The 111,092-nt window shown below is 54.1% G+C and carries 118 protein-coding genes and 2 pseudogenes; 82 read left to right on the top strand and 38 right to left on the bottom strand.

Translation table 11 applies throughout. The annotated features are described in order from the left end of the window. The first annotated feature begins 380 nt into the window (after positions 1-380). The 39 genes from ABLU80_RS04445 to ABLU80_RS04255 all read left to right on the top strand — a co-directional run bounded on the left by ABLU80_RS04445 (position 381) and on the right by ABLU80_RS04255 (position 37,932). A complete protein-coding gene (locus ABLU80_RS04445) occupies positions 381-875 on the top strand; it encodes a hypothetical protein (protein WP_015366552.1) in 495 nt (164 codons plus the stop codon). Between the two features lie 24 nt (positions 876-899). Next, on the top strand, positions 900-1,406 hold the full coding sequence (gene tssJ / locus ABLU80_RS04440) for a type VI secretion system lipoprotein TssJ (protein WP_015366553.1): 507 nt from the start codon (positions 900-902) through the stop codon (positions 1,404-1,406). 24 nt (positions 1,407-1,430) lie between these two features. Beyond that, positions 1,431-2,774: a type VI secretion system baseplate subunit TssK gene (gene tssK, locus ABLU80_RS04435; protein ID WP_015366554.1), complete on the top strand. Its 1,344-nt coding sequence runs from the start codon at positions 1,431-1,433 to the stop codon at positions 2,772-2,774. Between the two features lie 17 nt (positions 2,775-2,791). After that, positions 2,792-4,018: a DotU family type VI secretion system protein gene (locus ABLU80_RS04430; protein WP_161799899.1), complete on the top strand. Its 1,227-nt coding sequence runs from the start codon at positions 2,792-2,794 to the stop codon at positions 4,016-4,018. A gap of 2 nt (positions 4,019-4,020) precedes the next feature. Next, positions 4,021-7,632, top strand: a complete 3,612-nt coding sequence (gene tssM, locus ABLU80_RS04425; protein ID WP_048230895.1) for a type VI secretion system membrane subunit TssM — start codon at positions 4,021-4,023, stop codon at positions 7,630-7,632. Positions 7,633-7,648: 16 nt separating this feature from the next. After that, positions 7,649-8,356 carry a type VI secretion system-associated protein TagF gene (gene tagF / locus ABLU80_RS04420; protein ID WP_348849759.1) on the top strand — a complete coding sequence of 236 codons (708 nt, stop codon included), beginning with the start codon at positions 7,649-7,651 and terminating at the stop codon, positions 8,354-8,356. A gap of 11 nt (positions 8,357-8,367) precedes the next feature. Beyond that, the gene (gene tssA, locus ABLU80_RS04415) at positions 8,368-9,378 is read left to right on the top strand and encodes a type VI secretion system protein TssA (RefSeq protein ID WP_032711670.1); all 1,011 of its coding nucleotides are present in this window, start codon (positions 8,368-8,370) and stop codon (positions 9,376-9,378) included. Positions 9,379-9,453: 75 nt separating this feature from the next. Beyond that, the gene (tssB, locus tag ABLU80_RS04410; protein WP_015366559.1) at positions 9,454-9,978 is read left to right on the top strand and encodes a type VI secretion system contractile sheath small subunit; all 525 of its coding nucleotides are present in this window, start codon (positions 9,454-9,456) and stop codon (positions 9,976-9,978) included. Between the two features lie 3 nt (positions 9,979-9,981). After that, a complete protein-coding gene (gene tssC / locus ABLU80_RS04405) occupies positions 9,982-11,481 on the top strand; it encodes a type VI secretion system contractile sheath large subunit (protein WP_049053513.1) in 1,500 nt (499 codons plus the stop codon). Between the two features lie 59 nt (positions 11,482-11,540). Continuing rightward, entirely contained in the window at positions 11,541-11,939 is a 399-nt protein-coding gene (locus ABLU80_RS04400) for a Rap1a/Tai family immunity protein (RefSeq protein WP_227505474.1), read from the top strand. Positions 11,940-12,116: 177 nt separating this feature from the next. Beyond that, on the top strand, positions 12,117-12,470 hold the full coding sequence (locus ABLU80_RS04395; RefSeq protein WP_230249670.1) for a T6SS amidase immunity protein Tai4 family protein: 354 nt from the start codon (positions 12,117-12,119) through the stop codon (positions 12,468-12,470). Positions 12,471-12,774: 304 nt separating this feature from the next. Further along, the gene (locus ABLU80_RS04390; RefSeq protein ID WP_015366565.1) at positions 12,775-13,257 is read left to right on the top strand and encodes a type VI secretion system tube protein Hcp; all 483 of its coding nucleotides are present in this window, start codon (positions 12,775-12,777) and stop codon (positions 13,255-13,257) included. Positions 13,258-13,429: 172 nt separating this feature from the next. Further along, positions 13,430-15,157 (top strand): type VI secretion system-associated FHA domain protein TagH, encoded by a 1,728-nt coding sequence (tagH, locus tag ABLU80_RS04385; protein ID WP_348849758.1) that lies wholly within the window; start codon positions 13,430-13,432, stop codon positions 15,155-15,157. Then, complete coding sequence (locus tag ABLU80_RS04380; protein ID WP_015705455.1) at positions 15,157-15,951, top strand: protein phosphatase 2C domain-containing protein; 795 nt, start codon at positions 15,157-15,159, stop codon at positions 15,949-15,951. The genes tagH and ABLU80_RS04380 overlap by 1 nt, the downstream gene beginning before the upstream one ends. 21 nt (positions 15,952-15,972) lie before the next feature. Continuing rightward, on the top strand, positions 15,973-16,956 hold the full coding sequence (locus ABLU80_RS04375) for a hypothetical protein (RefSeq protein ID WP_348849757.1): 984 nt from the start codon (positions 15,973-15,975) through the stop codon (positions 16,954-16,956). Between the two features lie 9 nt (positions 16,957-16,965). Next, positions 16,966-17,760, top strand: a complete 795-nt coding sequence (locus ABLU80_RS04370) for a type VI secretion system accessory protein TagJ (RefSeq protein WP_049034137.1) — start codon at positions 16,966-16,968, stop codon at positions 17,758-17,760. Then, positions 17,757-18,320: a type VI secretion system baseplate subunit TssE gene (gene tssE, locus ABLU80_RS04365; protein WP_015366570.1), complete on the top strand. Its 564-nt coding sequence runs from the start codon at positions 17,757-17,759 to the stop codon at positions 18,318-18,320. Before ABLU80_RS04370 ends, tssE begins: the two co-directional genes overlap by 4 nt. A gap of 2 nt (positions 18,321-18,322) precedes the next feature. After that, positions 18,323-20,194 (top strand): type VI secretion system baseplate subunit TssF, encoded by a 1,872-nt coding sequence (gene tssF / locus ABLU80_RS04360; RefSeq protein WP_020078759.1) that lies wholly within the window; start codon positions 18,323-18,325, stop codon positions 20,192-20,194. Further along, on the top strand, positions 20,191-21,234 hold the full coding sequence (gene tssG / locus ABLU80_RS04355) for a type VI secretion system baseplate subunit TssG (RefSeq protein WP_015705450.1): 1,044 nt from the start codon (positions 20,191-20,193) through the stop codon (positions 21,232-21,234). The genes tssF and tssG overlap by 4 nt, the downstream gene beginning before the upstream one ends. A 49-nt stretch (positions 21,235-21,283) precedes the next feature. Beyond that, entirely contained in the window at positions 21,284-23,896 is a 2,613-nt protein-coding gene (gene tssH / locus ABLU80_RS04350; protein ID WP_348849756.1) for a type VI secretion system ATPase TssH, read from the top strand. A 24-nt stretch (positions 23,897-23,920) separates the two neighbouring features. Further along, on the top strand, positions 23,921-25,345 hold the full coding sequence (locus ABLU80_RS04345) for a serine/threonine-protein kinase (RefSeq protein WP_348849755.1): 1,425 nt from the start codon (positions 23,921-23,923) through the stop codon (positions 25,343-25,345). 78 nt (positions 25,346-25,423) lie between these two features. Beyond that, entirely contained in the window at positions 25,424-25,813 is a 390-nt protein-coding gene (locus tag ABLU80_RS04340; RefSeq protein WP_049053501.1) for a hypothetical protein, read from the top strand. Beyond that, on the top strand, positions 25,810-26,184 hold the full coding sequence (locus ABLU80_RS04335; protein WP_045387925.1) for a DUF3592 domain-containing protein: 375 nt from the start codon (positions 25,810-25,812) through the stop codon (positions 26,182-26,184). Before ABLU80_RS04340 ends, ABLU80_RS04335 begins: the two co-directional genes overlap by 4 nt. Before the next feature lie 38 nt (positions 26,185-26,222). Then, a complete protein-coding gene (gene tssI, locus ABLU80_RS04330) occupies positions 26,223-28,484 on the top strand; it encodes a type VI secretion system tip protein TssI/VgrG (RefSeq protein WP_348849754.1) in 2,262 nt (753 codons plus the stop codon). Between the two features lie 13 nt (positions 28,485-28,497). Beyond that, on the top strand, positions 28,498-28,890 hold the full coding sequence (locus ABLU80_RS04325; protein WP_021469584.1) for a hypothetical protein: 393 nt from the start codon (positions 28,498-28,500) through the stop codon (positions 28,888-28,890). 124 nt (positions 28,891-29,014) lie between these two features. After that, complete coding sequence (locus ABLU80_RS04320) at positions 29,015-29,389, top strand: hypothetical protein (RefSeq protein WP_021469585.1); 375 nt, start codon at positions 29,015-29,017, stop codon at positions 29,387-29,389. Between the two features lie 200 nt (positions 29,390-29,589). Further along, positions 29,590-29,937, top strand: coding sequence for a DUF3592 domain-containing protein (locus ABLU80_RS04315; protein ID WP_223575853.1), 348 nt, complete (start codon positions 29,590-29,592; stop codon positions 29,935-29,937). Positions 29,938-29,979: 42 nt separating this feature from the next. Next, the gene (locus ABLU80_RS04310) at positions 29,980-30,357 is read left to right on the top strand and encodes a hypothetical protein (RefSeq protein ID WP_348849753.1); all 378 of its coding nucleotides are present in this window, start codon (positions 29,980-29,982) and stop codon (positions 30,355-30,357) included. Between the two features lie 68 nt (positions 30,358-30,425). Then, complete coding sequence (locus ABLU80_RS04305) at positions 30,426-30,812, top strand: DUF3592 domain-containing protein (protein WP_015705441.1); 387 nt, start codon at positions 30,426-30,428, stop codon at positions 30,810-30,812. A gap of 40 nt (positions 30,813-30,852) precedes the next feature. Then, positions 30,853-31,242 carry a hypothetical protein gene (locus tag ABLU80_RS04300; RefSeq protein ID WP_015705440.1) on the top strand — a complete coding sequence of 130 codons (390 nt, stop codon included), beginning with the start codon at positions 30,853-30,855 and terminating at the stop codon, positions 31,240-31,242. 105 nt (positions 31,243-31,347) lie between these two features. Then, positions 31,348-31,695, top strand: coding sequence for a DUF3592 domain-containing protein (locus tag ABLU80_RS04295; RefSeq protein WP_348849752.1), 348 nt, complete (start codon positions 31,348-31,350; stop codon positions 31,693-31,695). A 1-nt stretch (position 31,696) separates the two neighbouring features. Next, positions 31,697-31,879: a hypothetical protein gene (locus tag ABLU80_RS04290; RefSeq protein ID WP_348849751.1), complete on the top strand. Its 183-nt coding sequence runs from the start codon at positions 31,697-31,699 to the stop codon at positions 31,877-31,879. Positions 31,880-31,885: 6 nt separating this feature from the next. Further along, entirely contained in the window at positions 31,886-32,266 is a 381-nt protein-coding gene (locus ABLU80_RS04285; RefSeq protein ID WP_047038512.1) for a DUF3592 domain-containing protein, read from the top strand. Positions 32,267-32,285: 19 nt separating this feature from the next. Next, entirely contained in the window at positions 32,286-32,657 is a 372-nt protein-coding gene (locus tag ABLU80_RS04280; RefSeq protein WP_015705436.1) for a hypothetical protein, read from the top strand. 45 nt (positions 32,658-32,702) lie between these two features. Continuing rightward, entirely contained in the window at positions 32,703-35,243 is a 2,541-nt protein-coding gene (locus ABLU80_RS04275; protein WP_348849750.1) for a DUF2169 domain-containing protein, read from the top strand. Beyond that, complete coding sequence (locus ABLU80_RS04270; protein WP_348849749.1) at positions 35,240-36,310, top strand: pentapeptide repeat-containing protein; 1,071 nt, start codon at positions 35,240-35,242, stop codon at positions 36,308-36,310. The genes ABLU80_RS04275 and ABLU80_RS04270 overlap by 4 nt, the downstream gene beginning before the upstream one ends. Positions 36,311-36,321: 11 nt before the next feature. Beyond that, positions 36,322-36,927, top strand: a complete 606-nt coding sequence (locus tag ABLU80_RS04265; RefSeq protein ID WP_015366583.1) for a DUF3540 domain-containing protein — start codon at positions 36,322-36,324, stop codon at positions 36,925-36,927. Between the two features lie 10 nt (positions 36,928-36,937). Further along, entirely contained in the window at positions 36,938-37,330 is a 393-nt protein-coding gene (locus ABLU80_RS04260; RefSeq protein ID WP_015366584.1) for a DUF4150 domain-containing protein, read from the top strand. A gap of 14 nt (positions 37,331-37,344) precedes the next feature. Next, the gene (locus ABLU80_RS04255) at positions 37,345-37,932 is read left to right on the top strand and encodes a hypothetical protein (protein ID WP_348849748.1); all 588 of its coding nucleotides are present in this window, start codon (positions 37,345-37,347) and stop codon (positions 37,930-37,932) included. Between the two features lie 57 nt (positions 37,933-37,989). Here ABLU80_RS04255 and ivy read toward each other — a convergent pair whose 3' ends face one another. Further along, positions 37,990-38,439 carry an Ivy family C-type lysozyme inhibitor gene (gene ivy / locus ABLU80_RS04250; protein ID WP_015705431.1) on the bottom strand — a complete coding sequence of 150 codons (450 nt, stop codon included), beginning with the start codon at positions 38,437-38,439 and terminating at the stop codon, positions 37,990-37,992. Positions 38,440-38,663: 224 nt separating this feature from the next. Here ivy and ABLU80_RS04245 point away from each other — a divergent pair. From ABLU80_RS04245 to ABLU80_RS04225, 5 genes and pseudogenes are all read left to right on the top strand, one after another. Continuing rightward, a pseudogene (locus tag ABLU80_RS04245) lies at positions 38,664-39,084 on the top strand (hypothetical protein). Then, positions 39,006-39,920 carry a mechanosensitive ion channel domain-containing protein gene (locus ABLU80_RS04240; RefSeq protein ID WP_223575718.1) on the top strand — a complete coding sequence of 305 codons (915 nt, stop codon included), beginning with the start codon at positions 39,006-39,008 and terminating at the stop codon, positions 39,918-39,920. Before ABLU80_RS04245 ends, ABLU80_RS04240 begins: the two are co-directional and overlap by 79 nt. A 7-nt stretch (positions 39,921-39,927) precedes the next feature. Continuing rightward, the gene (locus tag ABLU80_RS04235; protein ID WP_348849747.1) at positions 39,928-40,767 is read left to right on the top strand and encodes a GNAT family N-acetyltransferase; all 840 of its coding nucleotides are present in this window, start codon (positions 39,928-39,930) and stop codon (positions 40,765-40,767) included. 103 nt (positions 40,768-40,870) lie between these two features. Further along, on the top strand, positions 40,871-41,845 hold the full coding sequence (locus ABLU80_RS04230) for a hypothetical protein (protein WP_047080794.1): 975 nt from the start codon (positions 40,871-40,873) through the stop codon (positions 41,843-41,845). A gap of 8 nt (positions 41,846-41,853) precedes the next feature. After that, the gene (locus ABLU80_RS04225) at positions 41,854-42,456 is read left to right on the top strand and encodes a hypothetical protein (RefSeq protein ID WP_348849746.1); all 603 of its coding nucleotides are present in this window, start codon (positions 41,854-41,856) and stop codon (positions 42,454-42,456) included. A 39-nt stretch (positions 42,457-42,495) separates the two neighbouring features. Here ABLU80_RS04225 and ABLU80_RS04220 read toward each other — a convergent pair whose 3' ends face one another. Together ABLU80_RS04220 and hpxD are read right to left on the bottom strand one after the other, a co-directional pair. Further along, positions 42,496-43,464, bottom strand: a complete 969-nt coding sequence (locus ABLU80_RS04220) for a PDR/VanB family oxidoreductase (protein ID WP_348849745.1) — start codon at positions 43,462-43,464, stop codon at positions 42,496-42,498. Positions 43,465-43,479: 15 nt separating this feature from the next. After that, positions 43,480-44,517 carry a molybdenum cofactor-independent xanthine hydroxylase subunit HpxD gene (hpxD, locus tag ABLU80_RS04215; RefSeq protein WP_032711646.1) on the bottom strand — a complete coding sequence of 346 codons (1,038 nt, stop codon included), beginning with the start codon at positions 44,515-44,517 and terminating at the stop codon, positions 43,480-43,482. 125 nt (positions 44,518-44,642) lie between these two features. On the opposite strand from hpxD, the gene hpxR reads away from it, so the two are divergent. Then, complete coding sequence (hpxR, locus tag ABLU80_RS04210) at positions 44,643-45,578, top strand: LysR family hpxDE operon transcriptional regulator HpxR (RefSeq protein WP_045382151.1); 936 nt, start codon at positions 44,643-44,645, stop codon at positions 45,576-45,578. On the opposite strand, the gene hpxO is transcribed toward hpxR, so the two are convergent. After that, the gene (gene hpxO / locus ABLU80_RS04205; RefSeq protein ID WP_348849744.1) at positions 45,557-46,711 is read right to left on the bottom strand and encodes an FAD-dependent urate hydroxylase HpxO; all 1,155 of its coding nucleotides are present in this window, start codon (positions 46,709-46,711) and stop codon (positions 45,557-45,559) included. The genes hpxR and hpxO overlap by 22 nt on opposite strands. 359 nt (positions 46,712-47,070) lie before the next feature. Here hpxO and ABLU80_RS04200 point away from each other — a divergent pair, with 359 nt between their 5' ends. The 3 genes from ABLU80_RS04200 to uraH are packed head-to-tail and all read left to right on the top strand — an operon-like array spanning position 47,071 to position 49,254. Further along, complete coding sequence (locus ABLU80_RS04200; RefSeq protein WP_348849743.1) at positions 47,071-48,453, top strand: nucleobase:cation symporter-2 family protein; 1,383 nt, start codon at positions 47,071-47,073, stop codon at positions 48,451-48,453. Further along, positions 48,431-48,931, top strand: a complete 501-nt coding sequence (uraD, locus tag ABLU80_RS04195; RefSeq protein ID WP_015366596.1) for a 2-oxo-4-hydroxy-4-carboxy-5-ureidoimidazoline decarboxylase — start codon at positions 48,431-48,433, stop codon at positions 48,929-48,931. The genes ABLU80_RS04200 and uraD overlap by 23 nt, the downstream gene beginning before the upstream one ends. Beyond that, the gene (uraH, locus tag ABLU80_RS04190; RefSeq protein WP_015705422.1) at positions 48,928-49,254 is read left to right on the top strand and encodes a hydroxyisourate hydrolase; all 327 of its coding nucleotides are present in this window, start codon (positions 48,928-48,930) and stop codon (positions 49,252-49,254) included. Before uraD ends, uraH begins: the two co-directional genes overlap by 4 nt. A gap of 43 nt (positions 49,255-49,297) precedes the next feature. On the opposite strand, the gene guaD is transcribed toward uraH, so the two are convergent. Continuing rightward, the gene (guaD, locus tag ABLU80_RS04185; RefSeq protein WP_348849742.1) at positions 49,298-50,611 is read right to left on the bottom strand and encodes a guanine deaminase; all 1,314 of its coding nucleotides are present in this window, start codon (positions 50,609-50,611) and stop codon (positions 49,298-49,300) included. 94 nt (positions 50,612-50,705) lie between these two features. After that, positions 50,706-52,202, bottom strand: a complete 1,497-nt coding sequence (locus tag ABLU80_RS04180; protein ID WP_348849741.1) for an NCS1 family nucleobase:cation symporter-1 — start codon at positions 52,200-52,202, stop codon at positions 50,706-50,708. 143 nt (positions 52,203-52,345) lie between these two features. Here ABLU80_RS04180 and ABLU80_RS04175 point away from each other — a divergent pair, with 143 nt between their 5' ends. From ABLU80_RS04175 to puuE, 3 genes and pseudogenes are all read left to right on the top strand, one after another. Next, positions 52,346-53,062, top strand: coding sequence for a GntR family transcriptional regulator (locus tag ABLU80_RS04175; RefSeq protein ID WP_015705421.1), 717 nt, complete (start codon positions 52,346-52,348; stop codon positions 53,060-53,062). Further along, positions 53,062-53,927, top strand: a pseudogene (gene hpxA / locus ABLU80_RS04170) (allantoin racemase). The gene ABLU80_RS04175 and the pseudogene hpxA overlap by 1 nt, the downstream one beginning before the upstream one ends. Further along, positions 53,818-54,750, top strand: coding sequence for an allantoinase PuuE (gene puuE, locus ABLU80_RS04165; protein ID WP_015705419.1), 933 nt, complete (start codon positions 53,818-53,820; stop codon positions 54,748-54,750). The pseudogene hpxA and the gene puuE overlap by 110 nt, the downstream one beginning before the upstream one ends. A gap of 127 nt (positions 54,751-54,877) precedes the next feature. Here the strand turns inward: puuE and hpxZ are convergent, their stop codons facing one another. From hpxZ to hpxW, 4 genes are read right to left on the bottom strand one after another with little or no spacing between them, the layout of a single operon-like run. Beyond that, positions 54,878-55,267: an oxalurate catabolism protein HpxZ gene (gene hpxZ / locus ABLU80_RS04160; RefSeq protein ID WP_047080784.1), complete on the bottom strand. Its 390-nt coding sequence runs from the start codon at positions 55,265-55,267 to the stop codon at positions 54,878-54,880. After that, positions 55,264-56,661, bottom strand: a complete 1,398-nt coding sequence (locus tag ABLU80_RS04155) for an AtzE family amidohydrolase (protein ID WP_348849740.1) — start codon at positions 56,659-56,661, stop codon at positions 55,264-55,266. Before ABLU80_RS04155 ends, hpxZ begins: the two co-directional genes overlap by 4 nt. Beyond that, positions 56,658-56,846, bottom strand: a complete 189-nt coding sequence (hpxX, locus tag ABLU80_RS04150) for an oxalurate catabolism protein HpxX (RefSeq protein ID WP_032708053.1) — start codon at positions 56,844-56,846, stop codon at positions 56,658-56,660. The genes ABLU80_RS04155 and hpxX overlap by 4 nt, the downstream gene beginning before the upstream one ends. A gap of 10 nt (positions 56,847-56,856) precedes the next feature. Beyond that, the gene (gene hpxW / locus ABLU80_RS04145) at positions 56,857-58,440 is read right to left on the bottom strand and encodes an oxamate amidohydrolase (protein ID WP_348849739.1); all 1,584 of its coding nucleotides are present in this window, start codon (positions 58,438-58,440) and stop codon (positions 56,857-56,859) included. Positions 58,441-58,618: 178 nt separating this feature from the next. On the opposite strand from hpxW, the gene hpxU reads away from it, so the two are divergent. From hpxU to hpxK, 7 genes are all read left to right on the top strand, one after another. Beyond that, positions 58,619-59,458 carry a MurR/RpiR family transcriptional regulator HpxU gene (gene hpxU, locus ABLU80_RS04140; protein WP_101704580.1) on the top strand — a complete coding sequence of 280 codons (840 nt, stop codon included), beginning with the start codon at positions 58,619-58,621 and terminating at the stop codon, positions 59,456-59,458. Between the two features lie 212 nt (positions 59,459-59,670). Further along, the gene (locus tag ABLU80_RS04135; RefSeq protein ID WP_026612306.1) at positions 59,671-60,456 is read left to right on the top strand and encodes a transporter substrate-binding domain-containing protein; all 786 of its coding nucleotides are present in this window, start codon (positions 59,671-59,673) and stop codon (positions 60,454-60,456) included. 9 nt (positions 60,457-60,465) lie between these two features. Then, positions 60,466-61,131, top strand: coding sequence for an amino acid ABC transporter permease (locus ABLU80_RS04130; protein ID WP_348849738.1), 666 nt, complete (start codon positions 60,466-60,468; stop codon positions 61,129-61,131). Beyond that, on the top strand, positions 61,131-61,787 hold the full coding sequence (locus ABLU80_RS04125; protein ID WP_032715563.1) for an amino acid ABC transporter permease: 657 nt from the start codon (positions 61,131-61,133) through the stop codon (positions 61,785-61,787). The genes ABLU80_RS04130 and ABLU80_RS04125 overlap by 1 nt, the downstream gene beginning before the upstream one ends. Then, on the top strand, positions 61,768-62,505 hold the full coding sequence (locus ABLU80_RS04120) for an amino acid ABC transporter ATP-binding protein (protein WP_047042679.1): 738 nt from the start codon (positions 61,768-61,770) through the stop codon (positions 62,503-62,505). Before ABLU80_RS04125 ends, ABLU80_RS04120 begins: the two co-directional genes overlap by 20 nt. Positions 62,506-62,519: 14 nt before the next feature. Continuing rightward, a complete protein-coding gene (locus ABLU80_RS04115) occupies positions 62,520-63,761 on the top strand; it encodes an alanine--glyoxylate aminotransferase family protein (protein ID WP_348849737.1) in 1,242 nt (413 codons plus the stop codon). After that, on the top strand, positions 63,758-64,984 hold the full coding sequence (gene hpxK / locus ABLU80_RS04110) for an allantoate amidohydrolase (protein WP_348849736.1): 1,227 nt from the start codon (positions 63,758-63,760) through the stop codon (positions 64,982-64,984). Before ABLU80_RS04115 ends, hpxK begins: the two co-directional genes overlap by 4 nt. Positions 64,985-65,027: 43 nt before the next feature. Here hpxK and ABLU80_RS04105 read toward each other — a convergent pair whose 3' ends face one another. Next, positions 65,028-66,416, bottom strand: coding sequence for an MFS transporter (locus tag ABLU80_RS04105; protein WP_063446861.1), 1,389 nt, complete (start codon positions 66,414-66,416; stop codon positions 65,028-65,030). A gap of 130 nt (positions 66,417-66,546) precedes the next feature. On the opposite strand from ABLU80_RS04105, the gene ABLU80_RS04100 reads away from it, so the two are divergent. Continuing rightward, a complete protein-coding gene (locus tag ABLU80_RS04100; RefSeq protein ID WP_032708043.1) occupies positions 66,547-67,470 on the top strand; it encodes a LysR family transcriptional regulator in 924 nt (307 codons plus the stop codon). Here ABLU80_RS04100 and ABLU80_RS04095 read toward each other — a convergent pair. From ABLU80_RS04095 to ABLU80_RS04075, 5 genes are all read right to left on the bottom strand, one after another. Then, positions 67,453-68,004, bottom strand: a complete 552-nt coding sequence (locus ABLU80_RS04095) for a LuxR C-terminal-related transcriptional regulator (protein WP_042897460.1) — start codon at positions 68,002-68,004, stop codon at positions 67,453-67,455. The genes ABLU80_RS04100 and ABLU80_RS04095 overlap by 18 nt on opposite strands. Before the next feature lie 10 nt (positions 68,005-68,014). Continuing rightward, the gene (locus ABLU80_RS04090; RefSeq protein ID WP_348849735.1) at positions 68,015-69,172 is read right to left on the bottom strand and encodes a CfaE/CblD family pilus tip adhesin; all 1,158 of its coding nucleotides are present in this window, start codon (positions 69,170-69,172) and stop codon (positions 68,015-68,017) included. A 1-nt stretch (position 69,173) separates the two neighbouring features. After that, a complete protein-coding gene (locus tag ABLU80_RS04085; protein ID WP_348849734.1) occupies positions 69,174-71,891 on the bottom strand; it encodes a TcfC E-set like domain-containing protein in 2,718 nt (905 codons plus the stop codon). 74 nt (positions 71,892-71,965) lie between these two features. Next, entirely contained in the window at positions 71,966-72,472 is a 507-nt protein-coding gene (locus tag ABLU80_RS04080; RefSeq protein WP_015366620.1) for a CS1 type fimbrial major subunit, read from the bottom strand. Positions 72,473-72,548: 76 nt separating this feature from the next. Continuing rightward, positions 72,549-73,298, bottom strand: a complete 750-nt coding sequence (locus ABLU80_RS04075) for a fimbrial protein (protein WP_032708039.1) — start codon at positions 73,296-73,298, stop codon at positions 72,549-72,551. Between the two features lie 302 nt (positions 73,299-73,600). Between ABLU80_RS04075 and ABLU80_RS04070 the strand changes: the two genes are divergently transcribed. Together ABLU80_RS04070 and ABLU80_RS04065 are read left to right on the top strand one after the other, a co-directional pair. Then, a complete protein-coding gene (locus ABLU80_RS04070) occupies positions 73,601-74,356 on the top strand; it encodes a winged helix-turn-helix domain-containing protein (RefSeq protein ID WP_047465458.1) in 756 nt (251 codons plus the stop codon). After that, positions 74,353-74,829 carry a hypothetical protein gene (locus ABLU80_RS04065; protein WP_047038576.1) on the top strand — a complete coding sequence of 159 codons (477 nt, stop codon included), beginning with the start codon at positions 74,353-74,355 and terminating at the stop codon, positions 74,827-74,829. The genes ABLU80_RS04070 and ABLU80_RS04065 overlap by 4 nt, the downstream gene beginning before the upstream one ends. Before the next feature lie 119 nt (positions 74,830-74,948). Here the strand turns inward: ABLU80_RS04065 and ABLU80_RS04060 are convergent, their stop codons facing one another. The 3 genes from ABLU80_RS04060 to ABLU80_RS04050 form a co-directional block, all read right to left on the bottom strand. Continuing rightward, positions 74,949-75,401 carry a nuclear transport factor 2 family protein gene (locus tag ABLU80_RS04060; RefSeq protein ID WP_348849819.1) on the bottom strand — a complete coding sequence of 151 codons (453 nt, stop codon included), beginning with the start codon at positions 75,399-75,401 and terminating at the stop codon, positions 74,949-74,951. A 571-nt stretch (positions 75,402-75,972) separates the two neighbouring features. Further along, positions 75,973-77,280 (bottom strand): OprD family outer membrane porin, encoded by a 1,308-nt coding sequence (locus ABLU80_RS04055; protein WP_072205713.1) that lies wholly within the window; start codon positions 77,278-77,280, stop codon positions 75,973-75,975. Positions 77,281-77,341: 61 nt separating this feature from the next. Then, positions 77,342-78,139 (bottom strand): histidine phosphatase family protein, encoded by a 798-nt coding sequence (locus ABLU80_RS04050; RefSeq protein ID WP_015366653.1) that lies wholly within the window; start codon positions 78,137-78,139, stop codon positions 77,342-77,344. 360 nt (positions 78,140-78,499) lie between these two features. On the opposite strand from ABLU80_RS04050, the gene surE reads away from it, so the two are divergent. The 6 genes from surE (at position 78,500) to ABLU80_RS04020 (ending at position 83,594) form a co-directional block, all read left to right on the top strand. Next, positions 78,500-79,369 (top strand): 5'/3'-nucleotidase SurE, encoded by an 870-nt coding sequence (surE, locus tag ABLU80_RS04045; protein WP_348849733.1) that lies wholly within the window; start codon positions 78,500-78,502, stop codon positions 79,367-79,369. Positions 79,370-79,545: 176 nt separating this feature from the next. Next, positions 79,546-80,133 carry a hypothetical protein gene (locus tag ABLU80_RS04040; RefSeq protein WP_348849731.1) on the top strand — a complete coding sequence of 196 codons (588 nt, stop codon included), beginning with the start codon at positions 79,546-79,548 and terminating at the stop codon, positions 80,131-80,133. After that, the gene (locus tag ABLU80_RS04035; protein WP_047058773.1) at positions 80,130-81,449 is read left to right on the top strand and encodes an ATP-binding protein; all 1,320 of its coding nucleotides are present in this window, start codon (positions 80,130-80,132) and stop codon (positions 81,447-81,449) included. The genes ABLU80_RS04040 and ABLU80_RS04035 overlap by 4 nt, the downstream gene beginning before the upstream one ends. Beyond that, positions 81,449-82,066, top strand: coding sequence for a response regulator (locus ABLU80_RS04030; protein ID WP_045360840.1), 618 nt, complete (start codon positions 81,449-81,451; stop codon positions 82,064-82,066). The genes ABLU80_RS04035 and ABLU80_RS04030 overlap by 1 nt, the downstream gene beginning before the upstream one ends. Before the next feature lie 95 nt (positions 82,067-82,161). Then, positions 82,162-82,659, top strand: coding sequence for a heme-binding protein (locus tag ABLU80_RS04025; protein WP_047080778.1), 498 nt, complete (start codon positions 82,162-82,164; stop codon positions 82,657-82,659). Between the two features lie 404 nt (positions 82,660-83,063). Continuing rightward, entirely contained in the window at positions 83,064-83,594 is a 531-nt protein-coding gene (locus tag ABLU80_RS04020) for an N-acetyltransferase (RefSeq protein ID WP_045360836.1), read from the top strand. A gap of 54 nt (positions 83,595-83,648) precedes the next feature. On the opposite strand, the gene ABLU80_RS04015 is transcribed toward ABLU80_RS04020, so the two are convergent. Then, positions 83,649-84,884, bottom strand: a complete 1,236-nt coding sequence (locus ABLU80_RS04015; RefSeq protein ID WP_015705367.1) for an MFS transporter — start codon at positions 84,882-84,884, stop codon at positions 83,649-83,651. 272 nt (positions 84,885-85,156) lie between these two features. On the opposite strand from ABLU80_RS04015, the gene ABLU80_RS04010 reads away from it, so the two are divergent. The 4 genes from ABLU80_RS04010 (at position 85,157) to ABLU80_RS03995 (ending at position 88,803) form a co-directional block, all read left to right on the top strand. Further along, the gene (locus tag ABLU80_RS04010) at positions 85,157-85,423 is read left to right on the top strand and encodes a DUF1778 domain-containing protein (RefSeq protein WP_015705366.1); all 267 of its coding nucleotides are present in this window, start codon (positions 85,157-85,159) and stop codon (positions 85,421-85,423) included. Then, entirely contained in the window at positions 85,411-85,896 is a 486-nt protein-coding gene (locus ABLU80_RS04005) for a GNAT family N-acetyltransferase (RefSeq protein ID WP_063445746.1), read from the top strand. Before ABLU80_RS04010 ends, ABLU80_RS04005 begins: the two co-directional genes overlap by 13 nt. Before the next feature lie 71 nt (positions 85,897-85,967). Then, positions 85,968-87,584 (top strand): FAD-NAD(P)-binding protein, encoded by a 1,617-nt coding sequence (locus ABLU80_RS04000; protein WP_320944241.1) that lies wholly within the window; start codon positions 85,968-85,970, stop codon positions 87,582-87,584. Positions 87,585-87,702: 118 nt separating this feature from the next. Then, complete coding sequence (locus ABLU80_RS03995; RefSeq protein WP_320944242.1) at positions 87,703-88,803, top strand: NADH:flavin oxidoreductase/NADH oxidase; 1,101 nt, start codon at positions 87,703-87,705, stop codon at positions 88,801-88,803. Positions 88,804-88,859: 56 nt separating this feature from the next. On the opposite strand, the gene ABLU80_RS03990 is transcribed toward ABLU80_RS03995, so the two are convergent. Then, on the bottom strand, positions 88,860-89,018 hold the full coding sequence (locus tag ABLU80_RS03990; RefSeq protein ID WP_002903230.1) for a YqaE/Pmp3 family membrane protein: 159 nt from the start codon (positions 89,016-89,018) through the stop codon (positions 88,860-88,862). 260 nt (positions 89,019-89,278) lie between these two features. Here ABLU80_RS03990 and uxuA point away from each other — a divergent pair, with 260 nt between their 5' ends. Together uxuA and ABLU80_RS03980 are read left to right on the top strand one after the other, a co-directional pair. Further along, a complete protein-coding gene (gene uxuA / locus ABLU80_RS03985; protein WP_015705361.1) occupies positions 89,279-90,349 on the top strand; it encodes a mannonate dehydratase in 1,071 nt (356 codons plus the stop codon). 69 nt (positions 90,350-90,418) lie between these two features. After that, entirely contained in the window at positions 90,419-91,753 is a 1,335-nt protein-coding gene (locus tag ABLU80_RS03980; protein ID WP_047077518.1) for a gluconate:H+ symporter, read from the top strand. A 49-nt stretch (positions 91,754-91,802) separates the two neighbouring features. Here the strand turns inward: ABLU80_RS03980 and ABLU80_RS03975 are convergent, their stop codons facing one another. After that, on the bottom strand, positions 91,803-92,288 hold the full coding sequence (locus ABLU80_RS03975) for a lipoprotein (RefSeq protein WP_015366666.1): 486 nt from the start codon (positions 92,286-92,288) through the stop codon (positions 91,803-91,805). Between the two features lie 83 nt (positions 92,289-92,371). Further along, entirely contained in the window at positions 92,372-92,545 is a 174-nt protein-coding gene (locus ABLU80_RS03970; protein WP_015705359.1) for a hypothetical protein, read from the bottom strand. Between the two features lie 95 nt (positions 92,546-92,640). Between ABLU80_RS03970 and ABLU80_RS03965 the strand changes: the two genes are divergently transcribed. Then, complete coding sequence (locus ABLU80_RS03965) at positions 92,641-94,017, top strand: pyridoxal-phosphate dependent enzyme (protein WP_162184109.1); 1,377 nt, start codon at positions 92,641-92,643, stop codon at positions 94,015-94,017. 9 nt (positions 94,018-94,026) lie between these two features. Beyond that, positions 94,027-95,172, top strand: a complete 1,146-nt coding sequence (locus tag ABLU80_RS03960) for a PLP-dependent aspartate aminotransferase family protein (protein WP_087860741.1) — start codon at positions 94,027-94,029, stop codon at positions 95,170-95,172. 37 nt (positions 95,173-95,209) lie between these two features. Here ABLU80_RS03960 and ABLU80_RS03955 read toward each other — a convergent pair whose 3' ends face one another. Further along, on the bottom strand, positions 95,210-95,374 hold the full coding sequence (locus ABLU80_RS03955; RefSeq protein WP_015705356.1) for a hypothetical protein: 165 nt from the start codon (positions 95,372-95,374) through the stop codon (positions 95,210-95,212). 15 nt (positions 95,375-95,389) lie between these two features. Further along, the gene (locus tag ABLU80_RS03950; protein WP_015366670.1) at positions 95,390-95,794 is read right to left on the bottom strand and encodes a YdeI family stress tolerance OB fold protein; all 405 of its coding nucleotides are present in this window, start codon (positions 95,792-95,794) and stop codon (positions 95,390-95,392) included. Between the two features lie 144 nt (positions 95,795-95,938). Here ABLU80_RS03950 and ABLU80_RS03945 point away from each other — a divergent pair, with 144 nt between their 5' ends. Continuing rightward, entirely contained in the window at positions 95,939-96,442 is a 504-nt protein-coding gene (locus ABLU80_RS03945; protein WP_348849729.1) for a hypothetical protein, read from the top strand. An 11-nt stretch (positions 96,443-96,453) separates the two neighbouring features. After that, positions 96,454-96,900 (top strand): YetF domain-containing protein, encoded by a 447-nt coding sequence (locus ABLU80_RS03940; protein ID WP_015366672.1) that lies wholly within the window; start codon positions 96,454-96,456, stop codon positions 96,898-96,900. Between the two features lie 5 nt (positions 96,901-96,905). Here the strand turns inward: ABLU80_RS03940 and ABLU80_RS03935 are convergent, their stop codons facing one another. Continuing rightward, positions 96,906-97,181 (bottom strand): hypothetical protein, encoded by a 276-nt coding sequence (locus ABLU80_RS03935; RefSeq protein WP_100280374.1) that lies wholly within the window; start codon positions 97,179-97,181, stop codon positions 96,906-96,908. Here ABLU80_RS03935 and ABLU80_RS03930 point away from each other — a divergent pair. Then, complete coding sequence (locus ABLU80_RS03930) at positions 97,180-98,199, top strand: SDR family oxidoreductase (RefSeq protein WP_348849726.1); 1,020 nt, start codon at positions 97,180-97,182, stop codon at positions 98,197-98,199. The genes ABLU80_RS03935 and ABLU80_RS03930 overlap by 2 nt on opposite strands. Here ABLU80_RS03930 and ABLU80_RS03925 read toward each other — a convergent pair. The 8 genes from ABLU80_RS03925 to ABLU80_RS03890 all read right to left on the bottom strand — a co-directional run bounded on the left by ABLU80_RS03925 (position 98,196) and on the right by ABLU80_RS03890 (position 104,210). Beyond that, positions 98,196-99,821 carry an alpha-amylase family protein gene (locus tag ABLU80_RS03925; RefSeq protein WP_260841521.1) on the bottom strand — a complete coding sequence of 542 codons (1,626 nt, stop codon included), beginning with the start codon at positions 99,819-99,821 and terminating at the stop codon, positions 98,196-98,198. The two genes, ABLU80_RS03930 and ABLU80_RS03925, sit on opposite strands and share 4 nt — an antisense overlap. 15 nt (positions 99,822-99,836) lie before the next feature. Continuing rightward, entirely contained in the window at positions 99,837-99,962 is a 126-nt protein-coding gene (locus ABLU80_RS03920; protein WP_015366675.1) for a DUF2474 family protein, read from the bottom strand. Beyond that, complete coding sequence (gene cydB / locus ABLU80_RS03915; RefSeq protein WP_032711610.1) at positions 99,962-100,972, bottom strand: cytochrome d ubiquinol oxidase subunit II; 1,011 nt, start codon at positions 100,970-100,972, stop codon at positions 99,962-99,964. Before cydB ends, ABLU80_RS03920 begins: the two co-directional genes overlap by 1 nt. After that, the gene (locus tag ABLU80_RS03910; RefSeq protein ID WP_348849725.1) at positions 100,972-102,375 is read right to left on the bottom strand and encodes a cytochrome ubiquinol oxidase subunit I; all 1,404 of its coding nucleotides are present in this window, start codon (positions 102,373-102,375) and stop codon (positions 100,972-100,974) included. The genes cydB and ABLU80_RS03910 overlap by 1 nt, the downstream gene beginning before the upstream one ends. Positions 102,376-102,662: 287 nt before the next feature. Then, entirely contained in the window at positions 102,663-103,169 is a 507-nt protein-coding gene (locus ABLU80_RS03905) for a DUF892 family protein (protein ID WP_015366679.1), read from the bottom strand. A gap of 24 nt (positions 103,170-103,193) precedes the next feature. Then, a complete protein-coding gene (locus ABLU80_RS03900; protein WP_032705768.1) occupies positions 103,194-103,409 on the bottom strand; it encodes a hypothetical protein in 216 nt (71 codons plus the stop codon). A 26-nt stretch (positions 103,410-103,435) separates the two neighbouring features. Further along, on the bottom strand, positions 103,436-103,936 hold the full coding sequence (locus ABLU80_RS03895) for a ferritin-like domain-containing protein (protein ID WP_015366681.1): 501 nt from the start codon (positions 103,934-103,936) through the stop codon (positions 103,436-103,438). Positions 103,937-104,024: 88 nt separating this feature from the next. Next, positions 104,025-104,210, bottom strand: a complete 186-nt coding sequence (locus tag ABLU80_RS03890) for a general stress protein (protein ID WP_004143718.1) — start codon at positions 104,208-104,210, stop codon at positions 104,025-104,027. Positions 104,211-104,668: 458 nt separating this feature from the next. Between ABLU80_RS03890 and ABLU80_RS03885 the strand changes: the two genes are divergently transcribed. Further along, on the top strand, positions 104,669-105,553 hold the full coding sequence (locus tag ABLU80_RS03885) for an SDR family oxidoreductase (RefSeq protein WP_015366683.1): 885 nt from the start codon (positions 104,669-104,671) through the stop codon (positions 105,551-105,553). Here ABLU80_RS03885 and ABLU80_RS03880 read toward each other — a convergent pair. Both ABLU80_RS03880 and ABLU80_RS03875 read right to left on the bottom strand, forming a co-directional pair. Continuing rightward, a complete protein-coding gene (locus ABLU80_RS03880; protein WP_348849723.1) occupies positions 105,550-105,897 on the bottom strand; it encodes a hypothetical protein in 348 nt (115 codons plus the stop codon). The two genes, ABLU80_RS03885 and ABLU80_RS03880, sit on opposite strands and share 4 nt — an antisense overlap. Beyond that, entirely contained in the window at positions 105,863-106,465 is a 603-nt protein-coding gene (locus ABLU80_RS03875) for an LLM class flavin-dependent oxidoreductase (protein WP_348849722.1), read from the bottom strand. The genes ABLU80_RS03880 and ABLU80_RS03875 overlap by 35 nt, the downstream gene beginning before the upstream one ends. Before the next feature lie 174 nt (positions 106,466-106,639). Here ABLU80_RS03875 and ABLU80_RS03870 point away from each other — a divergent pair, with 174 nt between their 5' ends. Together ABLU80_RS03870 and ABLU80_RS03865 are read left to right on the top strand one after the other, a co-directional pair. After that, a complete protein-coding gene (locus tag ABLU80_RS03870) occupies positions 106,640-107,623 on the top strand; it encodes a zinc-binding dehydrogenase (RefSeq protein ID WP_032711605.1) in 984 nt (327 codons plus the stop codon). A gap of 276 nt (positions 107,624-107,899) precedes the next feature. Further along, complete coding sequence (locus ABLU80_RS03865; protein WP_015366686.1) at positions 107,900-108,148, top strand: hypothetical protein; 249 nt, start codon at positions 107,900-107,902, stop codon at positions 108,146-108,148. A gap of 194 nt (positions 108,149-108,342) precedes the next feature. Here ABLU80_RS03865 and ABLU80_RS03860 read toward each other — a convergent pair whose 3' ends face one another. Then, positions 108,343-109,542, bottom strand: coding sequence for an MFS transporter (locus tag ABLU80_RS03860; RefSeq protein WP_015705349.1), 1,200 nt, complete (start codon positions 109,540-109,542; stop codon positions 108,343-108,345). Between the two features lie 104 nt (positions 109,543-109,646). Here ABLU80_RS03860 and ABLU80_RS03855 point away from each other — a divergent pair, with 104 nt between their 5' ends. Next, the gene (locus ABLU80_RS03855) at positions 109,647-110,606 is read left to right on the top strand and encodes an AraC family transcriptional regulator (RefSeq protein ID WP_348849721.1); all 960 of its coding nucleotides are present in this window, start codon (positions 109,647-109,649) and stop codon (positions 110,604-110,606) included. Between the two features lie 6 nt (positions 110,607-110,612). Here the strand turns inward: ABLU80_RS03855 and ABLU80_RS03850 are convergent, their stop codons facing one another. Further along, entirely contained in the window at positions 110,613-110,879 is a 267-nt protein-coding gene (locus ABLU80_RS03850) for a VF530 family protein (protein WP_063445805.1), read from the bottom strand. Positions 110,880-111,092 lie beyond the last annotated feature (213 nt).

The following is a 111,092-nucleotide window of genomic DNA, read 5'->3' as shown; positions in this document are numbered from 1 at the left end:
AATAATTAAATATATCTTTTAAATCACATGGTTAAATTACACTTTATTTTGTATGGTTTTTGGGATTACACTTTTTTGGCGATTGTTCGTCTTTCAGCGCTAAATGCGTGAGTGAGATTAATCCTAAAAATTTAAATACGCTAACCACCCATAACTACGAGGCGAAATTGCGTGTTGAATTGACTCGATCGATCTGTAAAATTGTGTGGTGATAGTTAATGAAATGTAATAAAGGGATCCGCTGCGGTGAAGATTCGTGCGGTAGCTATGGCCATATCACAGCTGGAACCCTTTTACGCACAGTGATTAAGGATATTCAGACTTGTTATTCAAGCAGGGATAACCCTTAAGAAAATAATAGCATTGCAATGGAAAAGCATATGAAAACGCGAGTGTTTTTAGCCGCTATGATTGCGGTTTCACTGGCAGGGTGCGAAGCGCCGCCGAAGCCACAAATTACCGATGACACCATTGAAACCACGCAGGTTAACGGCGTCAATTTGACCCATCGCCATATTGTTGTTCCGCCAACGGAATTTACCCCGATTAACGCAGAATATCGCGCGCTGTATTCCGCCGCGGTAATGAGCCAGGCCGGGTATGGCGGCAAAGTGATTGTGCAATTAGTTCCAGGTGCTAATTATATTGCATTGGGACAGGCCCAGGACGGCTGGATAGCGTTAGCCAATGAAGGTCAGGAAAATTTAATTGGCTATGCTCCGGCCAATGCCGTTGTCAAAAGTGAGCTGTATGATAAAACTGTTCGCGAACAGTCGAAGCGCCCGAAGGCGCGTAAGAAAGCGACCTGCGTGAGCGTCGACGGAAATACCAAAGCCTGCAAAAACGGCAATAACGGTACCTGGATTCTGGATTAATCCCGCCTTTACGAGCGACACCGTATGAATAATAACTCTCTTTTACGCCAGGTCATGCTGGCGTTTTATTTGTTTCTTTTTACGTTGGTTAGTGGATGTGGTTCGTCTTCACACAGCGACCCTGCCCGATACAATCTTCAGTTCCAGGCCCACCCGCAAATTAACCGTTCTGCGCCATTAAAGGTCAGAGTGTTAGTGCTGAAATCCGATGCGGAATTCATGTCCGCCGATTTCTACTCCTTACAAAATAACGCGCAAAAAGTTCTCGCCGGCAACTTGCTGAACAGCGATGAATTTTTCCTGATGCCGGGGCAACTGGCAAAAAAACTCAGCGGGCAAAGCTCGCCGGAGGCGCGTTATATCGGAGTGATGGCGGAATACCAATCTCTGGATGGTAAAAAGTGGCGCATTTCTCTTCCTCTGCCAACGCCTGGCGAAACCCCTTTCTGGCAGTTCTGGAAACTGTCGGCAGATCAACTGCAAGCCAATTTATATCTTGACGTTAACGGGATCCGCGTCGTGCAGCAATAGCGCGAGCCCTAACAGGAAATTTGTATGAATAAAGCAGAAAAGGTGGTCTGGACCGAAGGCATGTTTTTGCGTCCGCATCACTTTCAGCGGGCAGAAAGCTACCTGCAAACGCAAATTCGCGAATGGGGCGGATTACAGCGCTCCTGGCTGTGGGGTTTTCTTGAGATTGAACTTGATGATGCGATGCTGCGTCAGGGGTGCATTGCCCTGAGCTATGCCAGCGGCCTGCTGCCGGATGGAACTTTCTTCCAGTTTCGCGATGCTCGTCAGGGCCCGGCGCCGTTGCAAATCCCGGATAACGTCACGGGGGAAAAAGTCGTATTGGCCTTGCCGGTTCGTCGCGGCGGTCGGGAAGAGGTTATCTTCAGCGAGGAAAAAGACTCGCTGGCGCGATTTACCGCGTTTGAACAGGATGTGGAAGATGACAATGCGCTGTCGGTCGGCGATGCCACCGTGCAGTTTGCCCGCCCGCGGCTCACCCTGATGCTGGAAAAGGATTTGACCGCCGAGTGGACGGCCATCGGCGTGGCGTTCATCGCCGAAAAGCGCAACGATAACGCCGTAAAACTCGATAATGGCTATATCCCGCCGATGCTTAACGGCATCAATCATCCTTTGATTTACGCGATGATCAACGACTTGCATGGTCTGCTGGCGCAGCGTAGCCAGCAAATCGGCAGCCGGCTGCGACAGCCGGGGCGTTTTAATACTTCCGAATTAATTGAGTTCACTCTACTTGCGCTTGTCAATCGCCATCTCGGCCATCTCTCACATCTCAAAACGCTGCCGTTAGTTCATCCCGAGTCATTGTGGAATAGCTGGCTGCCGTTCGCCGCCGAGCTGACGACCTGGATGGCGCAGCGCGGTCCGGATGCTGCGCTGCCGATTTACGACCATGACGATCTCGCTAGCTGCTTCGGCAAACTGATGCTGTTGCTGCGCCAGGGGTTATCACAGGTAATGGAAGACAACGCCATCCAGCTGCCGCTGATAGAACGGTCGCATGGGTTGAACATCGCGACGGTACCTGAGAGCAGCATGGTGCGTGATTTCGGATTCGTATTGGCGGTTAAAGCCAGCGTACCGGGTGATGTACTGCAAACGCACTTCCCGGCGCAGATGAAAGTCGCGCCGGTGAGCAAAATTCGCGATCTGGTGCAACTACAGCTTCCGGGTTTAATTCTGCGCGCTATGCCCGCCGCGCCGCCGCAAATTCCGTGGCATGCCGGTTACAACTACTTTGCAGTCGAGAAGGGCGGCGAGCTGTGGAACGACATGGAGAAATCTGGCGCCTTCGCCCTGCATCTGGCAGGCGAGTTCCCCGGCCTGGATATGGAATTTTGGGCTATCCGTAGCCCGTCGGAATAAGAAAGCGAGCGTTGATGATGCAGGAACAACAGGCCGCTGCCAGCCATGGCGTAAGCGGCAATAATCCCCTGGTGACGGCCGCCAACCCATTGCTAAATGCGATCCCCCAGATCCGTCATTCGGTATCGCACGATGACCAGGCCGGTTTGCGCCAGCGTTTGATTGATGAAATCCGCCGTTTTGAAGTGCGCGGTCAGCAGGCGGGGTTACCCTACGAGGTGATAGTCGGCGCCCGTTACTGCCTGTGTACCGCACTGGACGAGGCGGCGGCCTTGACGCCATGGGGGAGTAGCGGCGTCTGGTCGGGCAGCGGTCTTTTAGTGACCTTTCATAACGAAACCTGGGGCGGGGAGAAGTTCTTCCAGTTGCTTGCGCGCCTGTCGCAGAATCCGCGTGAACACATTAATCTGTTGGAACTGATCAACTACTGCTTATTGCTCGGCTTTGAAGGACGTTACCGGGTAATGGATAACGGCCGCACGCAGTTGGAAACCATCAAACAGCGCCTTTGGCAGATGATTTGCGGCGTACGCGGCGGCTACGCGCCGCCGTTATCGGTTCACGGCGAGGATCGCCCGGTGCTGCGTAAACTGTGGCGTCCGGTGGTGCCGCTGTGGGCCTGCGTCGCGCTGGCGGGGTTCGCCGCCTGTCTGTTCTATATCATTCTTAACTGGCGGCTTGGCGATGCCACCAACCCGGTGTTGGCGAAAATTTACCAGACGCCGTTGCCGGAAGCGTCGATTGCTCAGCCGGCGGAAAAATTGCCGGCGGTACTTAACCTGCGAGGTTTTCTGCGCCCGGAAATTGCCGAAGGGCTGGTTGCGGTCCGTGACGAAGCGGACCGCAGCGTGGTGATCCTCAAAGGCGACGGGCTCTTTGCTTCGGCCTCAACGGTGGTGCGCGATCGCTACGACCCAGTCATTGACCGTATTGCGCAAGCGATGAACAACGTCAGCGGCCGCATTCTGGTGGTCGGCTATAGCGATAACGTGCCTATCCGCAGCGCGCGCTTTGCCTCGAACTACGAGCTGTCCCTGGAACGCGCGCGATCGGTACAAAAACAACTGCAAAATCATCTGACGCAGCCCGAACGCGTAAAAGCCGAAGGGCGAGGGGAAATGAACCCCATCGCGCCGAATACCACTCCTGAGAACCGTGCCCGTAACCGCCGTGTGGAAATTACTCTGCTGGTGTCGCCCGATAATACCCGGGCTGAGCTGAACGGATTGCCCCAAGGAAATTAAGGATGCTGACACTTCTGCTTTCCATACTGACCAACCGGCTGCTGTGGGGTTTTCTCGGCGCCACGGCGGTGGCGGCCGTCATCTGGATGATTGGCCCGCTATTGTCGATTGTCGATACCAGGCCGCTGGAATCGGAACAAAACCGCGTTATATCTATTGCGCTGGTCTACCTCATCTGGGCGCAAAGCCACATTCTGCCGCGCCTGTACAACGCCTGGCTCAACCGCAAGCTGATGGATAACCTGAAGGAAGAAACACCGAAGGGCAACGATCCGCAGCAGCGCCTCAATAGCGAAGACCAGATCCTCGCCGATCGCTTTGATGAAGCCGCGCAAATGTTGAAAAAAGCGCACTTCAGTAAAACCGGTAATGGTCAGTGGACCCAGCGCTTTAGCACCCACTATCTGTATCAGCTGCCGTGGTATGTGATTATTGGCGCATCTGGCTCCGGTAAAACCACCGCTTTAGCCAACTCCGGGCTGCAGTTTCCGCTAGCCGACCGCTTCGGTAAAACGGCGTTACGCGGCATCGGCGGCACGCGCAACTGTGACTGGTGGTTTACCAACGAAGCCGTGCTGCTGGACACCGCCGGGCGCTATACCACCCAGGAGAGCGAGCAGGCGCAGGACGCCAGCGAGTGGCTGAAGTTTATGGGGTTATTGCGGAAATACCGCCGCCGCCAGCCGATTAACGGCGTTATCGTCACGGTAAGTATCTCCGATCTGTTAACACAATCGACGGAGGCCTCGCGGCAGCAGGCGGTTAATCTGCGCCAGCGTCTCTCTGAACTACATGAACAATTGGGTATTCGTTTCCCGGTATACGTACTGGTGACGAAGGCCGATCTGCTTAAAGGCTTCCGCGCCTGGTTTGCCGGTTACGACAAGGCGCAGCGCGATCAAATCTGGGGCTTCACTTTCCCGTGGGAGCAGGCAAGCCTTGCCGACTTCGACCTGATGGGCCGCTTTACCCAGGAGTTTGCGTTACTGCAACAACGGCTTGAAGCGGGGCTGCCGGATACGATGCTGCAAGAGCATGATGCCAAAACCCGCGCCGAAGCCTGGCTGTTCCCGCAAGAGTTTGCGGCGTTGCGACCGCTGTTAGCGGACTATCTTAGTACCGTTTTTGCCCGCTCTAACTTTGAAACCGAGTTTTCACCGCGCGGCATTTATTTCGCCAGCGGCACCCAGGAAGGGCTACCGTTCGACCGCGTGATGGGCGAACTCAATCGCGCGCTGTCTTTACCGCAGGGAAATGAAAACGACAACTGGGACTCGGTCAGTAAAGAAGCGCCGATCCCCGGCGCCAAGGGCCAGAGTTATTTCATTAAAAACCTACTGCAAAACGTGATTTTCCAGGAAGCCGGCATCGCCGGGCAGAACCGCTGGTGGGAACTGCGTAACCGCGCGGCGATCTGGTCAGGCTATGCGGCGCTCGCGGCGCTGTTAATCATTTCATGCGTACTGTGGCTGACCAGCTACGGCAAAAACAAGGCCTACCTGCAAGAAGTCTCGGCGAAGGTGCCGCAGGTTGAGCAGCAGAGCAAGGCGCTGCAAAACCCCGAGCAGCGCGATCTGTTCGCCATGCTGCCGCTACTCAACGGCCTGCTGGAATTGCCGAAGAGCGCCGATTTTGACGTCAACGACCCGCCGGTTAGCCGCCGGATGGGGCTCTATCGCGGAAATGATGTCAGCGACGCCTCGCAGACGCTGTATCAAAAAGCGCTGCAGCAAATGCTGCTACCGGATGTCGCCATGCGTATCACTACCTGGTTACGCAACGACAATGGCAGTGACGCCGAATATAGCTACGAGGCGTTGAAAGCCTATCAAATGCTCTATCAGCCCAAGCAGTATGACGGCAAGTTTTTACTCTCCTGGGTGATGCTTAACCTGCAGCGCAACCTGCCGCAAAACGTGACGCAGGCGCAGCTACGACAGCTGGAAGGGCATCTGGTCCAGCTACTGGAACCGCAAATCCAGTCCTCGCCGTATGCCAAAGACGATGCGCTGATCGCCCGCGAGCGGGCGTTGATTAACCAGCAGCCGCTCTCCTCAAGAGTGTATGGTCGTCTGAAACGTCTGCTTGAGCATGACGACAATCTGAAAGCGGTCTCGCTGGCGACGCTCGGCGGGCCGCAGAGCGAACTGGTGTTCTCGCGTAAAAGCGGTACACCGATCGCAGAAGGCGTGCCCGGGCTGTACACGCCAGATGGCTACTGGCAGGTGTTCAATAAACAGATCGATAACGTGACCAGCGCGCTGCATGAAGATGATATCTGGGTGCTGGGCGCCGCCAGCGCGTCGGAAGATAAGCAGCAAACCGATAACGCCGTCCGCCAGCTCTATATGCGTGATTTTATCGCCAACTGGGATCGCTTCCTCGCCGATATTCAGCTCAACAATAGCGCCGATCTGTCATCGCGGATCAACACCGCGCGTCTGCTTTCCGCCAGTAACTCGCCGCTGCGCCGGCTGGTTATCAGCCTGAGCCAGGTGCTGAACCTGGCGCGCGCTGAGCCGGATACGGTTAAAAGCGAAAGTTCAGCCGAGCAGGGCAACCGTGCGACCCGAACGCTGGAAGCGCTTTTTCGCCATGATGAGGGCGGCGCAACCCAGGGCGCGGCGCTTAGCCAGACGCCGGAACAGCTGGTAACCGAACACTACGCGCCGCTGATCGAGCTGGCGCAGCCGTTGGAAAAGGGCGGCAAAACGATTGTGTTTGACGACTTCCTCAAACAGATCGACGAACTTTATCGCTACTTGACCGCGGTACAGGATGCCGCCAACAGCGGTATGCAACCGCCGGGCGGCGATGCGATTAGCCGTCTGCAGGCCAGCGCCGGGCGCTTACCGGGCGGCCTGCAAACCATGTTCAGCAAAATGGCGGTCGGCGCCAGCAGTGATACCCAGCGCCGCGATCTTGATAACGTACGTAAACGGATTAACGTGGAAGTCGGCGGATTCTGCCGCCAGGCTATCGCCGGGCGCTATCCTCTAGTTCGCAGCGCCAGTAGCGAAGTCACGCCGGACGATCTGGCGCGTATGTTCGCGCCGGGCACCGGCATGATGGATACCTTCTTCCGTGACAACCTGACCAATAAAGTCGATACCACGCAGTCCAGCTGGCGTTTTATGCCCGGCATCGATGGCAAAACGTTGCCGGGTAGTGAAGGGTTATTAAGGCCTTTCCAGCAGGCGCAATCGATCCGCGACGCGTTCTTTGCCAATGGCGCGACCACGCCGTCATTTAAAGTGACGGTGCGCACCATCAGCATGGACAACCGGATCCTCAACCTGACGCTGGATGTTGATGGCCAGCAGTTGCGCTACAGCCACGGTCCGCAGGCGGTGCAAATGATGAGCTGGCCAGGGCCGGGCGGCACCAATCAGGTGCGTATGCAACTCGGTCTGGCCGATGGTACCACCTCGACGCTGGTGACCAGCGGCTCATGGGCGCTGAACCGCTTCTTTGATAAAGCGCGCACCGCGCCCGGCAGCAGCAGTTTGAGCCGTCAGGCAACGTTTAACGTCGATGGTTATCAGGTCACGCTGGAGTTTGCGCCGAACAGTATTCGCAATCCGTTCCAGCTTCCCCGTTTCTCATGTCCATAACCGCAAGGAAAGCCGAATGACTCACGCCCCTGCGATGAGCTGGTACGGGAAACTCCCCAGTACCGGCGATTTTTTACAACGTCGATTTCCGGACATGCTGGTTCGCCAGTGGTCGCAATGGTTTCAGGTGGGGCTGTTGGCCTGGCAACAGGAGCAACAGCGTAGCGGCGAACGCCAGTTCAGCAACGCGCCGGTGTGGAATTTTATCGTCCCGCCGATGTTGAGCGGCCAGATGGTACAGATGGGGTGTCTGATCCCCGGACGCGATCGGGTAGGCCGCCAGTATCCCATCTGTGCGCAAATGGCCTTCAACCCGCTGGAGTGGTCGCCTTCAATCCTCACTCAGGCCGGAGAGTGGTATCAGCAGGTGGGCAGAACGCTGCTGCATGCGGTACGTAATGGCTTTTCCGCTGAACAACTTGACCTGGCGCTACTCGCCATTCCGGCGCCAAAGCTGGTAGAGGCGGAAAAGCGTTCGGAAATACTCGACGTGATTGGCTATCAGCAAGATGGGCAAAGCTCCCTTGGCTGGCAGCAGGCGGCGGACTGTTTTGATCCGCAGCGTCAGACCAGTTTTTGGTGGACCAACCGCGCCGATGGTTATCCGCTCTATACCCACGTCCATAGCGGTAATTTGACCGGCCAGCTGTTCACGCTGCTGTTTGATCCCGCCGGGGGCGCGAGACCGGGCCGTCACGGTCTGTATCCGCCGATGTTTGAATAAGCAGGTAGGCCATGAATATTGATGAATTCCTTGCTCCGGTTAGCGCGGAGCAGCCCTGCGGTGAAAACCTCGAATATGACGCCGATTTCCAGGCAATGGAACAAGCGATGCAGGGTAAAGCCGAGCAGCAGTTCGGTGACACCATTATCCCGGCGGAACCCGCTGACTGGACGACGGTAGAAAAGCTGGCGGCTGGGTTACTTAGCCGCACCAAAGATTTGCGCGTCATGCTGGCGCTGACTCAGGCGTGGACAAAACGCCGCGGTCTGAGTGGTTACGCGGATGGCCTGCTGCTGGTGCAACAGGCGCTGTCGCTTTACTGGCAGCCTATCTATCCGCTGCTGGAAGAGTATGGCGAAACTGATCCGTTTTACCGCATCAATGCGCTCGCGGGGCTAAGCGATAAATCAGCACTGACCAGCGCGTTACGCAATGCCGTGCTGTTACGCAGTAATGGCGATGAACTGCTATTGCGCGATGCGCAGGCGCTGCTCGATGGCAGTAAAACCGAATGCGCGGATTATCCCGGCGGCCGTTCGCGATTGATTGATGAACTGGCCCGCGGCGGACAGCCGGGGATAGACGCCATCCTCGCCATTCACCAGCGCTTGCAGACCATCCGCGAAATATTAAGCGATTGTCTGGGTGAAAGCGGCGTGCCGGAAATGGAACAACTGCAGAAGACCGTCGGTATCGTCGCCGGCGCCTGCCAGATCACCGATATTTCGTCCTTTCACGCGTCCCGCGAGGAGAGTGCCGTGAGTGAACATCAAGCGATTCCCGACGCGCTTGCGCCGTCTGCCGTTGACTGGCGCAGCGCGCAAATCAGCAGCCGCGCCGAGGCGCAGCAGATGCTGGAAAAAGTAAAACAGTACTTCGCCCAGCACGAACCGAGTCACCCCGCGCCGCTGATGATTGAACGGGTACAGCGGCTGATTGAGCTGGATTTTATGGACATCATCCGCGATTTAGCGCCGGACGGCGTTCATCAACTGGAAAACATTTTTGGACGTCGCGACTGACGCGTCCGGACATTATGGCGACAGGCATAAGGTCTGGCGCTCAACCTTTACCGCGCATCTTCGATGGAGAACATCATGGCAATAAGTAAAAGTGGGCAGAAATTTATCGCACGCAACCGTGCGCCCCGCGTACAGATCGAGTACGACGTAGAGATTTATGGTGCGGAACGCAAAATCCAGCTTCCGTTTGTAATGGGGGTAATGGCGGATCTGGTGGGTAAACCGGTCGACAACCAACCGGCGGTCGATGAACGTAAGTTCCTCGATATCGACATTGATAACTTCGACGAACGTATGAAAGCGCTGAAACCGCGCGTCGCTTTCCAGGTCGACAATACGCTGACCAACGAAGGCAAACTGAACGTCGACTTAACCTTCGACAGCATGGACGACTTCCTGCCGGATGCCGTGGCCCGCAAAGTGGAGCCGCTGAACAAACTGCTGGAAGCCCGTACCCAGCTTTCGAATCTGCTCACCTATATGGACGGCAAAAACGGCGCGGAAGAGCTTATTGCCAAAATTTTGCAGGATCCGACGCTGCTCAAATCGTTGAGCCAGATGCCGAAACAAGATGACAGTGCGAAAGGTAGCGAGGAGTAATCGATGAGCAACCCGACTCAACAAAATGAGCAGCAGTCCAGCCAGGCCTTTAGCCAGGATGAATTCAGCGCGCTGCTGAACAAAGAGTTTCGCCCGAAAACCGACCAGGCGCGTTCCGCCGTTGAGAGCGCGGTAAAAACCCTCGCGCAGCAGGCGCTGGAGAACACCGTCACGTTTTCCAACGACACCTATCGCACCATCCAGAACCTGATTGCCGGTATCGATGAACAGCTGTCGCGGCAGGTGAATCAGATCCTGCATCATGACGAGTTCCAGAAACTGGAAAGCGCATGGCGCGGCCTGAGCTACCTGGTCAACAACAGCGAAACCGACGAGATGCTGAAAATCCGCTTTATGAGCATCTCCAAGCAGGAGCTGGGGCGCACTCTGAAGCGTTACAAAGGGGTGGGCTGGGACCAGAGCCCGATCTTTAAGAAAATTTATGAACAGGAGTACGGCCAGTTCGGCGGCGAGCCATTCGGTTGCATCGTTGGCGATTACTATTTCGACCATAGTCCGCAGGATGTGGAATTACTGGGCGAAATGGCGCGAATCGGATCGGCTGCGCATTGTCCGTTTATTACCGGTACCGCACCGGAAGTGATGCAGATGGAGTCCTGGCAGGAGCTGGCGAACCCGCGCGACCTCACCAAAATCTTCCAGAATACCGAATACGCCGCCTGGCGTTCGCTGCGCGAGTCGGAAGACGCGCGTTATCTGGGGCTGGTGATGCCGCGCTTCCTGTCGCGCCTGCCGTACGGGATTCGAACCAACCCGGTGGACAGTTTTGATTTTGAAGAGCAGACCGACGGCGCGGATCACAACAACTATGCGTGGGCCAACTCGGCGTATGCGATGGCGGCGAACATTAACCGTTCGTTCAAAGAGTTTGGCTGGTGCACCTCCATTCGCGGCGTGGAATCCGGCGGGGCGGTGGAAAATCTGCCTTGCCACACCTTCCCGAGCGACGATGGCGGCGTGGACATGAAGTGCCCGACCGAGATCGCCATCAGCGATCGCCGCGAAGCGGAGCTGGCGAAAAACGGCTTTATGCCGCTGATCCATCGCAAAAACTCCGACTTTGCCGCCTTTATCGGCGCGCAGTCGTTGCAGAAACCGGCGGAATATCATGATGCCGACGCCACGGCTAACGCCCGTCTGGCTGCGCGTCTGCCGTACTTGTTCGCCTGCTGCCGTTTTGCTCACTACCTGAAGTGCATTGTGCGCGACAAAATCGGCTCCTTCCGCGAGCGCGATGACATGGAACGCTGGCTGAACGACTGGGTGATGAACTATGTCGATGGCGATCCGGCTAACTCGTCGCAGGAGACCAAAGCGCGCAAACCGCTGGCGGCCGCGGAAGTACAGGTAGCGGAAATCGAAGACAACCCGGGTTACTACACCGCGAAGTTCTTCCTGCGTCCGCACTACCAGCTGGAAGGGCTTACCGTGTCGCTGCGTCTGGTTTCCAAGCTGCCGTCGTTGAAAACCAAGGAAGCGTAATATGATGCCGCCGGGAGGCGACTCCCGGCAGGTACAACGCCATGGAAGAAGGTAAAGAAATGAAATTATTACCACTCTGCACGCTGGGACTGCTCACGGTGCTGACGCCATTTACGGTCGTCCAGGCGGCTGATGATTCCGCCAATTTACTGCGCGATCCCAATCAACTATCACGTAATGATGTGCGGTTGAGCGGCGAAAAGTTTCTCAAGGCCTGGCTGGCGCAAGACAATACCCAGCAGCAGTTAAAGGCCAATATGTATCTGCTTGGCGTGATGGATGCAACAGAAGGTAAAGCCTGGTGCGGTTATCAGCAGGCACTGCCGGGATCGCTTCGAGAAAGCGTCTACAGCTATTTCAAAAAGCTGCCCGACGAGCGTAAAAAACAGCCTGCGGCGATGCTGATTACCGAAGCGTTGGCGAAGGAGTTGCCTTGCCAAAAGGGAGCAACGTCATGAGGCTTCCCTGGCGACAACATGATGCAATGCAACTCTGATTGCTACACCGACTGCAAAGAAATATGGTTTTGGGAATTGAGGTAGCAACCAAAGCCAATTTTTGGGAGTTGCCATGAACAGAATCATTATCAGTCTGCTGCTTGCAGTGCGTCGGCTTATGCCGGGGACGACCCGGTATTGTTTGTTAAACAGCTACCTTATAAGCAGGTTGTTAAAGACGTGGTTTTATCCCGCTGTCTGGCTCAGGTAGCCGATGATAAAAGTCAGTTTTCTGTGGATGTTGCGCGCAGTAGCAATGCGTTGCTGGAGTGGGTGCCTTTCGATATTGAAAACGGTAATGACAAAATTAACGCCATTATTGCTCAATACAAAAGTGCCACCAATGGCTTTCATTCCGAAAGACAACCCGCAATTCAGGGCGTCACTTTGAATTGTTTGCGCCTTTATCATAGTACGGAACTGGATAAATTAACTTCCCAGATAATCATCTGTGATCCTAATAAAACCTGGAGTCAGGATAACCCGCATTAATTTCAACTTTGCATTCCTGCTATTTCACAGCATGAGTGTTAAGACCAGCAATGGGCTTAAGCCTGTTGCTCTGAGGCAGAGGTAAAATATGGATGGTTTTATTCAGCCCCATGCTTTTCTGTTTGCCATATATACCCGTCATACTTCAAGTTGCATGTGCGTTGGCTTTCCTCGCTCACCCCAGTCACTTACTGGAGTAAGCTCCTGGGGATTCGCTGTGTCGCCGCCTTCCTGCAACTCGAATTATTTAGGGTATAAGTGCTTTTTCGAAAGCAATAATTTTCATTAACGAAGAGTAGATATTATGGCTATTGATATGTTTCTGAAGGTCGAGGGTGTAACCGGTGAATCAAAAGATTCTAATCACACCGGTTGGACTGATATTACCTCTTTTTCCTGGGGCGCATCCCAGCCGGGTAATATGAGCGTGGGCGGCGGTGGCGGTGCGGGTAAAGTGAATTTCAACGACCTGCACGTAAATGCGCTGATCGACAAATCCACCACCGCGATTCTGAAGCACTGCTCCAGCGGCAAGCACCTGACCAAAGTTGAACTTTCGGTCTGCAAAGCCGGTGGTCAGCAGGTTGAATATGCGCGAATCACCCTCGAAGATGTACTGGTGACTTCCGTTCAGTACACCGGCGCCGATAACGGCGACACCGTTGGCGTAACCTATGCCTTCCAGGCGGCGAAAGTGAAACAGCAGTACTGGGAGCAGACTTCCGCTGGCGGTAAAGGGGCAGAAAGCAGCGCCGGCTGGAATATCAAAGAAAATAAAGAAGCATAATTATATTGCTGTCACCGGGTTCAGGGAATAATTCCTGAACCCGGTTTTTACCGGTGAGCATTATATTCGCATAGAGATCATCGATTATATCAATAACTCGCCCGTAAACGCCGCCGTTCTTATTCCGAGAGCGGCAGCGTTTGTGCGCCAATCATATCAGCAGGAATAGGCTATGCGATTCACGATTATTTCGACCAAAGCCGGTCATCAGCCCCCGCAGGGCAGCTGTGACTTTTACGCGCCGGGCGGTACCATTGGGCGCGGCACGGACAATAACCTGGTGCTGCCGGATGACGACCGCGCCATTTCTCGCCTCCAGGCCATCGTTCACGTGGCGGCAGACGGCGAGTGCAAAATTACCAATCGCGGCAACGTGACGCGGGTGGTACTCAACGAGATCCCGCTGGAGCGGGGGCGTCAGGTTGAACTCCAGGATGGCGATATCCTCGCCATTGACGACTATCGCATCGAAGTCAGCGATCTGCTGCAGGATAGCCAACCGATAAGCCGAATGGCGGCGAGCGGTCAGCCGCCTGTCACTGCGAAACCGTCGACACCAGCGCCATCCGCAGCGCCCACCGTGGCGGAAGCCGCGCCAACCGCGGTACCGTCAGAAATCTGGGATAGCCTGATGCAGGAATTCTCGATTGCCGACAGCATCTCCAGCAGCCGGGCTAAGCCGCAGGCCGATAATGCGCCGAATCCCTTCGCCGAGCCGAAGCCTGCCGAACGTAATCCGGAAGATCCGCTGGCGATGTTCGCTGATAGTGAACCTCTGTTTGAGCGCCCACCGGTGGCGACGGACGACCTGTTTGCCGATGACACCCCATTTGATCGCGACAGTATCTTTGCCGACGTTACGCCAACGACGCTGGTGCCGCCAGTTGAAAAACCGGCTCAGCCTGTCGCCGATGAGCCGCAGGCAGAATTGGATCCGCTGGCGCTCTTTGGCGGCGACGCCAGCGCCAAAACCGCGCGTCATGACGATCCGCTGGGGCTAATGGGCGGCGCGCCGCTGACATCGGTAGATGCCTTCAGCAACGAAGAGCCTGCTAAAACGGTTGCCGACGAGCCTGATGCCGCTTTTGATTCGCCATTATTAATGACCCAGCCGCCGCAGGAGCCGCCCGCGGCAGCGCGCGAAGAAGCGCCGGAAATAACCTTACCGACGCCGCAGGCCGTGGCGCGGCAAGCCGCCCAAACGCCAAAAGGGCGCTTGCGTATCGATCCCGTACGTCATGAACATCAGGCGACCAGCACGCCGCAGCCGGGTAACGGCGAAGTGCTGCAGGGAGAGCTACTGGAAGCCTTACTGGAAGGCATGGGGCTCGGTGATATGCAGCCGGTGCCGCAGTTCGACAAAGAGAATATGCGACAGCTTGGCCAAATGCTGAGCATGTTTTCGCAGGGAACCGTCGCGCTGCTCTCTTCGCGTTCGATCCTCAAACGCGGCGTCAAAGCCGATATGACCATGGTACTGGACGACGCCAATAACCCGTTCAAGCTGTTGCCTTCCGGGAAAACCGTGCTGATGCAGATGTTCGGCGCGCGGATGCCGGGCTTTATGCCGCCGAAAAAATCGGTACGCGATGCGTTGATTGACCTGCAGGCCCATCAGTTAGGGATGATCTCGGGGATCCGCGCCATTATTGCCGCGATGCTGCAGTCCTTTAATCCCGAGCAGCTGGAAGAAGAGGCTAAGCGCGATGGCCATACTTCGCGCCTGGCGCTTCCGGCCAGCCGCAAAGCGGCGTTATGGGACTATTTTGTCCGTACCTACGGCGAAACCGCCGGGGAAATTGAAGACGATTTCCACACCCTGTTTGGCGAAGCGTTCCTCTATGCCTATGACATGGAAGTGAATCAGTACAAAGACTCACAGAGCGGATCGGAAGAATAATGGACATTACCACGGCTTCTCTTTCCCGCCAGGGAACGCGCGCCAGCAATCAGGATCAGACCGGCGAATGCGTCGGTGAGCGCTCCGCCTGCTTTGTGGTCTGCGACGGCATTGCCGGGTTGCCCGGCGGCGAGGTGGCGGCGGAACTGGCGCGCAACGCGATTCTGGATCGGTTTGACGGCGATAATCATCTGAACGCCCAGACCATTCGCCAGTATGTACAGCAGGCCAACGGCGCCATTCTCCAGCAACAGCAGGCGACGCCGGATTATCGGCGAATGGGCACCACGCTGGTGAGCCTGTTTATCGATCGCGATTATAAGCTGGCCTATTGGGCCCACGCCGGCGATAGCCGGTTATACCTGTTTCGCCGCGGCTGGCTGTACCACGTCACCACTGACCACAGTCTGGTCCAACAGATGAAAGATGCCGGACATCAGACCGACGATATTAACAGCAACCTGCTGTACCGAGCGTTAGGCATGGCCAGCGACGGTGCGGAAGCCAGCTATAGCGATGTGGTGCCGGTCGAAGACGGCGATGCCTTTTTGCTCTGTACCGACGGTTTCTGGCACGGCGTCGGCGAAGAGCAGATGAAATCCTCCCTGCAGATGGTTAATACCCCGCAGGAGTGGTTAACCCTGATGAATCAGTATCTTCAGAGAAACAATGACGGCGACCAGGCTTCGCAAGACAACTACAGCGCCGTCGCGGTATGGATGGGCAGTCCGGAAGAGGCGACGCTGCTGCACTCGCTGGCCGACGCCGCGCAATTTTTCCCCCTGCGGGATTGAGACAGGCTAAGAAGGATTTTTATGAAACATTGGATATTGGGTGCGGCACTATTTGCCGCCACCGGCGTCGCACAGGCGGAAAACTACCGTATCGTGCAATCGCCTTCGCAAAAACTGGATGTCTGGATCGATAACATCAAGGGTAATACCGCGCAGAGCTGGTGCGCTAATGAAGTGGCGCTACGCATCGTCGCCAACGGTAACAAGAACGTTAAGATACTGGATAACTTCCTGCCACGCGTCGGCGCGTTAATGGAGCATCAGTGTTCGCGTTTACAGCAGCTGAACTGGACGCTGGTTGACGCTAACAATGGGCATATTGCCCAGGGAAGCGCGGCGAAAAACAAAAAATGGGCGGTAAAAGTCGCGCCCGCCGAGACCGCCGCGGCGGCGGAAAAGCCCGTCGCGCCAGCCTGGCTGCCGCCGGAAGAGAAGGCGGAAAAACTGTCTCCCGCCGCCGACCGCACGCCGTGGCAGGAGTTCACATTGCAGGGCGGCTGTCGACTGCGCACCTTCTGGCAGGAAAACGCCGCCGCCTTATTCATCCCCGCCGTTGAATCCGGTAGTTGCGAAAAGGGCGGCTGGCTGAGCGGTCGCACCGTCATCACTCAATCCGTTAACGGTAAAGAAAAGCAGAGCACCGTGACCTTCGTACACGGTTTCCCGGTCCTGGGTCTCAATGCCGCCGCTGACCCCAAAAAACTACTCATCACCGCGGTCAATAATCAACGCATGGTAGTCAGCAATGAAAACGCTCAACAAAGCTGGATGATCCTGCCCTATGTCGCCGGGCAAAACGGTTGGCAGATGACCGGCACGCTGGCTATCGAAATGTCCCAGGAACTGGCCAACGATCCGTCGCGTCTACAGGCGCGGATAGAGGCGGCGCGTAGCGTCTGGACACCGTGGCTGGCGCCGGATATTAAACTCAACGTTGTGCTGATCGACGGCCTGCACCCGCTGCTGCGTAACCCGGCGGCCGGCGCATGGCGCGCGGCAAACTAAGGAGCGACGATGAACACGCTATATCAACAGCTGGCTGGCGAAAGCGTCGGCGCGGCGCTGCAGCGCCTGGAAAGCGAGATCAAAAGCCGTCCCGCCGATGCCGATTTACGTGCGGCGTTCGTCCAGTTTCTATGTCTGAGCGGTAACTGGACGCGCGCGTTGGCGCAGCTAAAAAGCTGGCTGGCGCTGAAGCCGCAGGCCCGGCCAACGGTCACCCTGCTGGAACAGAGCATTCAGGGCGAGCAGCAGCGCGATGCGGTATTTGCCGGCAGCGCCCGCCCGCAGATGCCGGACAGCCAGTGGCCGTGGCTGTCTGCGCTGGCCTCCGCGCTTTGTTCCGATTCAGAAACCGCCCAGCGACAGCGGCTGGCCGCCTTTGAACAGGCGCCCCTTAATCCTGGCAATCTCAATCAGGCGGATACCCCCGCGGTCGCTTTTCACTGGTTGATGGACGGCGACGCGCGTCTGGGCCCGGTTTGCGAACTTATCGTCAATGGCCGGTATTGCTGGCTGCCGTTCGCCGCTATCGCCGAAATTCGTTTTCAGGCCCCGGCGAGTGTCACCGATCTGGTGTGGCGCCATGCGCTGGTGCGCCTGACCGATGGAAGCGAGCAGGTGTGTCAGATCCCCGCGCGTTACCCTGTCACGCCGCAGGCGGAAGCACGCTTCCAGTTGGGCCGCGCCACCGAGTGGCAGCCGCTGGACGACGAAGGCGCGCTGTATCAGGGCCATGGGCAGAAAGTGTGGCTTAACGATAACGATGAATTCCCGATTCTCTCTCTCGACGTGGTGAGTTTTGCATGAACAAACCGGTACGCGACGGTGACGCGCTGCGCAGCGGCTGGCAGGCGCGTAGCAAACAAGAGACCATTGGCGCCCGCGATAAGATGCAGCCGTCGCTGCTCGACCGCCTGACCGATAATCAGCCGCAGAAAAAATCGGAGCCGCTTAACAGCAACCTGATCACCCACAGTACGCTGCGCCGTCACGTGCTGCGCGATCTGCAGTGGCTGTTTAATACCATCAATCATGACGATCCGCAGGCGTTGGACGCGCTGGCGCACGTGCGCCGTTCGGTGGTTAATTTCGGCGTCGCGCCGCTGGCCGGGAAACGGATGTCGGATATTGAATGGCAGGATATTCAGCGCAAACTTACCGAGGCGATTATCAGCTTCGAGCCGCGCATTCTACCGCAGGGGCTTCAGGTCCGCTGTATTTCTGATACCCAGTCACTGGATTTACATAACGTCCTGTCGATTGAAATTAAAGGGCGGCTGTGGTGCGTACCGTATCCATTAGAGTTTCTGTTCCGTACCGATGTGGATCTTGAAAATGGCCACTTTGAACTGAAAGACGCGGGGTAACGATGGAAGGCAAACTGCTTGAATATTACAACCGCGAGCTGGCCTATCTGCGTGAGATGGGCGCTGAATTCGCCGAACGCTATCCGAAGGTTGCCGGCAGGTTGGGCATGCGCGGTATTGAGGTCGCCGATCCTTACGTTGAGCGGATGATGGAGGGGTTTGCCTTTCTGACTTCCCGCGTGCAGCTAAAAATGGACGCCGAATTCCCGCGCTTTTCACAACGTCTGCTGGAGATGATCGCGCCCAATTATCTGGCGCCTACGCCGTCGATGGCGATAGCCGAACTGCAGCCGGACATCAATAAAGGCGATCTGAGTAAAGGTTTCGTGGTGCCGCGCGGTACGATGATGGACAGCCAGGTACTGAAGAAAAACGGCGTCACCTGTAGCTACACCACCGCGCACGATGTCACGCTGTTGCCGCTGCGTATTGAGAAAGCCGAACTTGGCGGGATCCCCGCCGATGTGCCGCTGGCCGCGCTTGGGCTCAGCCAGCGCGGCGCCGTCAGCGCTTTGCGCCTGCGTATAAGCTGTGAAGGGGCTCAACATCTTGGCCATCTGACCTTTGACCGGCTGGCGTTTTTCTTAAGCGGCCCGGATATTGAGGCGCTGCGCCTGCTGGAGCTGATTCTTGCCCACCAGGTCGGCGTGGTGTGCCAGACCACCGGGCGCGATCCGCTGCGTTTTTCGCTGAGCGAAGAGGCTATACAACAAGAGGGATTCGCCGCCAATCAGGCGCTGCTACCGGAAGATCTTCGCAATTTTGACGGCTACCGGTTGCTGCACGAATACTTTGCCTTCCCGGCGCGCTTCCGCTTTATCAGTATTAACGGCCTCAGCAAGTTAATCGGCCAGTGCAAGGAAGAAAAATCCTTCGATATTATTGTTCTGCTGGATAAAACCGACGACCGCCTGGAACAAGTGGTGGAAGCTAACCACTTCGCGTTGCACTGCACGCCGGTGATTAACCTGTTTCCGAAAATCGCCGCCCGCCAGTCGTTGAGCGACAGCCAACATGAATACCATCTGGTGGTCGATAACATCCGCCCGCTGGACTACGAAATCTATTCGGTGAGTAAAATTCACGGCAGCGCCGATGGCCACCGCGACGATCGCGAGTTCCGTCCATTCTGGAGTTCATGGAGCAAGGATGCCGGAGATTACGGCGCTTATTTTTCACTGCGCCGCGAACAGCGGGTGCTTTCCGAACACGCGCTGCGCTATGGCACGCGCACCGGCTATACCGGCTCTGAGACCTTTGTCTCACTGGTCGATGAGCAGCATGCGCCGTGGCAGGAAGATCTGCGTTACATCACCGCCGAGGTGCTGTGCACCAGCCGCGACCTGCCGTTGATGCTACAACAGGAGCTGGGGCAATTCGTGCTGGCGGATTCGCTACCGGTAAAAACATTGAAAATGCGTAGCGGCCCGACGCCGCCGCGACCGGCGCTGGCGGAAGGGCTCAGCACCTGGCGGCTGATAAGCCAGCTGCAGATGAACTATCTCAGTCTGATGGACGGTGAAAATGGCGAAGGCGCAGCAGCGCTGCGCCAGTTGCTTGGGCTGTATGCCGGGCTGGCGGAGACCGCCGTGGCCCGCCAAATCGAAGGGGTACGCCACTGCGTGCTGGAGCCGGTTCATCGCCGGGTGCCGGAGCCGGGGCCAATCGTCTTCGCCCGCGGTATTGGCATTACCTTAACCGTTGATGAACGCGCTTTTTCCGGCGCCAGCCCGTGGCTGTTTGGCAGCGTACTGGAACGGGTCTTTGCCCGGCTGGTGTCGCTCAACAGCTTTACCGAATTCACCTTATGTAGCCAGCAGCGCGGCGAAATCGGTTACTGGGCGCCGCGAATGGGGAAAAGGGCGCTGATATGAGTGACACGTTGGCTACCATTCATCGCCTGACGCCGCTGGCGGACGTTTTCTGGCGCGAGGTTACCGCCGCGCCCTGGCGCTACGATCTTTTTCATCTGCTGCGCCGCATTGACGCACAAGGGGGCGAACGTTATCCGCTTGGGCGCGCGCCGCTGCCGAAATTTGAATCGCTGCGCATCGGGCAAACGCCATCAATGGGGTTTGCCCCCGCGACGCTGGCCAGCGCGCAAAAACGGGCAAATAGCGCGGTGCATGAGATATCGATTCTCAGCTTCGGTCTGTTCGGCCCTAATGGCCCGCTGCCGGTTCATATGACCGAATACGCCCGCGAGCGTATTCATCATCATCAGGACGACAGCCTGAGCGCTTTTGCCGATCTCTTTCATCACCGCCTGACGCTACTGTTCTACCGCGCCTGGGCCGACGCGCAGCCAACGGTATCGTTAGACCGTGCGGACAACCGCCGCTTTGAGCGCTATCTCGCCTCACTCATCGGCATGGGCCAGCCGGGGCAACTGGAGAAGGGCGACCTGAGCCCGCATGCGCGTTTCACCCACGCAGGCCATCTCAGCCGCCATGGTCGGGATCCGGAAGGGCTGGAGAAGATCCTGCGAAATTACTTCAAAGTCCCGGTCAACATTATCAGCAACGTGCCGCAATGGATGCCGCTGACCTCGCGAGAACAAGCGCAACTGGGGGCGGGAAGGCGTTTACCTCGCCTGGGCGTCTCGGCGTTTCTCGGCGTCGCGGTACGCGATGTTCAGCATAAATTCCGCCTTGAAATCGGCCCGCTTAGCGCCGCCGAATACGCCCGTTTTCTGCCGGGCGAAAACGCGGTAAACGAATTACGCGACTGGATCCGCCAGTATCTTGGGATCGAATATGCATGGGATGTCAGGGTACTTATCCGCGGCGATGAAATACCCGGTACGGTCCTCAGCGGCGACGGCAAACTGGGTTACAGCACCTGGCTTGGCCACCAGCCAGCCCCCGCGCCGCGTGGCGATTTAGTGTTTAGCGTGGAGCAGAGCGACGCCTGATGTTGTCTGCTCTCTGACACCTTTATTAATGTTATCAATGGAACCGAACATGTCAGAAATCAGCCGTGCCGTACTCTTCGGCAAACTGGATACGCTGTTGTTTACCTCGCTGGAAAGCGCAGCCGCCTTTTGTAAACTGCGCGGCAACCCTTACGTTGAGCTGGTGCACTGGCTGCATCAGCTGATGCAACAGCAGGACGGCGATCTGCAACACATTATCCGCCATTTCGCCCTTGATGAGCAGGCGCTGACCCGCGATATCATCGCGGCCCTGGATGCGCTGCCGCGCGGCGCCAGCTCGGTCTCCGACCTTTCTGAGCATATCGATAGCGCCGTCGAACGCGCGTGGGTTTATGGCTCGCTGAAATATGGCGTCAACCGCATCCGCGGCGGCCATTTGTTAATAGGGCTGCTGAAAACCTGGAATCTGGCTAACGTTCTGAAAGGCATTTCGCCGCAGTTTAGCAAAATCAATGTCGATGCCTTGAGTGAGAGCTTTGAGACGTTGCTGGCCGCCAGTAAAGAGAGCCAGCAGGCGGCGGTGGAGGCGGCCAACACGGGCGCGACGCCGACGGCGCAGGGTACGTTGGCCCAGTACGGACAGAACCTGACCCTGCGGGCGCAGGAGGGCAAAATCGATCCGGTGGTTGGCCGCGATGAAGAGATCCGCCAGATGGTGGATATCCTGATGCGCCGCAGGCAGAACAACCCGCTGCTGACCGGGGAAGCCGGCGTCGGTAAAACCGCGGTGGTGGAAGGGCTGGCGCGGCGGATCGCCGCAGGCGATGTTCCGCAGCCGTTGCGTAATATTGAGCTGTGGCTGCTGGACATCGGTATGCTGCAGGCCGGTGCGGGCATGAAAGGCGAATTTGAAGCCCGTCTTCAGGCGTTAATTAACGAAGTGCAATCCAGCCCGACGCCGATCGTGCTGTTTATCGACGAGATCCACACCCTGATTGGCGCAGGCGGCCAGCAGGGCACCGGCGATGCGGCGAACCTGCTGAAACCGGCGCTGGCGCGCGGACAGTTACGCACCATCGGCGCGACCACCTGGGCGGAGTACAAAAAATATATTGAAAAAGATCCGGCGCTGACCCGCCGTTTCCAGACGGTGCAAATCCACGAGCCGGATGAAGAGAAAGCGTTGCTGATGCTGCGCAGTACTGTATCGCCGCTGGAGAAACACCATCGGGTGCTGCTGCTTGATGAAGCGGTTAACGCGGCGGTGAAGCTGTCGCATCGTTATATTCCCGCGCGGCAGTTGCCGGATAAAGCGGTCGCGTTGCTGGATACCGCCTGCGCCCGCGTCGCCGTCAGCCAAAGCGCGCCGCCGCCGCAGTTGGAAGATTGCCTGCAGCGCATTGCCGCCCTGGATGTGGAACTGGAGATTGCCCAACGCGAGAACCGGGTGGCGATTGGCGATGCTCAGCGCATTGAGCAACTCAAGCAGGCGCGTCAGCAGCAGGAAACCGAACGCGATACCTTGAGTCGTCGCTGGGAGCAGGAACGCGCGTTGGTTGATGAAGTCATCGCGTTGCGCGCGCAATTGCAGGAGGCTGATGACGACGCCGAGCCGGCGCTGCGCCAGACGCTTAATGAAAAACAGCTGGCGCTAAAAACCCTGCAGGGTGAGATGCCGCTGCTGTTCGCGGCGGTAGATGAGAACGTAGTGGCGGCGGTGGTCGCTGACTGGACCGGCATTCCGCTGGGGCGGATGGTCAAAAATGAAATTGACGCCGTACTGAGCCTGGCCGACACGCTCAACCAGCGAGTGATTGGCCAACGCCACGGGCTGGATCTGATCGCCAAACGTGTGCGCACTTCACGCGCGCGGCTCGACGATCCCAATAAGCCGGTCGGGGTCTTTATGCTTTGCGGGCCATCCGGCGTAGGTAAGACCGAAACCGCGCTGGCGCTGGCAGAAGCGCTGTACGGCGGCGAACAGAACGTTATCACCATCAACATGAGTGAGTTCCAGGAGGCGCATACCGTCTCGACCCTGAAGGGCGCGCCGCCGGGTTACGTGGGTTACGGAGAAGGCGGGGTGCTGACTGAAGCGGTACGCCGCCGCCCGTATAGCGTGGTGCTGCTGGATGAAATCGAGAAGGCGCATCCGGACGTGCACGAAATCTTCTTCCAGGTGTTTGATAAAGGATGGATGGAAGACGGTGAAGGCCGCCATATCGATTTCCGCAACACAATCATTATCTTAACGTCTAACGTCGGTACCGAGTTGATTAGCGCTATGTGCGCCGATCCGGATCTGATGCCCGAGCCGGAAGCGCTGAGCGGCGCGCTGCGTCAGCCGCTGTTACAGGTCTTCCCGCCAGCGCTGCTTGGTCGCCTGTTGGTGGTGCCGTACTACCCGCTGAGCGATGCGATGCTGGGGCAAATCGTGCGTCTGCAGCTGGCGCGTATTCAGCGCCGTCTGCAGGACAATCACAACATTGTCTGCGAGATTGACGACAGCGTCGTCGAGCAGGTGGTTCAGCGTTGTACCGAAGTGGAATCCGGCGGACGTATGGTCGATGCGATTCTGACCAACACGCTGCTGCCGCAGATGAGCCAAATTCTGTTAACCGCCAACCGTAACGATGAGCAGTTTACGCAACTGCGCATCAGCTATGCGCAAGGCGAGTTTCATTGTCAGTTTGCCGCGTAACACCATCAGAAAGTGAGTCTTAAGATGACGGATCACGAAAACAATCGGACTGTCCTGAACGCGCTGCCGGTCGGGTATCGTTTTAACGAATTTGAAATAAAGGAAGTGATTGGCGGCGGCGGTTTCGGCATTGTGTATCGCGCCTGGGACCATCAGCTGGAACGTACCATCGCGATAAAAGAGTTTATGCCTTCGTCGCTGGCGGTACGTAACGAAGATATGACCCTGATACTGCGTAGCGAGCGCTTCAGCAAAGCGTTCTCCGCCGGATTAAACAGCTTTATCCAGGAGGCGCGGCTGCTGGCGCGCTTTAATCATCCCAACTTGCTGCACGTGCTGCGCTTTTGGGTTCAGAACGACACCGCCTATATGGGCACGCTGTTTTATAGCGGCACCACCTTGAGCCGCCTGCGCGAGCAGCAGCCAAACCTCATCGATGAGGCATGGATCCGCCGGATGCTGCCGATGCTATTCGGCGCCATTAAAACCATTCACGACGCCGGCTATTTGCACCGTGATATCTCACCGGAAAATATCCAGATCCAGGATAACGGCCTGCCGGTGCTACTCGATTTCGGTTCGGCGCGCCGGACCATCGGTAATCTCTCCGACGAAACCGAAACTATGCTGCGCCCGGGTTATGCGCCTATCGAGCAGTATACCGACGATAATGACAGCGAACAGGGCGCCTGGACCGATATTTATGCCGTCGGCGCTGTGCTGCATACGCTGATCGTGGGTTCACCGCCGCCGGTGAGCGTGGTGCGGAGTATTCAGGACAACTATCAGCCGCTGGCGGAACTGAAGCCGGCGGGTTACTCGCTGCCGCTGCTACAGGCGGTGGATAAAGCTCTGGCGCTGCGGGTGGAAGATCGTCCCCAGTCAATCGACGCGTTCGCCGAGCTGATTGAAATGCCGGTGTCCAGTATCGATGACGTCTTGTCGGTCAAAAAAACCGGCACCATGCTGGCGCTGGTCGAAGAGGAAGAACAGGCGCCGGCCATGACAGACTGGCGGCGCTATAAGGTTCCGGGGATGGTCGCCGCAGGCGTACTGGTCGGCATTATTGCCGGCGGTATGCTGTTCAGCGGCGGCGGCAGCGAGACGCAACCAGCACAGAGCGCCAGCACCCAGCCGCCAGCGGCGGTTACGCCGCCGGTACCAACGCAGACCGCTAACGCGCAGCCCGCTCCGCCCGTTGCTGTTCAAGAGAGCAAACCTGCCGCCGCGGCGGCGCCTGTTGCTCAGGTTTACGTGCGCATGCGGGAAGGGGAAAAGCTTAAACTCAATGGTGAACCTCATAATACGCAACCGGCCACAAACGGCTTCGCCTCGCTGAAACTGGCGCCGGGACATTATGAAATTACCCTGCAGGGTAATGGACAAACCCGCGAGCAGACGCTGGAGATCGCCAAACCGGGAACCTGGCTTATTAATCCATCGAGCTAGATGGCGCAATAGAGCGCGAAATCCACCCGCCAAAAATGCACGGCGGGTGGCTAATCACTGGTCAACAAGGAGTGTTTAATGACGCCAGGCTGGATTATCAACGCAGTATTGACGCTGGTTATTATTTTCATTGGTTTTTACCTTGCCAACCGCATAGTAAAAAACTCGCAACGGCGGGAGCAGCGGATTATCGAAAACGGGAACGATATCCAGGTTACGATACTCGCAATGCGGCAAACCGGATTATTTATCAACAACAATCCTGTCATTGATATGGATCTGCGGGTACAGGATTTAAATAATGGAAAAACGTGGCTTGTGGAAAAGCACCAGGAAACGGTTTTGCTCATTACCCTCGATGCCTGGCAGGTCGGAGTGACTTATGAGGCAAAACTAGATCCAAAAGATAACGCCATTGTGTTTGTAAGAGATATTAACGATAAGCCAAAACTGACGAGTGGAAAATGAGTGTTTTTACTAACGTAATCGTTCTGGCCGTGGCCCTACTGTTTATTTATATTTTTGCGTCATTACTGATTCGCGATGCGAAAAATAAAAAACTCAAAGCGGCTATCCACAATGATGGCGTTGCGGTGTCTGGCACCATCACAAATGTGAGAAGCCGCTCGGGCGGTAATTCCGGGTTTATTAATATTAGCGTCGATTTTAATTACGTTAACGAAAAAGGTGAATTGCTGACCGGTCAGCGGGATATCGTTATTGATATTACGCGTATCCAAAACTTTCAACCGGGAAAGCCGATTCCGTTACGCTACTTGCGCCTTGACCCGCAACAGGTGCTGGTCGATCTGCCGAACCCACTGTTAACGCGCAGCTAGCGCTGCACAAACTGTATCCCCCTGAATGGAATAATATTATGTCTAACAGGATCACCGTTCAGCTCCCCGTTGAGGGGCTGCTTTTCTGGAAACTCAGCGGACATGAAGCCATGTCGGAAATGTTCGAGCTCAGCTTAACGCTGCTTGGCAGCGATGCGCGTCTGGATCGCAGCAAGCTGCTTGGCCAGCCGGTCACCGTGACCATTCCGACGCAAAACGCGCTGAGTTCGCGTTATTTCAACGGTAAAATTACCCGCGTGGCGGTGAGCGCCGTTGAACTGAGCGGTATCCGCTACGCCGCTTACCAACTGACCGTTGAACCCGACTTATGGCCGATGAAACGCGACCGCAACCTGCGTATATTCCAGGGGCAGACGGTACCGCAGATCATTAATACGTTGCTGAGTGAATATCAGGTCAACGTTGAGGATAAGCTGAACGGCAGTTACCGCGTCTGGGATTACTGCGTCCAGTATCAGGAAAGTAGTTTCGCCTTTATCAGCCGCCTGATGGAGCTGGAGGGGATTGCCTACCATTTCCGTCACGAGGCGGGTAAACATACGATGGTTCTGACCGATTCAGCCACCCAGCATCAACCGGTAAGCGGCTATGAAACCATTCCCTACCACCAGACGGCATCGGGCGGTATTACCACTGAAGAGGGGATCGGTCAGTGGGCGCTGGAAGATAGCGTGACGCCGGGGATTTACAGCCTCGATGACTATGATTTCCGTAAACCTAACGCCTGGCTGTTTCAGGCGCGGCAGAACCCGGCATCGCCCTCGCCGGGCAGTATCGACGTGTACGACTGGCCGGGGCGGTTTGTCGATCACGGACACGGTGAATTCTACGCGCGTATCCGCCAGGAGCGCTGGCAGGTTGAACATCAGCAGATCCAGGCGTCCGCCACCGCGGTAGGCATCGCTCCCGGCGCAACGTTTACCCTAACTAATGCGCCATTCTTTAGCGATAATGGCGAATATTTGACGACCGCCGCAGATTACTTGTTTGAAGAGAACAGCTACGCCAGCGGCGGCAATAGCGATATCTCGCACCAAATCCATTTTAGAGTGATCCCCTCTTCGGTAGTCTATCGCCCGGCGCAGGTAACCGACTGGCCGCGAACCTATGGCCCGCAGACGGCGAAAGTTGTTGGGCCTGAAGGGGAAAGCATCTGGACCGACAGGTATGGCCGCATCAAAGTGAAGTTTCACTGGGACCGCCACGCCAAAGGCGATGACACCAGCTCCTGCTGGGTTCGCGTGTCGAGCGCCTGGGCAGGCCAGGGCTTTGGCGGCGTGCAAATTCCCCGCGTCGGCGATGAAGTGGTCATTGATTTTATCAACGGCGATCCTGACCGCCCGATCGTCACCGGACGTGTGTATAATGAAGCCAGCATGCCGCCATGGGATCTCCCCGGCGACGCCACCCGGATGGGCTTTATGACGCGGAGTAAGGATGGGAATATTGATAACAGCAGTTTCTTGTTCTTCGAAGATAATCCGGGCAATGAATCCGTCGAGATGCATTCAGAGAAAGATATGAAGATCTCGGTAGAGAATGATAAACATGTCAATATTGATGGTTGCCGTAAAACGGTGATTAACAAAACTGAAGACCATAGTGTTGGACAGGATGCTACATTTAATTTCAATGCTAAGCGCACTGTTAATATTGTTGGCATGGTAACTAACAATTTTCACAAGGGGGAAAAAACAACTATATCTAAAGGTCGTAATTTTACCATTCTCGATGGTGGTGAAATTAACAACATTAACGACAATCGAGAAACTACAGTTAATGGTAATGAGAGGTATCATATTTCTGGGGGGTACGAGGAAACTATCGTTAAAGGGTTAAAAACAAAAATTAAAGGTTCAGGAAAAGATGAATCCATCGAAGGAGGTCTTCGCATCAATGTTAAAACTGGAGACTGGACGCAACATGTAGAAAGCGGCACGGTTACAATTTCCAGTCCAAACCTGATTACTATTAAAAGTGAAACTGGAATTGAAATGAATGCTCCCTCTGCATTATTTAAACCCAAATTCAACTCAACATCCGTGACTTTGTTTAATGAGAGTTTTACTGGTCATAACGTTGCAATATCTGGCATAGCAAACAGTGCTTCACTACTATCAAACTCAGTATCTTTAGCGACGAGTTCATTTAAACTGAAAGATTGGTCAAAAACGCTTTTTAAAACTGAAAACAATGCCACTACCGTTAATCTCACCCTGACTCAAATTAATAACACCATTACAACCATCAGTAACAATGCATTATTCATCATAACATAATGAGGGTTATTCAATGTCTTTCAAACATTGGCTTGAAAATATGTCCACATTCGAAATGATTTCTGTCTTAATTGGTCTTTCCCTAACTCTGGCATTCATCATTGCAATTTTTTTTTCTTTTAGAGGTGGTGCGTCACAATTTAAAGATGCAAGGGTTTTTTTAGAGCGTGAAAAGTGGGAAGGTGAGCTATACCAGTCTACAATAAACTCATGGCGCCAAACTAACATTCGTCATGGCATTGATTTTTTCTATGATATATTTTTTTATATCGATGGAGAGTCTAAATTACGATCAGCCAAAGCTTTAATTTCCCCAGGGCAAATGCATCTCTTGGTCAAAGGGCTTCCAATTGTTGTTAAGATAGGAAAAGGAAATAGGATGGCTGTTGTGCGAATTGGAAAATGAATTAAGTATTCAGACTAATAGCACTCGCTATGTATGATTACACTAATCACTTACTATAGAACATAAATAGTTTGATGGGAATCGCGTGAGCATAACAGATACATCTTGTTGATTAATGATGAATATGAATTTTCTTTCTGAACACTCAGGCCCTATTGCGTTAGGTGTAATGTTGATATTCATCTTCATCTGTCTCAGAGGATTAAAGGGACAGAAGGAAGATTTTAGTGAAATAAGAAATTGGGTTGCAAGAGACAACTGGAACGGCGAATTAGCAACAGGAAAATTAAAAGAATGGAAACAAACATCAACTACCAATAATTTTGACCATTTCTATATTTTTACTATCGAGTCTAATTTGAGTGGTGAAGCTCAAACATATAAAGCAGCAACTGTGTTAAAGACCTCTGAAGTCATTAAATTAAAAAAGGATATGCCTGTAATGTTCAAATACCAGGGAGTACCCCCAAAAAAAACAGCAGTCATGAGCGTAGGCTAGTACTAGTCGATGCACGACATATAATTGCTGCTTTACCCTTTGATAGGGAACATGGCATAGAAACGGCCTCCAAATGCTGCGTTTCCTTTCCATTGGTTTTAGCTGGTAATAAATAATCAATCCAGAACCTAACGATTTCTCAATTTTTTGCATTTAAAATAAGACAGCCATCAATGGTTCACTTAATGTAAGATTTTACGATGTCAAATTCAACAATGTGGTCTATCTTTATAACCATTTTAGTTTTGGGGTGGTTCTTATACAGTATAATGAAGTCAGGAAATAATGATGAGAAGTTTCGTAAGGAAGGCATTAAAGTTGAAGCTAAAATCATTAGTAAACAACATATAAGTACCTCTGGCACCGGAAATATGAAATTTAAGTTTGAATTGGAATTTATGACTCCCGATGGAATTGTCGTCACATATGCTCGTCGCTTTATAACTCCGGAAGAAATGGTTAAAATTGGTAGGAAAAATACAGTTTTTTTATATTACCTCCCAGGTGCCCCTGAAAAAGTCTACCTTGTTCCTGGAGATATGGAGTAAACTATTGATGATAGTTTTTGTTAACAGCACGGATGCAACCCTATGAATGTCATCACGGAACCATCTTTTATCTTTGGCATTGTGGTGACAATCATAGCATTAGGTATATCATTTGCTGCCTTCAAACCGAATAAAACTGAAGTTTCAGCAATTAAAAACTGGTTGTCGAGAGATAAGTGGTCCGGTCAAACAATCCAGGTTACGCTAGAATCATGGCGTCAGACAGAAACAAAGTACGGCAATGATTATATTTATGATTTCTATTTTAATGCAAATATAAACGGTTCTGTAAAAAAATACATTGCGAAAGGCATTGTAAGACCCGATGATATTCATAAATTAAAGAAAGGAATGTTATTATCAGTAAAGTACAGTAATAACACGCCTCTAAAGATAGCGGTTACTTCCGTTAATTATTAAATGTGTAATGGTGCAGTAATATTTGATATTTCATTCTACCTATAAAATCACGACCTGGAATTGATTAAATGGATTTTCTAAATACAAAATGGTTTTATATTCTGCTTGTGGCATGCCTTATAGCACTCTATATTATTGGGCGGAATTTTCGTAGTTCCGTTATCCCTATGATCAAGGCTGGGTTTATTGAAAGCGCTGTTCTTAAAACAGGAATCGCAGTAAATGCCGATATTATTGCATCTCATCAAACTAGTATGTGGGGTGGAAATAAGCCAATATACCATTTGACCTTAAAATTTAACACTCTTGAAGGTGTTGAAACCGAAGCGAGTGTTGATATGGGGCTAAGCTTTGAAGAAATTGAGAGATTTAAACCCGGCAATGGGACAACAATAAAATACGACGCTAAAAATCCTAAACGAATCGCAATTTATGACAGACCATTATTTTTATAATGTGACAATTATTTATATTTAAAACCTAAAAGAGCTAACAATGAACTTTATTTATCAACACTCTTTGTTAATTGTTATTGCATCGGTTGCATTTAGCTTTTTTCTATTGTTCGGTTCGCTGCGAAGTCTCAAAGGACAGGGCGGGGACCTTACTGAAATAAAAAACTGGCTAAGCCGTGAGCGCTGGCCCGGTGAGATAAAAAACGCATCTCTGGTAAGTTGGCGTCAAACTAACGCGACCAATAATTTCGATTATTATTTCGTATTTACCTTTGAGGCGAACATTGAGGGTACGACAAAACAGTATAATGCTGCTGCCGTGGTACGTGCTTCAGAAATCCCCAAATTAAAACCGGGGCTTCAATTAACTATAAAGCATGAGGGCGTTCCGCCCAAACGAATGGCTGTTATGGATGTGGATTATGAATAAACAGGGTATCCACTAGACTTCTATGCTCGTGGCCATTTAGGTGGCCACTTAAAAACACTCACAGAATTTCTAATATGTGGTGAACTTCATCATTAATGGATCATTATGTTTGACTCTATGTGGGGAACATTAATATTAGCCGTTTTAATTTTGTTTGGTTTGTTCTTATATTGTTATCGTTCAGGCTCCAATTATGATAAGTTTAAGGCAAATGGCATTCGTACCGAGGCTAAAATATTAAGCATGGAAAAAATTGGCGCGAGTGGCGGAGGGAGCACTAAACTTAAAATGGAATTGTCTTTCAATACTGACTCAGGGCCGGTCACGGCAACGGCTAAACAATATATTTCCCCGCAAAATATAGTAAAAATCATGAGAAACAATACTATTTACATCTACTACATGCCTGATAATCCCAAAGAGTTATTACCAACACCCTGGGAGATGGAGTGAAATGCTCGGTAATAATCTATTTTTCGATATATATTTTCGCATCGATGGCATCCCCCAACTGCTTTGCGCCAAGGCGCTAATATCACCATTACAAATACATTTATTACATGAAGGGTTACCTATTGTCGTTAAAAAAGGGCGTGGCAATAAAATTGCCGTAATGCAAATTGGGGAGTCTGGTTAATTCACTATGGATATACTCTTTTTTGTCGTCATGGGGCTGATTGTCCTGGTGTTTGGTATCTATCCCATGGCCCGTTTTCTTTATCAGGATGTTTACCCGTATTTAAAGGATAGTTTCACCCACAGTGAGGTCCTGCAATCAGGGATTGCGGTCAACGCGGATATCATTGCCGCACACCAGACCAGCGCCTGGAGCGGAAGTAAACCGATCTATCGTATCACCTTTAAATTTAAGACCCGCGAGCAGGTGGAAGTTCAAGCTAGCCTGAATCACACCCTGAATTTCAGCGACATTGAACGTTTTAAGCCGGGTAATGGCACAACGATTAAATACGATCCGGCGAACCCGCAGAGAATTGCGCTATACGACAGGCCGCTTTTTTTGTAAGAACTAATCAGGAGATAACATGGAAATCGTCTCTACCATAGTGCTAACCATGGCATGGGCCATTCCGCTGGTAGTATTGCTCTTTGTGGCCTGGGTTGCGATGCAGAATATACGTTCTGCGCGACAAGATAAAAAAACGAAAATGAATGGTGTCAATGTTAAGGCCACCATCCTGCAGATCAAATACGATCGCGACCAGCGAATTAATAATCACTACTCAGCCATTTTGACCCTTCGTTATCATTGGCATGAGCAAGAACTGCAGGGCATCCGCGGCGTTATATTCCCCGCGCAAGACCAATCTGAGGTTCAGGTGAATCAATTAATCAATATTCGCGTTCACCAGGACGACCCACAACATTTCTACTACCTCGATTATCGTAATGTCTGATGCTAAGCATCAATTCCCCTTAAGAACCTATCGCATTAGGGCTATATGAAAATCATTAAACCCTTACGCCTGAGCGTACTGAACCGGCCATTCCGCTGGCAGGGCAAAAATTATCTTGGCGTTTCGGTGCTGGCGTTGGCGGATATGGGGCCAAACCCGCAGCTGCGCCCCGAGATGGAACTGTGGCAGCTTGCCGCCGACGAACTGCAAACCAGCGGCGGCGTGGTGGATATGGCCATCCCTAAAGTCCGCGCCGAATTTCTTGCCACCGGTTTTGCCTATACCCATCATCAGCAGGAAAAAAGCGCCTGCGTGGCGCGCATCGATATCGATAAACTGAGTAAGTCGTTGGTGGTGTTCGGCGATCGCGAGTGGACGGGGCAACGTATGACCCGACCGCAGCCGTTTAGCGAAATGCGCCTCGACTGGAGCCGCGCCTTTGGCGGCGGTGATTATGCCGACAACCCGCACGGTCTTGGCGTCGCGCCGGTAAAACAGCAGGGGCATGAGCATCATCCTCTGCCGAATATTGAACCGCTGGAGGGAAGAGTAAGCTCGCCGCAGCAGAAACCGCAGCCGGCAAGTTTTGGCCCGTTGGATATCCAGTGGCCGCGGCGCTTTAGCCGAATGGGCAAAAAATATGATGCCAGTTGGCTACAACAGGAGTTTCCCGGGTTTGCCCGCGATATTGACTGGAAAGTCTTTAACGCCGCTAGCCCGGATCAATGGTGGGAGGATCGGGATACCTTGCCGCCAGGGGCGAAATGGCGGATCTGGAATATGCATCCTGAGAAACCAATGCAGGAGGGCCAGTTGCCGCCGTGGCAGGCTCGCTGTTTTATTCATCGCCAGCGCGAGGATGAAACGCTATTTGAAGAAGTTGCCTTACGCGCCACCACGGTATGGTTCTTTCCCCATCGGGAACAGATGATGCTTATCTGGCAGGGGCACATTCGTATCAATGAAGACGATGCCGCCGACGTCATGCAGCTGATCCCGGCGCTGGAAAAAGAGGGCGCCGCCCGTTCGCTTAATCACTATCGCAAGGTACTGGCCCAGCGAATGGATAAAGAGAAGGGCGCGCTCTTCTCCTTTCGCGAAAAGGATCTCATACCGGAAGAGACCATCGGCCCGTGGATCGACAATGAAATCGAACAGTCGCCGAGTCCGCAGCAGGAGAATATGAAAAACCGCGCTCGTCTGCTGCGTGAACAGCACCGCGCCGCCATTGAAGCCAGCGGCGGTGATATCGATAGCCTGTTGGCGGATATCGACGAACCCACGTTGCCTAAGCTTGAAGACCTGCCGGAGTTTATCGCCGACATGGAGCGTCAGGCGCAGGAAATGGAGAATGATGCACAACAGCGCAAGCGTGAGATGGAGGCGCACTATCCGCAGTTGAATAACGATGAAAACCAACCGCGCGGCCCCGAATCCATGCACCGGATGCAGGAGATGCTGCATCAGCACCAGCACGAACTGAGCGAGAAAAAGCGCGCGCAAACGCGCGAGGCGCTACATCAGATGTACCTGGCCGCGGTGCAGCATCAGCCGCCGGCGGTCCGGCTGAAGGGCGATCTGGCGATGATCCTGCGCCAACGCGCCGAGCGTACCATGGCGCAGGGCGGCAATTTTAGCGGGATGGATCTGACCGGCGTTGATTTTTCCGGCATGGATTTTCGCGGCGCCAATTTTGAAAAGGCGTTACTGGAATGCGCGGACCTCAGCCACTGTCAGCTGGATAACGCCTCTTTTCAGGGGGCCGTGCTGGCCAGAACGGAGCTACAGCATTCGTCGCTGCGTAACTGTGATTTTAGCGGCGCCAGCCTGGTACTGGCGGAGTGCCATCAAAGCGACTTCACCGGCGCTCGCTTTGAAGATAGTCAGCTACAGAACGCGCTGTTTGCACAATGCATTTTCGATAACGCGACGCTAAAAACGCTGATCCTTCGGGAAATCAGCCTGATTGACTGCCGTTTTCAGCGCGCCGAGCTGGATGGCTGCGTCTTTATGGAACTGACGCTGGCACAACCTGATTTCAGCCACGCACGGCTGCACAAATGCTCGTTTTTACAATCTGAACTGGAGCATGCCATTTTCCATCAGGCGACGCTGGAAAGCTGTTCTCTGGTGCAGACCATAGCGGAGCGCGCTGATTTTAGCGCTGCAACATGGCTAGCCAGCGCTGCGGTGTCGGAATGCTCACTTATCGGCGCCGACTTCAGCCACGCGACGCTGCAGCAGAGCAATTTGCGCCAGACGCCATTACAGGGCGCGCGCTTTGCGCTGGCAAAAATCGAAAACAGCGATCTGAGTGAGGCCGATTGCCGTGATGCCAGCTTTGTGCGCGCGAATCTGGTCGGCAGTCTGTTTGTTCGCACCGATTTTCGCGAGGCCGATTTTACCGACGCCAATCTGATGGGCGCGTTGCTGCAAAAAAGCCAGCTTGCCGGAGCCAATTTCGAAGGCGCCAATCTGTTCCGCGCCGATCTTTCACAATCCTTTACCAGTAAAACCACGCGGCTGGATGGCGCATGGACCAAACGCATTAAAACCCTGCCGAAGCGCGATGGAGAAGTGATATGACGATACTGAGCCCGGAGGAGATCGTTCAGCGCATCAAAAACGGCGAGCCACTCAATGAAATATCGCTGGATGGTATCAACCTGCAGGGCTGCGATCTCTCCGGCGGTCTGTTTCAGGAGGTGTCGCTACGCGGCGCTAATCTGCAAAACGCCAATTTGCATGAAACCCTGTTTACCGAGTGCCAGCTGCAGAACCTGCAGCTGCAAGGCGCCCAACTTAAGCAGACGACCTTCAATCAGTGTGAAATGGCCCATCTTCAGGCCGCCGAAACCACGCTTAATAGTTGCGTGTTTAATCAGTGCGACCTGCAAGAGAGCGATTTCTCGGCGACCACGCTGCAAAGCAGCCAGTTTATGCGTTGCCAGATGAGCAGGAGCCGTTTTCGCGGTTCAACGCTGGAACGCAGCGTGTTTTATGAGGCTGACCTGACTCACGCCAGCTTTACGCAAAGCCGCGGTCTGTTGACCACCTTTTACCATATCGATTTGCGGGATACCGCGCTGGACGAAATGCAGTGCGACCGGCTGGTGTTTTTCCAGTGCGATCAGCGCGGCAAAGACTATTCAAGGCAGGGTTTTACCGGCTGCCAGTTCACCGATTGTCCGCTGGACGGCGCGAAGTTTAACGGCGCCCAGCTAACCCAGTGCAATTTCAAAGGCGCGTCATTGCGTGAAGCAGAGCTCAATCAGGTGAACGCCAGCCAGGCGCTGTTTATGGAGGCCGATCTGCGCGGCGCCCAGTGTCGCGGCAGCCTGTTCGACCAGGCGATATTTGTCGGCGCGATCCTGGAGCAGGCCGACTTTAGCCAGAGCAGATTGTTCCAGAGCGTTTTACAGCGGGTTCAGGCCGCCGGAGCGCGATTCGCGCTCTGCGAGCTGACGTGGAGTGATTTTTCCGCCGCCGACCTGCGCCAGGCGGATCTGCGCGGCGCGACCTTTTCCCGCACCCGCCTGCATCGCGCCCGCCAGGACGAAGCGCTGTTTACCGGCCGCCAGGGGATCCTGGAATACGATGAAGAGTTATTAGCCGCTGAGGCGTGGAGCGCCCAGCGCCACAGCCGTTGTTAAGGAGACAACAGATGACAACAATTAATCACAAACTGGCCCAGGCGGTGATGCCGCCGGCGCAGGCTTCCGGCACGGTGACCCATTGCTTTGCCGACGGTAGCGTGACCGTCGAGAGCGAAGGGCGCGGCTGGCACTGTCGGCGAGCGGTCAGCTGTCTGATCGCGCCGCAGGCTGGCGATCGCGTACTTATCAGCAGCGTGGACAACCAGATCTGGCTGTTAGCGGTGCTGGAGCGTGATGAAAGCCGGCAGGCGGAGCTCAGCGTACCGGGTGACCTGCATATTCAAAGTCAGGGGGAACTCAGCCTCAGCGGTCAGCGGCTGTGCGTCAATGCTGCGCAGGGGGACTGCCATATCAGCGAGATGAACTACAGCGGCGATAAGCTCTCGGCATGGGTGACACTGTCACGTATTGTCGGCAAACGCGCCGAATCGGTCTGGCAAACGGTGACGCAAATTAGCCACAATCTGCTGCGCACCACCCGGCAGACCGAGCAGGTGCGCGCCGGGCAGCTGGATATGAAAGCGGAAGATTACGCCCGGCTGCATGCGCACAATACGGTCATCACCTCAAAAGCGATCACCAAAGTCGATTCAGAACAGATCCACATGGGCTAAGGAGCTAATCATGTTTGCCAACTGCCAGCTTTTTGGTGTCGATTTAGCCTTTCCCGACGTCTGTCTGACGCCGATGCCGGCGCCAACGCCGATTCCCTATCCGGATATCGCGCTGGGGCCGACGGCGATCCCTAACGCGCTCAATATTCTGTTTATGGGCATGCCCGCGCACAATATGGCGACGGTGACGCCGCTCACCAACGGCGATAACCCCGGCGTGGCGACCGGGGTAGCGTCAGGTACGGTGATGGGGCCATCGCGTCATCTGACCGGCGCATTTACCGTGCTGCTGAAAGGCACGCCGGCGACGCGTCTAACCAGCGTTAGCCTGCAAAATTCGACAAATGCGGTCGGTATGCGCATCGTCCCCAGCCAGTTCAAGGTATTGATGCTGGCGCCGTAGGAAACACGTTCCAGATGCCATACCTGAACATCATTCTCGGGAAGCCTTTTTACGATCTCCTGCAGCATGGTCGGGAGATAGACCGCACTATTGCGCGACAGGACGCCAGCCTGCTGACTCACTCCACGCCAGAACTTGAACGCTACTTTTCGCGTCCACCTGGCGAACGTCCCCGGCAAAACCCATTTCCGGTCGCCGCGCTATTCCCACTGTTCTTAGTGGCTTTTGCATTCAATCTGCTACCATTTTTGCAGACGCTCCCGCCATCCTCTGCGCCGATACGGGTAGCAAGTTTCTTTATACCAGCGCTAGTGGTGGTTATTTTTCTGTTGACCAGCGGCGTGTTGCTGGCTCGCGGTTATACCCTCGGGCTGAAGGGATTTCTGGCGCTATTTCTTCTCCTCTCAGCGTCAACGGCGGCGCAAGCGTTGAGAGCGATGGTCAGCGCAGGTGAAAGTCTCTGGCCGCTGGCGTTCGCCGCGCTGGCATTACTGTGTTGCCGGCTAATATTTAACCGCCAGGGATTCGTGCTGTTCACGATTTATTGTCGTAGCCAGCGGTTGGCTCTTCTCGCGGGCAAACTACGCCGGCAGCGCAAATAGGGAGTGGTAATGGCGGTGAGCAACCCCTGACTATCAACGGATAGCCAGGGATTTTGTTTATTGCGGGTAATTAAACGCGTCAGGATGGTTTTCAAGGCTGCCGCTCAGCGCGGCAAACAGCACGGTTTTACCATCAATCGACAGCGCATCGCTGACGTTAAGCCAGGTCAGTTTTTCCTGCGATGTTTTCTCATCAACCACTGAGAAGACGCCCGCCATCTGTTTGGATTTTTCAGACCAGATCACGGCGATACGTTCGCTTCCACAATCGTGTGGTTTACAGGCGCTTAATACCTGCCAGGATTCAGAACCCAGTTTCACGGTCTGTGCCGGGGATCCGGTACCACCGCTGTTAACCCAGGCCGGGAGCTTATGGCCTTTTACCATCTGGCTGAACGACGCTTTGGTCGCATTATCTTTGGCAAGTGAAGTCAGCGTAACATCGCTTTGCGCCATAACGCTGGCGGATGCGGTGAGTGCGACGATGGCGGCAAGTGCTTTGAACATGTTTCCTCCTGGAGTTGATATGTCCTCATTTCGGGCCCCTTAATAGTGGGCGCAGAGCATCATTAATGCAAATGAACATATTTATACAATGAATGTGATCACCCGCGCAAAGCGTGGACTTATCCGGCTTTGACATGTCATGATGCACATTGGTTAAATTTTTGTATTAATAGCCGAGAGTGAAGGGCTAATACAAAAGGGCATATTTATTCAGGCGATAACGCATGGCGTATTTGAATCATCTGTTGACGTTTATTGAAAGTAATCCGGCATTAGCGATCGGCTTTAACCTTATTCTGTTGGTCGTCTCCGGCATCTTTGCCCATCTTTTGTGCAAGTTTTTGCTGATTAAAGTGATACGCAAGGTGTTCTTCGCCAGCCATAAACAGGACGTACCGCTGGAAAAAGACCGCCGTATCGCCGAGAAACTGTCAAACTTCATTCCGGTTATTATCGTCTACTATGTTCTGCAGTTTATGCCCAATATGCCGGCATCGCTGGTAACGGCGATTAATACCATCTGCGGAATTTTGTTTTTTATTTTTCTGTCGATCTTCTTCAACGAAATGCTGGATATCGTCAATAGCTCTTATCTGCGTAAGACCAAGCGCAAAAACCACTCCATCAAAGGCTATATCCAGATAGGCAAAATCTTAGTTCACATTCTGGCCGCGATTATGATCCTCGCCGTGATGTCGAATAAATCACCGGTGATTATCATTTCCAGCCTCGGCGCCGTCGCGGCGGTGCTGATGTTAGTGTTTCAACATACCTTGCTGTCGCTGGTGGCCAACGTCCAGCTATCGTCCAACGATGTCCTGCAACTGGGCGACTGGATCGAAATGCCAGACAAGAACCTGAGCGGGGAAGTGACGGATATCGCGCTGCATACCATTACTATCCGTAACTGGGACAACACCATTTCGCGTATTCCGACCAAGAATTTCCTTACAGAAACGTATACCAACTGGCAGGCGATGTTCTCGTCCGGCGCACGGCGGATCATGCGCAGTATTAATATCGATCAGCACTCGGTAACCTTCCTGAATCAGGAGATGTTAACCCCGATGCTGGCAATCCGCGGGGTGAGTGAGCCGCTCAGTAAATTACTGGATGGCCGGGATCCGGGCGGCGTCGCGGATCGCTGGTTTATCGATAACGGGTTGACTAACCTGACGCTGTTTCGCCATTACCTGATGAGCTATCTCGCCGAACGGCCAGATATCATTAAAGATATGTACATCGTGGCGCGAACGTTAAAACCGTCGCCGTCCGGGCTGCCGCTGGAAATCTACTGCTTTACCTCCTCGACGCTGTGGATGGATTACGAGAACACCCAGTCTGCTATTTTTGAATACATTACCGCCGTGGCCGGGCAGTTTTCACTGCGTCTTTACCAGTATCCCGCCGGGCATGATTTCTGGCGCTTATCGCAGGAAAACGCCAGCCGCGCCAGTTCACCGCCGCCAACTGAGGGGTGACCGGGAGATGGCAATCGTGTTGAGAAAAATGCGGGCCTCCGATATTAGCGGTGGCCTGATGCTTAGCCAGCAGATGGGTTGGCCGCATCGTCGTGAAGACTGGCTGTGCGCCTTCAGGCTAGGTGAGGGTATTGTGGCAGAAGTAGAAGGCGAACTCTGTGGCACGACGCTATGCTGGCGCTGGGGTCAACATCACGCCACTATCGGCCTGGTGCTGGTGACTAAACAGCTGCAGGGTAAAGGGCTTGGCAAGAAGCTCTTTGCCGCTCAATTAGAGAGGCTGGGCAGCCGCACTATCCAACTGCACGCCACGCCTGCCGGAGAACCGTTATATCGTAAGTTTGGTTTCCGTCCGGCAGGATTTCTCCAGCAATGGCACGCCCACGCATTACCTGCCGTTGCTTCGTCGGGCATCGGCATCTCTGCCGCGACGGTCGACGATATATCACAGCTAGCTCTGTTGGATGGCAAGGCCTGGGGCGCCCAACGAGAGCGTCTTATCCGCTGGCTGCTGGCCAACGCGCACCTTGCCGTTATCCGCAATAGCCAGGAGCAGATTTGCGCCTGGGCCGCCTGTCGCCGCATGGGCCGAGGCTATGTAATCGGGCCGGTGGTGGCCAGCCGAAGCGATCATGCGCAGGCGTTATGCGCTAGTTTTCTGACGACGCTTGCCGGCGAGTTTGTGCGCCTCGATTGCCCGGAAGGCCAACATGAATCGTTTACCCACTGGCTTGGGCAAAACGGGTTCGCGCTGGCGGATCGGCCGTTGGCAATGGTGAAGGGGGATATTTGCCGCCACAGCTATGATGTACGTCTGTTTAGCCTGATGTCCCAGGCGATGGGGTAAGTGGAGTAACAACGGCCATTCGGAATAATCCTGAATTTTTATATTTCTATAGCAATTAACCTTTAGGGCATAAAATAGATGCCCATATGCATGGAGAGAATCAATGACAATGCCTGGAGAGTTTGCAAAAAACAATTTACCCGATTATGGATTTGCAAGGAGTCTGGGACTGACCTCAGGCAATGATTTTGATTTTAAGGCTCTGGCCAATCAATTGGATTGTTCCCGAGATTTTAACCATGCAGGTATTATTTATTCTGACGGTAGCCAGCAGTGGCTTGTTAGACCGTCCAGAAATATTGCTCAGGAAAATAAAAGCACCGTCACCCACGTTATCGTTACCCGAATAAATGCTCAACCTTCGGCATATAATGCCACCAAAGCACTAAATCATACGATTCAGACGCCATCCCTGGCAAACGAGATCACCTCAACGGCTATTTCATGCGGTGCGGCTGTCGTAACGGGAGTTTTGGCTGTCGGCGCAGGTGCCGCCGTTCCAATAACCGCAGGGGCATCCGGTGTTGTTGCTGCGATTATTACTGCGGGAACGGTAGCTACAGTCGCGCAATGTTTTATTGGTTTAGGTCGTATTACTCTGATTGCAACAGATCATGATGATGTAGTCACATGGCTCGACAGCGAATCATGGTATGTGGCAACAAGTACCGCATTAGATATTGTTTCGCTTGCGGGTGCCGGAGCTGGGCTGAGAAGCACGATAGAAACATATAAGATGATGAAAGCTAGCACTTCAACGAATGTGATAACCTGGCTTAAGGGGCTAAACCGTGCGGAACGTCGCCGAATTACGGAAGAAATTATTCGCGCGCAAAACCCTGGAATATCGAATACAGGAATGAAAGCCGCTATGCGTGCAGGGTTTTACCCCAAACGCTTTCCTTCTGATGCCCTACAGCGAAGCTTACAACGTGAATTAACCACGGCGGTAGTGAATACCTCCGCATTTGCGGGTAGCGCCATGACTGGAACAATCCGTAATCCGCAAAATATGAGGGCCTCAACACAATATGCCATTGGCCTTATTCAGTCATTCTCCTTGTTGGGAACTCAGTAATAATAATCATGAAATATATTACCAGAAACCTTATTTTAAGTGCCGTTGTTTCTCGAAAAATGGACACTAACGATCCGCATCAGCTTGAAAAGCTTAAAGACAGATTAAAAGACCGGATGGGTATTCCGGTCGGCTGGCATATGTCAGGAATACCGCTGGTAGGGGCTATGATTCTGAGCATGTTCGCTTTTGCCCTGGCTCAACCTTATCTCTGGTTGGCGGTGTTCGAGCTATTTGGGCTGCCGCAGTATGCCGTGATGGCGGCGATTGTGCCTGTATCGCTAATTTATAGTCTGATAATGGTACTGACGATGTACTTCGTTGCCAGAGGCAATTTTCTGGCGCTTAAATTATCACTGGCTTTGATGGCTTTTAGCGGTCTGGTTGCGATTGTTTATTTTCTTTCTGTTTGCCTGGGGGCATTATTCGGCGCCGGACTAAAACCAGGATTTCTCATTAGCGCCGTGCTGGGGCTAGTATTCATTTTAGGCGGTATCCGATGCATTAATAGCCAGACTTTTTACCGTGCAAACGCCCTTTATCTACATAACAGGGTCTGGCGAAAACAGCTTAATATTCAGCGCCAGACGCTGCGCCGCGCTTCACGTTAGAAAAGGGCGGCAACAGGCCAGTTTTAGCCTGGCCTTATTTTATAAATCAATGAGCAAATTCGTGCTGCGGCTGCGGGAGCAGCACAGCGCGACATGCTGCACGATGGCGCATTTTTCTGCTGCTGACTGCACCGTATCACGATGATCCACCTCTCCCTCAACCACCCTGGTCAGACAGGCGCCGCAAATCCCCATCTCACAGGAGAGCGGCACTGCCACACCATTTTCCTGCAATACCTGCGCGATGGTTTGATTGGCGGCGACAGGCCAGCACTGGCCAGAAGAGGCGAGCGTTACCGTAAACGTCTCTTCCTGCCGAACGTCGTTGGCGGGCATTGACGCCTGAAACGCCTCCTCATGGATCTGCTCAGCCTGCCAGCCTTGTATCGCCGCCGCCTGGCGCACGGCGGCCATAAATCCCGCCGGACCACACACGTAAATCCGCTCCTCACGGTGAGGAACGCGCAATCTGCCAGCCAGATTTTCTCGCGGGCTCTCGCCTTCAGCTGAGCTATAAATCCTCACGTTTTCAGGTGCCAGCTTGCGGGCAATCGCGGCTACCAGGGCGCCGTTTTCCCGTCGGTTGAGGTAATACTGTAAGGTAAATGGCTTTCCTTGCGCCGCTAACGCCCGGGCCATGCTATACAGCGGCGTAATGCCAATCCCGGCGGCCAGCAGGGTGACGTGTCGCGCCGTCTGCAGGGCAAACTGGTTTCGTGGTAGCGAAATCATCAGCCTCTGACCCGGTCGCAGCGTCTCATGGATGTAGCGCGAACCGCCGCGCGATTCTGCCGCTCTCGCCACGCAAATCAGATAACGTTCCAGCCTGCGATGGCTCCCGGTGAGTGAGTACTGACGGGTCACGCCGTTCGCCAGATGCAGATCGATATGGGCGCCGGGCTGCCATGCGGGTAATGGGTCGCCGTCAGGCGTCACCAGCCTGACCGCCAGATTATGTTCTCCTTCACGCCAGAGACCATCGACAACCACCTCAATTAGAGTACTCATCGTATAACTCCTTGCTCAGACCAGGAAAAACTCACCGAAACCCAGCCGCTTCAAGCCGCGACGGTAGGCAATTGAGCTACGGTCGGCTGGAATATGTGCTTCCAGGGTAAGATCCAGAGGTAGCGTCTCCGGGCGCTGGCTCTCGACCATCAGCCGGTCTTCTTCAAAAACGCGAAGGTTGAAGGCGTAGACCTCCTCCACCGGCACATGCAGGTCGAAATTGCGGGCGATTGGAGCAAACATCCGCGTGACCCGTGATGAGACGGGCGAGGCGGCATTCATAATAACCAGCCGGGCCTCGCCGGGAAAATGAATCGTCAGGGTGGCGGTAAAGGGCAAATGCATCTCAAAGCGACGCAGCCATTGAAAACCCTCCGGAGCCCGGTAACCGGCGCTTGCCGGATAATTGCCGACCGTGCTCCAGTAGTCGACGACAAACCCGTTTTCCGTTTCCTCAGGCAGGTAGTCAGGAACCTGTTGATTCTCCGCATCGGCGAAGGTGTCGGTATGGATCCACGCAAAATGCGCCACATCAAGAAACCCTTCAACCTGACGGCCTGCAAAGCCATTGACCTCAAACGCCGGGCAGGTCAGTTGCTGGAATCCGTCGTCTGCCCAGTGCGGCATGGTCGGTAACCGCGGGGGATTGTCAGCATCATAATCGAGACACACCCACACCAGACCATAGTGTTCTTCCGCCGCGTAGCAGGTCAGATTTAATTTCGCCGGTATCGGCTGATTTGGGCTGGAGGGGATTCGGTTACAGCGGCCATCTTCCCCAAAGCGCAGGCCGTGATAAGGGCAAATAATGCCTTCTGCGTCATGAAAACCTAACGTCAATGGCACCCCGCGGTGGGGACAGACATCGCGGGCGACCACGACTCGTTCGTGCAGGCGATAGATAACCAGTTTTTCATCCAGCAGGGTGGCCTTCACCGGTTGCGGGCCGATATCAGCGCTGCGCGCCACCGGATGCCAGCATTTTGCCAGCCGCAGCCAGTCCTGGGGTTCAAAGGTGCAATGCGCGGGGGGCGTGAGCGGTTGTCTGTTCATCGTCTTGCTTCCTGATGGCTAAGTTGATTGTTTAATTGTTGTGAGTTTATTGTTGCCATAGTAGGGTGTTGACATCCATCAGCATTAATTCAGCTATCCGTTGCAAAAATTAGTACAGGTAACCGATGAGTCCTTTCTCGCGCTTTGCGCATTATTTTATGGAAGTGGCCCGCAGCGGCAGCCTGCGCCGGGCGGCGGAAAAACTGCATATTTCGGCTTCGGCGATTAACCGCCAGATACTGCAGGCTGAAGCGTCCTTCGGCACGCCGCTGTTTGAACGGCTGCCGGAAGGTTTGCGGATGACCACCGCAGGCGAGCTGTTGTATGACAATCTGCTGCGCTGGCAAAAAGAGTTTCGCGTGACCCAACAGAAGTTTGATGAACTGCAGGGGCTAAAACGCGGAACGGTGAATGTCGGTATGGTGCAGGCGCTGGCCGAAGGGAGTTTTGCCGCGGCGCTGGCAGAAATTATCAACCAGTGCGAGTGGCTGGAACTGGTGTTGCAGGTCGCCGATAGCCAGAGCATCAGCGACAGAGTGCGTCAGGCCGATGTCGATTTTGGTCTGATCCTCGACCCAGAAGGTCAGGCGGGTCTCAACGTACTGGCGTTTATTGAAATGGAAGTCGGGGTGGTACTGCCTCCGGCACATCAGTTTGCCGCCGCGTCCGCGATCTCGCTGGGGGAACTTAGCGATGAACGGCATATTCTTCCCGGCGCGCCGTTAATGGTGCATGACCGGGTGGCGATGCTCTATCGCCATTATGATTTTTCGCCGCCCAACACCGTTAGCTGCAATGATATTCGTCTGATTAAATCGCTGGTGCTTAAAGGCGGCGGGGTGACGGTCCTGAGTCTGCTGGACGTGCAGGACGAGGTAAACAACGGTTCGCTGGCGTTTGTGCCGCTACGTAATAAGCTGCTGCGGCCTTTGACCCTGGCGCTATGCACCGCGCCATCGCGCCAGCTATCTCGTCCGGCGCAAATGGCGATTCAAAAACTAACGCTGGTGATGGAGGAGATGCGTAGCGCTGCTCACTCTCAGCCTAATGGCCCGCCCTGAATGGTTTCGCACAAGCCATTGATAATACGCTCGCCGGTTTCCGTTTTCAGTTCCTGATACCAGGCTTTGGTTAACGCCATATCTTTACCGTGGGTGATATCACAGCGTTTACGCGCTTTGAGCACCAGGTCGCGTACTCGTTCACAGCGCAATGCTTCGTACTGGCGCAGCGCGGTGACAATATCGCTGTTTTCGCGCAGTACATTCCCCAGCACGACCGCGTCCTCCATCGCTGCACAGCCGCCCTGGCCAATATCCGGCGTGGTGCTGTGCCCGGCATCGCCCAGTAGCGCCACCTTGCCACGCACCAGCTTATCAAAAGGTTCAATATCGTGAATTTCTATCCGGTTGGTGGTCTGCGGGTCGAGTACGGCGATAAGCTTTTGCACCGGAGGCGCCCAGCCGGCGAAGTAGCGGGTTAAATCGTCGCGCAGGGTGAGGCGATCTTCCGCTAACCCGGCCGGCAACGGCACATCGAAGAAGAAGTAGAAGCGTCCGCCCGCCACCGGCATCAGCGATACGCGTTTCCCTTCGCCGACAAACGTCGTCCACTGATCGGCGGGAGCAATGGACTCATCAATATCGACCAGACCATTCCAGTTGACGTAACCGGCATAGCGGCGTTCCGGCGTATAGCCGAGCACATATGGCCGCAGCGCCGAATGGCTGCCGTCGGCGGCGATGACCATATCGCCGTGCGCCTCGCTACCATCGGTAAACCAGACGGTGACGCCGTCGGCATGTTCTTCTACGCGAGTGACCCGCTTGCCGAACTGGATCTGCTCACGCCCCCAGAAATCAAGCATCTCACGCTGCAGTTCCGTTCGCGACACTGGAGAAGGGCGGCCCTGCGTACGTTCAACCAGCGGTGCGAGGCTGAACCGTGTGAGCGTTTCCCCTCGTTGATACTCCTTATACGCCAGATAATGCATCGGGCCGCCATAAGCGTCGATGATCTCGCCCATCCCCAGGCGGTTCATACACTTGACGCCGTTGGGCCAGATAGAGATCGCGGCGCCCACTGGCTTAATCTCTTTTACCGCTTCGAACACTTCGCAGGCGATGCCTGCATTACGTAGCGCCACTGCGGCGCTCAACCCGCCGATTCCCGCGCCAATCACAATTGCTTTCATTGTCTTCCCCTTAGGTGTGTTGTTTAAGGGGTTCAGCAATTTGCATACCAGGTAGCAGAACCTGCGAAATCAGCGGAAAACGGACGGGTGATGGCGGGGAGGTGCACCAAAGAAGGGCAAAGTTGCGATTATGTTGCCTTTTTATGAATCAAATATTTCTTTTGATGAATTAAGGAATCAAAAGTTTCAGCACCCCGCGCTAAAGATCGTTACTGAACACCCGCTCTTTAATGAAGCTATTTCGCTGAAAAATAAAAGATAAAGCGATTGTTACGTGGATAAAGATAGAGGGAATAAGCAATGTGGCCTGCTTTGTGCACTACATCGTGAACGCTTATCCACGACGAGACGGTGACCCCATGTCTGATGAAAAGAACAGCAACCTGCTTTATGGCCTGGAGCAGCGCATCCCGCCGCTGCCGGCTTTTTTTAGCGCCTTACAGCACGTGCTGGCAGGGCTGGTCGGCATTATTACGCCACCGCTGATTATTGGCGCCGCGCTAGGGCTTGGCGAATGGCTGCCATATTTAATTAGTATGTCGTTAATGGCTTCCGGGATTGGCACCTTTCTGCAGGCTAACCGCGTCTGGGGGATCGGTGCGGGCATGATCTGTATGCAGGGCACCAGCTTCGCTTTTCTCGGCGTAGCGATTGCCGGCGGCATGTGGGTGAAAGCGCAGGGAGGCGGCCCGCAGGACATGATGGCCATGCTGTTTGGCGTCAACGTTGTTGCCGCGCTGGTACCGGTCGTCGTCAGCCGCTTTATCGAACCGCTGAAAAAACTTTTTACCCCGATTATTACCGGCAGCGTCATTGCGCTGATCGGCATTAGCCTGATAAAGGTCAGTATTATTAACTGGAGCGGCGGCGAGCACGCGAAGGATTTCGCCAGCCCGGGCAATATCGCATTGGGCGGCATAACGTTAGGGATTATCGTGCTACTGAGCTGCGCGAAAAACCGCTGGCTGCGTTTATCGTCGGTGGTCATCGGCATGGCGGTGGGCTGTATCGCTGCCGCGCTAAGCGGAAAATTTCATCTGGCGCCGATCGGCGATAGCTGGTTTCGTCTGCCGGCGATATTTCCTTTTGGCTTTCAGTTTAATAGCGCCATCTTTTTACCGGTCGCGCTGGTATCGCTGGTTTGCATTCTTGAAGCCGTCGGCGATTTAACCGCCAACTGCCTGATCTCAAAACAGGCCATCGATGACGGCGCGTTTCGTTCGCGCCTGAAAGGCGGGATCCTCGCGGATGGCATTAGCTGCCTGATCGCCGCGGCGATCTGTGCGTTTCCCAATACGACCTTCGCACAGAATAACGGCGTCATCCAGATGACCGGCGTCGCCAGCCGCTATGTCGGGCGTTATATTGGCGTATTGCTGATTCTGCTTGGGCTGTTTCCGCCATTCGGCGAGGTCCTACGCCAGATCCCCACGCCGGTGTTAGGCGGCGCGACGATGGTCATGTTTGGCTGTGTCGTGGCGGCCGGGATCCGCATTATCACCCAGAACCCGCTAACCCGCCGCGATATGCTGATTGTTGGCCTGGCATTTGGTTTTGGCCTCGGCATTGAGGCGGTTCCCGCTTTCCTTGCCCATTTCCCGCCCATCATCAGTAACCTGTTTGGATCTGCGGCCACCAGCGGCGGGCTGGTGGCGATTGTACTGAATCTGATTATTCCGCAAGAGAAAGCCGCCATGACGGCAGCGGCAAGGAGCAATGATGATAACACTCAACCACTTTAATCAGTTGCCGCAGGCGGAAGCCATTCGCCAGCTTGAACCCTGCGTGGCGCTCCCCGCCTGGCGCGAAGCGCTGGCGCTGGAGCGGCCCTATGCCACACTGACGGCCTTAACGGATCGCGCACAACAACTGATGCAGCACTGGGGAGAGGCAGAGCTGGCGCGGGCGCTCAGTGCCCACCCGCGGATCGGGGAAAAGCCGACGGGCGGGGAAGCGCATGCCGCGCTGTCTCGCCAGGAGCAGGCGGAGGTTAATGCCGACGATGCCGCTACCGCCCGGGCGTTGAAAGAAGGGAACGCCCGTTACGAAGCCCGCTTTGACCGCGTGTTTCTTATCCGCGCCAAAGGGCGCAGCGCCGCCGAGATCCTGCAGGCGCTGACCCAACGGCTGACGAATAATGACGCGCAGGAAATTGAAGCGGCACTGGAACAGTTACGTGAAATCACCTTACTCAGACTGGCGGGAGTTATTAGCGAATGATCACCCTGAGCACCCATATTCTTGATATTTCTACCGGCAAGCCTGCACAAGGCGTGGTGGTTACCCTGTTATGCGAAGGGCGCAGCCTGGCGTCAGGCGTGACGGACAGCCATGGCCGCCTGGGAGAGCTGGCGACGGGACAACTGCGTCCCGGCAACTATCAGTTGGTGGCCGAACTGCAATCGTGGTTTGCGCGCGATGGTCGTCAGACCCTGTACCGGCAGGCGCAGATCGATTTTATGATCACCGCCGAGGACAAAGACCATTTTCATCTGCCGTTTTTAATTGCCCCCGGCGGCTGGTCGACCTATCGCGGAAGTTAAGTTGAGTCCGCCGCCCGGTCAGAATGAAGCGCCGGGCAGCGGTTCAGCCTTCGTTACACCATACCTGTTGGCCATTGACCCAGGTCTCACTAATGTTTCGTTCATCGCCTAAGGTCATCAATACGAACAGCTGCTCATAGACATCATGACAGCGTGCGCCGCGCAGCTTTTGTAGCGGCGTCACCGCCGGGTCGATAACCACCAAATCGGCCTCTTTTCCCGACTGGAAATTACCAATTTTGTCATCCAGGCGTAACGCGTGCGCGCCGCCCAACGTCGCATGATAAAACGCTTCGCTGGCGCGCAGGCGATAGCTCTGTAGCTGCGCCACTTTATAGGCCTCGCCGAGGGTGCGCAGTAGGCTGAAGGTGGTCCCGGCGCCAACATCGCTGCCGATGCCGATCCGGACCTGATGTTGCCAGCTGGCGGGCAGGCGAAATAGCCCGCTACCTAAAAACAGGTTTGACGTCGGGCAAAAGGCGATTGCCGAACCGGTCTCATGCAGACACCGCCACTCTTTCTCCGCCAGATGTATCCCGTGGGCGAAGACGCTGCGCGCTCCGGTCAATTGATAGTGATGATAAACATCAAGATAGTGCTCATGCTCCGGCCATAACTGCTTTACCCACGCAACTTCATTAAGGTTTTCACTAAGATGGGTATGCAGCCAGGTATCGGGAAACTCCTCCCGCAGCCGCTGAACTGCTTGTAATAGTTCCGGTGTGGAGGTGGGGGCAAAACGCGGCGTAATAGCGTAGCCCAGACGGCCTCGCTTGTGCCAGCGCTGGATCAGTTCGCGGGTCTGGCGATAGCTCTGTTCGGCGGTTTCGGTTAAATACTCCGGCGTATGGCGATCCATCATCACCTTACCGGCCAGCAGGCGCATGTTCAGGCGCAACGCCTCGGTAAACAGGGCCTCCACGGACGCAGGATGAAGCGTACAAAACACCAGCGCGGTGGTGGTGCCATGGTTGAGCAACTGGTTGACAAAAAAACGGGCGATATCTGCCGCGTACCGTTCATCGGCAAACTGGCTTTCCACCGGGAAGGTATAAGTGGTCAGCCATTCCAGCAGCTGTTCGCCAAAGGCGCCGATCATTTCGGTTTGAGGATAATGAATATGGGCGTCGACAAACCCCGGCAGCAGCAGTTTACCGCGCAGATCGCGATAGCCTTTATGTGGATCGAGTAATGCTTCGCCTTCCTGCCATGGCAGTAGCGCCTGAATCTTCCCGGCGTAAATAAACAGCACGCCATCATCAATATATCGCGCGTAGCGGGCGATATCGTCAGCGCTGGCGGCGGGTTGGCTAATATCAAAAAACGCACCGCGTAACGCGGTGTGGTATTCCAGCATGTTGCCGCCTTATATAAGTAGGTTGATAGCTATTGCGCAAATATTTGCAAATTTAATGCCAGGAGGCCGCGGAAGGCACCGCGGCCGGGTGGGATTATTCTTTCTGCGCCAGCGCGCCGGGGGTAAAGCGGGCGGAGGAAGCGGCCTGCCGCTCGTCACGGGCAATCCAGCGATACAGGCTGCCGCTTAACAGCACGCCGATGAACCAGCTAAAATTGGCCACCTCATGCAGAGCGGGAATAAAGCTGATAATCAGGCCGACCGCCACCGAGGGCAGCAGCGCGGCGATGGCCTTCGGGTTAAAGCCGTTGCGGTACCAGTATTTGCCTTTCGGGGTATCATCGAAAAGATCGTCGATCGATACCTGCCCGCGTTTAATCAAATAGAAATCAACCAGCAGAATGCCGAACAACGGCCCGATAAACGCTCCCAATACATCCAGCGTGTAGTGGATAAGTTCTGGGGAGTTAAACAGATTCCATGGGGTGAGCAGTATCGAGCCGACGGCGGCAATCATCCCGCCGGTGCGGAAGCTGATTTTTTGCGGCGCGCAGTTGGAAAAATCAAATGCCGGCGAGACGAAGTTGGCGACAATATTGATGCCGATAGTGGCGGTGATCATGGTCAGCAGGCCGATGGCCACCGCCAGATCGTTACCCACATGGCTCACCGTTTCAATCGGGTCGGTGATCATCCGGCCAAATAAAGATTGCGTCCCGGAGACGATTACTACGGTCACTACCGAGAACAGCAGGAAGTTAAACGGCAGCCCCCAGCGGTTGCCGCGGCGAATTTCGCCCATGCTTCTGGCATAACGGGAGAAATCGCCAAAATTAAGCAGCGGACCGGAGAAGTAAGAGACCACCAGCGCGGTGGCGGTGATCATCTGCCAGCTTTGCTCACTGGCGGTCAGCGTCTTACTGGCGAGGGTAAAGGAGATACCGTCGAGGCCTGTCTTGTATACAATCCAGCCCGCCAGGGCCAGCATCACCACATATACCGCCGGGCCGGCGATATCAATAAAGCGCTTAATCGCGCTCATGCCGTGCCAGAACACCATCGCCTGCAACAGCCACATGGTGGCGAAACAGAACCAGCCAAGCGATGAAAGACCCAGCAATGACGTTTGCGTCATTGCCGCCAGCGAGGGCCAGAACTTCAGCAGCACCAGCATTAAGGCGTTCGCAGCCAGATAAGTTTGGATCCCGTACCAGGCGAAAGCAATCAGCCCGCGTATCACCGCTGGAATATTGGCGCCGAAGACGCCGAACGCCTGACGGCAGATGACCGCATAGGGCACGCCGGCAATCTGGCTGGGTTTGGCCACCAGATTGGCGCAAAGCTGGACGATAACAATACCGGCCAACAGGCAGATAAGTACCTGCCAGCTCGCCAGACCCAGCGTAAAGAAACTCGCCGCCACCACATAGCCGCCCATGCTATGCACGTCCGACATCCAGAAAGAAAAAATGTTGTACCAGTTCCAGTTTTGCTCGCGCGTCGGCGCCAGATCCTCGTTGCAAAGACGCGGGCTGTAGCCTGATGCCGGGTCTCCGGCGTTGAGCTGATGCGTGTTTTGTGTATTTGGCATGGATCCTGCTCCTCTGAAGACAAACGTTGTGCCGTTGATAGCGGAAGGCGTTGCAGGATTCAGGCCAGAATGGTTAATCTTGTATACAAAATATTTATTTTATGTATACGATTTGATATCAAAATGGGAAGTGGAGTAGACCAATGGGCAATGAAAATCCGCTGCAGGCCGCAGCCGGACTGCATGACAAGGATGAGTCTATCTACGAGGCCTTGCTGACCGCGATTGTCGAGCAACAACTGCTGCCTGGCAGCAAATTGCCGGAAGAGGCGCTGGCGGAGGTGTTTGGCGTCAGCCGCACGGGGGTACGTAAAGCGCTGCAACGACTCGCCGCTGTGCAAATGGTGACATTAACGCCCAAACGTGGTGCACAGGTCGCCAGTCCGACGGTTGACGAGGCACGGGAAATATTCCGCACCCGTGCGCTACTGGAAGTAGCGAATCTGCCGGATGTACTTCAACGCTGCCAACCTCCGCATCTGGCGGCGCTGGAAGCCATTATTCAGCAGGAGCAACTGGCGCATGAGGCCTATGATGGCCCGGCCGCTATCCGCCATTCCGCTAATTTTCATATTCAGTTACAGGCCATTTCCGGCAACCAGGTGCTAACGGAGATGGTCACCCGGCTCAGTCAACGCTCATCGCTGGTGATTGCCGCCTGGGGCGCGCCGTGGCGGCAAGGGTGCCGCTGCGATGACCACGAGCGCCTTGTCGGCCTGTTACGCGAAAAAGCGCTGACCGCGCTGACCGAGGCGCTCAACCATCACTTTGAACACATCGTCGCCAGTTTATGTTTTTCCCGCACGGGGGAGTCAGTCCCCGATTTCGCCCGGCTGTTTGCCGGCTATAAGGAGCGGTAATGTCCACCATCTGTATACAAGTCATCAATCCCAATACCGATCCCGGTATGACGCAAACTATCGCCGAGGCGGCCCGCGCCGCGGCGTCGCCAGGAACCGATATTGTCGCGGTCTGTCCACCAGACGGCGTGCCGTCGATTGAAGGGCATTTTGACGAAGCCATCGCCGCCGTCGGCGTGCTGGAGCAGATTAAAGCCGGGCGGCAGCAGGGCGTTTCCGGGCACGTTATCGCCTGTTTTGGCGATCCGGGGTTACTTGCCGCCCGTGAACTGGCCCAGGGGCCGGTTATTGGTATTGCCGAAGCGGCGATGCATATGGCGACGCTGGTCGCTACCCGCTTCTCGGTGGTCACTACCTTGCCGCGCACGCTGATTATCGCTCGCCATCTGCTACATCAGTATGGTTTTCATGAGCATTGCGCCGGTCTGCATGCGATCGATCTACCGGTGCTGGCGCTGGAAGATGGCAGCGGCGTGGCGCAGGAAAAAGTACGCGCCCGCTGTATTCAGGCGCTACAGGAGGATGGCTGCGGCGCTATCGTGCTGGGCTGCGGCGGCATGGCGACCCTGGCACAGCAACTGACCCGGGAACTTCAGGTACCCGTTATTGATGGCGTCAGCGCGGCGGTGAAGATGGTCGAATCTCTGGTGTCGCTAGGCCTGACAACCAGCAAGCACGGCGATTTAGCTTATCCGGAACGTAAAACGCTTAGCGGTAAATTCGCCGTGTTTAATGATTAAATGAAGGGGTGGGAGATGATACCTGCAGCAGAATTATATCCGCGCGATTTGCGCGGCTACGCGGGAAAACCGCCGCACGCGCAGTGGCCAAACCAGGCGCGTATCGCGGTGCAGTTTGTGCTTAATTACGAAGAAGGCGCCGAGAATCACGTCCTGCACGGCGATGCGGGTTCTGAACAGTTTCTCTCCGATATCATTGGCGCTGCCAGCTATCCCGATCGTCATATGTCGATGGACTCATTGTATGAATATGGCAGCCGCGCGGGTTTCTGGCGTATCCATCATGCCTTTCAGGAGCGGGGGTTACCGCTGACGGTATTTGGCGTGGCGATGGCGTTGGCGCGTCATCCGGATATCGTCGCGGCGATCAAAGCGGCCAACTACGATGTGGTCAGCCACGGGTGGCGTTGGATCCACTATCAGCATATGGCGATTGAACAGGAACGTGACCATCTGCATAAAGCGGTGCAGGTGCTGACCGACCTGTTTGGCAAACCGCCCACCGGCTGGTATACCGGGCGCGATAGCCCTAACACCCGGCAACTGGTGGTGGAACATGGCGGGTTTGATTACGACAGCGACTATTATGGCGATGATTTGCCGTTCTGGACGGAGGTGCCTTGTGCCGACGGGCAGCGTAAACCGCATCTCATCGTGCCTTATACGCTCGATGCTAACGATATGCGCTTTGCCACCGCTCAGGGGTTTAATACCGCTGAACAGTTTTATACCTACCTGAAAGACAGCTTTGATGTGCTGTACGCGGAAGGTGAAACGTCGCCGAAAATGATGTCTATCGGCATGCACTGCCGGTTGCTGGGCCGCCCCGGACGCTTCCGCGCTCTGCAACGTTTTCTCGATTACGTGCAGCAGCATGAGCGCGTGTGGATTTGTACCCGCCAGCAGATTGCCGACCACTGGCGGCAGGTGCATCCGTACCAGCCATAGCGGCAGGTCCATTGCGCCGTTATTTTGTCGGGTGGCGGCTAACGCCTTACCCGACCTACGGTCCGTGCCATTGTGAGTTGGTAGCCCTGCTAAGCGCAGCGCAAGTAGGGGACGACAAACAACGGCATCAATGTCCCATCAAACTAACCTGTGCGGCAACGATACGCCAGCCACAGGCAAACCGAACCCAGGTTTGTTGCTGACGGCCGATTCGTTCGCTGCCTTCACGGGTGAACTCGGTACTGCATACCGCATAATCCTCTCCATAGGTGGTGATCACCGTATGGCGTAACTCCCGCGCAAGCCCTGCGGCGGGGCGCGCGGCGCGGAAGGCGCGTATCTCATCAATACCATAAAGATTCTCCCCGGCGCCGAGGCGAACCGTGCGCGTATCGTGCCAGAACAACGCATCCAGCACCGCAATATCGTTACTCACCAGCGCCTGTTCATAGCGATAAAAGGCCGCCATTACTTCGGCGACCACCTGCGGAAGATTGATTTCTTGCGACGCGATCATGCGGCTATCTCCACCGGGCGGGAATCGGTTATTCCCATCGCTTCCAGCGCATAGGCGGCGCGTAGACAGGCCTGTTCATTAAACGGCGCGGCAATTAACTGCCCCCCGACAGGCAGCCCTGTCGCGGTACGTAGCGGGACGGTCACCACCGGCAGACCGATAAAGGAGATTGGTTGAGTAAGCATGCCCATGCTGGCGCGTATCGGTAAAGACTCGCCGTTGATCTCCATCGTCTGCTCGCCAATAAGCGTGGCGCTGCACGGTGTTGCTGGGGCGATGAGCACGTCGGCATGGGTGAATAGCGACGCGACTTGCTGCTGAGCGTGGCGACGAAAGCGCTGCGCCTGCAGGTACCAGGCGGAAGGGATCATCGCTCCCGCCAGCAGACGTTCGCGCGAGTGCGGTTCAAAGCGCTCCGGCTCACGCCGTAAGGCTGGCAGGTACTGGTTTCCGCCTTCAGAAGCGCTAATGATAAAAGCAGAAGCGCGCGCCAGCTCCGCCTCGGGGAAGAGATACTCTTCAGAGGCTTCGAGATAGCGGGCGACCCGAGCCACCGCCGCGCGGGCATCGTCATCGCACCAGCGGCTGAAATAGCCGCCTAAAACTGCGCAACGCAGCCCCTGGAGGCCATATCGCAGATGCGGCGTAGCTGGGGCGACGCCGCGTTCGGCCTGAAACCCGTCGTTGACGTCTCGCCCCTGCAGAACATCGTAGACTGTGGCTAGATCCTCTACCGTACGAGCAAACGGACCAATATGATCGAGGCTGGGAACAAAAGGGTGGCTGCCGGTACGCGACAGGCGGCCAAAGGTTGGCTTGAGACCAAAAATCCCGCTCAGGGATGCCGGAACGCGGATTGAACCATTGGTGTCGCTACCGAGCGAGAAAGTAACCAGCCCGGCGGCGACCGCCGCCGCTGAGCCGCCGGAGGATCCGCCAGCAATGCGGTTAAGATCGTGCGGATTGCGCGTCGCGCCATAGTGGCTGTTTTCCGTGGTAAAACCGTAAGCATAGGCGTCCATATTCAGCATCCCGCTGAGCAGGCCGCCTGCGCTTTGGATTTGACTTACCGCCCAGCTATCGACGCGGGCAGGCGGGTTATTGCTGAACAGTTGGGCGCCGGCGAGGGTGGTTTCTCCCGCGACATCAAACAGATTTTTGACCGCGTAGGGAATGCCTGCCAGCGCAGGTAGCGGCTGATTCGTGCGCCGTAGGGCATCAATGGCGTCCGCTTCGTCGAGCATCCGTTTCCCGGTGACAGTCGTCCAGGCATTGAGCAGTGGGTTACTTTGCGCAATATCATCAAGCGTCTGGCGAGCCAGCTCTCTGGCGCTAAATTCACCGCGACTCAGCGACTGCTGGATCCCGGCAATGGTCATCTGATGTAGCTTCATGCTTTATACACTCCGGCGATTTCCAGGCGCTGATCGAGCGGATAGGCCATCAGCGGTTCAGCCATATCGGCAATGCGGCGAAATTGCGCCAGCAGCTCAGCGCGGCGCGATTCATCCAGTTCCAGGGCAAGGATCTGTTCCATCTGTCGAAGCCAGTCGCGCCACTCTTTTTCGGTTTGTTTCATGCTTCTCCCCCTAATAACCAGCGGCGGTGCCGTTACTGCGCGGGTCAGACGCGCCTTCAAACAGGCCGTCAGGATGGCGGACAATGGCCCCGGCATGTCCCATGGCCTCGCTGAAGTCGGCCAGTACCTCAACCTCATGCCCCAGTTCCCTGAGTCGGGAGAGGGTTTGCGGCGCAAAGCGACCTTCCACTTTTAGTGAGTCCGAGGTCTGCCCCCAGGTGCGCCCAAGCAGCCAGCGCGGACGAGAAATACTCTCCTGAAGCGGGACGTTCTGCAGGATATAACGGGTGAACAGCGCCGCCTGCGTTTGCGGTTGGCCGTCGCCGCCCATTGAACCATAAACCATCACCCGCCCATCGTTCAGGCGTGCGGCGGCGGGATTAAGGGTATGGAAGGGTTGCTTGCCGGGCGCCAGCGCCAGCAAATGCGCCGGGTCGAGGCTGAACGACGCGCCGCGGTTTTGCCAGACAATACCACTGTCCGGAAGTACCACGCCGCTGCCAAACTCATGGTAGAGACTCTGGATAAAGGAGACCGCCAGCCCGCTACTGTCCATCACGCCCATCCAGACGGTATCGCCGGGGCCTTTGCCTGCGCCCCATGGCGCGGCGCGCTGGTCGTCGATCTTCTCCGCCAGCGGTTGTAACGCCTGCGGGGACAGCAAACTTTGAATATCCACATCCAGGTGCAGCGGGTCGGTAATATGTTTATCTCGCAGGCTGAAGGCCAGTTTTGTCGCTTCCACGATACGGTGGATGGTCTGCGCATCGTCGGCCTGCTCCATCGCCAGCCGGTCAGTGATGCCGAGGATGGCCAGCGATACCAGCCCCTGCGTCGGCGGCGCCAGGTTCCATAACTCACCGTGTTGATGCTGTAACCGCAGTGGTTGCGGGCGACGCGCGCGATGCTGGCGCAGATCGTCAAGCGTAATAGGCAGGCCGTAACGGGCCATGCCGGCCGCCAGTTGTTCCGCCAGAGAGCCGCGATAGAAACTATCAAGCCCTTCCGCAACCAGCCGTTTTAGCGTGGAGGCCAGCGCAGGCTGACAAAAGCGGCTGCCGCTTTGCGGAGGGCGGCCATTGACCAGAAAGGTCTCAGCGAAGCCTGGCTGGCGCTGAAGTTCATCTAATTTTCCGGCGGTGGCGCTGGCTTGCGAGGCGGTCACCGGAATACCGTTATCGGCATAGCCGATCGCGTCCTGTAACAGACGCGAAAGCGGTAGTGATTTACCGGTCAGCGAGTATGAAACTTTCAGCGCCTCATCCCAGCCGCTAACGGTGCCAGCGACGGTCAGGGCGGATCGCGGGCCGCGATGCGGGATGTGCGTTAGCCCGGCATAAGCTTCCGGCGTCGCCAGTGAACCAGCGGCGCCGCTGGCGTCAATGGCGATCGGATCGCCCTGCGGTGGCACGATCAGCCAGAATCCATCGCCGCCAATACCATTCATATGCGGATAGACCACCGCGATGGTCGCGGCAGCGGCGACCATCGCTTCTATTGCGCTTCCGCCTTCGCGCAGCACGGACAGCGCGCTTTGGCTAGCCAGATGATGGGGGGCGACCGCCATCCCCTGGGTCGAGAAATGACTCTGCATAAATTATCCTCGTAACGAATCGTGCAGCCACTGCTGCAAACGCTGTCCGTGCAAAAGCTGTTCCACTTTGAAAAGAAAGTTTCAATGATGCGGCGGCCGTTTGTCTTTTCTCATTGTGGCATGCATTGTGAAGGGGGTTAGCGGTATAGTTCAGTGAAACAAAAGTTACAGAGGCGCTATGGAACAACTCGATGAACGGCTGAAGGCGCAATATGCGTCGTTGTCACCCCAGGAGCAGCGGGTGGCGGATTTCATTGTCGACCACTTTGATGACCTGATTAGCTACAACAGCGCCGAGCTGGCCCAACTGAGCGGGGTATCAAAAGCGACAGTAAGCCGTCTGTTTAAACGGCTGGGATATGAAAAGTATCGCGATATGCGCGATGAGCTGCGCACGTTACGCCAGAGCGGGATGCCGTTGACCGATCATCGCGAGGCGGTGCAGGGTAATACGCTGCTGGCGCGGCATTATAAACAAGAGATGGCAAACCTGACGCAGTGGGTAAACGCGCTGGATGCCCGGCAGTTTGCCGAAGCCATTAACGCGCTGGTCAAGGCCAGGCGCGTCGTCATTATTGGCATGCGAAACTCCTGGCCGCTGGCGCTGCATTTGCGCCAGCAGTTGCTTCAGGCGCGTGGGCAAGTGGTGGTGCTGCCGCAACCGGGGCAAAGCCTAAGTGAAGAGCTGGTCGATTTGTGCGAAGAAGATATCGTGGTGGTGATGGCATTTCGCCGTCGGCCGCGGATTATTCGTCCCCTGATGCAGCAACTGCAACAGCGGGGAGTTCCGCAACTGCTAATCTGCGAGCCTCAGGCGCATAGCCTGTTTCCGCTGGCATGCTGGCGGTTATGCGCCCCGCTGGATAGCGTGTCGGCTTTCGACAGCTACGCGTCGGCCAATAGTCTTATCAACCTGCTGGCGAACGCCTTGCTACATGAAATTCTCGATAGCGGTCGCCCGCGCATTCATGACATCGCCACGTTATACCAGCAGTTGGATGAGCTTGAACAACGATAATGGGGAGCCAGTCTGGTGCTTTGCACCTTTTTGGTGCCAAAGTGCGGTAAGGAGAAGGGCAACTCTTCTTACTGCTATGGTAAATACTCGCGTCATTTCTCGCTAAAAGCCGATTAGGCAGCGCAAATTTCTTTTGCCCGTATCTGGCACATTAGTTGCAGAAGTTTATTTAAAGAATCTTTTGTTTCATACTAACGTAACGGGTAATGATGATGAAAAAACTGCTGATTGCGCTGACCGGGGCCGCTTGTCTGTTGACACAAATCACCGCCGCACACGCGGACCAACTCCAGGATATTGAAAAACGCGGCGTGATCCGCGTCGCCGTTCCCCAGGATTTCCCGCCGTTTGGTTCTGTCGGCACCGATCTCCAGCCACAGGGGTATGACATTGATATGGCCCGCTATCTGGCAAAGCAGATGAAGCTAAAACTGCAGCTGGTTCCGGTGAGCAGCGCCAACCGGGTACCGTATCTGCAGACCGATAAAGTGGATCTGGTGATCTCAAGCCTGGGTAAGAACGCCGAGCGTGAAAAGGTCATTGATTTCAGCCAACCCTACGCGCCGTTTTTCCTTGGCGTCTTCGGCCCGCAGGGCGCTGCTCTGAAAGACGCCGCCGAACTGAGCGGTAAGAGCATCGGCGTGACCCGCGGCGCGGTGGAAGATATGGTGCTGACCAGCATTGCGCCGAAAGCGGCGCAGATTAAGCGTTACGAAGATAACAACACCACGCTGTCGGCCTGGCTTTCTGGTCAGGTGCAATACGTGGCGACGGGTAATCTGGTGGTGGCGGCTATCTCACGGCAAAACCCGGCGAAAGCCCCGGTCGCCAACTTTATGCTTAAGGATTCACCGTGCGTGATTGGCCTGAAAAAAAATGAACCGGCGCTGAAGGAAAAGGTGAACGCCTTAATCGCGCAGGGCATTAAGGACGGCACCCTCAATACGTTATCACAGCAGTGGCTGAAAGCGCCGTTGCCCAGCGACTTTGCCGCTTAAGGTACAGCGATGACGGAGCAATTACATTTTTCCGCGCTCTGGCCTTATTGGCCGGAGCTCGTGGCGGGACTCTGGGTCACTATCCAACTCACCGCGCTGGCCACGCTCGGCGGCCTGGCCATCGGGATTCTCGGCGCGGCTCTGCGTAGCGGGAGGGCAAGCTGGCTGAGTCGGATATGGGGGGCTTACGTTGAGGTTATCCGCAATACGCCGTTCGTGGTTCAACTGTTCTTTATTGTCTTCGGCCTGCCGAATCTGGGGTTGAAGATGACGGCGGGCGAAGCGGCACTGCTGGCGATGATCGTCAACCTGGGCGCCTACAGTACGGAGATCGTCCGCGCCGGGATCCAGGTGACGCCGAAAGGGCTGTGGGAGGCCGGCCGGGTACTGGGGCTCAGCCGGAGTCAGACCTTTATTCAGGTGGTTTTACCGCCGGCGTTGCAGCGTATTTACCCGGCGCTGATGAGCCAGTGCATTATCGTAATGCTCGGATCGTCGGTGGTATCGCAGGTCTCTTATGAAGAGCTGACCTTTGCCGCCAACTTAATTCAGTCGCGAACGTTTTTGAGCTTCGAGGTGTATCTGGTGACGACCGGTCTCTATTTAGCGTTATCGATAGCGATGCGCCAGCTGCTAATGGCGGCTGGACGTAGATGGCTGAGGGTACAGGCATGATGACAACTTTTACCGACTGGGACATCGTACGCAACCTGCTGCTGGCCGGACGCTGGACCGTGCTGCTATCGCTGACGGCCTTTATTGGCGGCGCGCTGGTGACATTACCGCTGTTGCTGCTGCGCCTGCGGGGTAAATTGTGGGTGCAGCGCCTCATTCGCGGCTATATCGAGCTATTTCAGGGGACGCCATTGCTGATGCAGCTGTTTCTCGCCTTTTTCGGCGTGGCGTTATTCGGGATCGATGTGTCGCCATGGACCGCCGCCGCGCTGGCGCTGACCCTCTATACCAGCGCCTTTTTGCTGGATATCTGGTACGGCAGTATTCGGGCCTTGCCGAAAGGACAGTGGGAGGCATCGCGTTGCCTGGGATTAAATTTCACCCAGACGTTATGTCGCGTGGTGGCGCCGCAGGCGGTGCGTATCGCCATCGCTCCCACCGTGGGTTTCGCCGTACAGGTAATAAAGGGCACCGCGCTGGCGTCGATTATCGGTTTCGTCGAGCTCACCAAGGCTGGCACCATGCTCACCAACGTGACGTATCAGCCGTTTAAGGTTTTCGCGCTGGTCGCGTTGGGCTACTTCATCTTGTGTTATCCGCTGTCCCGTTACAGCCGCTATCTGGAGAATAAATTCAATGCCGCTCATCACCATTAATCAGGTGCAGAAATTCTACGGCGAGAACCACGTGCTGAAGGGGGTCGATCTCGATATCAATATGGGCGAGGTGATCTCCATCATCGGCCGAAGCGGCTCGGGGAAAAGCACCTTATTGCGCTGCATTAACGGGCTGGAGGGGTACCAGGAAGGCAGTATTAAGCTCGGCGGCATGACCATTACCGACAGCGATTCGCAGGCGCGGGAGATTAGCCGCTCCGTTGGCATGGTATTCCAGAACTTCAATTTATTCCCGCATATGACGGCGCTGGAAAACGTGATGCTGGCGCCGCGGCGGGTATTGAAAAAAAAGCCCGCCGAGTGCCGCGAACTGGCGCAGCAAATGCTGGTTAAAGTCGGGCTTGGCGATCGGCTGGATTTCTATCCCTCCAGCCTTTCCGGCGGTCAACAGCAGCGGGTAGCTATCGCCCGCGCGCTGGCGATGTCGCCAAAAGTTTTACTCTGTGACGAAATCACCTCCGCGCTGGATCCGGAACTGGTGGGCGAGGTGCTCAAAGTGCTGGAACAGCTGGCCGCGGAAGGAATGACGCTGATTCTGGTTACCCATGAAATGAATTTTGCCCGTGAAGTCGGCGACCGGGTGGTGTTTATGCACCAGGGGCGAGTCTGGGAGCAGGGCGACAGCAAAACGCTGTTTAGCCAGCCGCAAACCAATGAACTCAAACAATTTATCTCCTCCGTGCGCGGACTGAATTAATAAAGGAATCTACGATGGATATCGCTCAATTTTCACCAATCAATCCTCCGCATCGTCTGCTGATGGGGCCGGGGCCGATCAACGCCGACCCGCGCGTCCTGCGCGCGATGTCCAGCCAGCTTATCGGCCAATACGATCCGGCTATGACGCACTATATGAACGAAGTCATGGCGTTATACCGCGGGGTATTCCGCACCAGCAACCGCTGGACCATGCTGGTGGATGGCACGTCACGAGCGGGGATTGAAGCCATTCTGATCTCCGCGATCCGCCCCGGCGACAAAGTGCTGGTGCCGGTATTTGGCCGCTTCGGCCATCTGTTATGTGAAATTGCCCGCCGCTGCCGGGCGGAAGTGCATACCATTGAGGTGCCGTGGGGTGAAGTGTTCTCTCCCGAGCAGATTGAAGATGCGATCAAACGGGTGCGTCCACGTATGCTGCTAACGGTGCAGGGAGACACCTCGACCACCATGCTGCAGCCGCTGGCGGAGCTGGGCGAGATCTGCCGTCGTTATGATGTGCTGTTTTATACCGACGCCACCGCCTCATTGGGCGGCAATGCGCTGGAGACCGATGCCTGGGGGCTGGATGCGGTATCGGCGGGGATGCAAAAGTGCCTCGGCGGCCCCTCCGGCACCTCGCCCATTACCCTGAGCCCGCGGATGGAAGAGGCTATCCGTCGACGTAAATGCGTCGAGCAGGGGATCCGTACCGCCGAGCACCTTGATGGCGTCGATGAGATGGTTTACTCCAACTATTTCGATCTCGGTATGGTGATGGATTATTGGGGGCCAGAACGCCTTAACCATCATACGGAAGCGACATCCGCGCTGTTCGCCGCCCGCGAATGCGCGCGTCTGATTCTTGAGGAAGGGCTCGATAACGGCATTGCCCGCCACAAACTGCACGGCGACGCGCTGGTGAAAGGTATTCAGGCGATGGGGCTGGAAATCTTTGGCGATCAGCAACACAAAATGAATAACGTACTGGGCGTGATCATCCCGCAGGGCATTAATGGCGACCAGGTACGCCAACTGATGCTGCAAGATTTCGCCATTGAGATTGGCACCTCATTCGGCCCGCTGCACGGCAAAGTGTGGCGTATTGGCACGATGGGTTACAACGCACGCAAAGATTGCGTCATGACCACCCTCAGCGCGCTGGAGTCGGTACTCAATTACCTGAAATTCACCACCACGCAGGGGGCAGCCATGCAGGCGGCGTGGGATCATTATCGCAGCGAGAAACCGCTATGAACCTGGCCGCAGCGCGAGTGATGGCGCGGGCTGAGAGATTAGCGGCGATAAGCGAAACGCCGGAAGGCCTGACGCGGGTTTACCTTTCGCCACAGCATCTCGAAGCTAATCAGCAGGTTGCCCACTGGATGCGCCAGGCAGGCATGATTGTCTGGCAGGACAGCGTCGGTAATATTTGCGGGCGTTATGAAGGCAGAGAAGAAGGGGCGCCGGCGATTTTGCTCGGATCGCATCTCGATACGGTACGCAACGCCGGGCGATATGATGGCATGTTGGGGGTGTTAGCCGCCATTGAAGTGGTGCAGAGCTTACATAATCAGGCGCGCCGCCTGGCGCAGGCCATCGAAATCGTCGGCTTCTGCGATGAAGAAGGAACGCGCTTTGGTATCACGCTATTGGGCAGCAAGGGTCTGACGGGAAGCTGGCCGCAAACCTGGCTGGCCCAACGCGATGCCGAAGGCATTAGCCTGGCGCAGGCGATGGTCAACGCCGGATTGGATCCATCACGCGTCCATTCAGCCTCGCGCCCGGCGGAAGATTTTTCCGCCTATCTCGAACTGCATATCGAGCAGGGGCCGAGGCTGGAACAGGCCGGTTCGGCACTCGGCGTGGTCGAGGCGATCAACGGCGCGCGGCGCCTCAATTGCTGTTTTACCGGCGAGGCGGGTCATGCAGGCACGGTGCCGATGGACCAGCGCCGGGACGCGCTTGCCGCCGCCGCGGAGTGGATGCTGTATATTGAGAGCACGACGCGCCAGCAGGGAGGCAACCTGGTCGCCACCGTCGGGACATTGCGCTGCTCGCCGGCAGCGGTCAACGTCATTCCCGGCGAAGTCGCGTTGACCCTTGATATCCGCGGTCCGCAGGATCAACCGCTGGATGAATTACTGGATTCATTGCTGGCGGCAGCCGCAGAGATTGCCGGGCGTCGCGGCCTGCAGTTTGCCGCTGAGGAGTTCTACCGCATTGCGGCAACCGCCTGCGATCCGCGATTACAGTCGGTGATTGCCGAAGCGCTATGCGAGGTACAGGGCACGGCGTTGACGCTGCCAAGCGGCGCCGGACATGACGCGATTGCTATCGCGGAGTGCTGGCCGGTGGGGATGCTGTTTGTGCGCTGCAAAGGGGGAATTAGTCACCATCCGGCGGAATCGGTCAGCGAAGCCGATGTCGAACTGGCGATTGATGCCTTCAGCCGGGCGGTGATAAAACTTGCCGGGTAAATCACTAACGGGCGCATCTTCTTTTCGGGGATGCGCCGCAAACTTATTCCGCTCCCGCAGGAAAAGCTATTCTCCGCAGTCGGCTGGCGCTAACGGCCACCGACAACGCCGAGGCCGCGGCGGCGATCCACAGCGCAATATGAACGGCACTTTCGTCTTTTGCCAACAGTACGCCCATCACGGCGGCTCCCAGACACTGCCCGAACGTGCGCATGATGGATAAAACGCCCGAGGCATAGCTCGCCTGTTCGCGACTCACGTTTGACAGCATTTCCCGGTTATTCGGGCTCTGGAAGCAGCCAAAGCCAATACCGCATACCAGGCTCCGCAGGCAGATATCCCACGCGGCGGGCGTGGCGGGCAGCATCGCCAGAAGGATTAAACCCGCGACAAAAATCATCAGTCCCAGCGTCGAGATGAGCGGAGCGGAGATTGAGTCCGCCCAGCGGCCGGCGTGCGGTGCGATCAGCACTATCCCTAATGGCCACGGAGTAAACAGCAGCGCCGAGAGTACCGGACTATAGCCATACTCGTTCTGGAACAGGAACGGCAGGGCAATAAAAGTGATCCCCTGGCTTACGAAGGCGATCAGCGACGTAAAGGCCGAAAGGGTAAAGCGTTCATTTTTAAACATCGCAGGCGGCAACAGCGGGTTGTCCGTCTGCCGGATGCGCCAGATAAAGGCGGTGCCGCTTATCGCTGCGAGCAACGTCCAGTACAGACTATCGATATGCTGCGAAGCGCTCTGCATGCTATTCGCCGCCATGATCGTTGAACCCAATAGCAGCGCCGACAATATCGCTCCAGGAGTATCGAAAGCGGCTTGCCTGTCAACTGTCGGCCGCGGTAGCGCTCTGACCGCCAGCAGTAGGGCGACGGTACCGGGGAGCACGTTTATTGCAAACAGCCATTGCCAGCTCAAAGTATGCAGGATCGTGCCGCCCAGCACCGGCCCGATGGCGGAGCTTGAAGCGATAAGCAGGGCGTGTATCCCGAGAATACGCCCCAGCAGTCGCGCCGGAAAAACGGAGCGCAATATGGCGGGTGCGATACTGAGCGTTGCCGCACCGCCGATCCCCTGCAGCACCCGCATGCCGATGAGCAGCTCAGGCGTCGTCGCCAGCGCACAACCTGCTGATGCCACAATAAATGTCGTCAGTCCGGCCAGAAACACCGGGCGGTAGCCGAAGCGCGCCGCCAGCGCGGCGAATATCGCCAGCGTCATCGCCGCCGCCAGCAGATACCCGTTGGCGAACCAGACGGCGGTACTGTCTGAGGCCTGTAGTTCCTGCGCCATCGACGGCAGAGCAATGTTTACCATGGTGCCATCAAAGACGCCCATTAAGGTGGTGGTCATTACCGCGGCCATGACCCGCGCTCGCGCCGGGCCTGGCAGGCCGTCATCGCCAGGTTGGCTGGAAAATAGTGTCATCGTGTTGTCTCCTGCAGAGGATATCTGGATGACGAAACTATAAAGATGGCTTTTACCGGGCGGAAGGCGCACCATTTACACTCTATAGTTGCATGAAACGCCTTATCTGAATGTTCCAGGAGTTGTGGTCATGTCAGACCCCGATTTTAATTTATTGATTGCACTCGATGTATTACTGAACGAAGCCAGCGTGGCGGGCGCGGCACGTCGTTTGAATCTCAGTACGTCAGCCATGAGCCGCACGCTAAGCCGGTTACGCGACGTCACCGGGGATCAGATATTGGTTCGCGCCGGGCGTAACATGGTGCTGACGCCGTGGGCGGAGGCGACCCGCGATCGCGCCCGTCGCGCGGTCTTCGAGGCGAAGGCGGTGCTGCAGCCAGCGGCCGAAGCGCTCAACGTACAAAATCTGGAGCGTCTTTTCACCATCAGGGCAAACGATGGTTTTGTGGTGGCGTTTGGCCCTTCGCTCATTGCGGCAGTAGCCGAAGCCGCGCCCAATGTCTGTCTACGCTTTGCGCCTAAGCCCGAAAAAACGTCACGCTATCTACGGGAAGGGCTGGTCGATCTGGAGATTGGCGTCCAGAGCAATATGGGGCCTGAAATACGACTGCAACGGCTATTTGAAGATCGGTTTGTGGGGGTGGTGCGTAAGGGACACCCGCTGGCCGCCCTGAGAGAGATAACCGTGGCGGATTATGTCGCCTGGGGTCATGTGGTGGCCTCACCAGAAGGTACGCTGCACGGGTCCGTCGATGATGTGCTGGCCGAGCTCGGCATGAAACGCAAAATCGCCAGCGTCGTCCCCGGATTTCCGACCGCGCTTTCCGTGGCGCTGCAATCGGATCTTATCGCCATGATCCCCGCTCTCTATTTAGTCAATCAGCAGGTCATGGAGCAGGTACATCTTTTTGAGCTGCCGTTTAAAAGCCGGCGGATTACCGTCTCGCAAATGTGGCATCCGAGAATGGAACGCGATCCCGCTCACCGCTGGCTCAGAGAGAAAATTGTGGCGATATGCCGCGTGGACAAGTCGTTACACCAGAAGCTGTAGAAGATTATTGGCATTGAGTTTCTTCAGGGCGTTACATTTATAGGTCGAGACCTGTTTTTCACTCATCTTCGTCATGTGCGCGACATATCTTACCGACTGCCCCTTAACCAGCCTGTCGAGGACGTTAAATTCCATCTCGGTCAGACAGCAGCGCAGGGTGCGGATCCGCCTTGGCTCTTTAGATAACAGCCAGGCGGCATCCGCCACGGAAATCCGGTCATCGATGATGTGCAACGTTAAGGTTTCAAAACGCTTGCGTAGATAGGTGGCCAGCCCCCAGCTTTTTTCATTACACACCAGATATCCCGTTCCCTGCCAGCAATGGGCCTCGAGGGTAAGCAAAATATCAACCAGCGACTGATGCGTGCCGCTGATGGAGAAACGGCAGCGAATAACCAACGTCGTGCTCTCTAACAGTAAGGGCTGCCACTGCACCGTGCCGCTATGCACTTCCATCATAACGTTACGACGGAGAAGGGCGTAACGCAGCCCCTCCGCATAAAAGCGATTATTATCAAGAACAACGTAACTCACAGTGGCCTCTTTATAACGTACTGGGGGTATAGATAACGCGTAACGTACCGGTATAGTCACCCGCGTTTTTGCTGCTGGCGGCAAAGGCGGGAGTTTTGAGAGTAATGGGCGCCGGGATGCATAACACGCTTTCGCGGCCGCCCGGCAGCACAACCTGGCGCAAATAGCGGCGATTGTTGGTGCCCTCCCAGGTCAACGTTTTGCCGTTAGCGGCAACTTCAGTTGCGCCGGTGGTCGGGTTGGTGACAAGAACCTGATAATCGAGACGATCTCTTGGGTCTGACTGGCTGCCCCCCCGTCGCCGGATGGAAAAGGCCCCTTCGGCACGCCCGGTCGCGTCAAGCCCATCGTCTTCGAAGCGTAGAAATGCCCGCGAGCTGGTGCTGTTATTGCCATCATAGAGGCACATATCCAGCGAGTTTTCGCCCTTAATCTCACTGCCGCCGGGTCTGCCCGGGAAATTGGTGAGGTTGAGGTTCACCACCGGCGTGGAGTGCGGAAATGCCGGTAAATAAATCTGCTGGTTGCCCGGGTCGACCACCTCAATACGCAGGTTTGCCTGCCAGTTAGCAAGAGTGAGGTAGCCTGGGCAGCCAATATTGACGTCATTAAAGTTGCCGCCACAGTCGGCGGTGCCCCATTCGCGCAAATTCTGTTTCAGCGTTGCCGTCCAGATACCGGCCTGATCGAGTTTGTTTAATTCGCTACGAACGATGTAAAAATCAAAATAGGGCGCACTGTTCCAGGCTGGCAAATCTACTGTACCGCCCGTTACGTAGCTGGCGAAAACAAAGGTTCTGTTATTGATAAACATACGGTGTTCGCCATAGACTTTTACGTCCACCGTTTTGTTGGTTATTGCGTGGGTAAAACGCAGGTTTATCGGATAAGGCGAGGCCGGATTCGCCGAAAACCATACCGGCGCGGTCATGCAGGCACCATAGGTTGTATCGGTACGCGACTGGCAGGTCAGGGTATTTCGTCCCCATTTTTGCGGATCGCTCGTATCATAACCGCCGGACTCGTGTAGCCAGATATCCAGGCGGGCAGGGGGAGACTGGCGATCGAAGGCGAACGCCACGCTGGTATTTCTGCCGGCAGGACTAGCGGCCTGAGCCTCGGTAAAACAGATGCAGGCAAGCAGTAAAATCAAAAGACGCGTTATCACATCATTTTCCTGTAGAGAGAGTAGAGTTATTCATCGCCGTTGGGCTGACCGCCGGCGTACGGCCAGCCAGCAACAGTTGCGCCTGCTGCTGCACGGTTTCCGGTAACGCGGAATAAGTCAGTTCTTCGCAGGTCACCGTGCCGACATAGCGCACGACGTCACGCATGGTCTTCACCTTCAGCGCGCACTGGTAAAACTGCTGTTGTTTCACCAGGTAGAGCGACTGGATCAGGCTGTCGCTTTCCGCACTAAAGCCGCCATTACCTAAATCGCTCCAGCCGCTGACGTTAAGCGGCATGCCGCCGATAAACGGCGTATGTTGTTCATCGGTCAACTGGCCAAGCCAGGTATAACGCGTGGTGGTTTGCACCTCTCTGTGCAGCATTTTTCCAGGCACCATAAATACCGTTCTGCTTCCCGCCCCCTGCGTAATTTCACTGTTCGCGCCGTGGGAAATGTCCGTCGACTCATTAATAGTCAGCGTGGTTTGCTGATAGCCGGGCAGGGCGAACAACGCGCGGGCGTTTGCCGGGATATCGGCGCTACCGCTGTTATCAAGCGAAACGGCAATGCGGGAATCAGGTGACGCTTCCGGCGTTGCGACGTTGACCGCAATGGCTGACGCCGGGCGTCCGTCACCCCAGCGGCCAAACCACAGGCCAGAACGAGATAGCGCCAGCGTAGAACTGTAGTTACCGCTGCTGCTGAACCGGTGGCGATGATCCTGGCGATCCCACGAATCGCTGACGGTCAAACTTCCGTTACCAAATCGGCCGCCCTGACGGGTATAGGCCGAAGTATTTAGCGAGTCGCTGTTAATTCCGGATGCGTTAAGACCATACTCGTTTTCACCGCGCGCATCGGTGTACCAGTTATGCGCGAGGTTATAGTTGAGCTGATTTTTTTCATGCTTCTGCTGTTGCCACGTGGCCCCCACGGAGGTGTAACTGGAGGCATCGCCCTGACGGTTATGTGCCAGCGACAGGCTTACGCTAAGGAATCCGCCTTTATCCTTGCCATCTCCAGAATGGTCGTTACGCATAAACAGGTTTATGCTGCTGTTGATATTCAACCCGCGGGTGCTGAACGCGTTGCTCAGTCCGGCCTGCCACGCCTGCGAACGGGAGCGGGTCATATACACCGATTCCCAGGGCAAACCATTGTCGTGCCGATCGTCACTATTCGGTAATTCACGCCGTGAGACATAACGGCCTTCATTGCGGTTATCGGAATAACCGAGGTTGGCATACCACGAGCCGACCGGAACGGAGAACATCACCGAGAGGCTTCGGTAGCAACCATTCACCGCGTCAAAGCCTGTACTGCTGGAATCACAGTTATCAGCCGATAAGGCATTGCGATAGAAGCTCAGTGAAAAGCCATCGTTATAGCTGATTTGCTGGATATTGCCGCGTTGGCCCTGGCTGCCATAAAGGTAGCTAAAGCGTGTGCTGAGCACGCCATCAATGGGGCCGGTATTGAATCCGCGGCTCCAGTCGACCGCGCTCTCCACAAAACGCTGGTTCTTTTTCACCGTTGCGCCGCTGGTGACCGCCAGCGTAGAAGTTACAGGCAGGCGAATGCCCGCTTGCGCCACGGCGCTGCGTTCTTCGCGCATATCGTCGTTATCGGTTTCACCGGCCTGCATAAACCACTCGACGCGGTCGAATGGCGTGATGCCGGTGCGGGTAAACGGAACCTGCTCGGTGCGGGTCAGGCGGTTGTTTTCATAAATCGCCAGCGTCACGGTATAGCTCCCGTCCGGAAACGAACGGGTATCCAGGGTTTGCGCCCCGGCATTAAGATAAAAACTGGCCAGCAGCTGATTGCCTCGGCGCGCATCGATACGCGCGTCATGGGAAAGCAGCACGGTAATGGGCGTTCCACTGGACTGCTGAACGGGGTTGATCCACGCTCGCGTCGAGCCGGTACGCAGACCGCGAATTTTTCCAAGCGGTAGCTGGCTGAGGTTGATATTGCCGCCGGCCGCGCTGAAGAGATCGCGCGTATCCATTTCACCTAACTGAACGTAATATTCATGCCACAGATCCTGACGGAACCAGGCATTATTGACCGTGATCTCCTGCTGCTGTTGATGGCGAGAGCGTTGCGCAAGCCAGGTCCAGTCGAGGTTAAAATACCCATTCTCAGTCATGGCCAGCGCGCCGTTTCCCTGCACGGTCATCGACTGATAGTCTTCATCGGCCACGAAGTTGATATTTTGCTGGTGGATCAGCGCGTTCTCAGTATTGCGCGTAGGCTGATACCACTGATTTTCCGCCGTTTGTTTCGGTAGATACCGCCTGTCGAAAAACAGGTTAATACGGGCGTTATTCTCGTCATAAATCAGGGCCACGCTTTTGGTGTCGATAAAATCGCAACCCGCCGCGGAACCATTGCTGCTGCAGGCGAGATTGCCGTTACGCGCAAGCGGAGAGGAAAGGGCGCCGCTCACAGAGGCGATCAAGGCAGGATCATCGTTGAACTGACGCTTAATTGCCGCGATGAGCGTTTCCGGCGCCACAAAGGTTACCGTTTCAAGCGTGATATCGGCTTCAAACAGGCCAAGCGACGCGCCATACAGACTGACTTCTGTCCACAGGCGCTGCGTTTTCGCCAGATCTTCAAAACCCGCAGGTACGACGATACTGGCGCTGGCTAATTGAACGGAAGCAGGTAACAAAACGACAAAAAGAAGAGCATTTCTGTGAAAAGCCATGAACGAGCCTCGACGTCATCCTGACATCAGAGGGCAGGCGCCCTCTGATGTACTTCCTTATACGTATTGTGGGGTTACGCGCCGCCTTCCGCGGTGGTCGCCTGAGTCAGCATCAGACTCACCACGCCGCTGTACTGACCGGTTTTCAGAATGCCTTTTGTGGTCTGAGAGATGGTCAGCGGCAGAACCGCAGAACCGTTTTCAACGCTGCCCGGGAACAGTTCGCTGCCGGTAAATTCTGCATCGGTAGTGTTCAGGGTTTTATCGCCCAGTTTTACGGTCATCGGTACCGTCTCGGCGCCATCTTCATTGGTCAGATTCGCTGCGCTAACCAGACGGACTTTGACGTTGCTGGTGGCTGAGTTCGACCAGATTTTGGTATTGAGACGGTAGCTTTCCAGCCCACGGCCCGGCAGATATTGCATATCGATGCTGGCAGGTAACGGCGTATTATCGGCCTGGGTCATATCCAACTGGGAATCGACGTTGGCATTAACCGTAATATCCTTCTGAATAGCCATTGCGCTGAACGCAGTAGACATCGCAGCAACGATCATCAGAGGTTTAATATACTTCTTCATTGATATCTCCATATTTATAAACGAGCTCCATTAGCTCTTTAAACAAACCACATGTGGTTTTGACAGTGATGTCGTGTTATTGCACGACGGGCAAGTCTGCTTCTTCAGCTGTTTTATTAATCCAGTTGAAATAGCGGAATTTATATTTCTGGCCGTGATTCTGAGTGAGTGATTTTAATTTTCGCTCAGTATCCGGATAAATAGTTGCATCTTCTCTAATCCATCGGCATTTATCGCTTGTATCGCATACGCCAATTTCTTTCAGCGGTACCCGCAACGTGCCATCATTTTTTAAAGTTCCTGACGCGGGATTTATTCGCAGAGAAACCACCGGCTTTTCCGGCGCCAAATGAACCAATGCTCCCCAGATAACGTTAACACCGAGTTTAGCCGACGCCGGCGTCCCCGAAGATTGTACTGGCAGAATGCTATCCGGCTGTTTTACACCTTCAAAATAAACGCGCCAGGTACTCTCTTTTTCTGGCGGCGTCAGAGAAACCAGCCTTACGATACGTAAAGCGCCTGCCGCTAAAGCGAATTTTTCAGGGGTGACGACCACGCCTCCGTCTTTCCACGCGGCCATCTCAACTTCTTTTTCCTGTGGCGTACCCGGATTAAGAATTTTCTTTTGCCTCACCCGAATGAACTGAATATCATCGCTTTTAGAGGCCACTCTGATTTGGGCCGTCCCGGAACTGTCGACGTTAAGTTCCATCGGGTAAACGCTCATATTGGCCTGTGTCATTTCTGCGAAAAATGACATCGATAGGGCAGCGAGATAAAGCGCAGTGGATTTGTTTGCTCTGTTTTTTACTTTCACATTCATTCTGCCTGCTCTGAGTTCATGTACGGCGTTTTTACACCACGACACCGTCTGCTTTCGTATCGCTTCAGGACAGGGAAACTTTAACCGGAACAGCAGGTTGTGAAAATTTGTATTAGTTAACTCAAAAAATACAGTTCTTTATCCTGCAATCCTGGATTTAAAGTTGTATAGTTAAAAGAAAATGCCAAATCCTAAGGGGCTTAAGAAAATTCCCACTGATGAAAAAATAAGCTAATTCAGAAGGGCTTTCTTGCCTGCTGTTACAAGGATTAAAAGCAAGCGGCAACAGATGAGAGTGAAATATGTTTTTTATATGCAACAATTCGTTGTTATTTGATCCTGAAGCTCACACAGTTAGTGTTGTTGGACAACCTGAATCCGTATTAACGCTTTCGGCACCGGCCGTGCGTTTGTTACAGGAATTTATTCGTCATAAAGGAAGCGAACTTAGCCGTGAGGAGTTGATTACCCGCGTATGGCAAGAATTTGGTTTTACGCCTTCGGGAAATAATCTCAACAAAGCGATAAGTGAGTTACGCAAAAGTTTCCAGGCGTTGGGAGAACATCATGAATTGATTGTAACCATACCGCGATATGGTTTTCGGTTTGATGCGGATGTTATTTTTCAACCTGCGCAAAACATTGACACCAGCGCACCCGAACCCCAGCTTCAAAAAGCCGAAAAGAGGAAGCAACCACCACGTCTGAAATGGTGGCTGATATTCACGGCATTATTAGCGTCGGTATTCGGTATTGGCATAATTATTCGCCAACAGCAGAATATAACAACGCCGGTAAGGCTAAAGCCGATTGAGCAAAAAATTGCTAAATGTAGCGTCTGGCTTATTAACGATCATGGGCGACCGCTGGTGTTATCGAAATTAGCCGAGCTGCTGGATAAAAACGGCGTGGCGTGCCAGCGAGAGGCGTACAGTGTCTATTATTTCAGCGCTCGTTTTTCCCTCGTCGCGGCGGATGAAGTGTTTATCGGCGCATGCCCGGTCAATAAAGACAGCTTGTGTAAAACCATTCGCTATAAAAGTGGGGCTGAAAAATGAAAATTAAACTTATCGGCGGCCTCAGCCTTTTTCTATTAGGTGGCGCAATGGTGTTTTATTATTGCTCTGACGGGGTTGGTAAACGGGATGTACTAGCCTGCAGTACCATATTTAATTTTATACGCAACGAAGGTAAGGCCAGTGAAGTGCGGGTTAATACCGTTGCTCAGTTCTATTTTCACCGCGACGGCACTGGTCTGACAGCCTATAAAGGAGCAGCCTGGGCAAATGGCCAGAGCATGATCGTCGACAGAGACGTCGATTTTATCTGGTCGCGGCGGGAGGATGATAAAGTGGTGGTATTGAGCTACACCAAAACCTGGCGCAGGCACAATGACAACACGCCGGATGAGCAATGGGGAAGCTTCGCCAATCCGACCGCGCGTTACTATCTGACCATCTCCGAGGTTTCGCCATCGGTGTGGCTGATCCAGGACCGACATTATCCCACTTATATATGTCGGGGTGATTAACGCATAAACGAAGGAGAATACCGACGGTATTCTCCTTTTACGCTTAGAGAATCTGCCTACAAGGGAAGGGCGAGAATAAGGGAAAGCGAGAGCGCTAGCAGAAGGATCCCGCCCGGATTTTAAAACATGCCGTTGCCGCTGGCGGTTTTTGGCGGGACGTTTTGGGTAACATCCCAATGTTCAACGATTTTGTGCTGTTCGTTGAGGCGGAAGATATCCATGATCGCCCGCGTAACGCCAGGCTCACGACCGGTCACTTCAACGTGGAGAATCACGTTATTTCCGTCGACAAACGCCTGCTTAATTTCACTATGCGAGTCGGGATATTTACTCTTCAGAAAAGCGATAAACTGCTCGAAGCCTTCCACGCCATCTTTTGCCATCGGGTTATGCTGTACATAGCGATCCCTGAGATATGGCCTGGCGGCGGAGAAGTCTTTATCGTTCAAAGCTTTATTATAAAAATCAATGACATTCTTTTTATTCAACAGTTCGCTTTCACTATTGCCCGCAAAAACAGCGGGGGTCAGAGCGAAAAACAATGAAAGGGCAACGATAGATTTTTTAAGCATAGATCCTCCAGCGATGGTTTTGATGTCAGTTACCAGATCTGCCAGGTGACTCCCAATGAACTTAACAGCCAGTTGGGATGGCGGTTGATTGAGGTGATTCTCTCTGAACCAAATGGTATCTTGAATTTGTTGCATCGACTCGTTTAGATCAAGTTGCTTGTTCAATTAAGGAGGGGTGGTTCAAATCGTTCGGTCATAGGCTGATGAGGACATCGGTACGTGTGATTAGATGCATTTAACATAATATACATTATGCGCACCAATGTGAATTGTGTCCGATAACGGCGTTTGCCGTGTGGATTTGCTTTGGTTATTGCTGTCCTACGCTGGTTCCAATCTCGTACTGACAGTCATCTATCGTCGTTCTTCCTGTTTCGAGTGACTTCCAGACTCATGATATCCTCACTCTGACATGTCGCTTTTTCCCATGGCTACTGGCCAACGGTAATCTCCAGTTGTCAGATTAATCGCGGACAACAACTTTTGCTGCCCGCGCTTAAAACATCGTTATCAACATGGCGGCTTAACCGCTCATCGTTCGGCATCGCTTTCGAGCGGCATGTCATCTCGATCAGAACACCTTAAATCGATATTCCATGATCACTTCCGACGACAGCGTGTTTGTACGTGTATAATGACCGTCCGTAAGGACTGGCGTTTTACCTTGCGTCTTATATGACCATCCCGGCCCGAACATCGCCCAAAAGGTGAAGTTTTTAAACATGGACTGCGTTGGAACCCAACGGCTAAAGGCGTTGATTTCCCCGGTGCGCACGTGATTTCCTTTATAGTTAAATTGCCCGATGTTTCCCGCCAGGCCAATGGCTAATTCTGGCGTTAATCGATATTCGGTGATGTTCGCCAGCACCAGTTCCCCATCACGCATGTAATCGTCGCCTGCGTAGGCCATGGATATAAATGTTCCCCGGGAATTTTTACTCATGTGGCGTGGATAAAACCCGACTTCACCGGCTTTTTTAGCATTGGTGTAGCCAATGCCCATTTTGCTATTCCAGCGTTCGCCTTTCCAGGTCGCGTCCAGCGCAAAATGCCAGGCGTTATTGTCAAAATCCCGTTTGCTCGCAGGCATTGCGCGGTAACTTTCCATCGCGTGGGTGCCGTAGACTTGCGTTCCAATCGTTATCTGCGAATCCGCCCGAAACTGAGTAAACAGCAGGTGCCGTTGCAGGTAGTTTTTACTCTCACCATAAGCATACTGTGCATCAAATTTCTCTCCCCGCCAGAGAACTTCTCCGCTTGCCAGGTGGCTAATATATTTACCGGTATTGGTTTGAAATTGCTTTTTATCTGGTGAGTTTCTGTCCATGGAATTTTCAAGCCACGCCCCTCTTATGGTAAATGGGCCGTAGCTTACAGCACTGCTTACGCCGGAATATGTTGTTGGAGAAAGCCGGTTTGACGTTGAAATAACGCCATAATTTTTCAGCATCTGCCATCCCCAGCGCGCGTTTAACTGAGCCCCAGAAAGCGTATAGTTAAGCTTCACGTTACGTTGGCCGAACTTGGAATACCCTTCGGCGTTGCTTTTTTTGTTACCTGTACCATTATTATAAAGCACGCCGCGGGAGTTGAAATAGTCGCTGGCGCCCAACTTTATCGCACTATAATACGACACATCGAAGCCGATAATATCTGCAAAATAACCAGACTGGTATTCTGCTGAAAATCCCTGCCCCCAGGCGTTGTGTACATGTTTAGGATTGGCATTTTCCTCCTTAAGATATTTCCAGTAATTCTTTGCAGAGACAGTGAGCTGTGAGTCAGTAAAAAAAGGATCATCAAAAATAGCGTCTGTAGCGGCCCATACAGGCGTAACCAGCCCGCACGCTATTAACGCGGAAGTTATGTTCTTAAACATTTTTATTTCCTGAGAAAAGATCCGCCATAGCTTATTTATGGCGGAAAATTAAACTGTAATATTATTTGTGATTTAATGAATTCTTGCCTGCTTCAACGTATTTCATGGTGCCAATTTCTGGCACGCTGTATTTACCATCGTGATACGTGATTTTCACAACTGCAGCATTCGACAATGGCAGATTTTTGGCCGGGTCATCCGTCAGATCGGAAATCATTATCTGAATCGCCGTGCCTGAAGAAATGGCCAGAATATTGTTATCACCCTCTTTTTGAGCATTTTCTACAATAGTTGCCAGCGCAGCTTGTGTCCGCACTTTTACCTGCTCATAGTCTTCAGCTAGCTGTTTTGGATCGGACTTGGCCAGCGCGTTCTGGCTTTCCTTTACCGAGAGCGTGCCTGCTTTCATCGCTTTAAAAAGGGCTTTACTGTCCGTCATTCCTAGTGCGTGTGCGCCTGCATTGGCCATATCGACATTATAACCGCCTTCAAAACCACCAAAAAACGCCTCTCGCAGGCCTGTCATTTCTGTTAAATGATAATCCGTTACGCCAGCCTGTTTAAGAATCACTGCCATGGTTTCGCGCTGCCGTCCCGCATCACTGGAATAAAAACGATCAAATTTTATCCCTTTGAGTCCCTCACCTAAATATTGAGCAACCTGCACCCCATCCTTCGTCAATGGGGAATCAATCCAACCTTGCACGCGGTCAAACGAATTAAGCAGCGTTTTCCCATGGCGCGCAAAATAAATATTGATGACCTCCTGCTGGTCATTTTTATCATTCGTGTTCGCCATCAGCAGTGGACTGGTAATGGCAGTAACTGCCATTAAGACACCCAGAAATAATTTTTTCATTTTAAAGAATCCTTTTTCATAGCCAAAAAAAAACCTACGTACTCTTCAGCCCCCTGGTATTGAGGTGGAGAAGAAAACGTAGGTTTTGCCTGTTGAAACAGTAACAATCCAGCTACTGTCGACCCTATCACTAATGTTTTTGAATTGCACCTAATCTATAGCGATGATTTATGTAATTGTGATCCTCCTCATATCAACCGTATTCCCATCTGGACGTTAATATCTGCAGTACGTATTTTAAATTCACTTGGGATTGTTACTGTTTCAGGCAAAACCTAAGGCCGCTTCTGCAACAGGTACAGAAACGGCCTTAGGTTTTTTTTTGCATTTTAGTTACCCTCATGAATAACAGGAGTTACGATGAACAAGTCATGTATTGCCGCTGCGCTGATCTCTGCATTCGCCTTTACCGCAAGCGCCGCGCCGCTAAAAATTTTGATTGTCAACGACGATGGTTGCGAATCCACGGGCAGTATTACGCTTCAGGAAAAACTCACTCAAAAAGGTTTTGAGGTGTGGATGGTCGCTCCTGCCACCAATCAGAGCGGCATCGGTTCGGCCATTACCTTCAAAACGGGTAAAATCTTTGATGTAAAGAAGGCTGCTGATAAACGCTACTGTTTCCCGGGAACACCCGCTGATGCGGTTGATTTCGGCTTACGGGGAATACTCATTAATAATCCGCCGGACCTGGTTATCTCTGGCGTCAACGATGGCCCGAATACCGGAATGGCTCAGGTCAATTCAGGGACGGTAAGTGCAGCAGCCAGGGCTGTACGTTATGGTTTCCCGGCGATTGCGGCCAGCATTGGGTATATCTTTACCGAAGATGAAATGAAGAATAAATGGCCAAGTACACATAAATATTGGCCTGATGCGGTGGATTATGTGGTTGATGTTGTTGAAACGCTGAATCATAAACAGGTTTCTGGAACACCTTTATTGCCTAAAGGGTCGGGCTTAAGCATTAACTATCCGCCGCTGCCAAAATCAAAAATTAAAGGCGTGCACTATGTCGAAAATGAGATGTTCCCTACCCCACAGATTGGTTATGATATTTTGCCTGATGGACGCGCTAAACAAACCATCAATCCGGAATCGTTAAAGACAGTAGAGAACGATACCGATTCCGGCTGGCTTAATAAAGGTTATATCACCTATAGCCTCTTTGATGGGGCAATGAACGCCCCGCAATTCCAGACGCAATATGAAGAACTGTTGAGTAAATAATTCGCCAGACTAACTCACAACCTTGCACTATCATCTTCACGCCTGCCAGCGTCACACTTAATCGCTGGCAGGCGACGTTTTCATTTTTTATCGCCGCACAATAATATTGTTAAAGCCTACATCTAAGTTGTACTATGCGTATCAGATAAACCATTAGGACGCTAATGCACGGCGTAATGAAATATATTAATGACAGCCTCAAACTGGGTACCATCGTTGAGCAAAGAATAAAGGAGCGGGATCTTAAGCAGCTAGAGTCCGCGAAAATGGACTTGATGGAGCGTATGGGAACGTCTGTCGGTTTGCATACCGCAGGTGTGCCTTTTATCTCAAGCGCGTTGTTAAGCGTGGTAAGTTTCGCTATGCCGCAGCTAACGCTTTGGGGGGCCATCTTTCAATGGTTTTCCTGGCCCGCGCATGCTGTTTTTGCTGGTATCATCCCCACAGGTTTACTCTACTGTCTGCTGATCTTCCCGTCGATGACGCTGTTCTCTCGAGGTTTTCTGGCTGCGCTTAAGTTTTATCTGGGTCTAATTTTCCTGACCGCCGCGCTAGCCGCGGGAAATCTTATTTACGCATTCACTTCGGTATTCATATTTAGCGAGCATACCGGTTTGCTTATAGGCGCTTTAGTTGGTTTATTATTTAGCGCTGGCAGCATCAAACTCGTTAACAGTGCTATGTTTGTAAAAACCTCAGCATTTTATTTGCATAATCGAATTTGGCGCTGGCAATTAAAACATCATGTAAAAAATACAGTATGATAAAAATCCTCTGCTGGCTCATACTCACACTGCTAAGCGCAACGGGGCTTGGCGCCTGGTTTCTTCAACAGCAATATGACGCGCGCTCCGCCGACTTCCGCATCCTGTATCGCGAAATCACGGTAAAGGTGTCGCAGCACGATGCCATCATCCCCCTGCTTCCGTCCGGTCAAAATGCCGCCGAAGTCCAGCAGATCCTGCCGCAGATCGTGCAATGGCGGCGCTATGATTCCCTGGAGCCGCGACGCCCCATCGTCGCGCAAAGCCCCGCACGCTACTGGCTGAATCTTCCGGGCATCTCCCTGCTGATTGATTTGAACACCCTACTTAACAGTCTCAATGAGAAAAAGACATTCAAACATCTTGCCATTCGTTGGGACGGTACCACGTTGTTTGAGGACGGTGCCGCATCTGCCAACACCTGGTGGCGCTGGGAGAAAACTGTTGCCAGCCCAACACAACCTCTGCTCATTAGCGCAGGTGATAACCCGCAATGGCATCAACTGCCGTGGTGGCTGATACTTTCACCGGCACTGTTCTGGGCGGTGATTATCTATCTTGTTAATCAGTATCGAACCAATAAACGCCGACGGGATATCGCCGATCTACGCACCCGCTATGGCGAACTGACTCGCCTTAACACCATGGGCGAGCTGGCCGCTGGTATCGTGCATGAGCTTAATCAACCTTTAACCGCCATTATGAGCTATAACCAGGCGGCAGTGCGCCTGATTAAAAAAAACGATCCCGTAAAGATCCCCGAACTGCTTGAGGCCTCAGTGTTGCAGATAAAACGCATTGACGCCCTGCTCAGCCAGTTTCGTCTCAGGCTAACCAGCAAGCGCGCCGAATATCAGCCGGTGGACCTTCCGTCGCTGTGGCTACGCGTGTGCGAATTACTGGATAATGAGATCCGCGCCGGTAAAGTTCGTATCTCCAGCCATTTTCCGTCGGACCTACCCGCGCTTCCTGCGCCGCCGCTGTGGGTAGAGCAAATACTGCATAATATCGTTAGCAATGCCATTCAGGCACAAAGCACAAATGCTCCAGGTAGCGCGTGGATTCATCTGCAAGCCGTGCGGGTAAATAACGGTATCGCTTTAACTCTTACTGATGGCGGACCAGGGTTATCATCTGAAGCGCTGGAGCAGGTTTTTATACCGTTTTATACCACCCGTACTGATGGTGTGGGACTCGGCATGGCCCTTGCGGATACCCTTGTTCAGCGTCTTAATGGCAAGATAGAAGCGAGCAATATCACCGGACAAGGCGCTTGCTTCCGGTTATGGTTTCCGCTGCGCAATGAGGAGAAGTAATGGAGCAGTACATCTGGTTAATTGATGACGATGCGGCAATACGCGATTCATTAAGTCTGCTGCTCTCCACCGTTGGCTGGCAGACGCAGGCGTTTGATAGCGCACACGCTTTTCAACATCAGGCAGGGAATCTAGCCGAATTAACCGGCTGTATGCTGCTGGATATCCGCATGCCGGGGAAAACCGGGCTGACGCTGCTCGATGAGTGGCGCCAGCTAGGTCTAACCTTGCCGGTTATTATTATGACCGGGCACGGTAATATTGATTTATGTCGTCGCGCCTTCAAAAATGGCGCCTTTGAATTTTTAACCAAACCCATTGATGCCGACCTGTTATTCGAAGTGGTCGGCGAAGCGATGGCGCAGCAAAAAGCGCATCTTGAACGACAACAAATATTACTGCCGCTGCAGGAAAAACTCGCCACCCTTACCGCCCGTGAGCATGAAATGCTCCAGCAGCTGCTCCAGGGCTACTCCAGTAAGGAAATCGCCCGTTTATGCTCGCTATCGCCGCGTACCGTCGAAGCGCATCGCGCCAATATTTTTAGCAAACTTGAAGTTAACTCGCTGCCCAAATTGTTGAAGGTTTATGCTGATATCGCCAGTGGTTCTAAGTAAAAATACCTGGTACGTTCGGTATTCGCGGCAATAGTCGCCATGCTCCCTACCCCCTAGTATTGGCCTATCGCCACTCAATACGACGGAGCATCACCATGAAACGTATCCTTCTTAGCGCCATCCTGCTCGGCAGCCTGGTCACGACCGCCAGCGCCGCAACGGGCGTTCTCAGCCAGAAAAATTTGTCAGTGGAGCTCGCGGATAAAATCGCGCAAAGTACGCTACAGGCCTGCGCCAAAGACGGCTATAACGTCGCCGTCACGCTGGTCGACCGTTCCGGTACGCCGCTATTAATGAAGAGAATGGATAATGCCGGCCCACACACCGTCGAAGCCAGCCGCATGAAAGCATTCACCGCGCTAACCACTAAAAATGCCACCAGCAATGTCATGAAAGGTTCTCAGTCCAACGCCGGAGCCGCGAACCTGCGCGATATACCCGGTTTTCTGCTATTAGCTGGCGGAGTGCCGGTTAAGATGGGCAATCAGGTCATTGGCGCGGTTGGCGTCGGCGGCGCGCCGGGGGGAAATTTTGACGAAGCCTGCGCGATTGCCGGGTTGCAATCGGTTGAAAATGAACTGAACGCCAGTTAACTGGGCTCGTCAGTAGTCACTGATATGGGTCATCGCGGATCGCCAGAGGTTATCCGCGATATATTTATGCTTTAGAGAATGCTTCCCCAAGCCCATACTCATGTAGTGGTTAATGATGGGTTGTGTTATCATTCGCGTGTTTTATAACTCATCGCAACAGAGGTATTGATGCTGGAGAATGTAATCATCTGATAATCGGTATGCCCTTTCGATTCTGGGGTGGCTGATTACACCGCGCTTAAACATATATGCCAACGCTTTGTATTGGTACGTTTTGGTGCATGATGATTACGGATTGTAAACAGCATGGATGGCGTCTCGTCTCCACGTCTCCCCCAGTAATCCCATTCCAGAACGTTCAATCGAGCCATGGCCGCCAATCTACAACCACATGGTAATTTATTATGATAAATATTGATATTGAACGCTCCCAGGATATTCCCCTGGTTCAACAGGTCATTATTGAGGCTTTTGGCTCAGCCGAAGAGGCATTGCTGGTGAATAAGCTGAGAGAGGACTCCGCCTGGATCCCGACCCTTTCACTGGTTGCGAGAGATAAGCAAGGAACAATCGTGGGGCATGCCGTTTGCACCCGCGCCAGTGTGGGGTTACACCCAGCGGTTACATTAGCCCCTGTGTCGGTACATCCGGCCTTTCAGGGGGTGGGTATTGGCAGCGCCCTTGTCATTGCGATTATCGAAGCCGCACGCGACGCTGGCGAGACACTCATGACCGTACTGGGACATCCTGACTATTACCCTCGCTTTGGTTTTCAACCAGCCTCTGCTTATGGAGTTATCTGCCAACTTAATGACGGCCCCGATGCAGCCAAAATGATCATGTCTCTCGATAACAGTGCTATTCCTGGCGGAAACATGGGATTTTGTAAGCCGATGACTGAAGCTATTCAGGCCTGGCAACCAGACCACGCATAACAAAAAACTGGCGACTTGATCTTCAAGCGCCAGTTTTCTTTCAGCCACAGAGCATTACCGACTCACATGCTGCATGGCGTTTTGCTCAACCGCCCCGCTTATCTTCTTCGCCCGGCTCTCATGACCAAAGAAGGTCAGGATCGCGATAATGATCGCCACCGTACCGGCGACGATTGCCATGGCCAGCCCATAGTTCTGACCATGATGTTCCGCGATCGTGGCCTGTAAAGTCGCATTAACCGAAGCGATAAGATTACCCAGTTGATACACAAAGCCCGGCAGCACCGCCCGGGTATTCGCTGGAACCAGTTCATTCAGATAGGTCGGCACTACGCCCCAGGCGCCCTGAACCATAAACTGCATCAGGAATGCCCCGATTCCCAGCATCAGCGAACCGCTAGCGAATGCCCACAGCGGGATAACCGGTAGTGCCAGCAGCGAGGCGGTAATAATGGCCTTTTTACGGCCAATCTTCTCGGAAAGCGAACCGAACAGCACCCCGCCGATGATCGACGCAATATTGTAAGTGACCGCAATAATACTGATCGTTTTCGGATCAAAGCCGTGCTGCACTTTTAAAAATACCGGATACAGGTCCTGGGTACCGTGGGAAAAGAAGTTGAACGCTGCCATCAGTACCACCAGATAGCAGCATAGTTTCCAGTGCGTTTTCAGTACCGGCAGCAGCGCCGTGCTTTCCTTTCTCTCCCGTGACGCCAGCCATACCGGTGACTCCTGCACGCAGAACCAGATAAACGGCAGCAGCAAAATAGGCGCAGCGCCGATGACAAACATCCCGCGCCAGCCGAGTAATTCAAAGAGCAGCCCATAAGCGACGGCGGCAATCAGATAGCCAAACGGATAACCGGCCTGGAAAATTCCGGACATCAGACCTCGGGAACGATCCGGAATGGTTTCCATTGACAGCGACGACGCCACGCCCCAAATACCGCCCATCGCCACGCCATACAGCACTCTTAAGACCAGAAAAATCGTTAATGACGGCGCCGCAGCAGACAGCAGCTCGAAAATCGAAAAGAAGATGATATTCAACATCAGGATCGGCTTACGGCCATATTTTTCGGCGAGCCGGCCAAAAATGAGCGCGCCGATAGGCCGTACGGCAAGCGTCAGTAGTATCGCCAGCGTGACCTTTTCCAGCCCAACATGAAACGTCTGGGCAATGTCACTCAGTAAGAAGACGAGGAGGAAAAAATCGAAGGCATCAAGTGTCCAGCTTAAGAAGCTGGCAATGGCGGCATTGCGCTGTAGTGAAGTCCAGCCTAACATCGTGTTATCCCTATCCTGGCACAGCGGCCTGGAGATGTAGCAGCTAGCCGAAAGAACATGCAGGGCCAACTGCATATGTAAATGTAAAGTTTCTTAAGTTACCCATATGTTAAATACACCCAATAATCGTATGGCTGCAAGTTAATTAGCATGCTAATTTGTTTCAAATTAAGTATATGTCTCCTGATAGACCGTGCAGACAGAATGTATAGCATTTGCTATACACCTGTTCTACAATGAGCTGTATACCAATTGCTATACGGGAAAAGAAGATGAAATCAGATATCCAACTCAACATCCGGGCGAAGGAGTCCCAGCGGGCGCTGATTGATGCGGCTGCCGAAATTCTGCACAAATCACGGACCGATTTTATCCTTGAGATGGCCTGCCAGGCGGCAGAAAACGTCATTCTCGACCGCCGGGTGTTTAACTTAAGCGATGAGCAATACGCCGAGTTTATCGACATGCTGGATGCGCCGGTTGAAGCTAACCCCGCTCTCGATAAATTGCTGGCGAGAAAACCACAATGGGAAAAATAAGCGCGCCTGCACCGCTATCTTCACACCATCAGATCGCGGAATTTTGTTGTGGAGAAACGGTTCTCGATCAATGGCTGAAACAGCGAGGATTGAAAAATCAGGCACAGGGCGCCGCGAGAACCTTTGTGGTCTGCAAGGAAGATAGCCATCAGGTGGTGGGGTTTTATTCGTTAGCAACCGGCAGCGTTAATCACACGGAAGCCACTGGCGGCCTGCGGCGCAATATGCCCGATCCTATCCCGGTCATCATTCTCGCCCGCCTGGCGATCGACTGCGCGTTTCACGGACAGGGGCTGGGAGCTGATTTACTCCATGATGCGCTCTTACGCAGTTATCGCGTTGCCGAAAATGTTGGCGTACGAGCCCTGATGGTCCATGCCCTGACCGATAGCGCGAAGCGATTCTATCTACACCACGGATTCAAAGCCTCCACCACCCAGGAACGCACACTTTTCCTCGCGTTGCCTAAATAACTCCACCTTTCGTCATTTTCTCTACCACACTTATCTTTCAGTTCGGGAACCACACCAAAGGAAGGATAACGATGAAGAAAGTGGCGATTGTCGGCGTTGGGCCGACCGGGATCTATACTTTTCATTCCCTGGTTGAACGGGGTGAGCCGCTGGAGATAGTGCTCTACGAGCAGGGTGAAGAGGCTGGCGTCGGCATGCCTTATAACGATGAGCATAACTCAGCGCAAATGCTGGCGAATATCGCCAGTATCGAAATCCCCCCCATCTACATTACCTATCTGACGTGGCTACAAAATCAGAGCGAAAACTGGCTCACCCGGTATGGCATTGAGCGTGAGGCCTTACATGAGCGGCAATTTTTACCGCGCGTGATCCTCGGCGACTATTATCGCGATCGGTTCCTGGCGCTGTTGGAGAAAGCCAGGTTAGCGGGTTTCAACGTTAGCGTGCGCGAATCCTGCGAGGTTACCGATCTCCAGGCGGAACAGGATGGCGTCAAACTGTGGATTAATCACGCGCCCACAGCGGAACGCGCGGATTTTGCCGTTATCGCCACCGGTCATCTCTGGCCGCAGGACGATGATTCTTCCCGCGAATATTATCCCAGCCCCTGGAGCGGTTTGATGCAGGCGCAAATAGCCCCCTGCCGGGTCGGTATCATGGGGACTTCACTCAGCGGCATTGATGCTGCCGTCGCCGTCGTCATTCAGCATGGCCATTTTACGACTGACGCCGATGAGAGCGTCCATTTTCGGCTTAATGACGCCAGCCACAAACTCCATATCACCCTGATGTCACGAAACGGCATCCTGCCCGAGGCCGATTTCTACTGTCCTATCCCCTATGAACCGCTGGAAATTGTCACCCATCAGAGGCTGGAAACGGCCATCGCTGAGGGTAGTGAGGGATTGCTGGATCGCGTATTCCAACTTATCGTCAGGGAGCTGGAACTCGCCGCGCCGCACTGGTGTAAGCAGATAGGCTTACGCCAGCTCACCGCGGATACGTTCAGCGACGCCTGGTTTATCGACAGAAAACGACACGATCCCTTTGCCTGGGCGCAAGCCAATTTGCAGGAAGTGGAACGCAACAAACAGCAACAGCATACCGTGCCGTGGCGGTATACCATTCTGCGATTGCATGAAGTGATTGAGATGATTACGCCGCATCTTAACGAACGCGACCGCGAACGCTTTAAAACAGGGCTCGCCCGGGTATTTATCGATAATTACGCGGCCATTCCATCGGAATCGATTCGCCGCCTGCTGGCGCTGCGTGAGGCCGGGGTGATTAGTATTTTGCCGCTCGGGGCCGATTATCAACTGGAAGTTCAACCACAACGGACGGTCATTCACCATCACAACCAACGCAGCGAATTTGACGTCTTTATTGACGCCAGAGGCCAAAAGGCGCTGAAGAGTAAAGATATCCCTTTCCCGACGCTGCGCCAGCAGCTTCTCGCCTGTGGTGATGAAATCCCGGATATTGGTGACGATTACACCCTGCAGGCGCCGGCGTGCGCTCGCGGCCGCATTGCCTTCGGCGCGCTGCCGTGGTTGATGCATGACCGCCCTTTCGTTCAGGGCCTCGTCGCCAGCGCGGAAATCGGCGCCTCGATGGCGAGATCGGTTTCACAGCAGGCCAGCGGTCGCCGGCGCAAGCTGTGGTTCAGTCATGAAGAGTGGTGATCCATCAGCATGCGAATAACGACTAACTGCGTCTTAAGCGCAACAACGGAAAAGAGACCGCCATCCAGGCATGTTACAACTACAGGTTATCAGGTAGCACAACGCTTACGAGGTACATATGAGTCAACTATTTAGCCCTGCGCGAATTGGGAAACTGGCGCTGGAAAACCGGATTGTCATCGCCCCGATGTGTCAGTACTCCGCCGAAAACGGCAAGGCAACCGCCTGGCACCGTATTCATCTTGGACAGCTGGCTTTCTCCGGCGCCGGTTTGGTGATTATTGAAGCCAGCGCCGTCGAACCCGCTGGTCGCATCTCCCCGGCGGACGTTGGCCTGTGGGATGATGAAACCGAAGCCGCCCTGTACCGGGTACTGGAAGATGTTCGCGCCTATTCAACAACCCGCATCGGAATCCAGCTGGGGCATGCCGGGCGCAAAGCCTCCGTCGCTGCCCCCTGGCTTGGCGGCGGTCAGTTAGCGCTGGATAACGGCGGCTGGCAAACCGTCGCCCCATCCGCGCTGGCATTCCATGACGGCGACCGGGCGCCGAAAGCGCTGAGCCATGACGATCTGACGCGGCTTAAGCAAGCCTTTGTTGATAGCGCGCGGCGCGCCGAACGCCTGGGAATTGAACTGATAGAGCTGCATGCCGCCCACGGCTATCTGTTGCACCAATTCCTCTCGCCGCTGAGCAACCAGCGAACAGATGAATACGGCGGTTCGCTGGAAAACCGCTTACGTTTCCCGCTGGAGGTTTTCCAGGCAATACGGGAGGCGGTCAGCGAAAATATCGCCGTCGGCGTTCGGCTTTCGGCGACAGACTGGGTGGATGGCGGTTGGGATACGGCGCAATCCATCGTCTTTAGCCAGCAGCTTGAAGCGCTGGGTTGCGACTATATTCACGTCTCCAGCGGCGGGTTGTCGCCGCAGCAGGCGATTCAGGTCGGTCCTGGCTATCAGTTACCGTTCGCCCATGAAATCCGCCAGCAGATCAACGTTCCGGTCATTGGCGTAGGGTTAATTACCGAACCGCAGCAGGCTGAAGATGCCCTGCAAAATGGCGACGCCGATCTAGTTGCCATCGCCCGCGCGGCGCTCTACAACCCACACTGGCCGTGGCAGGCTGCGGCGGCTCTGGGGGCCCAGGTTAGGGTGCCGCCGCAATACCTGCGTTCAGAACCGCATGGGCTGAAAGGCACGCTAAAATCTAATCGCTGAAGCTTCACGCTATGAACGATAGCGGCGCGAATGCGCCGCTAAATTATTGACAGGAATTAATCGCGGGTTTGTACCCAGAACGCGTGAATAAGGCCAGGAATATAGCCCAGCAAGGTCAGAATTATATTCAGAATGAATGCCCAGCCGAAGCCCTTACCCAGCAGTACGCCCAGCGGCGGCAGGATGATAGTAAATACGATTCTCCAGAAACCCATACACTCTCCATACAAACAAAATTAACGACTTAAAAAAGAGACTTCGTCTCTAAGCATAGTAATTCTACCTGATGCCGCCACGTTAACCGCCCCCTTTACCCGATTTTACGCATCTTGTAATGAGCATTACGTCAGCGTGTGCAATTCATCCGATGTATGGTTTTGTGAGTTCGATCATGTCCCCCTCTCCGCATTGTCGTTATCCTTAACCCAACTTGTATGGTAGTAGACCATAAACAACGCGGTAAGGAAAAGTTTTCATGCAAATGACGATGCGCTGGTTTGGGCCAGACGAAGATAAAGTCACTCTTGAGCAGATCCGTCAGGTTCCTGGAGTGGAAGGTGTGGTCGGCGCGCTGTACGACGTACCGGTTGGCGAAGTCTGGCCACGGGAGAAAATTAAGGCGTTAGTCGAGCAGGCCCACGCTAACGGTCTGACGATGGAAGTTATCGAAAGCGTGAATATTCACGACGCGATTAAAATCGGGCTGCCGGAGCGCGATCGCTATATCGCCAACTATCAGCAAACGATCCGTAACCTCGCCGCCTTTGGCGTTAAGGTCATCTGCTACAACTTTATGCCGGTTTTCGACTGGATGAAAACCGACATGAACTACCGGCTGGCGGACGGTTCGCTAACGATGGCTTTTGAAAAAGCCGGCATCGATAAAACGCTGGAACAGGTCGTCGCGGAAGTGCTCAGCAACGCCAACGGCTATGCCCTGCCGGGCTGGGAGCCCGAACGTTTAGCGCAGGTACAGACGTTATTCGACAGCTATAAAGCGGTCGATGATGACAAACTGCGAGAAAATCTGCTCTATTTCCTGGAGAAAATTATTCCGGTCTGCGAAGAGGTCGGCGTGAAAATGGCCATTCATCCTGACGATCCGCCGTACTCTATTTTTGGTCTACCGCGCATTATTAAAAACCGCGACGATCTCGACTGGTTGTGTCGCGCGGTGGATTCACCGGCAAACGGTATTACCTTATGTACCGGCTCTATTGCCGAGGAGCCGCAAAATAACGTTTATCAAATCCTCGCGGAATTCAGCCAGCGCGGGCGCATTCATTTCGCTCATGTCAGAAATATTAAAATCATAAAAGACAAAGATTTCTACGAATCGGCGCACCCTACCCGCTATGGCTCGCTCGATATGTATCGGGTGATGCAGGCGCTGCACGACAACGGCTTCGACGGCTATATTCGTCCCGATCATGGCCGTTTTATCTGGGGAGAAACCGGCCGTCCGGGATACGGCTTATACGATCGCGCGCTCGGCGCCACTTACCTACTGGGATTATGGGAAGCGCTGGAAAACCAGCACGCCTGATCCGCTCGTCACCCAGGTGCCGGAGCTCTCCGGCACTGAAAATAATAAAATCTCTGTTGGGAGGATGCCATGTCTCCAGCCCTGGCTCTGCTATGGGTGGTGGTCGGTATTGCGCTACTGGTCATCATGAATCTGAAATACAAAGTTCACAATATTTTCGCCTTATTAATTGCCGGCCTGTTCGTCGCCGTTATGGAAGGTGTGCCCCTCGATAAAATCGTCTCGATGGTTCAGCAAGGACTGGGCGGAATAATGGGACACCTGGCGCTGATCATTATATTCGGCGCTATCATCGGCAAATTTATGACCGAATCCGGCGCCAGCCAGCAGATTGCCGATACGGTAATCAGACGTTGCGGCACCCGTTATCTGGCGGTCGGCTTGATGTTTATCGGCGTCATCTTCGGCATTGCCATGTTTTATGAAGTGGCGTTTTTGATTGCTATGCCGCTGGTTCTCAACATCGCCAGCAAAGCCAATATCCCGTGGATGAAACTGGTTATTCCGACGGTCGTCGGCGCCACCATGGGACATAGTTTATTTCCGCCACAGCCGGGGCCGGTTGCATTAGTCAGCGCCTTCCAGGCGGATATTGTTCAGGTTTATCTGTACGGCATTATCGTGATCATCCCGGCGCTGTTCTGTGCGGGGATCCTGTTACCTGCCTGGCTTCCGGGTATCCGCGAAATGAAGCTGAATGCCATGATTCAACCGCAGGAGGAGAAACCTGCCGACGCGCTGCCGTCGTTTGCGGTCAGCATTGCCATTCCGCTGATCCCCGCGATATTAATGATTGCGTCTTCGCTGATTCAGTCGCTGTTTGGCGCGGCCTCTTCTGCGGCAAAATTCTTCCAGTTCCTCGGTAGCGCGGAAATTAGCATGCTGTTGGCGACCGGCGCCGCAATCTGGCTGCTCGGCTGCCGCCGCGGTATGAATGCCGTTCAGGTTAACCACTGCGTCACGGACTCGGTCGCCAGAATTGCCAACGTCCTGTTCGTCATCAGCGCCGGCGGCATTCTTAAACAGGTTATTATCGATTCTGGCGTCGGCGACCATATCGTCACGATGATGAGCCACGTCCCGCTGTCGCCGTTTATTATCGCCTGGCTGATTACCGCTATTATTCGTATTCTTACCGGCCAGGGCGCCGTTGCGGCAATTACTTCAGCAGGGATTGTTTCGCCAATGGTTACCGCATTTCATCTTAATCCAGCGCTGATGTGCCTGGCGGTGGCCTGTGGTAGCAATACCATTACTTTGATGTATGACGGCGGCTTTTTACTCTTTAAGGAAACGTTTGGTATCTCGATGCGTGATACCTTTAAGACCTGGGGCTTACTGGAGCTCATCAACTCGGTGGTGGGTCTGTTGATGGTGTTATTACTGAGTCTGTTTATTTCCTGAGAAACGCACCGCGGCGGCGACAATACCGCCGCGGTAAGCACTCAAATATTTACTGTTGGCCGGCCGGCGCCTGCTGCGCTGGCGCTTGCTCCGGCGCGATACTCTCTTTTATCTCTTTGGTCTTATTGGCGGCATCGGCGGAAAGCTGGTTGGCTTCAACGATGGCGTTATCTTTAATTTTTCCCGCCTCTTTCATGATCGCATCGCTTTTTTGCTGCGCATCCTGTTTTACCGCATCCGCTTTATTTTTCGCATCCTGGGCAATCGCGTCGGCCTTCTTGTCGGCTTCAGATTTAATACTGCTGGCCTGGGTTTTCAGGCTATCTGCTTCATTATTGGCCTGCGTTTTGATGTCGTCGATCTGCTTATCCGCTTCTTGCTTAATGGCCCGCGCTTTATCGGCGGCCGCATCTTTAATTTGTTCCGCGTTATCTTTGGCCTGATCCAGTTTATTGTCGACTTTCGATGAGTCATCGCAGCCAAACAACGCCAGGCACAATGCGGAGGTAATCAGCGTTTTATTCCACAGTTTCATCAGTATTCCCTTATCGGTCCAGGTGGTAATCCAGTGACGGTCATAGCCTTGCCATATCGGCAGAGTCAATTTATTTATAATCGCTATGCCTGGAGAGTCAAGCTATCGATAATTTTCAGTAATGCTTTGCCGGAAAATGCATAGACCAGCCAACGCCAGCGGCTAATTTGCTTAAAAACAAGGCAAAAAACCGCTATTCCAGCAATCGATACGCCCGGGCGGATAACCTGCTTTCCTTCTGGATGGCTAAAAAGCATCTTATATTCCATTTTGCGCTAAACGGCAGATTTATGTTCTTTAAAATGCCGTTTTTACAGTTCTACCATTCAGCTATCTCGATACGAATGGGTAAATGGTTATGTCACTCTTTCACTCTGTAAGCGACCTGATTGGTCATACCCCGCTGTTACAGCTGCATAAACTGGATACCGGCCCGTGCAGCCTGTTCCTGAAACTGGAAAACCAAAACCCCGGCGGTTCGATAAAGGATCGCGTGGCGTTGTCGATGATTAATGAAGCCGAGCGCCAGGGAAAACTGCTCCCCGGCGGCACCATCATTGAAGCCACCGCCGGTAATACCGGGTTGGGGCTGGCGCTGATTGCCGCGCAGAAAGGCTATAAACTGATTCTGGTGGTGCCGGACAAAATGAGCCGCGAGAAAATTTTCCATCTGCGTGCGCTGGGCGCCACCGTGCAGTTAACCCGCTCGGACGTCAACAAAGGTCATCCCGCCTATTATCAGGACTACGCCCGCCGTCTGGCGGATGAAACGCCGGGCGCGTTTTATATTGACCAGTTCAATAATGAAGCCAACCCGTTGGCTCATGCCACCACTACCGCGCCGGAGCTGTTTGAGCAACTCGATGGCGACATTGACGCCGTGGTGGTTGGTGTCGGCTCAGGCGGTACCCTGGGCGGTTTGCAGGCGTGGTTTGCGCAACACTCGCCGAAAACCGAATTTATTCTTGCCGATCCTGCGGGCTCGATTCTGGCAGATCAGGTAGAAACCGGGCAATACGGCGAAACCGGCTCCTGGCTGGTGGAGGGAATCGGCGAAGATTTTATTCCCCCGCTCGCCCATCTGGAGAAAGTGCGTAAAGCGTGGCGTGTGACCGATCGTGAAGCGTTCGCCACCGCCCGGCAGCTGCTGCAAGTGGAAGGCATCCTGGCCGGATCGTCAACGGGCACTCTGCTGACCGCTGCACTTCGCTACTGCCGGGCGCAGTCTAGCGCTAAGCGGGTGGTTACCTTCGCCTGCGATAGCGGCAACAAATACCTGTCGAAAATGTTCAACGACGACTGGATGCGCCAGCAAGGTCTGCTAAGCCGCCCGACGCGCGGCGATCTTAGCGATTTTATCGCCCTGCGTCATGACGAAGGCGCAACCGTCACCGCCGCGCCCGACGATACGCTGGCTGCCGTCCTTGCTCGTATGCGCCTGTACGATTTTTCCCAGCTGCCGGTGCTGGAAAACGGCCACGTGGTTGGCATCGTCGATGAATGGGATCTGATAAGCCACGTCCAGGGCGACAGCCGGCGTTTCGCGCTGCCGGTCAGAGAGGCGATGACCCGCCATGTCGAAACCCTGGATAAGCACGCCCCGGAAAGCGCGCTTAAAGATATCTTCGACCGTGGACATGTCGTGGTCGTTACCGATAACGATCGGTTTATCGGCCTGATTACCCGTAGCGACGTCCTGACCACCTGGCGTAACCGACTGGAACAATAAGGAACGAACATGAAAAACTTACAGACGCTCAGCGTCCATAGCGGCATTTTTAACGACCAGCATGGCGCGGTGATGCCACCAATTTACGCCACCTCCACCTTTGCCCAGCCCGCGCCGGGCCAGCATACCGGCTATGAATATTCGCGTAGCGGCAATCCGACCCGCCACGCGCTGGAAACGGCCATTGCAGAGCTGGAAAGCGGTAGCCGGGGTTTTGCTTTTGCTTCAGGCCTCGCGGCCATTTCCACGGTACTGGAACTGCTGGATAAGGATAGCCATCTGGTGGCGGTAGATGATGTCTATGGCGGCACATACCGGCTGATTGAAAATGTTCGCCGTCGTAGCGCCGGTCTGCAAGTGACCTGGGTCAAACCTGACGATCTGGCAGGCATCGAAGCCGCGATCCGCCCTGATACGCGGATGATTTGGGTGGAAACGCCGACCAATCCGTTACTCAAGCTGGCGGATCTTGCGGCCATTGCCGAGATTGCCCGTCGACATAACATTATCAGCGTCACCGATAATACCTTTGCCTCACCGATCATCCATCGCCCTATCGAACTGGGCTTTGATATCGTGGTGCATTCAGCAACCAAATATCTCAACGGTCATTCGGATGTCGTCGCCGGGTTGGCGGTGGTTGGCGACAATCCGGCGCTGGCCGAGAAGTTGGGCTATCTGCAAAACGCCGTCGGCGGCGTACTTGACCCATTCAGCAGCTTCCTGACGCTGCGCGGCATTCGCACCCTGGCTCTACGGGTGGAACGTCATAGCAGCAACGCTCTGCTGCTGGCGGAATGGCTGGAGCAGCAGCCGCAGGTCGAGAAAGTGTGGTTCCCCTGGCTCGCCAGCCATCCCCATCACGATCTGGCCCGCCGACAGATGGCCCTGCCAGGCGGTATGATTTCCGTTGTGGTCAAAGGAGATGATGACTACGCCGGGCGCATCATCAAAAAACTACGGTTATTTACCCTGGCGGAAAGCCTGGGGGGTGTGGAAAGCCTGGTGAGCCAGCCATTCAGCATGACGCACGCCTCCATTCCGCTGGAACAGCGGCTGGCGAATGGCATAACGCCGCAGTTGATTCGACTCTCGGTAGGTATTGAAGATCCGCAAGACCTGATCGCTGACTGGCGAAACGCGCTACGTGAGTAAACGCTAACCCCGCGCGCGGCGCGGGGTTTCATTACCCTCAGCAGAAACATACCGCTTTGGCGTTTTCCGTCGGATGATAGGGATCGCTTCGGTGATCGTCGCTATCATCCCGTTTCCGCGGGATCTCACCGTGTTTACCCGGCTCTTCTCGCGCCGGGTGTTTACCGCGTTTATCGAGTTCATGGTGATGCGCTCTGCTCATACTCAGGCTCTCCGGTTAATTGGGCGCTTGTTTGCGCAGCTTATCAACCCGCACCAGCGGCGGCGTCATTTTACTATCCAGGCTTCCGTTGATGCTCACCAGTTTGTCTGGCTTGATGTCCTGACCATCAAAAACGGCTGCCGGAATAATGGCCGCAATGGTGCCAGTTTTATCACGGAACAGATAACGGTCGTCGCCTTCATGCTTAATCACATTGCCGCGCAGGGAAATAGTCGCGCCGTCGTGCATGGTTTTCGCCTGCTCAATGGTCATAATCCGGCCATCCTCCATACCGCGATAGCCGTCGTCCAGCTGGTGCGGCGGCGGCGGCGCGGCATCGTTTTTAAAACCGCCCTTTTCTTCAGCCCAGACGCCAGCGGTGAGTAACAAACAGAGTGTCGCGATTAGCTTTTTCCTCATTATTTCACCTTTCATGTCAGCATGACTGTTATTAAAGTCTGGCCGCGGATAGCGATTTTAACAACGTCAATAATTCTGATATCAGCTAAAATAACAACGTCGCTATCGTATCGTTAAATATAAACATCATGCTGGAGCCGAAAGATGGACAATAATCAACAGGATCCGCCAGAGATAAACGAGAATCTACAGGCGTTACGCTTCGAGTATAACTTCCGGCGCTATGGGGTGGTTTTTCTCGCCATTATTATCATTGCTGCATTATGCGGTTTATTTTCATCTGGCTTCCTGAGCTCCGCCCATCATGAGAATTCCGCTTCATCGTTAACGGTAGACTATGACCGTTTTGCCAGGCTAATGAGCGAAACCGAAGTCAATGTTCAGGTAAAAAACAGTGGCCTCGCACATACCACAGTGGATTTTTCACCCACGTTATTAAGCTATTACCAAATTGGTGATATTCGACCGCAGCCCGATAAAATGTACAGCGCTAACGGTCATCTGATACTGGTTTACAATGAAAATAACAGTGGCGCGCCGCTTTCGCTGTGGTTATCTATCACGCCAAAAACGTTTGGCAAACTTTCCACGACACTACAGGCGAACCGGCAACCTACCGTCACCTTTAGCCAATTTGTCTTTCCTTAGGAGTCACAACGATGGAAATGGTGCTCAGAGCCGTCGCAATCTATCTTATCTTATTGATTATATTTAAAGTTGCTGGCAGAAGAACGCTTATGCAACTCACCAGTTTTGATCTGATTTTACTGTTGATTATCAGTGAGGCCACCCAGCAGGCCATGCTCAGCACCGACTATTCTGTTACCGGTTCAATGCTGACTATTGTCACGCTGGTCAGCGTGGATATTTTATTTGGCTATATAAAGAAGCGCTTTTCGCAGGCTGAGAATTATCTTGATGGTTCGCCGACGATCGTCGTAGAAAATGGTGTTGTCGCTGACGATAAAATGAAAATGGTCAATATCTCTGTGGATGACATATTGCTCGCCGCGCGACAGCACCATGGTATATATCAACTTGAGAAGATTAAATTTGCGATCCTCGAACGTAATGGCCAGATTTCAATTATTCCGACCGAAGCGTAGAGACGTTACTTATCGCGTTCCGGTTGTTTATCGCCTGACTCAGGAGCCCGTGTCGGGTCGTCCTCTTCTTTTTCAGTAACATAATTAATATACATACCACCTCCAACTTTGCGGCATTGAATTATAAATTGTAGCGTTATCATGAAATTTGGCCATTGCCATAATAAATAATGTCGTTTGTTAGCCATAATAAGTACTCTCGGATATTTCCGGCCACCGGCCAGCAATGAATCAATAATACTCAAGTACTCAGTGACCAATACACCATGGCGAAATGCCATGTTCAGACCAATTGAGGCGACTATGGCGGTAATGGTTATCACCGGCGGCAGCGCGGGCGCCGGTAAAGCGACGGCGCTACGTTTTGCTAAGGCAGGCTATGATGTGGCGATTATTGCGCGGGATGAAAGTGGGCTACAGGAGGCCGAAAACGCATGTCGACAGTACGGCGTCCGGACACAGGTTATCAGCGCTGACGTCGCTGATGCTCGCTCGCTGCGGAAGGCCGCGGCGGAAATCGAAACCCAGCTCGGCGCCATTGAAGTGTGGATCAATAATGCCATGACCACGGTGTTAGCGCCCTTCCATTTGATGAGTGATGAGGAATTTCGCCGCGTGACGGAGGTGACCTATTTAGGTTATGTCAACGGTACACGCGCCGCGCTGGAAGTGATGAGCCCCAGAAACCGCGGGATAATAATCCAGGTGGGCTCCGCGCTTGCCTGGCGTTCCATCCCTTTGCAATCGGCGTATTGCGGCGCGAAGGCGGCGATTCGCGGATTTACCGATGCTGTGCGAACCGAACTGATGCATCAACGCAGCCGGATCCAATTAACCATGGTCCAACTGCCGGGAATGAATACGACGCAGTTTGGTTGGGCAAGAAATAAAATGGATAAAGAGATGCAGCCCGTTCCCCCGGTTTATCAGCCGGAGGTGGCGGCAGAGGCGATTTTTAGCGTCGTTCAGCGCCCCGTTCGCGAATTGTGGGTGGGTAAAAGCACCATTCAATCCATCGTTGGCCAATTTTTCTTCCCTTCACTACTTGACCGCCTGATGGTTAACAAAGCCTGGGAAGGTCAGCTGACAGCACAAGCGAAATGCAGCGAAAAGCCAGACGATCTCTATTCTGCCGTGCGGGGCGAGCATAGCACCCGCGGGACATTTAGCGCTGGCGCTCGCCAGCGCTCATTTAACGTCAGCGCCGATTTGCCTGGTAAAGTCGCCTCCGGCGTTGGGATCGCATTTGGACTGATGATATTACGCGGACTACTACGCCGCCCGCGCAAGCGCCGTTAATCGTGCTGGCGGCTAAACCAGCGATAACCATAATCGGCAAGCTGTAACCGGCAGACCTTGCCGCCGGTAAGGCGATCGCGATAACGGTGGTCCTCCAGCACGCAGGACCAGTAACCTGTCTCCTGACGCGGCAATCGTACCTCTACCGGGCGTTCGCTGAAGTTCGCCAGCATCAGCAGATCGCGAGATTGACCGCGGTAGCGCAGCGCTAACACCGATGGCGGCAAGCCGGATACCAGCTCAAAGGGGGTGGCCCCCGGCTCATGGTATTCGGCGCGCAGTTGAACCATCTGCCGCACTCGCTGCAACAACGAGTGGCGTTGACGCAGCGCCAGTTCGACGTTGACCTGCTGATATCGCCAGGGACCGCTGGCAACCGGCCTGACGAGTAATTTTTCCGCCGCGGCGGTGGAAAAGCCCCCATTCACCCCGGCTGACCATTGCATAGGCGTCCTCACGGCATAACGCTCTTTCAGCGACAGATCCTCTCCCATACCGATTTCATCGCCATAGCGCATCACAGGCACGCCAGGCAGCGACAGTAACACCGCATGGCAAAGCGCCAGCCGACGGATATTGCCCTCCAGCATCGGCGCCAGGCGGCGGCGAATGCCACGTTGATAGACTGACATCGACTTCTCGGGGGCAAAACAGCGCAGCACAAACTGCCGGTCTGCGTCCTCAATACCCTCCAGGTCGAGCTCATCGTGATTACGTAGCCAGTTAGCAAAACAGCAACCGGGCGGCAGCTTAATCATCGCTTGCAGCGCGCTAACGAGCGGCTTCGCACTCTGCCGGGCGAGGCTGACGTAAAAAAATTTGTTCAGCCAGAAATTAAGCACCAGTTGCAGACGATCGCTGTGGCCGAAATAGTGACGATAATCATTCACTGCCACGTCAACTTCACCGAGCAGAATGGCTTCAGGATTGGTCTGTTCAACCAGTTGCCGAAGATGGGCCAATATCCAGTACCCCTGCTCTTCGTCGCCATTTCCGGCTTGTTTAACCAGGTGCGAGGCGGCGTCTAGCCGAAAACCGCTCACCCCAACGCGCAGCCAAAAACGCACAATATTGTCAATTTCGTCTATCACCGGAGGGTGCACCAGATTGAGATCAGGCTCGTGGCGATAGAACATGTGACGATAATACTGTCCCGCATGTTGATCCCAGCGCCAAACGCTCTTTTCGACACCAGGAAACATTGGCGGATCGTCCTGTTTGGGCGGCGAATCGGCCCAGAGATAATATGGCCGGAAAGGTGAATGTCTGTTTTTACGCGCCTCTTGAAACCAGGGGTGTTGCGAAGAGGTATGCTGGATAACCAACTCAATGATAACGCGTATCCCCAGTTCCCGCGCGTCATCAATCAGTTGAATAACGTCACGGATTTGCCCAAAACGCGGATCGGGCTGCAGATGATCCTGCACGTCATAACCGTCATCGAGAAATGGCGTCAGATAAAAAGGGGTTAACCACAATACCGTCACCCCAAAGCTACGTAAGTAATAGAGTTTTTGCCTTATCCCGGCCAGATCGCCACAGCCATCACCATTGGCATCATAAAACAGCGAGGTATCAACCTGATAAATTACAGCGTTTTGAAACCACGGTTGCTCTGCCATCTTCGTCCCCTCGTTTTAGACATGCAGCCCCGCCAGCGTCATAAAACCGCGCACCAGCGTACTGATGATTAACACCACCAGAACGCCGCAGCACCAGATCAACAGCAGCCAGCCCAGCCTTTTGGCGATACGCTTGCACATTAGTGATAGCCCTCATCTGCCCGCACCTTGCCGCGAAAGACCCAGTAACTCCAGGCGGTATAGGCCAGGATAACCGGAACAATCAGCAGCGTGCCGACCAACATGAACAACTGGCTGGCCACTGGCGCCGCTGCCTGCCAGAGCGTCACATCCGGTGGGATGATCCAGGGCCAGATACTTATCCCTAAACCGCTAAAACCAAGGAACAGCAACCCAAGCGTAAGAATAAAAGGCGCGGCGTGGCTGTCGGCGTGTTGACTCAGCCGCCATAACCAGAGGCTGAGGGTAAGGACCAGTAGCGGCACCGGTAGAAAATAGAAGACATTGGGGAGCGAAAACCAGCGCTCAGCAATTCGTGCGAGGGTAAGCGGCGTCCATAAACTAATGACAGCCATGGCAATTAGAAAAAGCAGCAGCAGTGTGCGTGTTAACCGACGCATCAAGCGTAACAACGCCCCGTCACTTTTTAAAATAAGCCAGGTCGCCCCCAGTAAGGCATAAGTGGCAATTAACGCTAATCCACAGAACAAATTAAATGGCGTCAACCAGTCAAGCGGCGAACCAGCGAATTGCCGCCCATGCAACGGAAAACCATGCAGAATGGCGCCGACGATGATCCCCTGGCTGAAGATGGCTAATAATGACCCCCACATAAACGCGCTATCCCAAAACCGGCGATGGGATTCCGCGGCTTTAAAACGAAATTCAAACGCCACGCCGCGGAATATCAAGCCAATAAGCATCGCGGTAAGCGGGATGGTCAGGGCGTCAACGATCACCGCGTAGGCCAGCGGAAAAGCGCCAAATAACCCGGCGCCGCCTAATACCAACCAGGTCTCATTTCCATCCCACACGGGCGCCACGCTATTGACCATGGTGTCGCGATGCGCCTTATCGCGGGTAAATAAAAATAGCGCGCCGATGCCGAGATCGAAACCATCCATAACGATATACATCAGCGTGGCGAAGATGATTATCGCAAACCAGATGACTGCCAGATCAACTCCCATCAGAATTTCTCCTCACTCGGTAATTTATCCGGCGCCGATAAAGGACGCGCTGGCGTTCCGGAGGAATTAAGCGCTAATTCCGATTCAGGCTGAGGTCCCAGTTTGAGTAGACGAATAAGATAGAGATATCCCACGCCAAACACCGCAAAATAGACCACCACAAAGGCGGTCAGGCTGACGCTCATCTGCAGCGTACTATGCGCTGAGACGGCGTCCCGCGTGCGCAACAGACCGTACACCACCCAGGGCTGGCGTCCAACTTCCGTCGTGATCCAGCCGGCCAGAATGGTCAGTAAACCGACGGGTCCCATCGCTAACGCAAACCACAAAAATGGTCGCGAGTCGCATAAACGTTTATGGCGACGTAAATACCAGCCAATGGCGCCAAGCACGATCATCAAAAAACCGGCTCCGACCATAAAACGAAACGACCAGAAAACAATCGTCGAATTAGGCCGTTCGTTGGCGGGAAAGTCTTTCAGTGCTGGAACCTGGGCGCTACGGCTATGGGTGAGAATCAAACTGCCCAGGGCGGGGATAGCCAGCGGATATCGTGTGCGCTCTTCTGCCATATCCGGTAGGCCGAACAGTAGCAGCGGCGTCGCTTCGCCGGGTTTATTTTCCCAATGACCTTCAATAGCGGCAATTTTTGCCGGCTGGTGCTTGAGCGTGTTCAGCCCATGCATATCGCCGACTACGGCCTGAATGGGGGCGACAATCAACGCCATCCACAATGCCATTGAAAACATTGTTCGAATGGCTGGCGTATCGTTATCACGTAATAAGTGCCAGGCCGCCGAAGCGCCAACGAACAGCGCGGTACTCAGAAAGGCGGCGATAGACATATGAAGTAAGCGCCAGGGAAACGAGGGGTTGAAGATTATCGCCAGCCAACTATCCGGTATCACCTGCCCTTGCTCAATATGAAAGCCCTGAGGCGTCTGCATCCAGCTATTGGAAGCCAGGATCCAAAACGTTGAGGCCAGCGTTCCCATGGCTACCATACAGGTCGAAAAGAAATGTAATCCCGGCCCGACCCGGTTCCAGCCAAATAGCATCACGCCAAGAAATCCCGCTTCGAGGAAAAAAGCGGTTAAAACTTCATATGTCAGTAAAGGCCCGGTAATGCTGCCTGCAAACTGGGAAAAACCGCTCCAGTTAGTGCCAAATTGGTAGGCCATGACCAGGCCGGATACCACTCCCATACCAAAATTAATCGCAAAAATATTTAGCCAGAAATGATAAAGCTGGCGCCAGAGCAGGCGCCGTGTTTTTAACCACATGCCTTCCAGTACCACCAGATAGCTGGCAAGGCCGATGGTTAATGCCGGAAAAATAATATGAAAGGAGATAGTGAAGGCGAACTGGATCCTCGCGAGATGAAATGCATCAAACTCAGCCATCAGGTTCCCCTTATTGACAAGATAGTCAGACTGATTGACCAAAGAAAGGGTAGCCGCTGGCGGTTACCCTTTCTTTGACGGATGACTTTTATCCCGTGCAGGCGTACTACGTCTGGCCAGTTTATCTACCAGAATTTGCTGCCTCGGGGTCAACGACGGACACTGACAGTGCGCGTCAAAATTTATCTCTAACGTAATATTCCGCCCTGCTGCCGTTAGCGGCGGCGCGCTATCGTTAATACGCGACAAGATAGCAAGGAGACGAATCATTTACAGACCTTTTACCGCTAACGTTTGGCATCAAAACCCGGCGTTTCGGAGCGAATAATATATTGCTCCGTAATATCCGGAATATGTTGTAGCAGCCATTCGGCCATGCCTCTCTCTTCCGCCAAAATACTTTCTAAATCCGCAATCGAATCATGATCGTTGACCTTTTGCGCGGCGGTTAATAAGGAGGTATAACAGGCGACCTCAAACTGCTCGAAAACGTAGCCGCTGATCACCCCTTTCACCACTTCATCTTGTGGAAACATTCCACCAATAGATTGTCCCATCGCGGCAATTTTACTCATTGAGTCTTTAAGAACCGAGCGGGAAATATTGTTGCGCGCAATAATATCATCCAGCACGGTAATTTGCCGACGGGTTTCAAAAAGATGCTGCTCAAGGCGGGTGCATAATTCCGGGTAGCTGTCGATGCGTTTGACCATCGATTCAAGCATCGATTCGGCCTGCTTTTCCATAGCGTGCGCGTCACGCAACCAATCGTGATAATTTTCAATATCAGTCATAACAACCTCTTTATAAAAAGATAATTACTCTTCAGCCTTATCTTCATTTTCTTCTGCGGCCTGGTCGGCTCGTGCTGCGCTATACCCTGATAAGTGGCCGACAATATTTGCATAAATACTAATAATGATGACCCACAGGACACTGTCTTTCCACCATATTACCGACGGTATAGCCAGTACAAACCACATTATCGCCGCGACGAGATGACACCTTTTTATTACAACCGGACTAAGACTCATTTTTTTGCCTGATGCCTTAGATAGGATTAAGCGGACTGTTGGGCATCCTGATTGACGTGTCCAACGGCGATGTCCGTTAATTTCATATCAGCGTCTTTTTCTTCTTCCAGTGTTTCCGCCAGCAATTTCACCGCGGCTTTATAGCCGAGCTGCTCTGCCAGCGTACACAGCGTACCGTAGGCCGCAATTTCATAGTGTTCAACTTTCTGCGCGGCGGCTATCAGCGCAGCATCGCGGATCTCGTTCTTTTCCGTCGCTTCGATCACTTCGTTGGCCTCTTCGATAAGCCCTTCCATCGCCACACACTTCATCCGTTTCAGGCGAATTTGATCATTTTGTTCAAGGAGCTTATCAATACGTTCTATATGGCCCTGTGTTTCCTCAAGGTGAGCGCTGAATGCCGTTTGCAACTCTTCACATGCGCTGGCGCGGGATAGTTTAGCCAGCGCGCGGGTTAACTGTTTTTCCGCGCTGTAGGTATCCGATAATAAATGGATAAAAATATCTTCAATGGTTTGTATTTTCATAAGTCACACCTTTTAAAAACTGCGGGTCGGATGACCCGCAGGGTATTTTTAACAGCAGTTACCAGATCAAATCACTTATATTCACAAGCTAGCTATCACCGGATTTACGGCCGCCGCCATGGCTGTTTTTACCGCCTTTTTTACCGGCTTCGGATGCACGTTCCGGGTCATTTTTAAAATTCCCGCCGCTGTGCTGTCCGCCTTTACGTCCGGCTTCAGATGCTTTTTCCCGGTCTTCTGCAAAATTACCTGAACCACCTCTGTGTTCTGCCATAACGTTTACCTTTTAGCTTGGTTAGTAAAAGATGATTTAACGCTCTAAATCATCGCCGTCGAGAATTAAGTCTGGAGCAATAAGTGAAAAATGCAAATTAAATAAAATATATTAACAGTTGCTACGAAATTAATTAAAAAATAAATAGCGGAGCGGCAAAAATAACCAGACCATCGCTAAGATCATATTAACCAGAAGAAATAAACGCGACGGCGAGACCAAAAATCACCACGAATTGAGCATGAGAAAATAGAACTGTAAATAAGATTAAATATTCTATTTTAAAATATTTCGTTGAATAATCTGAAAAATAACCCAGCGAAAGATTATATATAAATCGCCTTATATCAGTAAGTTGGCTAAGGAAAAGCGGGAATATGTCCATTGGGCAGGGATTTACATTTATCGTAGCGTCCGCATACCTTCTATCATTACTCTTTTCTGTGAAGGAGATTGCTATGGATAATGACAAACTGCGTACCAACCATTGGCCACAACCCCCTTTCCCCGATCAACCGCAAACGCCTCCCGGCCTGGCCGCCGAAATGGAACCCACACCGGATCATGGTGAAGTCAGCTACAGCGGGTCAGGACGGCTACAGGGTAAGAAAGCGCTGATTACCGGCGGAGACTCCGGTATTGGTCGCGCCGTGGCCATCGCCTTTGCCCGCGAAGGCGCGGATGTTGCCATTAACTATCTTCCGGAAGAACAGAGCGATGCGGACGCCGTCATCGCGCTTATCAAAGCGGAAGGCCGTACGGCGGTGGCGATACCGGGCGATATTCGCGTGGAATCCTTCTGTGAAACGCTGGTGGAAAAAGCGGTAAGCGGTCTTGGCGGTTTGGATATTGTTGTGAACAATGCAGGTCGTCAGCAATACTGTGAAAAAATTGAGCAACTTACCACCGCCGATTTCGATGCTACCTTCAAAACCAACGTCTATGCGCCGTTCTGGATAACCAAAGCCGCGCTGCCGCACCTCAAAGCCCAAAGCGTGATTATCAACACCTCTTCGGTACAGGCTTTTAAACCGAGCCCTATTTTGCTGGATTATGCCCAGACCAAAGCCTGCCTGGTGGCCTTCACCAAATCGCTGGCCAAGCAGTTAGGGCCGCGTGGGATCCGGGTCAATGCGGTCGCTCCCGGCCCGTACTGGACGGTACTACAGTCAAGCGGCGGACAGCCGGCGGAAAAAGTGCAAAACTTTGGCGGCGATACGCCGCTGGGGCGGCCAGGGCAACCCGTTGAGATCGCCCCGCTGTATGTGACTCTCGCCTCTGATGCCTGCTCGTATGCCTCCGGCCAGGTCTGGTGTTCAGACGGCGGTGACGGCGTACTTTAATAATGGAATGCCGGCAGCACCAGTTCGCCAATCTCCTGCATCGTCTCGGCCAACGGACGCTGGTTGCGACGAAAATGTAGGCCGATATGGTTCACGCCGGCATCGCGCATCGCATTTAATTCCTGAATGAGACCATGGCGGCCGCTGCTGATGCCGAAACGATGGCGCTGAATCGGCGCATTGGCGTCATCTTGCAGATCCAGATGGATAAAGCTGATATAGGGTTTCTCGCCCGCTACCCGACGCCACAGCTTGACGCGGCTAACGTGCTCGTCAGGCTGGCCAGGATAGGCAAGCCAGCCATCCATATTACTGCCTACCCATTGCGCCGTTTGTTGCGCCAAACCAGCATACCAGCAGCGGCGGGGTCGGTTTGGCTGGCAGCAACTCCAGGCCCGGCTCCAGCTGACGATCGGTCTCGCCCTTCAGCACGCTCACGCCGTGACGGAAACGCTCGCCGCGGCTGGCGTAGTCTTCACCAAATAGCGGGTATTCGACCGGCCTGTCGCCGCTGGCGATGCCCAATAGCAGCCGGTCGCCGCTGAGCGCCTGCACCGTGGCGGCGGCTTTACGTACCAGCCATGGCTGACGTAGCGGCAGCACAACCGCCGCCGTGCCCAGCAAAATATTTTGCGTCAGACTCGATAAATAACCGAGGTAGGTAAAGGCTTCAAAGACGTTAGCCGCATCGCCAAACTGCGGATCGTACAGCGGAACATCGCGGATCCAGGCGGCGCGAAAACCGAGCGTTTCCGCCAGTTTAATGCGCTGCGCGTGCTCGCTCATATCCGGCACGCCAAACGGTCGCCCGTCGCGCTGCCGTTTTAGCTGTCCACTTGTCGACCAGTCATTGTCCAGCGGCAGTTCCACGCCAATCGTTAGCGGCTGCTGGGTTAATTTTTCGATGCTCATGAGTCACTCCGTCAACCGCCGGGCGGTATCACGTTGAAAATATGAGCAAAGTGTTTCATGGAATGCTATTGCGATAAACAGCACTAATCGCAATAGATAATTGCTATTTATGGAATTATCTTTAGTTCTGATTTTGTTTTAATGGACCGCTCACCAACACCAGAGGAAGAAACAATGATAAAAACCGACGCCTGGCTGTGGAAAAGGCACGCCTCCCCGCTTCTGCTTGAACGCCATGAGAAAACATTAGTCACGCCCGCTGACGATCAGGTGCTAATCGAGAACCGCGCCATTGGTCTTAATCCGGTCGACTGGAAGTTGATGGCCGGTCTCTCCGACGCCTGGCAGGAGGATCAGATCCCCGGCGTCGACGGTATGGGGGTGATTACCGCCGTTGGCCGCAACGCCCGCCACCTTCGTCCCGGCACTCGTGTGATGTATCACACCGACCTGCGTTTTGACGGTAGCTTTGCCCGCCATACGTTAGTCAGCGCCCAGGCGGTGATTGCAGTTCCCGACCATATCAGCGACCTCACCGCTGCGGCGCTGCCGTGCCCCGGTCTGACGGCGTGGCAGGCAGCGCAAAAGATCCCCCTTCCGGCTGGCGAGAATGTACTGGTCAGCGGCGCCGGCGGCGCTGCCGGCAGTCTGCTAAGCCAATTACTGATTGAGAGCGGCGCTAACGTCTACGTCACGGCCAGCGCCACGCATCACGCGAAACTACTGGCTCGTGGGGTGATTCAGGCCTTTGATTATCACCATACTTCCTGGCCGCAGGAGCTAAAACGCGCGCTGGCGGGTAAATCGCTGTATGCCGCTTTCGATACCGTAAATCAGCAAAATGCCCTTTCGCTTGCCGGGTTGCTCGGCTACTACGGCCATCTGGTCTGTATACAAGACCGGCTCGAGCACGCGCCGCTACCGGCGTTTACTACCAGTATCTCATTGCATGAGGTCGCGCTGGCGGCAATCCATCCTTACGGTACCCAGAGGCAGTGGAGTCGATTACGTCAGGCCGGGGAAAACATGCTGCAGCAAATTGGCCACGGCGAACTGATGATGCCGCCGATAGAAAGCGTCAGTTTCGACGAGATCCCACAGGCGCTGGAAAGGCTAAAACAGAACAATAACGGTATTAAGTACGTAGCGGTGCTGTAATATTCATCAGCACGATGAATAACCTCAATCCCAAAAACCGGGTAATCAATGCCACATCCAACGGGCCTCTTTCCGCTGGATGAGGCATTCATCGCTTCGCTTCCGTAGGTCGGTCTGGTGCTGAATGGTTACAATAGCCTGGGATTCAGCAGAGTGATTAGCAAAAATATAACAGCTAGATCGCCAACTAATAGTCACACACATCGATTAAAAACTCAGATTGAAAGAATCAAAAAAAGGAGTAACGTTAAAAAAACATTAACAAAGAGGTGCAAAATGTTACGCGATTATTTAAAACTGGATTCTGAAGACCAATTAGTTGAACAACAAAGCGGTCATCAACCTAGCCAGCAGTATACCGAAGTGACTGAGTGGGTGATCCTCAATAAAGAGGGTAAGAAAAAAGGCCGCGTCTCCCTGTTTGATAAATTTAATACTCGCCGCTCGTGGAACGTTAATTTTCGTATTACCCAATTTGATAACAGCGGTAAAGTTATCGTTGACCAACTGACAGACGCTATTTAACAGAATAATTAATAACATAGCGCCCAATCCGTGATGGAAACCACCTGACAAAACGCTGAGGCCAGCAACCGCATTCACGCGGGAAAGCGTAAGAAGTTTTTCAACTCATCAATTAGCCGCTCGTTTTATAATAATAAAATGAGTACTCGCTGCGCCTGAAGAAAAATAAACGCGCCAGTCGGCGCGTTTAATCATTAATTGTTTCTGACCGGCGGCGTCACCCTGACGCCAATAAAGACAATCAGCATGGCGCTTAATAATAACAGCCCGCTGCCGGTAAATACGCCGCTGGCGCCGCTGATATCAAATATTGCCCCACCGCCGGCAGCCCCGGCGCTAATGGCCAGCTGGATCGCCGCGACTAATAATCCCCCTGCGCTTTCCGCTTCATCCGGTACCGTAGTGGCAAGCCAGGTTGACCAGGCCACCGGCACCAGGCCGAATGCAAATCCCCACAGGGCGACCAACAGGCCATCCAGTAGCGCAATATGACCATACAGCACCATCATCAGCGCCAGCAAGCTCATCGCCAGTGGCACCAGCGCCAGCGTCAAACGCAAACTACGCGCCAACAGATGTCCGGCAAGCGAGGTGCCGATAAAGTTGGCCACGCCGAACCCCAGCAAAATCAACGACACCCCTTCTACACTTGCCAGCGCCACGGTTTCGAGAAACGGCCGCAGATAGGTAAAGAAAGCGAAGTGTCCGCCAAAAATCAAAATCGAAGCCAGCAGGCCGCCAACCATTCCCGGCCGCCGCAGTACCTTAAAGAGCGTACTAAAGCTGCCAGCGCTCTCCGGGCGCATCGACGGCAGTACCCATAGCTGCCACAGTAGCGCGACCAGGCTCGGTACGGCGCAGATGATAAAGACGTTACGCCAGCCAATGAGCGCGCCAAGATAGCTACCCAGCGGCGCCGCCACTACGGTGGCAATCGACACCGCCGAGAAGATAATCGCCAGCGCTTTCGGCACCATCGCCGCCGGAACCAGCCGCATCGCCGTCGCCGTCGACATCGCCCAGAAGCCGCCGATAGCGATACCAAGCAGCAAGCGCCCCAGCAGCAGGAACTCCAGTGAACCGGCAAATGCCACGATCAGACTGGAGATGATTTGCAATACGGAAAAGAACATCAGTACCCAGCGACGGTCGATATTGCGGGTAGCGGAGGTAATCAATAATCCCGTCACCAGAGCGATTAACGCCGTGGCGGTCACCGCCTGTCCGGCCATCCCCTCACTCACGCCCAGGCTGCTGGCCATCGGCGTCAGTAAACTGGCCGGTAGAAATTCAGCGACGATCAGGCCAAAGACTCCCAACGCCAGCGCATACACGGCGCGCCACGCCGGGCGGGCGTTAATCGCGCTCTCTTCAGCGACAATGCAAGAACTCATATACATCTCTCCAGAATCATTAACATTCGCCAAGCTTAGTGGCTTCCGTTAAGACGATATATGATACATACTCTGCAATTATTGATTATTCGTCCGGAAAAACGATGAGCCAGCAAACCTTAGATCTGACCAGCGAGCTGTTACAGGGCATGCGACTGTCGGGAGTGAAATACCGACGGATTGAAACCTCGCGTCCTTTCGGCGTGGAGTTTAATTCGGTTCCTGGCAAAGCGCAGTTTCATTTTGTCAGCCGCGGCCCGCTGCTGCTACAAATGAGCAACGGTAAAGAGTTCTCGCTTGAAAGCGGCGATGCGGTGTTCATTCCCAATAGCGATGCGCACGCCCTGCTCTCAGATAGCAAAGCCGCGCGGGTGAACGTGATGGAGCTCGACAGCAAACCGGTCTGCGGGACGGTTTCCTGCATCAAAAACGCAGGCTGCGTTAATACCGAAGAGAATGCGGTTATCTTCAGCGCCTGTATGGATTTTGAATTAGGCGGAATGCAGCCGCTGGTTCGGGCCATGCCGGAGGTAATGCTGGTGAGTAGCCTGTTAAGCGCCCGCCCGGAAATCCAGCCGCTGCTGGCGGCAATGGAGCGTGAATCCCTGACGCGTCAGGTGGGCTATGCCGGCATTCTGGCACGTCTCGCCGACGTCGTCGCGGCGCTGATCGTCCGCGCCTGGGTGGAATGCGGCTGCGGTAACGCTACCGGCTGGGTACAGGTACTGCGCGACCCGAAGCTATCGCGCGCGATATATGCTATGCATCAGCAGCCCGGCGTCAACTGGAAGGTGGAAGACTTAGCCCGCGAATCCGGCCTGTCGCGTTCGGTGTTCGCCGAACGGTTTCTCACCGCCACCGGTACCACGCCGGCCCGCTACCTGACAGAATTACGCATGCGCCTGGCGGTACAATACATCAGCCATGAAGGCGAAGCGCTGGAAAAAGTCGCCTTCCGCCTCGGCTACAACTCGCTCGCCGCCTTTAGCCGCGCCTTTAAACGCATTACCGGCAAAGCGCCGGGAGCGCTACGCAATGGGGTCAATGAACAAGCGGTAACCTGATAAGCGTTACTTCTTCTGCCAGTTGGCCCACGGGCCAGCGTCGGCGGGTTTGTCGATGAGCTCTTCCAGCGAATCGAGATAAAAGTTTTCTACTTCTTTACGCGCCCACGGCGTGCGGCGTAGAAATTTCAGGCTCGACTTAATGCTCGGATCGCTTTTGAAACAGTTGATTTTGATATGTCGGGCCAGTTCATCCCAGCCATATCTGGCCACAAGGTCAGTGAGTAACGCTTCGAGCGTCACGCCGTGAAGCGGATCTTTTGACGTGTGCATTGTCTTTCCTGCATGAAAAATTTCGCTCACCATACGGACCGCGGCGGCATCATGCAACATCCCGCCACTTTTTTTAAATAACGGCTACGCCGAAACCCCTCTCCTTATCTGTTTTTCGCAAAAGCACTGAACCCACCGCGGTCATAAATTAGAAAAGAACGTTATTGGTCGAAAAAATTGCGCTAAGGCAAGCTGAGCGCATCTACCCGACAG

Source organism: Klebsiella sp. CN_Kp104, assembly GCF_040064515.1.
Classification (GTDB): Bacteria; Pseudomonadota; Gammaproteobacteria; order Enterobacterales; family Enterobacteriaceae; genus Klebsiella; species Klebsiella aerogenes.
The sequence above is the reverse complement of the archived record's forward strand: the minus strand, read 5'-3'. Positions and strand labels throughout refer to the sequence as shown.

Excerpts from the sequence above, each read along its gene's own strand:
- ABLU80_RS04445 (WP_015366552.1), top strand. The coding sequence starts at position 381 with ATGAAAACGCGAGTGTTTTTAGCCGCTATGATTGCGGTTTCACTGGCA.
- tssJ (WP_015366553.1), top strand. The coding sequence starts at position 900 with ATGAATAATAACTCTCTTTTACGCCAGGTCATGCTGGCGTTTTATTTG.
- tssK (WP_015366554.1), top strand. The coding sequence starts at position 1,431 with ATGAATAAAGCAGAAAAGGTGGTCTGGACCGAAGGCATGTTTTTGCGT.
- ABLU80_RS04430 (WP_161799899.1), top strand. The coding sequence starts at position 2,792 with ATGCAGGAACAACAGGCCGCTGCCAGCCATGGCGTAAGCGGCAATAAT.
- tssM (WP_048230895.1), top strand. The coding sequence starts at position 4,021 with ATGCTGACACTTCTGCTTTCCATACTGACCAACCGGCTGCTGTGGGGT.
- tagF (WP_348849759.1), top strand. The coding sequence starts at position 7,649 with ATGACTCACGCCCCTGCGATGAGCTGGTACGGGAAACTCCCCAGTACC.
- tssA (WP_032711670.1), top strand. The coding sequence starts at position 8,368 with ATGAATATTGATGAATTCCTTGCTCCGGTTAGCGCGGAGCAGCCCTGC.
- tssB (WP_015366559.1), top strand. The coding sequence starts at position 9,454 with ATGGCAATAAGTAAAAGTGGGCAGAAATTTATCGCACGCAACCGTGCG.
- tssC (WP_049053513.1), top strand. The coding sequence starts at position 9,982 with ATGAGCAACCCGACTCAACAAAATGAGCAGCAGTCCAGCCAGGCCTTT.
- ABLU80_RS04400 (WP_227505474.1), top strand. The coding sequence starts at position 11,541 with ATGAAATTATTACCACTCTGCACGCTGGGACTGCTCACGGTGCTGACG.
- ABLU80_RS04390 (WP_015366565.1), top strand. The coding sequence starts at position 12,775 with ATGGCTATTGATATGTTTCTGAAGGTCGAGGGTGTAACCGGTGAATCA.
- tagH (WP_348849758.1), top strand. The coding sequence starts at position 13,430 with ATGCGATTCACGATTATTTCGACCAAAGCCGGTCATCAGCCCCCGCAG.
- ABLU80_RS04380 (WP_015705455.1), top strand. The coding sequence starts at position 15,157 with ATGGACATTACCACGGCTTCTCTTTCCCGCCAGGGAACGCGCGCCAGC.
- ABLU80_RS04375 (WP_348849757.1), top strand. The coding sequence starts at position 15,973 with ATGAAACATTGGATATTGGGTGCGGCACTATTTGCCGCCACCGGCGTC.
- ABLU80_RS04370 (WP_049034137.1), top strand. The coding sequence starts at position 16,966 with ATGAACACGCTATATCAACAGCTGGCTGGCGAAAGCGTCGGCGCGGCG.
- tssE (WP_015366570.1), top strand. The coding sequence starts at position 17,757 with ATGAACAAACCGGTACGCGACGGTGACGCGCTGCGCAGCGGCTGGCAG.
- tssF (WP_020078759.1), top strand. The coding sequence starts at position 18,323 with ATGGAAGGCAAACTGCTTGAATATTACAACCGCGAGCTGGCCTATCTG.
- tssG (WP_015705450.1), top strand. The coding sequence starts at position 20,191 with ATGAGTGACACGTTGGCTACCATTCATCGCCTGACGCCGCTGGCGGAC.
- tssH (WP_348849756.1), top strand. The coding sequence starts at position 21,284 with ATGTCAGAAATCAGCCGTGCCGTACTCTTCGGCAAACTGGATACGCTG.
- ABLU80_RS04345 (WP_348849755.1), top strand. The coding sequence starts at position 23,921 with ATGACGGATCACGAAAACAATCGGACTGTCCTGAACGCGCTGCCGGTC.
- ABLU80_RS04340 (WP_049053501.1), top strand. The coding sequence starts at position 25,424 with ATGACGCCAGGCTGGATTATCAACGCAGTATTGACGCTGGTTATTATT.
- ABLU80_RS04335 (WP_045387925.1), top strand. The coding sequence starts at position 25,810 with ATGAGTGTTTTTACTAACGTAATCGTTCTGGCCGTGGCCCTACTGTTT.
- tssI (WP_348849754.1), top strand. The coding sequence starts at position 26,223 with ATGTCTAACAGGATCACCGTTCAGCTCCCCGTTGAGGGGCTGCTTTTC.
- ABLU80_RS04325 (WP_021469584.1), top strand. The coding sequence starts at position 28,498 with ATGTCTTTCAAACATTGGCTTGAAAATATGTCCACATTCGAAATGATT.
- ABLU80_RS04320 (WP_021469585.1), top strand. The coding sequence starts at position 29,015 with ATGAATTTTCTTTCTGAACACTCAGGCCCTATTGCGTTAGGTGTAATG.
- ABLU80_RS04315 (WP_223575853.1), top strand. The coding sequence starts at position 29,590 with ATGTCAAATTCAACAATGTGGTCTATCTTTATAACCATTTTAGTTTTG.
- ABLU80_RS04310 (WP_348849753.1), top strand. The coding sequence starts at position 29,980 with ATGAATGTCATCACGGAACCATCTTTTATCTTTGGCATTGTGGTGACA.
- ABLU80_RS04305 (WP_015705441.1), top strand. The coding sequence starts at position 30,426 with ATGGATTTTCTAAATACAAAATGGTTTTATATTCTGCTTGTGGCATGC.
- ABLU80_RS04300 (WP_015705440.1), top strand. The coding sequence starts at position 30,853 with ATGAACTTTATTTATCAACACTCTTTGTTAATTGTTATTGCATCGGTT.
- ABLU80_RS04295 (WP_348849752.1), top strand. The coding sequence starts at position 31,348 with ATGTTTGACTCTATGTGGGGAACATTAATATTAGCCGTTTTAATTTTG.
- ABLU80_RS04290 (WP_348849751.1), top strand. The coding sequence starts at position 31,697 with ATGCTCGGTAATAATCTATTTTTCGATATATATTTTCGCATCGATGGC.
- ABLU80_RS04285 (WP_047038512.1), top strand. The coding sequence starts at position 31,886 with ATGGATATACTCTTTTTTGTCGTCATGGGGCTGATTGTCCTGGTGTTT.
- ABLU80_RS04280 (WP_015705436.1), top strand. The coding sequence starts at position 32,286 with ATGGAAATCGTCTCTACCATAGTGCTAACCATGGCATGGGCCATTCCG.
- ABLU80_RS04275 (WP_348849750.1), top strand. The coding sequence starts at position 32,703 with ATGAAAATCATTAAACCCTTACGCCTGAGCGTACTGAACCGGCCATTC.
- ABLU80_RS04270 (WP_348849749.1), top strand. The coding sequence starts at position 35,240 with ATGACGATACTGAGCCCGGAGGAGATCGTTCAGCGCATCAAAAACGGC.
- ABLU80_RS04265 (WP_015366583.1), top strand. The coding sequence starts at position 36,322 with ATGACAACAATTAATCACAAACTGGCCCAGGCGGTGATGCCGCCGGCG.
- ABLU80_RS04260 (WP_015366584.1), top strand. The coding sequence starts at position 36,938 with ATGTTTGCCAACTGCCAGCTTTTTGGTGTCGATTTAGCCTTTCCCGAC.
- ABLU80_RS04255 (WP_348849748.1), top strand. The coding sequence starts at position 37,345 with ATGCCATACCTGAACATCATTCTCGGGAAGCCTTTTTACGATCTCCTG.
- ivy (WP_015705431.1), bottom strand. The coding sequence starts at position 38,439 with ATGTTCAAAGCACTTGCCGCCATCGTCGCACTCACCGCATCCGCCAGC.
- ABLU80_RS04240 (WP_223575718.1), top strand. The coding sequence starts at position 39,006 with ATGCTGGATATCGTCAATAGCTCTTATCTGCGTAAGACCAAGCGCAAA.
- ABLU80_RS04235 (WP_348849747.1), top strand. The coding sequence starts at position 39,928 with ATGGCAATCGTGTTGAGAAAAATGCGGGCCTCCGATATTAGCGGTGGC.
- ABLU80_RS04230 (WP_047080794.1), top strand. The coding sequence starts at position 40,871 with ATGACAATGCCTGGAGAGTTTGCAAAAAACAATTTACCCGATTATGGA.
- ABLU80_RS04225 (WP_348849746.1), top strand. The coding sequence starts at position 41,854 with ATGAAATATATTACCAGAAACCTTATTTTAAGTGCCGTTGTTTCTCGA.
- ABLU80_RS04220 (WP_348849745.1), bottom strand. The coding sequence starts at position 43,464 with ATGAGTACTCTAATTGAGGTGGTTGTCGATGGTCTCTGGCGTGAAGGA.
- hpxD (WP_032711646.1), bottom strand. The coding sequence starts at position 44,517 with ATGAACAGACAACCGCTCACGCCCCCCGCGCATTGCACCTTTGAACCC.
- hpxR (WP_045382151.1), top strand. The coding sequence starts at position 44,643 with ATGAGTCCTTTCTCGCGCTTTGCGCATTATTTTATGGAAGTGGCCCGC.
- hpxO (WP_348849744.1), bottom strand. The coding sequence starts at position 46,711 with ATGAAAGCAATTGTGATTGGCGCGGGAATCGGCGGGTTGAGCGCCGCA.
- ABLU80_RS04200 (WP_348849743.1), top strand. The coding sequence starts at position 47,071 with ATGTCTGATGAAAAGAACAGCAACCTGCTTTATGGCCTGGAGCAGCGC.
- uraD (WP_015366596.1), top strand. The coding sequence starts at position 48,431 with ATGATAACACTCAACCACTTTAATCAGTTGCCGCAGGCGGAAGCCATT.
- uraH (WP_015705422.1), top strand. The coding sequence starts at position 48,928 with ATGATCACCCTGAGCACCCATATTCTTGATATTTCTACCGGCAAGCCT.
- guaD (WP_348849742.1), bottom strand. The coding sequence starts at position 50,611 with ATGCTGGAATACCACACCGCGTTACGCGGTGCGTTTTTTGATATTAGC.
- ABLU80_RS04180 (WP_348849741.1), bottom strand. The coding sequence starts at position 52,202 with ATGCCAAATACACAAAACACGCATCAGCTCAACGCCGGAGACCCGGCA.
- ABLU80_RS04175 (WP_015705421.1), top strand. The coding sequence starts at position 52,346 with ATGGGCAATGAAAATCCGCTGCAGGCCGCAGCCGGACTGCATGACAAG.
- puuE (WP_015705419.1), top strand. The coding sequence starts at position 53,818 with ATGATACCTGCAGCAGAATTATATCCGCGCGATTTGCGCGGCTACGCG.
- hpxZ (WP_047080784.1), bottom strand. The coding sequence starts at position 55,267 with ATGATCGCGTCGCAAGAAATCAATCTTCCGCAGGTGGTCGCCGAAGTA.
- ABLU80_RS04155 (WP_348849740.1), bottom strand. The coding sequence starts at position 56,661 with ATGAAGCTACATCAGATGACCATTGCCGGGATCCAGCAGTCGCTGAGT.
- hpxX (WP_032708053.1), bottom strand. The coding sequence starts at position 56,846 with ATGAAACAAACCGAAAAAGAGTGGCGCGACTGGCTTCGACAGATGGAA.
- hpxW (WP_348849739.1), bottom strand. The coding sequence starts at position 58,440 with ATGCAGAGTCATTTCTCGACCCAGGGGATGGCGGTCGCCCCCCATCAT.
- hpxU (WP_101704580.1), top strand. The coding sequence starts at position 58,619 with ATGGAACAACTCGATGAACGGCTGAAGGCGCAATATGCGTCGTTGTCA.
- ABLU80_RS04135 (WP_026612306.1), top strand. The coding sequence starts at position 59,671 with ATGAAAAAACTGCTGATTGCGCTGACCGGGGCCGCTTGTCTGTTGACA.
- ABLU80_RS04130 (WP_348849738.1), top strand. The coding sequence starts at position 60,466 with ATGACGGAGCAATTACATTTTTCCGCGCTCTGGCCTTATTGGCCGGAG.
- ABLU80_RS04125 (WP_032715563.1), top strand. The coding sequence starts at position 61,131 with ATGACAACTTTTACCGACTGGGACATCGTACGCAACCTGCTGCTGGCC.
- ABLU80_RS04120 (WP_047042679.1), top strand. The coding sequence starts at position 61,768 with ATGCCGCTCATCACCATTAATCAGGTGCAGAAATTCTACGGCGAGAAC.
- ABLU80_RS04115 (WP_348849737.1), top strand. The coding sequence starts at position 62,520 with ATGGATATCGCTCAATTTTCACCAATCAATCCTCCGCATCGTCTGCTG.
- hpxK (WP_348849736.1), top strand. The coding sequence starts at position 63,758 with ATGAACCTGGCCGCAGCGCGAGTGATGGCGCGGGCTGAGAGATTAGCG.
- ABLU80_RS04105 (WP_063446861.1), bottom strand. The coding sequence starts at position 66,416 with ATGACACTATTTTCCAGCCAACCTGGCGATGACGGCCTGCCAGGCCCG.
- ABLU80_RS04100 (WP_032708043.1), top strand. The coding sequence starts at position 66,547 with ATGTCAGACCCCGATTTTAATTTATTGATTGCACTCGATGTATTACTG.
- ABLU80_RS04085 (WP_348849734.1), bottom strand. The coding sequence starts at position 71,891 with ATGGCTTTTCACAGAAATGCTCTTCTTTTTGTCGTTTTGTTACCTGCT.
- ABLU80_RS04080 (WP_015366620.1), bottom strand. The coding sequence starts at position 72,472 with ATGAAGAAGTATATTAAACCTCTGATGATCGTTGCTGCGATGTCTACT.
- ABLU80_RS04075 (WP_032708039.1), bottom strand. The coding sequence starts at position 73,298 with ATGAATGTGAAAGTAAAAAACAGAGCAAACAAATCCACTGCGCTTTAT.
- ABLU80_RS04070 (WP_047465458.1), top strand. The coding sequence starts at position 73,601 with ATGTTTTTTATATGCAACAATTCGTTGTTATTTGATCCTGAAGCTCAC.
- ABLU80_RS04065 (WP_047038576.1), top strand. The coding sequence starts at position 74,353 with ATGAAAATTAAACTTATCGGCGGCCTCAGCCTTTTTCTATTAGGTGGC.
- ABLU80_RS04060 (WP_348849819.1), bottom strand. The coding sequence starts at position 75,401 with ATGCTTAAAAAATCTATCGTTGCCCTTTCATTGTTTTTCGCTCTGACC.
- ABLU80_RS04055 (WP_072205713.1), bottom strand. The coding sequence starts at position 77,280 with ATGTTTAAGAACATAACTTCCGCGTTAATAGCGTGCGGGCTGGTTACG.
- ABLU80_RS04050 (WP_015366653.1), bottom strand. The coding sequence starts at position 78,139 with ATGAAAAAATTATTTCTGGGTGTCTTAATGGCAGTTACTGCCATTACC.
- surE (WP_348849733.1), top strand. The coding sequence starts at position 78,500 with ATGAACAAGTCATGTATTGCCGCTGCGCTGATCTCTGCATTCGCCTTT.
- ABLU80_RS04040 (WP_348849731.1), top strand. The coding sequence starts at position 79,546 with ATGAAATATATTAATGACAGCCTCAAACTGGGTACCATCGTTGAGCAA.
- ABLU80_RS04035 (WP_047058773.1), top strand. The coding sequence starts at position 80,130 with ATGATAAAAATCCTCTGCTGGCTCATACTCACACTGCTAAGCGCAACG.
- ABLU80_RS04030 (WP_045360840.1), top strand. The coding sequence starts at position 81,449 with ATGGAGCAGTACATCTGGTTAATTGATGACGATGCGGCAATACGCGAT.
- ABLU80_RS04025 (WP_047080778.1), top strand. The coding sequence starts at position 82,162 with ATGAAACGTATCCTTCTTAGCGCCATCCTGCTCGGCAGCCTGGTCACG.
- ABLU80_RS04020 (WP_045360836.1), top strand. The coding sequence starts at position 83,064 with ATGATAAATATTGATATTGAACGCTCCCAGGATATTCCCCTGGTTCAA.
- ABLU80_RS04015 (WP_015705367.1), bottom strand. The coding sequence starts at position 84,884 with ATGTTAGGCTGGACTTCACTACAGCGCAATGCCGCCATTGCCAGCTTC.
- ABLU80_RS04010 (WP_015705366.1), top strand. The coding sequence starts at position 85,157 with ATGAAATCAGATATCCAACTCAACATCCGGGCGAAGGAGTCCCAGCGG.
- ABLU80_RS04005 (WP_063445746.1), top strand. The coding sequence starts at position 85,411 with ATGGGAAAAATAAGCGCGCCTGCACCGCTATCTTCACACCATCAGATC.
- ABLU80_RS04000 (WP_320944241.1), top strand. The coding sequence starts at position 85,968 with ATGAAGAAAGTGGCGATTGTCGGCGTTGGGCCGACCGGGATCTATACT.
- ABLU80_RS03995 (WP_320944242.1), top strand. The coding sequence starts at position 87,703 with ATGAGTCAACTATTTAGCCCTGCGCGAATTGGGAAACTGGCGCTGGAA.
- ABLU80_RS03990 (WP_002903230.1), bottom strand. The coding sequence starts at position 89,018 with ATGGGTTTCTGGAGAATCGTATTTACTATCATCCTGCCGCCGCTGGGC.
- uxuA (WP_015705361.1), top strand. The coding sequence starts at position 89,279 with ATGCAAATGACGATGCGCTGGTTTGGGCCAGACGAAGATAAAGTCACT.
- ABLU80_RS03980 (WP_047077518.1), top strand. The coding sequence starts at position 90,419 with ATGTCTCCAGCCCTGGCTCTGCTATGGGTGGTGGTCGGTATTGCGCTA.
- ABLU80_RS03975 (WP_015366666.1), bottom strand. The coding sequence starts at position 92,288 with ATGAAACTGTGGAATAAAACGCTGATTACCTCCGCATTGTGCCTGGCG.
- ABLU80_RS03970 (WP_015705359.1), bottom strand. The coding sequence starts at position 92,545 with ATGCTTTTTAGCCATCCAGAAGGAAAGCAGGTTATCCGCCCGGGCGTA.
- ABLU80_RS03965 (WP_162184109.1), top strand. The coding sequence starts at position 92,641 with ATGGTTATGTCACTCTTTCACTCTGTAAGCGACCTGATTGGTCATACC.
- ABLU80_RS03960 (WP_087860741.1), top strand. The coding sequence starts at position 94,027 with ATGAAAAACTTACAGACGCTCAGCGTCCATAGCGGCATTTTTAACGAC.
- ABLU80_RS03955 (WP_015705356.1), bottom strand. The coding sequence starts at position 95,374 with ATGAGCAGAGCGCATCACCATGAACTCGATAAACGCGGTAAACACCCG.
- ABLU80_RS03950 (WP_015366670.1), bottom strand. The coding sequence starts at position 95,794 with ATGAGGAAAAAGCTAATCGCGACACTCTGTTTGTTACTCACCGCTGGC.
- ABLU80_RS03945 (WP_348849729.1), top strand. The coding sequence starts at position 95,939 with ATGGACAATAATCAACAGGATCCGCCAGAGATAAACGAGAATCTACAG.
- ABLU80_RS03940 (WP_015366672.1), top strand. The coding sequence starts at position 96,454 with ATGGAAATGGTGCTCAGAGCCGTCGCAATCTATCTTATCTTATTGATT.
- ABLU80_RS03930 (WP_348849726.1), top strand. The coding sequence starts at position 97,180 with ATGTTCAGACCAATTGAGGCGACTATGGCGGTAATGGTTATCACCGGC.
- ABLU80_RS03935 (WP_100280374.1), bottom strand. The coding sequence starts at position 97,181 with ATGGCATTTCGCCATGGTGTATTGGTCACTGAGTACTTGAGTATTATT.
- ABLU80_RS03925 (WP_260841521.1), bottom strand. The coding sequence starts at position 99,821 with ATGGCAGAGCAACCGTGGTTTCAAAACGCTGTAATTTATCAGGTTGAT.
- ABLU80_RS03920 (WP_015366675.1), bottom strand. The coding sequence starts at position 99,962 with ATGTGCAAGCGTATCGCCAAAAGGCTGGGCTGGCTGCTGTTGATCTGG.
- cydB (WP_032711610.1), bottom strand. The coding sequence starts at position 100,972 with ATGGGAGTTGATCTGGCAGTCATCTGGTTTGCGATAATCATCTTCGCC.
- ABLU80_RS03910 (WP_348849725.1), bottom strand. The coding sequence starts at position 102,375 with ATGGCTGAGTTTGATGCATTTCATCTCGCGAGGATCCAGTTCGCCTTC.
- ABLU80_RS03905 (WP_015366679.1), bottom strand. The coding sequence starts at position 103,169 with ATGACTGATATTGAAAATTATCACGATTGGTTGCGTGACGCGCACGCT.
- ABLU80_RS03900 (WP_032705768.1), bottom strand. The coding sequence starts at position 103,409 with ATGAGTCTTAGTCCGGTTGTAATAAAAAGGTGTCATCTCGTCGCGGCG.
- ABLU80_RS03895 (WP_015366681.1), bottom strand. The coding sequence starts at position 103,936 with ATGAAAATACAAACCATTGAAGATATTTTTATCCATTTATTATCGGAT.
- ABLU80_RS03890 (WP_004143718.1), bottom strand. The coding sequence starts at position 104,210 with ATGGCAGAACACAGAGGTGGTTCAGGTAATTTTGCAGAAGACCGGGAA.
- ABLU80_RS03885 (WP_015366683.1), top strand. The coding sequence starts at position 104,669 with ATGGATAATGACAAACTGCGTACCAACCATTGGCCACAACCCCCTTTC.
- ABLU80_RS03875 (WP_348849722.1), bottom strand. The coding sequence starts at position 106,465 with ATGAGCATCGAAAAATTAACCCAGCAGCCGCTAACGATTGGCGTGGAA.
- ABLU80_RS03870 (WP_032711605.1), top strand. The coding sequence starts at position 106,640 with ATGATAAAAACCGACGCCTGGCTGTGGAAAAGGCACGCCTCCCCGCTT.
- ABLU80_RS03865 (WP_015366686.1), top strand. The coding sequence starts at position 107,900 with ATGTTACGCGATTATTTAAAACTGGATTCTGAAGACCAATTAGTTGAA.
- ABLU80_RS03860 (WP_015705349.1), bottom strand. The coding sequence starts at position 109,542 with ATGAGTTCTTGCATTGTCGCTGAAGAGAGCGCGATTAACGCCCGCCCG.
- ABLU80_RS03855 (WP_348849721.1), top strand. The coding sequence starts at position 109,647 with ATGAGCCAGCAAACCTTAGATCTGACCAGCGAGCTGTTACAGGGCATG.
- ABLU80_RS03850 (WP_063445805.1), bottom strand. The coding sequence starts at position 110,879 with ATGCACACGTCAAAAGATCCGCTTCACGGCGTGACGCTCGAAGCGTTA.